A 113,553-nucleotide genomic window follows, 5' to 3' on the forward strand; every position below is an offset into this window, starting at 1 on the left:
CCAACAGAAACCGAAGCGCTCATCGAATCGCCCTTTGCCGACCCGGCCTGGGGCGACGCCCGCCTGACGCCCGGACAAAAGGCCGCGATCCTCGGCCATGAAGCCCATGAGGTTGCCTTGGCGGACATGACCCCGGATCTGGCCACCGGCCTGTATCGGGATACCGCGACCGGCAAGACCTTCGCGGCGGTCGGCGGAAAAGTCTTTCAGGTCCAGGAAGACAATCGGCGCTGGCGCATCGTCAAGGAACAGGCTCGGGGCCCCTGGTTGCAACAGAACCCGTACAAACAGTGGTCATTCAACCTGCAAGAACACTGTCTGGAAGGGCTGTCGCAATGAAACTATTCGACTCTTGCCTGAACCGAAGAGCGATCCGCGAGGAAATGCGCGTGCAGGCGATCGGGATTGACAGCATTCGCCGGCTCTATCCCAACCGGGCACGTATGATCCGCCATGCCCATGAACAAGCAGTGGCCTATCTGGCAGATACCCAAAAAAACATGGACAGGCTTTTTTCCGAGGCGCCCCTGGATCGGAAACGCCGTCAGTTCGTGGAAAAATTCTTCGATATCGCTTCAGTGAGTGAAAGCACGATCCAGAAAATCAAATTCCGCGCGGACATGCTGCTCGGGGAACTGCTCAAGCCATCGCTCAACCCCGAGACCTCGTCACGCTATATCGTGGGCTCGGCCCTGCACCCGGAGCACGGTATCCAGGCATTCACCTTGCCCAAGGACGCGACCAGGAGAATCTATTTCACCGAGCGTTTCTTCGATCCCGGCTTCGAACCCTACCTGCCCCTGCGCTCCAGGGCCTTCGACATGCTGGGTCACAACATGGCCACGGTCCTGTTGCATGAAACCAGCCATCTGGTGCTCGACACGATCGACCTCGCCTATCTGGAGTCGAGCCGGCCCTTCGTCGATCTGCTGGATACCCGATCGCTGCTGGGAAGGCTTCGTCATGACGACCTGGAACACATCCAGCAGCATGCGTTCTCCAACCGCACTCCCTCCAACGAATTATTCAGGGAGCGCGACGATTACGACCTGCACTGGTACGACGTGGTGGGCAAACCTTTCCGGCGGGTGTTGCAACTCACCGGGACGCAAAACCTGGATGAGGCCCGCAGAGTGTTCTTCTCGGACGAGAACAAAAGAATGGATGTCATGCTGAACAACGCCGACTCACTGGCATTGTTGCTCGCTCACCTGGGCAGACCGCCCGAGTACCATCCTCAGTACTAGACGGGGGTCCACCCCGTACCTGGAGTGTTCCCATCCCAGGCGCAACGCTTACTGCTCGGCCAGCTCACGCAACTGTTGCAGATCGCCCTCGGCCAGGACGATCCCGTCGCGTAGCGACTCGGCCCGCTGCTGGTGCCGTCGGTCACCCGGCAGGCGTTGCAGGCCGACACCCTGCATCTGGCTGACCAGCGTCCGGGCGCGCTCGGCGAAGTCCTGCCCCGCCGATTTGGCCGGGTCGATGACAATGATCAACTGCCCGGTCCAGGGGGTCTTGGCGCCGGGATGTTTCGACCAGTCGAACTCGAAGGAAAAATTCCCGCCGGTCAAGGCCGCCGCCAGCAACTCGACCATCATCGACAACGCCGACCCCTTGTGGCCGCCGAACGGCAGCAGCGCGCCGCCGTCGAGGATCGCCTTGGGGTCGCAGGTCGGCTGACCGTCGCGGTCCACGCCCATGCCGGGCGGCAGGCTGCGGCCCTCGCGGGCGGCAATCTGCACATCGCCATGGGCCATGGCGCTGGTGGCGAGGTCAAAGACGATCGGATCGCCACCGGCCCGCGGTGCGGCGAAGGCGATCGGGTTGGTCCCGAACAGCGGGCGCTCGGCGCCATGGGGCACCACGCAGGTCATGCTGTTGACCACGCTCAGGGCCACCAGCCCCTCATAGGCAAAGGGCTCGACATCCGGCCAGAGCGCGGCGAAGTGATGGGAATTGCGGATCGCCAGTACGGCGATCCCGGCACTGCGGGCCTTCTCCAGCAACAACGCCCGGGCGGCGGCCAGGGCCGGCTGGGCGAAACCGTTGGCGGCATCGACCCGGACAAAGCCGGAGGCGACATCTTCGACCCGGGGAATGGCCTTGCCATCCACCCAGCCGCTGGCGAGGGTGGAGACATACCCGGGAATCCGGAAGATACCGTGACTGTGGGCGCCATCGCGCTCGGCGCTGGCGCAGTTCTCGGCCAGGACCCGGGCGACTTCCGCCGAGGTGCCATGGCGCTGAAAGACCTGGGCGAGCAATGCCACCAGATCGCTGTAGGAAATCGTTTGAGTAGCCGTCTCGCTGGGTACAGACATCCGAAGCTCCGATTCCGATTTATTTATTATTGGATCGATGAGAGAAAAGCAGTGCTTGGGCAGGCGTCCAGACTATCCGGCGACAGGGGACTCCTTGTCAAACAGGGCATCGAAGCGGCTGGCCAACTGCTGCTCGGCGAACTGCTCGCGGATGAAGTCGACAAAGGCCCGGGTCTTGCCCGGAAGCAATTTGTGTTCGGCGTAGTAGATCGAGATATGGCCGTCGTCGACGTACCAGTCGGGCAGCACCCGCTGCAAGGTCCCGGCCTGCAACCAGGGCACCGCGAACGGCATGCTCACCAGCGCCACGCCCAGGCCCTGGGCCGCCACGGCACAGGCGGCTTCCGAATCGCTCATGGTCATGCGCGGGCTCAGGTTCAGCGGTTGATGCTCGCCGTTGCGCGCGGTCAATTGCCAGGAACGCACCCGCCCGGTCTGCGGCGAACGGATCAGGATACCGTCGCAGCGGCGCAGATCCTCGGGGGTGCTCACCACGGCCTGGCGTGCCAGGTAATCCGCCGACGCCACCAGCACCCGATGGGCCACCGTCAGCTTTCGCGCCACCACCCCCTGGGGCAGTTCGAAACCGCCACCGATGGCCGCGTCGAAACCCTGGCCGATCAGATCCACCTGGCGGTTATCAAAATGCCAGTCCGGGCGGATATCCGGAAAACGCCGCAGGAACTCGCCGAGCAGCGGCACCACATAAAGACGCCCGAACACCGTGCCGACGCTGACCTTGAGGGTACCGGCCGGACGGCCTTCGGCACTGGCCAGGTTGGCGACGGCATTCTGGATCGTCTGCAGGCTGGCACTGACTTCGCCGAGGAACACCTGGCCGGCTTCGGTCAGGCTCAGGCTGCGGGTGCTGCGCTGGAACAGCCGTACCCCCAGCCGCGCCTCCAGCTTGGCGACACTTTTACCGACCGCCGCCGGAGTCAGGCTCAGGCGCCGCGCCGCCTCGGCAAAGCTGCCGACTTCGGCGCTGCGGACAAAACATTCGAGGCTGCTGAAGGTTTCCATGCTCACCACTATAAACTTTTAGTTTACACAGACTGTAGCAATTACCGTCTACACAGTCAGCAATCCGAGGTCGATACTCGGCTCCAACAACAAGGCCACCTCCCCACCCTTCCACGGCCTTGAACTTTGGAGAACGACATGACCGAACACAATCTGACTGGCAAAGTAGCTTTGATCCAAGGCGGCTCGCGCGGCATCGGTGCCGCCATCGTCAAGCGCCTGGCGGCCCAGGGCGCAACAGTAGCCTTCACCTACGTCAGTTCCGACGCCAAGGCCAGGGAATTGCAGGACAGCGTGATCGCCGACGGCGGCAAGGCCCTGGCGATCAAGGCCGACAGCGCCGATGCCGTCGCCATTCGCCATGCGGTCAGCAGCACCGTCGAAGCCTTTGGCCGAATCGACATCCTGGTCAACAACGCCGGCGTGCTGGCCATGGGACCACTTGACGAGTTCAAGCTGGAAGACTTCGACCGGACCCTGGCAGTCAACGTGCGCAGCGTCTTTATCGCCACCCAGGAAGCCGCCCGGCATATGGGCGAAGGCGGTCGGGTGATCAATATCGGCAGCACCAACGCCGAACGCATGCCATTCGCCGGCGGCGCCGCGTACGCCATGAGCAAGTCCGCGCTGGTGGGCCTGACCAAGGGCCTGGCGCGGGATCTCGGGCCACGGGGCATCACCGTCAACAATGTGCAGCCCGGCCCGGTGGACACCGATATGAACCCGGCTGACAGCGATTTCGCCGGCAGCCTGATCAGCCTCATGGCCGGTGGTCGTTATGGCCGGGTCGAGGAGATCGCCAGCTTCGTCGCCTATCTGGCAGGGCCGGAAGCCGGCTACATCACCGGGGCCAGCCTGACCATCGATGGCGGGTTCAGCGCGTAACACGCGGTTGCAGTGCCAACGCCTGCTCCAGCAACAGCAGAAATGCTGCAGCCGCAGGCGTCGGCGTATGCGACCACACCGCGTACAGGTACCGCGACGGCGCGTCGGACACCGGCAGCGTCACCACCCCTTCGAAGCCCTCGGCGATTTTCTTCGGCACCAGGCCCAGCGCCAGCCCCCGACGTACGAACTCCCCCACCAGCATCACATTGCCCGCCTCGAACTGCACCCGATGGCGCAAGCCCGCCGCGGCAAAGGCCTCGTCGGTCTGCCGGCGCCCCGCCGTGCCGGCCTGGAAATCCACCAGCGGCTGGTTCTCCAACTCCGCCAGCGGCAGACGCTCGAAGCGGGTCAGCGGATGCCCCAGCGGCAGCACCGCCACCAACTCCTCCTCCGCCAGCAACCGCTGCGCCAGGCCCTCGATCTTTTCCCCCGGCCATAAACCGACAAACGCCAGGTCCAGCCGCCGTTCGCGCACATCGAGCATCAGCGACTCGCTCTTGCTCATATTCAGGTGAATATCCACCTGTGGATAAAGTCCGTGGAAACGCGCGAGCAAGCCCACCAGATCGACTTCGGTCAGGGACGAGATCTTGCCGATGGACAGGCTGCCGCGCACTTCCCCGGAAGCCGCCGCCACTTCGGCGACAATCCGTCGGGTCGCCTCCAGCGCCGGCCGGGCGCTGCGGACAAAGGCCTCGCCGGCCGCGGTCAGGCGCACCTTGCGCGAACTGCGCTCGAACAGCGCCGCGCCCAGATCCTCTTCCAGACGGGCGATCTGATGACTGAGGGCCGACTGCACCACATGGCAGCGCTCGGCCGCACGGGTGAAACTGCCCTCATCCGCCACCGCCAGGGCGTACTCGATCTGCTTGAGGTTCATCGGCTGTATCTCGTTTCAAGATGGATAGAATGAAAACAATGCATTGGTGTCATGCTAGGACATTCCAGATAATTCGTGCATCGAATTCCCATAACGAGACAGCCAATGTCCGACACCAACGCTGTACACAAACCTTTGAGTTCTGCCCTGATCCTGCTGATGTCGATTGCCACCGGCCTCGCGGTTGCCAGTAACTACTACGCCCAGCCGCTGCTGCACACCATCGCCCAGCACCTGGGCCTGAGCACCGCTACCGCCGGCACCATCGTCATCACCGCCCAACTGAGTTACGGCGCCGGGCTGTTGCTGCTGGTGCCGCTGGGGGACCTGTTCGAACAACGCCGGCTGATTTTCATCATGACCCTGCTCAGTGCCCTCGGCCTGTTGATCAGCGCGTTCTCGCCAAGCCTGCCCTGGCTGCTGTTCGGCACCGCGCTGGCCGGCCTGTTCTCGGTGGTGGCCCAGGTGCTGGTGCCGATGGCCGCCAGCCTGACCGCGCCGGAACAGCGCGGGCGGGTGGTCGGCACGCTGATGAGCGGCTTGTTGCTGGGCATTCTCCTGGCGCGCACGGCGGCGGGCCTGCTGTCCGACATTGGCGACTGGCGCAGCATCTACCTGCTGGCGGCCGGCCTGATGTTTATCTGTGCCTTCGCCCTGCTGCGTGCCCTGCCGGAAAACCACCAGCATGCGGGACTGAGTTACCCGGCCTTGCTCGGCTCTGTGTTTCGCCTGTTCGTCGAGGAGCCGGTGCTGCGGCTGCGCGCCGTCATGGGCCTGCTGACCTTCTGCCTGTTCGCGTTGTTCTGGACGCCCCTGGCCTTCCTGCTGGCGAGCCCGCCCTATGGCTATTCGGATGGGGTGATCGGCCTGTTCGGCCTGGCCGGTGCCGTCGGTGCCATGGCGGCGAACCTCGGCGGGCGCATGGCCGATCGGGGCAAGGGCGAGTTCGCCACCACCCTGGGCCTGCTGGCGTTGCTGTTGTCATGGCTGCCGCTGGGCTTTGCCGGACATTCACTGGCGGCGCTGCTGATCGGCGTGCTGGTGCTGGACTTTGCCGTGCAGCTGATTCACGTCAGCAACCAGAACGCCGTGTTCAAGATCCGCCCCCAAGCGCGCAACCGTCTGAATGCCGGTTATATCACCTGCTATTTCATCGGCGGCGCGCTGGGCTCGCTGCTCGGGGCGCAGTTGTACGGGCCCTATGGCTGGAACGGCATCGTCACCGCCGGCGGCTTGATTTCCGCCCTGGCGCTGGGCATCTGGGTGGTGATGCAGCGCCGCAGCGGACTGTCGGTGTCCGCTGCCTGAAAGACCACGCCGTCAGACAAGGTCCCAGTCAATCGTCGGTAGCCCGACCGGCGCCAGCGGGAAATGCTTGAGCGACTGCACGATCCGATCCGCATGCTGGTATTTCTCCGCCGCCATCGCCGGATCGGGCACCGCCACCGCATACATGCCCGCCGCCTTGGCCGCCGTCACGCCAAACGGCGAGTCCTCGAACACCAGGCAGTCCTCGGCCGCCACTCCCAGGCGCTTGGCCGCCAGCAGGAAAATATCCGGCGCCGGCTTGGCTTCGCCGACTTCGGGGTCGTCGGCGGTGACAATGGTATCGAACAGCGCAAACCATTCCCGGTGCAGGGTGGTCTTCAACTCGAACGAGCCCCGCGAAGAACTGGTGCCCACCGCAATCGGAATCCCGTGGGCCGACAGATGCCGCACCAGCGCCTCGGCGCCGGACATGGAACCGGCCTTGGGGAAACGCTCGCGCATCAGCGGCTCGCGCACCTCCAGGAACTCCTGGGGGCTGATCGGCAACTCCATCGCCTCGACCACGTAACGGGCCAGGTCGCCGGCACCACGACCGATGATGTGCTGTTTGTGATCCCAGCCGAAGGTCCGGCCGTAGCGACCGACGATAAGCTGCGTCACTTCGGAATAGATGCCCTCGGTGTCGAGCAGCAAACCGTCCATATCGAAAATCACGGCCTTTACCGGGCCCGGGGTAGAGAGTGCTGCGGTCATCGCATCCGCCGTATACAGGGTTGAAAGCCTGCTAGCGTCGCAGAGCCGGGCGATTCTTTCCATCCGAGAGTGAAGCCGCTAGCATGGTCGCAGTATTTTCCAGGCCCACGGGCCCGCCGACGGCTTGCCGCCCGGCCATCCGACAGAGACGCCAGCATGATTGCCAAAGAATCCCGAACCGAGGTCGCCCTTGCCAGGTTCCTCGACGCCCACCCGCACCTGCGCGAAGAAACCCGCGACCTGAGCCCGAAGGAACAGCAGCAACAGTTCCAGTGGGCCTTCGAGGACGAAGCCGAAAACCAGGGGCTCGAACCCTGGGAACTGACCTTGCAACTGGTGGCTGAAACCCCTGAGGAGCTCAAGGCCATGCGCCTGGAAGTCCACCGCGAAGTGGCCGAGGCCCTGGGCATGGATTGGGACGAGTATTGCTCGTTCAACGAGATCAGCGAAGACTGAGTGGTTGCAAACGGGGACCGTTCGTCGCAGCAACGGCACTTGAGCCCATGGCTGGGGACCAATATCAGGTAAGGACTCTTTATCGACAAGGAAACTCGCCATGAATCCGTCCCCCCTTGCCAAGCTGGCCTTGGCCGCACTGCTGTCCTCCCTTTCCATGACCAGCTTCGCGGCCCAGCCCGGCACCGGCCCGACCGATCCGCTCGAGAGCCCGCAGCCGCCCCTGGCACCGGGCGGCATCAACCCTGGCAACAATCCGGTGATCAACAACGGTGCCACACCACCTGGTACCGAAAGCGGTATCGACCCTCGAACCCAGGGTAATGATCCCGGGCGTCAAGGCGGCATGAACACCGACGGCAACGGCCCCGTGGGTGATGAAGCCCGCAGCAACCCCGGTGGCTCCCGCAGTTCCGGCGGCACCGAAAACAAGCTTCCAGGTCTCGGCAGCGGTTCCCCACAGAAATGACCTGAAGTGAGAAGGGCCGGTTCAAGTCCTTGAGCCGGCCCTTCTGACAGGCGCCTAGAGCTTGGCGGGTATTTGCCTCGCCAGTTGTCCCCCTCCAATGAAGAACGCCTGTTGATTGGCCACCAGTTCGGAACGCAATTCGCCCACGAGGTTGGAAATGGCCCTGGCACTGGTCAAGCGGACCGTGGAAATCCCCGTCACCAGCAAATCCACCCTACCCGAATCCGGGTCGAAGACCTTCACCGTCAGCGAGCTGTCATGGCTCACCGTGCATTGGCAACGAAGGGGTAAAAAGCCGAGTTCAATGATGTTGCGCAGTTCAAGAATGGAAATCACATCAATACGTCCCTATAGAGTGATGGAAAAGCAACCGCGCAAGGCAATCCGTGGGTTCTTGTCGGCACCAGGAGCCTCGCGCTTCTGGCGCCGGCCTTCGATAGAGGCCCTGGCAGACATCGTAGCTATGTGACGCCACTTAGTCGTCAGCACCGTTCACTTTTCCTTACGTACGCCATCTCTTACACCGACTCCATCATTCCGAGAGCGCCCAGGGCACTCGCTCAATTGCCCTTGTGATGGCTCATTTCCAACTTCCTCGCCATGTCCAGATGCATCTGCAACTTGGGCAGGGTCTGTATGGCGAAGGCCTTCAACTCCGGGGACGCGGAATGTTCAGCTTCATCCTTGAACAGCTGGATCGCGTCCTCATGGGCCTTGATCTGGTTGGCCACATAGGCGATATCGAAGGATTCACCTTCCTGCACCTGCAACATCAGCTTGCGCGCCCGGTCGAGGATTTCCGCCTCCGGAGCCATGGGCAGGTCGTGATGGGCGGCGATGGCCTTCAGGTCGCGGTTGGCGTCGGTGTGGTCCTTGATCATTTCCACGGCAAAGCTGTTGATGTCCGTGGACGTGGTTTTCTGGATCGCCAGGCGGCTGGTCTCGATCTCGGCGATCCCGGACGCCGAGGCCGTATCGATGAACTGCGCGGGGGTACCGGCATTGACCGGCCCGGCGAGGCCCGCGCCCAGCAGCAGGACAAGAGAGGTGAGACGTAACAGGGGGGTCTTCCGGCTCATGGGCGTTCTCCAGCACTTTAAAAAAACAGGTGGGCTGAAGGATTGGAAATAATCGGGCGGGCAAGGTTTAGAAAAAAACCGCGGGACTGACGAACGGTGATCGGCACAGCAGGTATCCTGCAGGCTTGCGCCCCCATGACCCGCTCAATTCCCAGGCAAAAAAAAGCCCGCGGGAGGGCGGGCAAGGGAAGCTTTTGAACGAGCGCGATTACTATAGACGCTGCTTGGCAAGCGAATTATGAAACATTTTTCATCTGCGCTCGGCGGCTGACAGAAAGGAACAGGCATGCTTTGGGTGGTCATGCTCGGCGGAAAACATCCCCGGGCGAAAATAGAAGTGCACGATGTGGCCTTTGTACTGGCCGACAACCTGGAGGCCACCTATCCGCAACTGCGCCAGGAGTGGTTCGGCAGCCCCGCCGGCCTGCATATCGATGCCTGGATGCGGGTCGACGGCGTCGACGGTTGGAAGGTCGAACTGAGCAACCTGGCGCCCGCCCCCGGCTCGCCGCGCCTGTACTTTATCAACCTGGGCGGCTACGAAGCCCGGGCCTTCGGCGAAGCGCATCATTACCTGCTGGTGGTGGCCCGCGACAAGGCCGAGGCCAAGCGCCTGGGCATGCGGCAGATGCTGGCAGGCTGGGAGCAGGCGCACACCGATGCCCTGCTGGATATCGACGACTGCCTGCCCATCGACCTGGTCGGCGGGCGTTATATCGAGCTGGTGCAGGCGCCGAATCGCGGCATTGTGCAGGGTAATGACTATATCGTCCTGCCCTGAGCATCACCTGGTCCCGATCAACGAAACTCGATGCCCGGCAGATCCATTTCGGGCACGTCGCCCAACAGGAAATCGCGAAAGGCCAGAATGCGTTCCTTGCGCAGGCTGCTTTTCAGCCAGACCAGGTAGTAAGCCTCGCCCGAGCCGACGGCAGTCCTGAACGGCAGCCCGAGCAAACCGCCACGGACATCTTCGAGGATCAGGTAAAGGTCACCGATCGAAACGCCGTGCCCGCGCATGGCGGCCGAGATCCCCTGGTCCAGGGTACTGAACAGCTTGCCACGCTCCACCCTCGCCCGCCCTTCCCATCCCATACCCGCCAACCAGCGCCGCCAGTCGCGCCGGTCCGTGGACGAGTGAATCAGTTCGTGCTGCTCCAGGGTGTCGGGACTCCAGGGTTCGACCTCCAGAAGCTGACTCGAACAGATCGGAATCAGCCACTCGTCGAAGAGCTTGCAGCACTCGACCTGGGCACCAAAACGCCCGTCACCGAGCAGAATTGCACAGTCATAGGGTTCGGTGTGGAGGTCGACGGTGTCGATATCCATCCACACGCTGGACAGTTGCACCGGCAAGTCAGGGTTCACCTGCTTGAGGTTTTCCAGCGACTGCAACAGCCAGCGCATGGTCAGGCTCGACGGCGCCTTCAGCCGTAGCTGCTCGGCATTGGCGCGAAAAGGCAGACAGGCCTCCTCGATCACCTTGAACCCGGTTTTCAAGCCATGGGCCAGGCGTTGCCCGGCTTCGGTCAATTGCAGCTTCGGGCCATTGCGCTCGAACAGATGACAGCCGAACAGCGCCTCTAGATTGCGAATATGTCGACTGATGGCGCTCTGGGTCAGCGACAGTTCCTCGGCGGCGCGGGTAAACGAAGAGGACCGGGCCGCCACCTCGAAAGCACGCAGGGCATAGAGCGGTGGGATACGTTCGGCCATGGGCTCGCCTCACTATGATTAATAATCATAGTGAGGCACAGATTTATCCATTTTTCAAACCCGCGGCACTCCCTCAGGCTTGCCGGACTCGATTCTCCCGCGCAGGCGCTCCTCCATGAACCTCTCGTTGCTACTGCTTTACCTGCTGAGCATTTCCCTGCTGATCGTGACACCCGGCCCGGTGGTCGCGCTGCTGGTCAACACCAGCCTGGGGGCCGGCAGTGGCCGGGCGCTGCTGACGATGCTCGGCACCAATGGGGCGTCGCTGGTACTGGCGCTGCTGGCGGCGCTGATTTTAAGCGGCGGCCTTTCGCTCAACCTGCAATTGATCAATGTCGTCAGCCTGAGCGGCTGTCTGTTTATCGGTTACCTGGGAGTAAAGAGCCTTCAGGAAGCCCTCTCGACAGCTGTCGACGACGGTGTGCAAGCCAACAGGAGCGAGCGGCGCACCGGTTTCGTCAATGGCTTCCTGGTGGGTATTTCCAATCCCAAGGAGATCATCTTTTTCGTCTCCTTCTTCCCCCAATTCATCCAGGTCACGCCGTCCTTCGGCCATAGCGTGGCGTTGCTCGCGGTGCTCTGGGCGGTGATCGACCTGGCGGCCATGACCTTCTATATCCTGCTCGCCCGCCAGGCCTTTGCGGTCAGGCACAAGGCCAAGATCACCTTCGCTTCCGGCATCCTGCTGCTGATGATGGCGATATTCGGAGTGCTGTACGCCGCCAGGGCGCTGCTCGCCAGCCTGAATTGAATGGCGTGTTTTAGTCATGATTCGGTCAATGAATGATGATTAGCAGCGCGCCGCCGTTCTGCTAGGGTCTTTTACCTGGGTCAGGGAGAGCGGCGGATGAACGAATTCGAACAACAGATCTTGTCGGTCAATGGGATCGAACTGAGCGTGCATGTGGCGGGGCCGCTTGACGGCCGGCCGGTGTGGCTTCTCCACGGCTTCCCGGAATGCTGGCATTCCTGGCGCAACCAGGTGCCGGCGCTGGTGCAGGCGGGTTATCGGGTGTTTGTCCCGGAGATGCGTGGCTATGGGCGCAGCAGTGCCCCCGCCGATGTGAACGCGTACGACCTGCTGACACTCTGCGCCGATATCCAGGCCGCCATGGATGCCTTCGGGCACACGCAAGCCTGCATCGTCGGCCACGACTGGGGCGCGCCGGTGGCCTGGCACCTGGCGTTACTGGAGCCGCAGCGGGTCAAGGCGCTGGTCACCTTGTCGGTGCCTTTTGGCGGACGCCCCAAGCGCCCGGCGACCGAACTGATGCGCGAGCACTATGCCGATCGCTTCAACTACATCCTCTATTTCCAGGAACCCGGGATCGCCGAACAAGAACTCGATGCGGATATCGACCGGAGCTTGCGGGCGTTTATGGGCGACACCGAGGTCTTCCTGCAAACCAAGGCCGTCGATGCACGTTTGTTTGACGGCGTGGTAGTGGCCACGGAGTTACCCGATTGGTGTGCGCCCGCGGATTACGAAATCTACCGGCAGACCTTTGCCGGCCTGGGCTTTCGTGGCGCGCTGAACTGGTATCGCAACTTCGAACGCAACTGGCAGCGCACGGAGTTTCTGGCAGGTTTGCAGGTCCGGCAGCCGACATTGTTCCTGATCGGCGATCGCGACCCGGTGGGTGTGCTGGAAGCCCACACCATCAAACGCATGCCGGGGCTGGTGCCGCAACTCGAACAGCAGCTGATCGAGGATTGCGGGCACTGGATACAGAGTGAGAAAGCCGAGGCCGTGAATGCGGCAATGCTCGGGTTTCTTGGGCGGGTTTATGCCGAAGGGGCCGGAACAGCGAGCTGAGACAATGGGCGACTGGCAATCAGGATAAACAGCACCGACAGCAGCGCACAAAGCGCTCCCAGCAGAATCGAAGCCACGTAGCTCTGATAAAGGTCAAACAGCAGCCCCGCGGCACTCCCGCCGATCAGGGCAGCGACCCCGACGGACATGTACAGGGCACCCAGAATGGCGCCCAGGTTCGCCGTGCCGAACCAGTTGGCCGCCACCGCCGGGTAGAGGGAAATGCAGCCCCCATTGGCCACGCCGAAACACGCGGCGAACAGCGCCAGCGTGGTGAAGGAATGGGCACCGAGCCACAGCAGATTGAGCAGCACCAGCGCGAAGGTCAGCAGCATCAGCAAACGCCGTGCGCCCATCCGGTCACCGAGGCTGCCCAGGAACAAGCGGCCGGCGACGTTGCCGACGCCGATAAGGCCGATCAGCAAATTGGCTTGGGTAGCGGAAATACCAAACTGGCGCGCGTAGGGATTGATGTGTACCAGCGCGAGAAACAGACCAACCGAGCCAAAGAAAATCGCCCCGAAATACCACCAGAATCGCGCCGTTCTCGCGGCTTCGGCCAAGCCCATGCCGTTGGCGGCCACATGATGCTGGGGGCTCGAAAAAGAAGGTACGAGACCATCCGGAAAAAGTCCCAGCTCCTGTGGATGACTCCTGAACAGCGAAGCCACCGGCAGACCGACCACCAGAATGGCCCCGGCAAAGATCTGCAGGGTCGACTCCCAGGAGAAATACTGCATCAGCAATCCGGCGACCGAGGGGCCGACAAAGGTCCCGACCCCGGTGCCCGCCAGCGCAATACCCGAAGCCTGGCTGCGGTTCTTCACGAACCAGCGCTGCACCGCCGTCACCGTCGGCACATACACCAGACCGACACCCAATCCGACCAGCACACAGAAGCACACCAGGAACCACTGCAAAGAGTCAGAAGCCAGGCTGCTGAGGAAAAAACCCAGCGCCAGCAGGATGATGCCAAGGCCGATCACCACCCGGGCCGAGATCCGATCAGCCAGGGAACCGGAGAAGACCCCGACCGAGTAATAGATCAGGGCCGTCAGTGAAAACACCGAGGCCACGGAAAAACGTCCCACCTCGAAGTTGGACTGGATCTGTGAGAGGAACGCCCCGAAGGAGTAGGCACCGCCAAAGATAAGGGCCAGCAACACATGCGCCGCGAACACGACGTACCATCCCGGGAATACCTTGGTTTTCATCACAGTCCGCTCTCGGATCCTGCTTATGGTTAAGCGCAACATCCATTTCAGATCCGATCATGGCTGCCGCACGCTCTTGTATATACATGAACATGCAACTTTACAGCCAACCTGTATCCGCGCGTATCAAAAACCCATAAAAAACGTAATACATTGAATTTTATATAAAAAATATAAAACCACAGACCCGGTCGGCTTTTTTCGGCCGTCGCGTTCGGAATTCTTTTGCCGCACGACGATACATTCAGTAACAGCATGTCTAGGCTTGGGACAAGGTCGCTCGGATGGGCATCATTTCTTCCCAAGGACAAGTTGCCGCACCATCAGGTTTAATCCAGACTGCCGTATCAATAGTTGTTCCACTACTTCTCGGGAAGGCAAACGTGGCATACCGGTTTTCGCTCACATCCCGAATGACGCTGCTCATTGTCATCATGGGCACAGTGCTCGTTGGCTCCGATATCTGGCGCAGTTTTACCGCTCGCTCGGTGCAACTGGGCGAAGTGACAACCGCCACCGCGAACCTTTCCCGCGCGATGGCTCAACATGCCGACGACACGTTCAAGGAAGCCGACCTGGTACTGAGCGGAGTTGTCGAGCGTGTCCAACGCGACGGCACCACCGCACCAGCACTGGAGCGCTTGCACCAGCTCTTTGTCTCGCGGCTCAGCGAACTCTCGCAACTCGATGGCCTCTATCTGTTCGACCGCAATGGCGAGTTGCTGGTCAGTTCGTTACCCGGGCCTTTGCGCAGCTACAACAACTCTGATCGTGAGTATTTCATCTTTCATCAAAATCACCCTGATCGAGGCGTACGGATATGGCCTCCGCTGCGCAGCCGCTCTACGGGAAAGTGGACGATTCCGGTGTCGCGACGCATTGACGATCCAGACGGCAGCTTTGCCGGTATCGCCGCCGCCACGATCGATATTGATTTTTTCTCGCAGTTTTATAATCGCCTCGAGATCGGGCAGGAAGGGGCCGTTGCCCTGGAATTTGACTCAGGCGTCATGGCCGTCCGGCGTCCATTCGAAGAACGCCTGATCGGCGCAGACGTGACCACTACCCGGCTTTTCCAGGAGCACAAACTACAACCGCAAGGCGGTACCTTTTCCATTGCCTCGGCTCAGGACGGCGTGGTCCGCCTGAATAGCTATCGCAGCCTGAATGACTATCCGCTGTTCGTCGCCGCAGCCCTCTCGAAGGATGAAAACCTCGCCTCCTGGTGGTCGGATACGCTGTGGCATGCCGCGGGAGTGGGGTTGCTGGTCTGCGTGCTGATCATTTTCGGCCTGCGCCTGATTCGCCAGGTGAACCTGCAAAGCAAAACCGAAAAAGAGCTGGCCGCGAGCCTGGAAACCACCCGGGCGATCCTGGAGACAGCCGCCAACCCGATTATCACGGTCGATGGCGCAGGCAAGGTACGATCACTCAACCCAGCCGGCCAACGGGCGTTCGGCTACGACACAGAGGAAATACTCGGGCGCAATATCAGGACGCTTGTCCCGGAATCTCACCTCGCGGCGTACAACGCTTATACCGCGGAATTCTCACAGCAGAGCTTCACTGAAACCGGTAGCAGCGTGGAATTGTCCGGCTTGCGCAAGGACGGGTCGACCTTTCCACTCTACGCCTCCACCAGTGCAATGAAAGGCACCGACGAACGCTGCTTCGTCTGTGTCATGACCGATATCACCGAACAGAAGAAACACCGCAGCGATCTTGCCGCCACCCGTGACCACCTCCTGTTGGCCGCCGATATCGCCGAGCTCGGCATTTGGTCATGGAACCTGTGCGACGGTACGCTGCATTGGAATGATCGTATGTTCGAGATCTATGGCTACTCACAGGCGCTGGTCGAGAATGGCCTGAACTTCGAACATTGGCGCTCGCGTTTTCACCCGGATGACCTGGAGATCGTCATCGCCGCACTCAACGCGGTGATCGATGATCGCGAACAGCGCCTGCCATCGTTCCGGATCGTCCTGCCCGACGGGCGAGTGCGCTACCTGGAAACCCGCGTCCGGGTCGAACGTGATGCCAGCGGTACACCGACCCTCATGACCGGGATCAATCATGACGTGACGGCCCAACATGAAATGGAAGTGAGCCTGCGCCATGCCAAGGAGCAGGCCGATGCGGCGAGCGCAGCCAAATCATCCTTCCTGGCGAACATGAGCCATGAAATCCGCACGCCCATGAACGCTGTGCTGGGGATGCTGCATCTGGTGCAGTTCACGCCGCTGAACCTGCGTCAGCGCGACTATGTGAGCAAGGCCCAGACAGCCGCCCAGTCGCTGCTTGGGCTGCTCAATGACATTCTCGATTATTCGAAGATCGAGGCGGGCAAGCTCCAGCTGGATCCGCATCCATTCGACTTCGAACCCTTGATGCAGGACCTGGGTGTCGTATTGGCCGGCAACCAGGGCCAGAAGGATATCGAAGTGTTGTTCGATATCGATCCGGCCCTCCCCAGTGGCCTGATCGGCGACAGCCTGCGCTTGCAGCAGGTCTTGATCAATCTCGCCGGCAACGCCCTCAAATTCACCTTGAAAGGACAGGTCATCGTCAGTCTTGAGCTCCTGGAGCGCACGGCCTCCAAGGTCCAGGTCCGAATTGCCGTAACGGACAGCGGCATCGGCATGAGCCCCGAACAGATAGAACATATCTTTGAAGGTTTCAATCAGGCCGAAGCCTCGACCTCACGCCGCTTCGGCGGCTCGGGTCTCGGCCTGGTCATCTGCAAGCGCCTGGTCAAACTGATGGGGGGCGATCTGCTGGTGGAAAGCCGCCCTGATGTGGGCAGCCGGTTCTGGTTCGATGTCTGGCTGAAGGTGGACGCAGGCGCAACGACAAGGACCCTCCCCGCCAACCATTCAATGCGGGTGCTGGTGGTCGACGACAACCCGATTGCCGCCGAGTTGCTGATGCGCACGGTGGCCGCCCTGGAATGGCAGGCCGACCTCGTCTCCTCGGGTGTCGAGGCCGTGAACAAGATAAGCAAGGCCCTCCATGAGGGAGAGCGTTATGACGTGGTCCTGATGGATTGGCGGATGCCGGATTTGAATGGCATGAGCGCGGCCAAGTTGATTCGCGAACTGAAAGGACGGTTACCGCCGCCCGTGGTCGTCATGATCACCGCCTATGGGCGCGAAGTCCTCGCCGAGAGCCATGATCGCGGCGATGCCCCTTTTGCCGGGTTCATTACCAAGCCCGTGACGCCCCGACAGCTGACCGAGGTCATTTTGCGGGCGTTGCAAGGCATCGACACACCGACTGAGACTCCAGCGCTTGAGCACAAACCTTCAAGGCGTCTTGCGGGTCTCAACTTCCTGGTGGTGGAAGACAACGCCTTGAACCGTCAGGTCATCGAGGAGCTGCTGAAATCGGAGGGCGCCTCCGTGCAATTGGCCGAAGGCGGTTTTGAGGGGGTCAACTGCGTGATAACGGGGAACACGTCCTTCGATGCCGTGCTGATGGATGTGCAGATGCCTGACATCGATGGCTACGAAGCGACCCGGAGAATTCGCGCCAACCCCCGCTTTACCACGCTGCCCATCATTGCGATTACCGCCAATGCGTCCTCTTCCGATCGGCAGGCCTGTTTGCAGGCGGGGATGAACGGGCATGTCGGCAAACCGATCGATATCGAGCATCTGGTTTCGGTGCTGCGGGCACAACTGGAGGGAAAAGAGCCCCCGGCGCCAGTCGCGCGCCCTGTCGCAAATGATCCGGTCATGGAACAAGACGAACTTATTGAAGACCATGCTTCGATCGTCAAGCGGCTGGATGGAAACCTGAACCTGATACGCAGTGTCCTGAAGATCTTTGGTGCCGAGACGGAAAAGCAACTCCAGAACCTGGACGAGCAGATAGCGCAAAAAAACCGGGTGGGCGCCGCCAGTGTATTGCATGCCATCAAGGGCAGCGCCGGCACCATGGGTGCCCTCGCGCTTTCAAGAAGAGCCGGCCAGCTTGAGCAGGCGCTGAACGCTGGCGCGGCATCGGCAGCCGACGATCCTCTGATCAATGGCTGCAGTGCTGAACTGCGGCAATTGATGCAGGCCAGCCTTGAGCAATTGACCATAGCGTTCGCCGAGCCCGCGGGTCCGGTTGAGCCGGCTGGAGAGGCGTTGCCTTTGACTGAATGGCGGCTGCATTTAAACGAAATACTCACGCTGCTGAATGCTTCGAACCTGCAAGCCATTGCGGCAGCGGAAGCACTTCTTGCCCAAACGCCGGCGGAACGACTGGCCCGATTCAATCCGTTTATCAAACAGGTCAGGGCATTGGACTTTACGGCCGCAGCACTGAGTGCCTATGAAATGCTGGAGCAAGCCTGACCATGGAGCGAATTCTCGAAGATTGGCTGCTTCATACAAACCGACGTCCCAAGATTCTGATTGCTGACGATCAGCCCACTAATATCCGGGTGTTGTACGAACTGTTTTCCGCGCAGTGCGACATCTTCATGGCGGCCAACGGCGAGCAGGCGCTGAAGATATGCCGGGCCGAGTTGCCCGACCTGATTCTGCTCGACGTGGTGATGGAGGATATCGATGGCCACGAGGTGTGCCGCCGACTCAAGGCCGATCCGTTGACAAGCACGATACCGGTCATCTTCATTACCGCGCAGAACCAGGCCGCGGATGAAGTCATTGCACTGGGGCTCGGGGCGGTCGACTTTATTGTAAAACCCATCAACTCGGTGATCGTCCGCGCCCGGGTCCAAACTCACCTGACCTTGAAATTGCAGGGTGACTTGTTGCGTGCGCACGCCTTTCTGGACGGCTTGACCGGTGTGGGCAATCGACGCAAGTTCGATGACGATTTGCTCACCAATTGGCGCCAGTGCTTGCGCGACAAGGTGCCCATGTCCCTTATCTTGCTGGATATCGACTATTTCAAGCGTTACAACGACCGCTATGGCCATCAGAGTGGGGACAGCTGCCTGAAGCTGGTCGCCAAGACGCTTTGCGAGTCGCTCCGGCGTCCCCATGACAAAGTGGCAAGGTATGGCGGCGAGGAGTTCGCCTGCATTCTGCCAAAAACGAAACGTGAAGACGCGGTCAGGATCGCCGAGGCCATGCAGGAGCGTATCCGGGCGCTGGATATCGAGCATCTCGGCTCGGAGGTTGATCGGGTGGTCACCACCTCCTCGGGGGTGGCGACGCTGGTGCCTGCACTCGGTGGCGGTCCGGAGGCACTGTTGGCGGCGGCGGATGTGCAGCTTTATGAGGCGAAGCGTGGCGGGCGGGCACGGGTTTGTGCGGCTGGAGATGAGTGACGGGCGGCCTTTCGGTCACCCGCGCCACCTTGCTCCGTCAGACCTTGAAATGGCTGACCATCATCTGCAACTGATTGCCCAAGCGTGCCAGCTCGACGCTGGAGGCGGCGGTTTCGTCGCTGGCGGCGGCGGTCTGCTCGGAAATGTCGCGTACGTTGATGATGCTGCGACTGATCTCGTCGGCCACGGTGCTTTGTTGCTCGGCGGCGGCGGCGATCTGCTGGTTCATCGACTGGATGTCAGACACTGTGCGGGTGATATTTCCCAGTGAGACACCGGCCTTGCGCGTCAGCGCAACGCTGTTATCGGTCAGGCTACGGCTGTTGCTCATGACGTTGGCCACCTGCTGGGTACCGCTCTGCAAGCCGGCGACCAGGCCTTCGATTTCCTCGGTAGACTTCTGGGTGCGCTGGGCCAGGCTGCGAACTTCGTCGGCGACCACGGCAAAACCACGACCGGCCTCACCGGCACGGGCGGCTTCGATGGCGGCATTGAGCGCCAACAGGTTGGTCTGCTCGGCCACGGCCTTGATCACATCCATGACGCTACCGATCTTGTTGCTTTCCTGCTGCAGGAGGGTCATGGCCTCGGTGGAGCGCAGCACTTCCGCCGCCAGGCGCTCGATCTGCGCGATGGCCTCGGCAACCACCTTGTCACCTTCACGGGCCTGGCCGTCGGCATCCGCGGCGGCTTGCGAGGCTTGTGCGGCGTTGCGCGCGACAGCCTGCACGGTGGTGCTCATTTCGTGCATGGCGGTGGCGACCTGATCGGTCTCGACCTTCTGACTGTTAACCCCGACGCTGGTCTGTTCGGTCACGGCCGACAGTTCCTCGGCGGCACTGGCGATCTGCGTGACACCATCGCGAATACCGCTGATCAGGTTGCGCAGGGTCTCGCCCATGAGCTGGATGCCTTGTTGCAGCGTGCCCAGTTCATCACGGCGAGTGACCACCTGGTTGTGAGTGAGGTCGCCACCGGCAATACGCTCGACGACGCCGAGGGTTTCGCGGATCGGTCGGGTAATCTGGCGGGTGATGATGACGGCGGCCAGGATGCCGAACAACAAGCTCAACAGGGTGCTGCCCAATTGCATCATGCGCGTCTGGCTGACCTCGCTATCGCGGCTGTCCACCTGCCCCTGGTAAAGGGCCTCGCTGCGAGCCGATATCTCCACCACTTGGTCGGCCAGTTCCTTGCCCGTCTGGGTAACGACATCATTGGCCGTTTTGTAGCCCAGAAAGGCGGTTCGGTAATTGCCCAGGGCGGTTTCCAGCTGGCGCAATGCATCCGGCAGGGGCGAGCCGAAATGTTCGCCAAGCTGTTTCAGGCTGCCAATGGCTCCATTTAATTGGTTGATGGCCTTCTGCTCGGTATCCGCGTTAGCCCCGGCAATGTAACCGCGTACTTCGAAACGGCTGAGCAGGAACTGCTCCCTGGTCTGGGCGACGGCCTGGAAGCGTTCGATACGCTCTGCGTCGCCTGGAGGCATTTGCAGCACGCCACTACTGACCGCATCGATCAGTTTCAAGGCCGCCGCGCCGTTATCACTGAAGGTTTGTCGGGCACTGTTGCGGGCGCGATAGGCGTCATGCATTTTATTCAGAGACTGCTGGAATTTGCCGATAATGACTGCCTGTTCTCCAAGCAGTTTCACAAAATCCGGGTTCTTGAACGTCTGGGTCAGTTTTTGATCCTGGGCACTGAATGCGTCCAGGGCGGACTGCACGTTCTGTGCCGCTGCTTCATCGCCATTGCTCAGCATGTACTGCAGGCGAGCCACGCGCACCTTGTTCAGCAAGGTATTTAACAAGGTGATATCGCCCATCCGATCACTGCGCCAGATCAACTTGTCCAGGCTGGTCCAGCTGGTCAGGGCAAGGACAGTGGTCAGTGCCAGTACCAGGCCGAAGCCCAGGGCCAGCTTGAGGTTGACGCTGATATTGCCGAACCATTTGTTCATTCAATCCTCCACAATGCATGCTGTTCTTGGTTTTCGGGGCAACAGGGAGCTGTCCCCGGGGACCACCGGTGATCTTTCCATGGCAGGTACAGGCGCGATATGGCTTCGAAGGAACGTTTTTATTGGTTTTTTCTCGATGTTATCCACAGCTGTTTGATGGCAATAAGAGCAGCCGTTACTTTCCTCGACATATCCATACGGATGGAATGGCTGAGGCGAGTTATTCGAGGTTCTCGGAAACCGCTCTTGGATAGATCGAGAGCAAGGCAAGCCCCGCTGGGATAAGGACTTTTGCTCAGGATACTCAGAACCGGAGCCGGATGATAGCGCTAGGCCACTATCACCGAAAAGGTTTCACGCGAATCAGGGATCCCGGAGTCAGTCAGCGAGTCCGCCGGTTGGCTACAGACCATTGCGCTCCTGCAACTCCCCTCGTCCAGCATATGGCACAGCACACCCTGGCATCGCTGCTGACCAGCGGAGAGTGCGTGGTGAGAGCTTTAAAGGCTCGTCCATGACTGGACCTGAACCTGTTGATCTGTCCCCCAATCAAAACAACGCCTTTTCTTACAGAATCCAGCTCCATTTCCCCTCTTGCCCAGTTATGCATCAGGCGTTAAGGTTCATTCATCGCTGCACATTCAGCGATACAGGATTGGCGTCCTGTGAATACGAGGCGGCCCTAGATAACCGCTTACAGCGGTTTTTTTGTGTCCGCAGCATAGCTCCCCCGTTATGGGTGGAGCTGTGCGTGGGCATCTTCGGATGCACCGGTTCTCGTATCCGGCACGCCAACCCGCACGGCTCCGCCCACCCGAATTGGCGTTCGGGTGGCGGTATCAACACCGCTTATACGAGAGTTACATCATGACCGAGCACTTCGAACCCACTCGTTTCACCCGCCATAACCGTTTTATCCATGCACTGATACTGGAATCACAAGCCTGGTTCAGCCTGACTGACCTTGGTCGCCTGATGGGCCGCCCACTGGACGAGCGCCTGGCTCGCAAGCTCGACAGCGATCAACGCCGCGTGCTCTGGCTGAACTACCATGGAAAAATCCAGGAAACCCTGATGGTCAGTGAGTCGGGCGTCTACGCCTTGATGGTTCACCATCACATCCCGGAAAACCAGAGTCTGCGGCAATGGCTGACGCATGAAGTCATTCCTGCATTGAGAAATATCCAGACAAGCATCCCCGATCAAGGTCCTAGCCTTAGTTCGCTACACTGGGCAGGTCATGCGGTCAGTCTGCTGCATTGGCAGAACGAGGCGTGGGTCAGGTGGCGAGATATGCCAGGGCTAATACAGCCGACGGAAAGAATGCCGGTCTAACCGACCCGGAAACTAAGCCGCATCACCACAGAAAAATGATGGTGCGGCTCACTCAAAAAAGCAGCCTTTTGAGATAGCGCACTAGCATAGGGTGCTAGGGGTCGAGTTGTCCCTTGATGACCCGCGTCGGGGTGACGGGTTTAGCTAGCGAGAGGGATGGGTGACGGTGCAACAGGATTGGATCAGAGATCCCAGGGCCGCCTCGCACCTGAATACCGTTCAGACCTTAATTCAACAGTCAGTTGACATCATCATTACGATGCCAAAAGATGACAAAGCAGCGATGACTGCTGCAAGGAAATGCCAATGGCAATCAAAAGTGACACCTTCAGCCGCGTTGAGCTGAGTGATAACGACGCTGTGCGTTTTGTTCAACACATGCGTGAAGACAAGCCCAACGCACAAGCCAAAGCCTCGTATGCACGCGGCCGTACTCTCCTGAACCAGGTTTTCAGTAGCCAAGCTGCACGCGCTCGCTGACCTGAGTAAACGCCGATGCAGCCAGGTCTTGATTACTTCATAGAAAAGCTTGATCCGCTTCACCAACCGAACAAATTCTCTATAGGCCCAGACGAAGATCTGCGCCCCCTGAAGTCGTTCATCCAAGATAACGCCATGGAATATCAGGCGGCGAACGTAGCCGTCACCTATGTGGCCGCGCTACCTCCTGCCGATCCTAAAGCGCGGCCCCGGGTGATTGGATATGTAACTCTGACCTGCAGCGAAATTGAGCTGCATGACACCTATGCCCTGGATGACTGCGAGCACGCCAATCGCTATTCGTCCATGCCAGCACTGAAGATCGCTCGGCTTGCAAGCCATGCTGAATATGCGGGTAAAAAAATAGGCACGGTACTGATGGAGTTTGCCATTGCCATGGCGGCAGACTTCGTCGCCCAGCATGTCGGGTGCAGGTTCCTGGTCACTGACTCCAAGGCAAAATCAGTCTCGTTCTACGAAAAGGTGGGCCTAACGCTTCTGGACACCGAGGAAAATCGAGCTCGCAAAGAGCCGGTTATGTTCCTGGACCTGAATAAGCTTGTACTGGATCAAGGTCCTGGGCCAGATGAGCCCCTGTCAGCAAAAAAACAAACAGAAGCAGTCCAGCACAAGGCCATCGTATAACGCCGTTGCCTATCCATCGTAAAACAGGTGGGTTGCGAGAGGTACAGCAGACATGCACGATGCTATCGCGCAGTACGTTGAGCACGAGGAAAACGTGAAGCGTTCCGACAGGACACGCTGAAGGCATGGGCAGTGTTTCAAGCCAACGACCTGCACACGACGACTGGTGAAGTCGAGAAGTGGCTTTCAAGTTGGGGCACTGAAAATGAATTGCCTGCGCCTGTATGCCACAAGTGATATTCGCTGCTGCCCTTGGTTGCTGGAGTTCTTGCGTCCGTAGAACACCGACGCCACCAGTCGGGCAAGTGCCACAATCAGCTAGCAGCTACAAACCCGAGTCTTATGTTCATATTTCCAGCCTCGGCACGCCAGCCCCAAATGCTTGGGAATCAGCGCGGAACCACCGCTGTAGGCTGTGATGGTCTGGAGTGTAAACCCCAGCGCCACCGCCGCCGCAGATAGCGAAGGTTGTTGTTGGCGAGCCAACGCTTGAAATCCTTCGCTAACGTTACTCACCCGCTTGTTCAAGCGCCAGTCGATGCAAGGTCATAGCTGGCAGTTCAAGATCGTCCCCCCAGTTCACATCAAAGCCCCATTCTCCCACCTCGGCTTTTTCAAACAACGCAAGATCTTCCAGAGGTTTGAGTACAGGGAATGCACGAATATGCGCCACCAAGTCGATGGTATGGCGCTTGCCGTTGCTCCAGTCGACGGCCAAAGCCAGTTTGCCAGCGACAGGATGCACAGCTGTGATACGAAACTTGCTGATCATTTTTAAGTCCTCCGGTTCTGCTCGCTCCACGCACGCTATAGCTCAGCGGTGTTAGCTCTTGCCCACAACAGGGCAGCTGAAAAACCCAGTGAATACGGAGCTTTCAGCGATCCCCTCACCCACAAAGTACTAAATTATCTCTTTCCGGTGGCGTTCCTGAAAATTGGAACGCACGTGATCAAGCGAGGGGATACCACTCCAGCCACACCACCACCTTTTCGTTTTACTGACCTTTGCAGGGACTACGTGACCGGAAAGCCGGCGCCGCCGGGGCTTTCAGGGATATCGATATCGTTCCTGGAGCACGCTAAAAGCTCACCTGGTGCGACCGATTCAGAAAATGAAAACGCAGCAAAACGCCTGTATTCAAAGGCTCGCCCCTTGTAAACCGTGGCCTCCAACAAACCATCCCCGATCCCGCTCGCCTTGGGCTCTGTGCAAAGCCGCTGCACCTCTTTGCAAAACCTTGCACACCATGCAATTGCCAAACACGCCACAGACCCCGCAGCGGGCCTGGACGGGAGCACCGTTTGCACCACCGCCCGGGTTTGCACAAAAAAGGGACGCAAAGCCCGTCGGCGGGAGGGGGATAAGTGCTTTTTCAGCTCATTTTTTCGTGATGCCGTGTGATTCCCAGCTAGACATCCAAGCACCGAGGCGATCTTGAAACGAGGTTCCGACAAGCCCCTATTTGAAACACATCCAATAGCGTTGCCGTTCTAATTCGTAGTACCTTTAGCTTATCAAGGACATCCAATAGCCAAAGGACCGAAACAATGAGTATTACCCCACGCGGGATGAGTGTTACCGAAGCTTATAGGCTTTACCGAGATGACAAATTTATTGTCAACCGAAAGTATCAAAGAAAATTAGTTTGGACTTTAGCCGAAAAACAAAAGCTAATAGACAGCCTTATTTCAGACTACCCCATCCCGTTGATTATGCTCGCAGACGCCTCAAGAGGAAGTGATACCTATTATGAAATAATGGATGGAATGCAGAGATTAAATGCTATTTTCTCGTTCATAGAAAACGGATTTTCAATAGACAACAAGTATTTCGACACCACCGAGTTCTCTAGAGCAAAGCTAGCGGCTGAAGCTGGAATTTTTGAGCCCGTAGATCGTGATACAAATAGCTTTCTACAAGCTAATATATGTGCCAATCTATTAGACTACCAGCTTGCAGTCACAATCTTCCCAATTGAGAGTGAAGCACAAGTTACAGAGGTTTTTGGCAGAATAAACTCTGGTGGCAGACAGCTTAGTGCCCAAGAGAAAAGACAGGCAGGGCAGGTAGATGATTTCTCTCTACTCGTAAGAGAGCTTGCTTCTGAAATTCGCGGAGACTCATCCAGAGAGGTTTTGCCACTATCAGGAATGCCCGAAATAAGTATTGACTCCAACCGCGCCAGCATGGGTTACACGCTAAAGTCAGAAGAAATATTTTGGTGTAGGCAAGGGATATTAAGAGGCCAGCAACTCCGAGATAGCGAAGACGAGGAAATGATAGTTGACATATGCGCATCTATCATACTAGGCGAGCCCATAGCTCGAAGCAAAGAACTGTTTGACAAAATTTACAATGACGCGGAGCCTGAGTATTCAAAAGTACGTAGAGCATTGAATACTTTCGGACGAGATAGACTTAAAGAAGAAGTAAAAGTCACCATGTCAGTCATGAATCAAATAATTCTTGGCTACAATGAAGGCGCCAATGCGTTGCGGGCCGTTGTAAACCCGTCCTCGATGAACCCTATAAAAAACTCATTTTACTCAATATTCATGGCCCTTCATCATCTTGTCATTGAAGAGGAACGATCTCCGGATGACTATGGGGACATCATGAAGGCTCTCACCGGTCTGCAAAAACAAATGATTCGAAATGCGAATTACGCCACGACTGCTGACCGCCGCAAAAACGTCGACAAAACCATAGGTCTGGTTCAGAGATACTTTATTAAAAAGGATCCTCCTATGCTTCGGCATGGCGCTGGTTTGGCGCTTGACATGGAGAACTCGTTAAGACGCTCTCGCATTGAAACTTCCAGATACGAATGTAAACAGGGGCTGATGATATTAGCCGAGCCTCGAAAAACAGATACCGACCTGCCTGCAAAAATAATATCAACAATCTGTGGTATCGCTAACGTTGGCCCAGATGCGGATGGCTATATCTTCATCGGTGTGGCGGATAAAAAATCTGATGCCGAACGCGTTGAAGTATTAGATGGCGTAAAAGCCGTAACCGTAGGAAGTAGATACGTTGTTGGACTCGAAAGAGAAATGAATCTAATGGAAATAAACGACGAACAATATCTCGAAAAATTCCTTGAAAACATTCGCTCATCACAACTTTCAGAGCCTTTAAAATCACAAACATTGTCCCAGGCAGATTTTGTTGAGTATAAAGGCCTATCAGTACTAAGGATCCGCATCCCTAAACAAAAAGCAGTTTCCTTTGTGGGCGACGAAGCTTATATCAGAGAAAATTCATCCACAATTCTTGCTGCCGGAAAAAAATTACTGGCCGTGAGCGACTTATTCTCCAAGTAACTTACTGAGTTATAAGCCGAAGTTCAACCTTCATTTTGTTCGCCACCATCGCTGCTGATGAGAAATCTGACGCGTTCGATGGGGGCGGACTTGAGGAATGAACATGGCTTGCGATATTAATATTCATTTCCTCTATCAGTTTTATCAACTCGCACAGAACTTGCAGCACATTCACTGATTCAGATCCCAACCAGGTCTTGGGTGCTTGCAGGCTGTGACTGACCACCGCTACGCTCTCGCGCAAGCCCTGAATCCGCTTCTGCATATCTCCACCCACTGTGGCGTTGTGCTTCTGCCCCACCAGCAGATTCAGATCCCGGCCAGTGGCCTGGTGCAGATCGTCAACGGCCGCAAGGCTCGCCGATCCACCCGACAACAGCTTGAGCGCCCCCTGGGCCTCGATCGTCTTGATGCCACCCAACTGACTCGGTGGAATGGTCGTCGACGTTCCTGGTGTGATTCTGGAAGCGCTCAGTGTTGCCCATGGCTTCCACTTCCCGCTCGATCGCCTTGTCCAGGATCTTGCCGTCCGTCTGGCGCAACCAGTTGCCGTCCGCGTCGACGCGCTGCTGGCATGCCTCGCTGTGCTGCCAAACCTGATCCCCTTTCGGTACCCGGGGCACGCTCAGGCCGTGAGGCAGGATGGTTTGGACATACGGTTTGTGCGGCAGGCCGTAGGCGAAGCACACCACCACGGTGGTGCCCTCTCCAGGAAAGCCATAGATTCCCATTTCCTCACCTCCCGTAGACAGCGGCAGAGGCACGCCAGACAGTTGGGGCAGACTCGGATCGGGCTTACCGTCCGGCCCCAGGACCTCAATGTCCACCGCATAGCGTGGCCGAAAGTCGTCGCAGATCCCGGCGCCGGCGGGCGCATCAGCCACGGCCACCACCCGGGCAAAGCGTGGCAGGTGGTAGCCACCGGTTAGTTCAGGGAATTGTCGTTCTAAGCTACGGCGGATTGCGTCGTCCATCTACTCACCCAGATCAGATTTATTTTTCTCCCCATAGAGAGAAATTACATAATTAACAAAAGCAGAGCAGCATACGAGCATAAACTTCGCATCGGCCTTACTCAACGAGCTTTCTCCCAACAACGCATGGCGAATACCATCAGCATCATTTGTATAGCCATAAATCGATGCAAACGCAGATTTTAAGGCAGGATGCAACCCTTTGACTTTTTCAACCTCTTTTAAAAGCTGCCCAAGAGTCCCACCCTTCCCCGTTACTTCGACAACTAATGACTCTACAGCACTAATACTTTCCTTTATTGAGTTCCGATAGTCCGGTTGGTTACGATCTGCAAGCAGGTCAACTGCCCGCGCCAAATGCGTTCGCACTCCCGAGTAGGCTTCCGAAGCTACTACAGCAGCTTCGACCTCATCTATTTCAACTTGCGATGTAATTTCGACCACTTTACCACTCACAAATCTATATGCAGAACTCTCCTCCTCAAGGAGTTTGTTCAAAATAGAGACAATCTGATCTGAATCCTCTCGACTTAAATTGCAGGAAAGAAATTCAACAAAATCAAAAACCTCATACCATGAAGCCTTTGAGAAGAAGTAATTCCGCAACTCTAGCAAATATGTAGACCAGAGCGGCGGCATATCATCTAGAACTTTTTTAAAATAAAAAATCCAAATATTACCAGCAAGCCCTTCAAAATTAGACCCCCGAACATAGTCAGCTCGATTGCGACCATATGCCGGAGCAGGCCTATATTTGTTAAATACTATAACCGTCAATACATTCCACATTCCATTTTTTAATTCTTCATCAACCGATTCGCGCTGGGCGATTTTCATCCCTGGCTTATAGTTATATCTCTGTGAAAACTTCATGTTCCCTCCATCAGTTAAGGCGACTCCTTGGTAGGAAGCACGCTAAACTAATTTCCACTTTATGAACATCTGATTATCAACAAGGGCCACGCTTGTGATCCGCTCGCCGTGATTGATTGCTGCACCTGGCCGCAACCCGGGAAGGGCCGCGACCATGGCGCTCTGATTACCCTGGAAGCCGTCGAACAGCTCCACCGGCAGTTGCAGCGGTGCCCGGAAGCCAAAGAAGCTATCGGCCCAGCTACCCACGAACACTTCCCCGTCACCCTGCTGCTGCCAGAGGAAGTCAGGGATGTTGAACACCCGCGCCAAGCTGTCCATTGCCTGATAGCCGGCCGCTAGGCTGTAGAAGTAAGGCACTTTGACGCCAGCGTAAGGATGATCCGGCATTGCCGGCGCGGGAGCCAGTGGCGCAGCAGTCATCATCAGCGGGGGCTGTACGCTCATCAGCTGTTGGGTGCTGACCAGTGGCGGCACCTGTGGGGTGTCCACCTTTGGCGCGGCGATGTTAGGCAGCTCCGGCGTCTGGGGCAGGTCGCTGAAAATCGCATCGATCTGGACGCCCGGGATCTTGTTCATCAGCTCGACCAGGCCATTGATAGCCCGCTTGAAGATGTTGACGATGCCGTCCCAGGCAGCCTGGGCCATGCCTGACCAGCCACCCATTGAACTGAACCAGTCGCTCAGCTTCTGGAATTGCTCGCTGACCCACTTGAACGCCTCGCTGTTCATCAGCGCCGTGGTCCATTCGTCCCAGTACACGACAGCGGCGATTACGGCCGCGACTAGCGCGACAATCGCGATCACGATCCACACGATCGGGTTGGCCAGCAACGCGGTGTTGACCAGCCAGATCACGCCCTGCCAGATCAACATCGCGGTCCTGACCAGGCCCATCCAGGTGTACATCAGCACCAGGCCGGCGACGAAAGCGACGGTCATGACGGTGTGATAGAGGAACATGGCGATACTGCGGTATCCGAGACCATCGCCCTGGCCTGGGAGGATGTAGACCTGGAGCAAGGCACAGTGACCTTTCGCAGGTCCAAGGTGCGCGGGGCGTACAGGGTGACGAAAACCCGGCGGTCGACGCGCAGGGTCCGCCTACTCGCACCCGCCTGGGAAGCACTGCAGAAGATCGATGCGTTGAATCGGAAAAGGAAAGCGGAAACCGTTGATATCGTCGAGCGGGACAACAAGACAGTGCGCCAACACAAACTGCACTTTGTCTTCTTGAACACTAAAAGCGGCTTGCCGCACGTCAATGACTTCGTCATACGGGACAGATTCTTTAAGGCTCACTTGCTCGCGGCTGGCGTTCGCTATCGCGGGCCTGGCCAGTGCCGGCACACGTACGCCAGTCAGTTGCTGACCACCGGTGTAGCGTCGATCGACTGGATAGCCGAACAGATGGGACATACCAACGGGCACATGATTCGCCAGCACTATGGGACGTGGATCAATGAGGACGGGCCGGATGTCATCGGGATGCTGCAGTTAGCATTAAAGATTTAGTAAACCAGACTTCCCTGGTCCGGTGTACCAGTCCATGGGAGTCTGGTATCCGGGGGCTAATAAAAAGCCCCACACCTGGCTCAGTTGCGGGGGCCTCTTTCACATAAGTGGCGTTCTGTCTACCGATCGCCTAAGGCCTCAATCAGCCATAAGCTGGCGCTCACCCTCAATCCTTTGGAGATCGGATTTAAAGCTCAATCAGCGAGGCCAAGCTTTCTGCTAAACCAGAGGTAATCTGTATAGTCAAATGCACCTCCAAACAATTCATCTATTCTCGTTTTGATGATTGTATAATCATGACGAGCGCGACCTCTATCGTGGCATTGAGGGTTGTTTTCAATTTTTTCAGCTAGATACTTAATGGACTTTTCATTAAATAATTTTATGTACTGAGGGATTGCCACTTGAAAGCGCGAATCCGCCTGATCATAATTTGTGCTGACTCCGTAGTACGTTGAGGCAATCATACAAAACTTCTCTTGCCACTCCTCAGAGTCAGAAAGCTTAAGTATAAAATCAAATTGATATGAAGTAAAAACTGGTTTGTCTTTTACAATCCACTCTTGCAGGTCATCTCCGTGCTTGAAAATATTCTCCTTTATAAACCATCCTGCAGTTTTGCCTATAGGATCGTTCTCTATGTAATGTTCAACTTTCAAACGAGCAGCGTCGCTTAAAGCGGGGAATAACTCGTGATTTCCAGAAAGAAAGAAAATAAGATATTGCAAAGGGCTACCAGTGCTAGCCAGATTACTATAGAAATCGACATCTCCTCGTATTACTCCAAGCAGCAAAGCTTTGTTTCGGGCAGCTATTACCTCAAGAACATGAAGATTGATTACCCTGTTAGTTTCGCACTGCTCGTTTTCAATTCTAAATACAATCTTCCATAGCGAGCGGAATATATTTAGCTCAACTGGCGCGGTGGTCCTATCAAAATACCGACTCACAACATATTTTTTTACTTTTGATCTGCTATTAAGTATTTCACGAGACTCTGAAATATCATCAAGCAATTCTTGAAGAATATGCTGAGTATAGAAAGGAGGCTTGGTTAAAACATCGGCCAAAGTGTTTCGAATTAATGCTCTAACGGTTTCTTTGTTCGGTGAATGCAGTTCACGCTCCCTGTTCAAAACAGGATGCGCTGAAAGGTGTCTTTGCTTTTGCAGATATCTCAAATTTTCGTATTCGGAACTATCCAGCAAATTTGTTTTATCATTTACCTCATCAATCAACTTCAGCTCCCAAGCGGCAGACTTCTGATCCACATCTTGAATCTTACTCACCTCATCTAATATTGCCTTAGCCGATCCATCATCATATAAATCGATTAGATTTTGTAACTTATAGACAATGTCGCATATCGCTACCGACCAAAGCATCACCACTGCGGATCTATAATTTCCGTTTTGATATGAAGACAAAACCTCCCTAAAATACTCTTTTGTCTTGCCATAGTGAATGCTGTCTGACATTTTTTCTAACGAGAACTCGTCCATAAAATTTCCGATTAGTAGTTTGGTATCGTGGTGCGTTAAATGATAACTCTAGAACGCGTCAATAGAATTGAAGCAGGCTCCTTATACTTCGCAGTTCGTGAATCCGCAAAGTCCTTCAGGAGCGGCTGCTATCGGCCAATTGCTGCTAGTCAATACGGGCAGAAAGCGGCCGATTTCTGCCTGCAAGGGCGACTCCCTAGAATCGCCGCAGTCACATAATCGCATCTTTAATCGCTTTCGCGTTTGTATCCAGGGTTTCCATGGCCACGACCGCGTTTTCTGCAACTGTCTCTACACCATTCTCTGAAAGCCATTTCGTGACCTCCTCTATCGCCGCCGCCAGGGCATGCTGGTTGTGCAGAAGCAATGTCAGGGCATCAGCCGTGGCAATGTTGGAGTCTGAGTTATCTGGCATGGAAGTCGTCCTTGGAGGGTGATCGGGAAAGGCTAGTTCATCTGGTCGCTGGCGCCGTCTGCTCAGTCATTCAGGCGGATCTATTTCCGCGCCAGAATGGAGCATCTGTCCCATATGGCTATTTTTGAGACACCAAAAACCACAAACCCCCGACTTTCTCTAGGAAAATCAGGGGTTTGTGTTTGCAGAATGTGGCGGTGAAGGAGAGATTCGAACTCTCGATACAGTTTCCTGTATACACACTTTCCAGGCGTGCTCCTTAAGCCACTCGGACACTTCACCGTATCTCGTCAAACTTATTCAGTCTGTCGAGGCGCGCTAATGTAGTCGAAAGCTTTTCCGATGGCAAAGGTTTTTTTCAGAATTTTCATGCGGTTAAGTCAATCAGCCGCTCTCCCCCAGCCCCTCGGCCCGCGGAGCAGGGCAAAACCGCCAATCTCCGGCCCGGCGCGCAGCGTTCTATCCTCTCCCCGACAGGCCCGCCGCAAGCTGTCAGCCCGGCCCGAACGCGAAAAAGCCTGACTCACCAGTCAGTCACGGCGCTTTACCTGACCCCGGCGGCTGGGTAACGTCTGCCCCACTTCTATATAAGGAATTGCGTCATGAGTGAATTGATCTCTTACCACCTCGACGACGGTATCGCGACCCTGACCTTGAGCAATGGCAAGGTCAATGCCATTTCCCCGGACGTGATTGCCGCGTTCAACGCCGCCCTGGACCAGGCCACCGCCGACCGCGCCATCGTGATCATCACCGGCCAGCCCGGTATCCTGTCCGGCGGCTACGACCTGAAAGTGATGACCGCCGGTCCCAGGGAAGCCGTGAGCCTGGTGACCGCCGGTTCCACCCTCGCCCGCCGCCTGCTGTCCCACCCTTTCCCGGTGATCGTCGCCTGCCCGGGGCACGCGGTGGCCAAGGGGGCTTTCCTGTTGCTCTCGGCCGACTATCGCATCGGCGTCGAAGGGCCGTTCAGCATCGGCCTGAATGAAGTGCAGATCGGCATGACCATGCACCACGCCGGGATCGAACTGGCCCGCGATCGCCTGCGTCGTTCGGCATTCCACCGCTCGGTGATCAATGGCGAGATGTTCAACCCGCAGGATGCCGTGGACGCCGGGTTCCTCGACAAGGTGGTGGCCGCCGATGCGCTGAAGGACACCGCACTCGCCGCCGCCCAGGCGCTGAAGAAGATCAATATGACCGCCCACAAGAACACCAAGCTGAAAGTGCGCAAAGCGCTGCTGGAAACCCTGGATAACGCGATCATTCTCGATCAGGAACATATGGGCTAAGCCTCGGGTGTAGGCCTTCAGCGCACAGGCACGCTCAAGGCCGTCAAAAGCTTCGCGGGCAAGCTCTGCTCCTACAGATTTTTGGTGTAAGCAGAGTTTGTGTATGACGACCAACTGTAGGAGCCTGGCTTGCCAGCGAAGAGGCCTTCAAGGCCGCCAAAAGCTTCGCGGGCAAGCCCTGCTCCTACAGGATTGTGGTCGTATCCAGCATGTGTGTTCGGGCGAGGTATCTCTGGAGCGACTCCCCGTTTTGCAAGGCACAACCTCGCAACCGCTCTAGCCCGCACCTGTCGCCAGCAAGCGGAAACATGCGCTAAAACATCGCCATCTCCCGGCTACAGACGGCAATTGCCGAAAACAGTGCACATCCGTACACTGAGCCACCTTTTGTCCGGGCGGAACCTGTAGATGTTGTTTTTGCTGCGTATGTTGTTGATGGGACTGCATTTTGTGCTGGCCGGGGTGCTCGGTGTGTTGCTCGGGCTGTGTCGCCCCTTCAATCCGGACAACAGCCGGCTGTGTGCCCGCCTCTATGCGTTGCCTGCGATGTGCATCCTGCGCCTGCGGGTCAAGGCCGAGGTCAGCGCCTTGACGGACAAACCCCACAGCTGTGTGATCGTCGCCAATCATCAATCCAACTATGACCTGTTCGTCTTCGGCAATGTGGTCCCCCGCCGCACCGTGTGCATCGGCAAGAAAAGCCTGAAGTGGGTCCCCCTGTTCGGCCAGCTGTTCTGGCTGGCCGGCAATGTACTGATCGACCGCGGCAACGCCCACAAGGCCCGGCGTTCCATGCTGGCCACCACCGAGACCTTGCAGCACAAGGACACCTCGATCTGGGTCTTCCCGGAAGGCACGCGCAATCTGGGCGAAGAACTGCTGCCGTTCAAGAAAGGCGCGTTCCAGATGGCCATTGCCGCCGGCGTGCCGATCGTGCCGGTGTGTGTCAGCAGCTATATCAAGCACATGCGCCTGAACCGCTGGCGCAGCGGCAAGATCCTGATCCGCTCGCTGCCGGCGATTCCCACCGCCGGGCTGACGCTGGACGATATGCCCATGCTGATCGCCGAATGCCGGGAGCAGATGCGCAGCTGCATCGAAGCCATGGATCGACAACTTTTCCCCGAACTCCCACGCGTTTGCTGACTCTGATCAGGCACGGCGGGATAAGCTGCACCCCGCCCCTCCCTCAAAAAAGAAGAAGTGATCAGCACTATGGGTAGAGTCGTTGCCTCGGCGGTTTACAGTGCCGGCAGGAAAGTCCGGGATATCACACTCGATGAAGGCAGCGCCTGGGCGGCCAAGCCCGACCACTTTGTCTGGATCGGCCTCGAAGAGCCCAACGCCCAGGAACTGGCCAACCTGCAAAAGCAGTTCAATCTCCACGAACTGGCCATTGAAGACGCCCTGGAAAAACACAGCCGACCCAAGCTTGAAAGCTTCGGCGATGCACTGTTTATCGTCACCTATTCGCCGGTGCGCCATGAAGGCAAGCTGGAGTTCATCGAAACCCATATCTTTGCCGGCAACGGCTACATCATCACTTGCCGCAACGGCCACTCCAAATCCTACGCCCACGTCCGGCAACGCTGCGAAGCACGGCCGCTGCTGCTGGAGCACGGCGAGGACTTTGTGCTGTATGCCCTGCTCGACTTCGTCACCGAGAGCTATCAGCCCGTCAGCGAAGCCATCCACGCCGAGATCGACGAGCTGGAAAAGAATGTGCTCGGCAGCGCCCTGAACGAAGGCGATATCCAGCGCATCCATCATCTGCGCCGGGACGTGCTGCGCCTGCGCCGCTACGTCGCGCCGATGGTGGAGATCAGCGAGGAGGTGTCGCGCCTGGACTTCCCGTTCATCGACAAGAACATGCGCCCGTATTTCCGCGACGTGCAGATCCATGTCACCCGCCAGATGGAAGACCTGGCGACGCTGCGCGATATCGCCAGTCAGACCATCGAGATCGGCGTGCTGCTGGAGGCGGCGCGCCAGAGCGTGGTGCAGCGCAAGTTCGCCGCCTGGGCGGCGATCCTGGCGTTTCCGACAGCAGTGGCCGGGATCTACGGGATGAACTTCCAGAATATGCCGGAGTTGAGCTGGCACTACGGCTACTTTGCCGTTCTGGGGTTCATCTCGGTAGGCTGCGTGACGTTATGGGCCAGCTTCAAGAGATCCGGCTGGCTATAATTCAACGCCGCTGATGGGGCCGCCCAGGCCCCTGAAGGCACCTGTCGACGCCCTCACCGATTCAGGCCGATGCCGCCTCTGGCTTATGCGCCACAAAACGCATCATCCATTCTGCAACAGTGGTGCCGTGGTGCTCGTGCACCAGGCTCGCCACGCCGTTGGAGTAGATCTGCTCGCCAAGAAACTCCTGGCGGATCTCCAGCAGCGCCCGGGAGTAGTCGTGGATAAATTCCGGATGCCCCTGGAAGCACAGCACCTGGTCGTTGATGTGGTACGCGGCAAACGGGCAGAAATCGCTGGAGGCAATCACCGTCGCATTTTCCGGCAGTGCGGTGACTTGGTCCTGGTGGCTGATCAACAAGGTCAGTTCTTCGCGCACCGGGCTCATCCACGGCGCCTTGGCGGCCATCTTGTATTGATGGATGCCCACGCCCCAGCCCTGGGTCGCCCGCTCGGTCTTGCCGCCCAGCAGCAGCGCCAGCAATTGATGACCGAAGCAGATGCCCAGCAGCTTGTCACCACGCTCGTAGCGGTTGAGCAGGTAAACCTTGAGGGTCTGGATCCACGGATCGCTGCCGAAGGAGTCGGCCTTGCTGCCGGTCACCAGGTACGCGTCGAAACTCAGCTCGTCACTCGGGTAGTTGCCCTGCATCACATTGTAAATGCTGAACTCGGCCGCGATCGGTTGCCGGGAGAACAGGCGCTCGAACATCTGCCCGTAGCCCTGATATTGATCGACCAGTTCCGGGCGCAGGACATCGGTTTCCAGAATGCAGATGCGTAACGACATAAAAATACCTGACACAAAAAGATAAAGAATGAAACCCGAGCCTGCCTTGAAACCTGCTTTCAAGGCAAGCACAGAACGCGCGCTCGCAAGCTCCGGTTCAGCTTGCCGGCAAACCGACGAAAGGGAGGCCGAACGGCCGTGCCCCTCACACTCGGACGAACGGTAGTCTGCTAAGGGACAGTCGCTTTTCACCCTTGCACGTGTCTAGCAAAAGGCCCGCTAGCCGGCTGGCGATATGCCTCATGCCTTTTTAAAAAGATTTCTTGATCTAATGATACGAAATGGTTCTAAGCCAAGTGTGACGCGGGCTCTAAGGTTAAGCCTGTAGCGATGGCCGTCGGGTTTTGCCGGGGCATCGCCTACGTCAGCTTTAGCATTGTTGTCAGTAGTCGTCGTCAGGAATAACAACAAAAGGCAGTCCGCCATGTTCAAACATTCGAAAATCCGTCAAGCCGGTCTCATCGTCATCGCCACCACATTACTATTGATCCTGCCGAACCTCACCAAAGTGATCGGCTAGACGCTCTGTGGCGTGTTTCCCGGCAACCCCGCACCGACCTTTATGGGTTCACTACCGAAGTGCGGTTTTGTGTGCCAATCTTGAGCCATGACTCGATGGAGGGTGGCTCATGCGCTACTGGATCATCATTACCGCGCTGCTCATCAGCTTTTCCGCCCAGGCCGGCATTATCGATGTGAATCGCGCGGTGGACGAAATCCGCGACGGTGCGCTGATTCTCGATCTGCGTAATAACGCCGATTTCGCCGCCGGCAATGTGCACAACTCGCTGCAAGTCGACCTGGCCCTGGAGGACGGCACCGGCAACAACGCCGAGGGCCTGGCCTACCAATTGCGCCAGGTGGTGTTCGATCCCAGCGCCACGGTGGTCATCTATAGCGACACCAACCAGCACGCCCTCGATGCCGAAGACACGCTGATCAAGCATGGCTACCTCGGCATCGTCAACGGCGGTAATTACGAAGAATTGCGCGACGCGATCTTCGACCATGTCGAAGACACCCCGAGCTGGGTCTTCGAAAACGACGACAACACGGCCGACGAGGCCGCACCATCAGGTCCTCCTGCCGAATGAAACCGCTGATACTGCTCACCTCCCTGCTGTTCTGCCCTGCCCTTTACGCCGCGCAACTGGAACTGCCCCAGGGCAGCGGCAGCCGGACCTGGCAAACCGAGGAACTGCTGGGCCAGGCCCAGACCATCACCGTCAAGGATGATGTCTCCTACAAGCGCGATATGACCTATCGCGCCGTGCCGATGGCGGCATTACTACAAGGCATCAAGGCCGACGATCATCTGCAGGCGGTGGCGCTGGACGGTTTCGCCGCCGAGATGGCCGCCGCCCCGTTGTTGAATCGCCAAGGCGCGCAGGCCTGGCTGGCGGTGGAGGATCCGGCTCAGCCCTGGCCGCCACTGGCTGACGGCAAACCGAGTGCCGGGCCGTTTTACCTGGTCTGGACAGACCCGCAGGCCGGCCATATCAGTCCTGAGCAATGGCCTTACCAGATGGCCAGCATTCGCCGCCTGGCCCCGGTGGCCGAACGTTTCCCGGCCCTGCGTCCGGACCCGAAGCTGGCGGCCAATGATCCGGTGAACAAGGGCTTCGCCCTGTTCCAGAAAAACTGCATGGCCTGCCATCGACTCAACGGTGCCGGAGACGCACAAGTCGGGCCAGACCTGAACGTGCCCTACAACCCCACCGAATATTTCGCCGCGGGCTACCTCAAGCGCTATATCCGCGACCCGCAGAGCCTGCGGCACTGGCCACAGGCGAAAATGCCCGCGTTCGCCCCGGCGGTGCTGCCGGACGGCGAACTGGACCAACTGGTGGCGTACTTGAAACATATGGCCAAGCGCAAACAGCCGCTCTAAGACGTTATTGCTGCTGCACCGACAGGACCGGCAACACCGGCGTCGGTGATACCAGCACCTTGGCGTGCATCTGCTCACAGCCGCCGCCCCGGCGCATGCCACGGACCGGACAGGCATCAAGGTAGTCCAGGCCCACCGCCAGTTTCAGATGGCGCTCGGGCCGGGACAACTGATTGGTCACATCGAAGCTGTACCAGGCGTCGTCCAGCCAGGCTTCGGCCCAGGCGTGACTGGCCAGGTGCTCGCTGTTCTCGCTGTACAGATACCCCGACACATACCGCGCCGGAATCCCCAGGCTGCGTGCGCACGCCAGGAACGCGTGGGTATGGTCCTGGCACACCCCGGCGCGCCGGGCAAAGGCCTGGGCGGCGCTGGTGTCGACTTCGGTGGCACCCGGCGTGTAGGTCATGTGCTGGTTCAGCGCCTGCATCAGGTCGATCAGCGCGCTGCGATCACGCCGCTTGCGGCATTGCTTGTCGGCGAAGCCGCGCAGGGCATCGTCCGGCTCCGTCAAACGGGTCATGCGCAAGAACGGCAAGGCCGACTGGCTCTCGTGTTCGGCCTCGCGCTGCTCGTCGATATCCACCTGGCCCCGGGCGCCGATGATAATGGCTTCATGGGGCTCGTCGAGGGTCAGCACGTGGAGGATATTGCCGAACGGATCGAGCTGCGCCCGCACCGGACGCGGCAGGGTCAGTTGCCAGCTGAGCACGTGCTGGCGCTCGCTGTCGTGGGGGGTCAGACGCAAATACTGGATGCTCGCCCGAACCTGATCCTCGTAGTGATAGGTGGTCTCGTGGCTAATGGAAAGTCTCATGCAGCCTCCAGGTAGGAACTGTGGATGGCGTTGCCCAGTTCGGCAACCAGGGGAATGAACTCGATCAGCCAGGTGTGCAGGCCTTCATCGAGGATTTCATCGATACCGGTGTAGCGCAGTCGCGCGTCCATCTCGGCGGCCAGGCGCTGGGCCGGCCGGCCGTTGATGCCCGGCAGGCTGGCGAGGATCTGGTCGATTTCTTCGGTGCAGGCGCGCAATGAGCGCGGCACATCGGCACGCAACAACAGCAGTTCGGCGACCTGCCGCGCGCCCGGGGCGTCACGGTAGATCTCAGTGTAGGCCTCGAACGACGACAAGGCCCGCAGCAACGCACTCCACTGGTAATAGGCGTGGGCCGTGCCGTCGCTGACCGCGTCAGCCTGGTCGCCGGCCATGTCATAGCGGGCATCCAGCAGGCGCAGGGTGTTGTCGGCCCGTTCGATAAAGGTACCCAGGCGAATGAAACGGAAGGCATCGTTACGCATGATGGTGCCGTAGGACGCCCCACGGAACAGGTGGGAACGTTCCTTGATCCACTCGCAGAAACGACTCATGCCATAACGCCCCAGGCCCTGGTCGGCAATGCCACGAATCTCCAGCCAGGTGGCGTTGATGTTTTCCCACATGTCCGCGGTAATCCGCCCACGTACCGCATGGGCACTGGCCCGTGCCGCCCGCAGGCAGCTGAAGATGCTCGCCGGGTTGGCCGCGTCCAGGGCGAAGAAGTGCAGCAGCCGGTCGGCATGCAGCTCGCCATGGCGCTCCAGGTAATCGTCCAGGGTGCCGGTGATCAACAATGGCATGGCCATTTCATGCAGGCCGTCACCACGACCGTCCTGCGGCATCAACGACAACGAATAACTCACGTCGAGCATCCGCGCGAGGTTTTCCACGCGCTCCAGATAACGCGACATCCAATACAAATCCGAGGCAGTTCTACTTAGCATGTCAGGCTTCCTTAATCCTCGACCACCCAAGTGTCCTTGGTGCCGCCGCCCTGGGACGAGTTCACCACCAGGGAGCCTTCGCGCAGTGCGACGCGGGTCAGCCCGCCCGGCACCACGCGGGTCTCGCGACCGGAGAGGACAAATGGACGCAGATCGATATGGCGCGGGGCAATGCCGCTCTCGACAAAGGTCGGGCAGGTCGACAAGGACAACGTCGGCTGGGCGATATAGGCATGGGGCTTGGCCTTGAGCCGGGCACGGAAATTCTCGATTTCCGCGGCGCTCGCCGCCGGCCCCACCAGCATGCCGTAGCCGCCCGAGCCCTGGGTTTCCTTGACCACCAATTCAGGTAGATGCGCCAGCACGTGGGAGAGTTCCTCGGGCTTGCGACATTGCCAGGTCGGCACGTTCTTCAGAATCGGCTCTTCGTCCAGGTAGAAACGGATCATGTCGGTGACGAATGGGTACACCGACTTGTCGTCCGCCACCCCGGTGCCGATGGCATTGGCCAGCACCACATTGCCGGACCGGTAGGACGACAGCAGGCCCGGCACACCGAGCATCGAATCGGGGTTGAAGGCCAACGGATCGAGGAAAGCGTCGTCGAGGCGGCGATAAATCACATCCACCTGTTTCGGGCCGTCGGTGGTGCGCATGAAGACCTTGTCGTCACGCACGAACAGGTCGGCCCCTTCCACCAGTTCCACGCCCATTTCCCGGGCCAGGAACGCGTGCTCGAAGAACGCACTGTTGAAGCGCCCGGGCGTCAGTACCACCACGCTCGGGTTGTCCAGGGGACTGGAGCTTTTCAGTGTGTCGAGCAACAGGTTGGGGTAATGGTCGATGGGCGCGATGCGTTGGGCGGCGAACAGCTCGGGGAACAGGCGCATCATCATCTTGCGGTCTTCGAGCATGTAGCTCACGCCGCTGGGAGTGCGCAGGTTGTCTTCGAGAACGTAGTAGCTGCCGTCGCCATCACGGACCAGGTCGACCCCGGAAATATGCGAGTAGATATCGCGGTGCAGGTTCAGGCCCTGCATGGCCAGTTGGTACTGCTCGTTGGCCAGGACCTGTTCGGCGGGGATGATCCCGGCCTTGATGATCCGTTGTTCGTGGTAGAGGTCGGCGAGAAACATGTTCAGCGCCTTGACCCGCTGGATGCAGCCGCGTTCCACGACACGCCATTCACTGGCGGGAATACTGCGGGGAATGGTGTCGAACGGAATCAGCCGTTCAGTGCCTTGCTCGTCTCCATAGAGGGTGAAAGTAATCCCGGCGCGATGAAACAGCAGATCGGCCTCACGTCGCCGTTGTGCCAACAACTCCTCGGGAGTGTCGGCCAGCCAACGAGCAAATTCCCGGTAATGCGGGCGGACCTGTCCGCCGGCATCGTACATCTCGTCAAAATAGGTGCGGATCATGCCGTGCTCCTTGTCACCCGGTCACAAGAGCCTTCGCAAGGCCCGTGCCATCGGCATAAACGCTTTAATATCAACAGGTTGGATAATCATCCAACTTGCGCCGCACCATCACTGTGCAGTAAACGCCCCAATGTAATCAGCAGCGCCTCATTGCGAAGCAGGCTTTGCCTATCCACCAGCATAGTCAGAGTTTGTCCGCCTGCGCGGGCGGTCCTTTTTTGTGCGTGATAAACAAAAACGGCCAACCCTTGGGTCAGCCGTTGCTGGTTGAAAGAAGAAGTGCACTCAATTGAGTGCCCGCACCGGGTGCTTGACGCCCCACCCTTCGATCGTACCGCCCAGGGGCTCGACCACCGCCCCGAAGTTCTGCTCGAAGTCACCGATACCGCCATAGGTGGCGTACATCACCTTGCTCAGTTCCAGGTACCAGGCGCCGTCGTCGCGGACACTGACCTGGGCATTCAAGGATTCACCGCGAAACTTGCCTGCCGCCCTGCGCGCCCGCTCCTCGTCCGGGAAAACGGCATAGAACTCGATGGGATGGATGCGTGCGAAATCAAAACCGCCTTCTTTCATGCGGCGCAGCACGTTGCTGCTGATGTCTTCTTGATAGGCTGTGCTCATGAAACGTCCTCCTCAGCAAGCGTTGGATAGACTTTCCGTACTCCCGAACCAGGCACCGAACGGCGCTGGCGATACGACAAACGGGAAACAAGCATGTAGCTGACAAGACCAGACCTATAGCGAATCATTCGCTGATCTCCCTTGCAGAGTAGCGCGATGACATCGCCTCTGCCAGAGGGAATGCAGAGGAAAAAACGCGGTCAGGGTAAAGGCGTGATACTGAGGATCTCGATGCTGTTCTGATCCTTCAGGCTTTTGACTGTCGGGTCCGGGGCACGGCCTTCCAGGTCATTGAGGTCCAGTGTGGCAGGAACCGGCAACAGCTTGGCGCGAATCAATCGCGCGGCCTGTTCCAGGTCCGGTTGGCTGGCGCATTCGAACTGTTCGGTGTCCTGCACGCCATGATCGTCGACGAAGGTAACTGCCCACTTGCTCATCGGTGCCTCCTCGGTAAAGCCCATGGATGGGCTTATAACATCTGGACTGTGGGGCACGGGAGATCGTTCAACCGGATGTGAAGGCCACGGGCAAGAACACCACATTACCTTGCAGGAGCAGGGCTTGCCCGCGAAGAGGCCCTCAAGACCGCTAAAAGCTTCGCCGGCAAGCCAGGCTCGAACGTTCCGACAATGTCAGTGAACGTTTCGACAAGGTTTCAGCCCCTCACTTCTCCGCGCGTTCCTTCAGGGCCTTGAGGGTATTGAACGGCGCATCGACCACAAACTTGTTGGCCAGCCACGATGGCACGCTGCCGCCCGGCTCGGTATGCACCTGGTAAGTCACTTCGGTCATGCCGCCGTCCTTGGGCACCAGCTTCCAGAAGCCTTCGACCTGGGCGACACGGACATAACCTTTCTCTTCCGGCAGGTAGGTCGGCACTTCCTTGAGCGTGCGGGTCAGGCTGCCGTCAGCGCCCTTGGTGGTGGTGATCTGCAAGATCGAGTCACGATCGGTGACCGGGAACGGTGCCTTGAACTGGGTGTAGGTCCAGCTCAGGTCACCGTCCTTCTTCAGCAGCTTCTGCGACTTGCACTCGTGAATCCAGGCACAGGCGCCGACCACGTCTTCCTGCAGCGCCTGGATCTTCGCCACGGGCGCCTTGATCAGGGTCACGCCACGGTAGGCCTTGTACTGGGAGTTGGCCACTTCACTCAGGGAAACCTTGATGCCGTCCTGATCCTTGGCCGTTTCCCAGTTTTCCGCGTAGGCAGTACCGCTCAACAAGACAGTCAAACCACAAACCACAGCCATTCGATGCAGCGAACTCATTGTTTTATTCCTTATTGTTGAAGTTCCGGTCATTGAACACACCTTAAGCCGCTGTCATTTGCTCCCACCAGCCGATCAAGCGGATAGCCTCTTCACTGCTGCTACCGCACACCTCGGGATCGGCCTGGAAAGCCTCGCACACAGAGGGCCGTTCAGGCTTGCCAAACAGGCCGCACAGACCTTCGACCGAGAGTTGCACGCAACGTTCTCCCGCCGGCTTGCCGTTGGGCATACCCGGAATCGGTGTACTGATGGAAGGGGCGATGCAACAAGCGCCACAGCCCTCACGGCACTTCATGACGACAAGCTCCTGACAAGGGAAACGGTGTGTGGAAGACAGAGTAACCGCTAAAACGGCTGTTTAAAATTGGTCGCATAATTGTTTTTCACCGATAAGCCCCATGACCGGGCAGTCACCGACGAAGCGTTGTGCAGGGAGAGGCCGTTTTACTGTTTGAATTCAAAATCCAGGGCCGCACCGTCGACTTCCTTGCGGTTTTCGTTACGCAGCTGCAGGTCCATCTCATTCTTGAGCAAGCGCCCGTTGAGCTGGAAAGGTGTCTGTTCAGGCGTTTTTTCGAATAGCTGCGGTAACAACGGCCGACTTTTCGACAACGGCACTGCGCCCACCGGTTCAAGACGCTTGACCATCTCCTGGGGCAGACTCAGATCCAGCTGGGCCGGTGGCAGCTTGGTGTTCAGCGCGTCACTGGCCGGCACGGCCTTGGCGGCAATCGGTGCACGTCGCTTGGCCTTGCCCGGCGGCGCCTTCCGGGTTGTTGCCCGTTTACTCGGCAGCGGCTTTTTCTTCATCAGCTTGACGCTGCTGGCCGGGGTCCCGAGCGGCTTCTCCGTCGTCGCGGGCACGCTGCTGGCCTGGGCCTGCGCCGTCACAGCCACCCCCGCGCCCATGCCTGTCAGCAGGATCATCAACAGCAAACGAATGGAAAAAGTCGCTTTCATAGGCTCTACGACGTGGACGACAGAGGGCGCATATGCTCGCCTGTTGAACGCCTCCTGACAAGCAGGCGATCATCCGGGGCCGTCCATTCCTGTAGCCATCCCGTTACAAAAGCCCCGCCGCGGTCTCCTGGCACAGCTGGCTGGCCAGCATGCCGAGGGTCATCAATGCCCGTTCGGCCTCGCGGTTCCAGGGGATCCCGCAGTTGAGCCGGATACAGTGGTTGAATTGCTCGGTGTTACTGAAGATCAACCCCGGGGCGATACTGATGCCCTGCTGCAGCGCCCGCACATGCAACTCCTGGGTGTTGACCCGTCCGGGCAGGCTGACCCACAGAATGAAGCCGCCGGTGGGCCGGGTCATCTGCGTCCCTTCCGGGAAGAACTGCTGAACCGCCAATTGAAAGGCACTCAGGTTCTTCCGGTACTCCTGGCGGATATAACGCAGGTGTCGGTCATAGCCGCCGTTCTCCAGGTAGGCCGCCACCGCCATCTGCGTCACGCTGCACGCCGAGTGGGTACTGAAGGTCTGCAAGCGCTGGATTTCCTGCTGGAACTTGCCGGCGATCATCCAGCCGATGCGCACGCCGGGGGACAGGGTCTTGGAAAAGCTCGAGCAGTAGATCACCCGGTCCAGCCGGTCATAGGCCTTGAGAGCCTTGGTCCGGCCGACTTCGAACATCAGCTCGCCATAGATATCGTCTTCGACGATCTGGATATCGAAGTCCGAGGCCAGGCGCAGCAGTTGCTTCTGCCGCTCTTCCGGCATGGTTCCACCCAGCGGATTGCTCAGACGAGTGGTCAAGACCAGGGCCTTGATCGACCATTGGTTGGCCGCCAGTTGCAGAGCCTCCAGGCTCATGCCGGTGGACGGGTCGCTGGGAATCTCGATGACTTTCAGGCCCAGCAGATCGGCCAGTTGCAGCAGACCGTAATAGGTCGGCGATTCGGCGGCGATCAGGTCGCCCGGCCGGGTCAGCACCCGCAACGACATTTGCAGGGCGTCCACACAACCGTGGGTGATCACCACTTCCGATGGGTCGATCACCACCCCGGCATCGCGCATGCGAATCGCCACCTGGCGGCGCAAGGGTTCGAAACCGGGGCTGAACATGTAGCTGAAGGCCCGCGGACTGTGGAAGCGCGTGACCTTGGCCAATTGCTGGTGCAGGGCGCGCACCGGCAGGTAATCCACCGACGGCACCGCCGCGCCGAAGGGAAACACCCCTTCACGACGGGACTCGACCAGCACCTGCTGGATGATGCTGCTGCGGGTGACCAGCCCTGGTCGCTCGACCCGGGCGATGTCCGGCGTGGGCGCGGTCAGGGCCGGGGTCTGGTGAACGTAATAGCCCGATTGCGGACGCGCGCGGATCAGCCCCTGGTCTTCCAGGTTGGCATAGGCCTGCAGCACCGTGGCGTGGCTGACATTGAGCTGCGAGCTCATCTTGCGCACCGACGGCACCCGCTCACCCGGCTGATAGACGCCCCGCCGGATATCCTCGGCGAGCTGCTGCGCAATACGTTGGTAGAGCAATAGGTTGGTCATGAAGCGGCACTCGGTTTCAACGGCATTTTTATTCTTGGAAGCAACGATACCGGAACAGTTCAAAAGTGTACTGGCACAGTTTCTACAATAGTCGACAATACAGTGGCAAGAGAAGTAAAACTGTACGGGCAGCTACCATCGCGCAAACACCCCATTCCCCTGTAGGAGCCGGCTTGCCAGCGATGAGGTCCTCGAGCCTTGCGCTGCCCGCCCGGACGCCATCGCCGGCAAGCCGGACTCCTACAGGACTGCACGGTGTTTTCAAGGGGGTAACGGGCACAAAAAACCCGGCGCCTTGAGGGGGCCGGGTCTTCGTTGCAAACCGACAGCCGTCAGCGCGCCGCGCCGAGCTGGCCCTTCTCGTCGGAAAAGACAATCTCAACCCGACGGTTCTGTGCCCGTCCACGTTCGGTGGCGTTCACGTCCACCGGGTACTGGTCGCCGTAGCCCTCGACTTGGATACGCTTCTCGTCGATCCCCAGGTCCACCAGCATATCGGCCACCGACTGCGCGCGCTCGCGAGACAGTTTCAGGTTGCCGTCGGCATCGCCGGTGCTGTCGGTGTAGCCCTCGATACGCACGATACGACGCGGGTTGAGCTGGAGAAACTGCACCAGCTTGAGCACCGTGCGGTTGGCCGAGTTCTTCAGTTCCGCCTCACCGGTGTCGAACAGCACATCGCCGAGGGTCATCACCAGGCCGCGATCCTTCTGGTTACTGGTCAGGCTGGCGATCTGCTCTTCTACCCACTTGCCCTGCTGCTGCACGCTGAGCAATTTGCTTTCGCGCAACGCCAGTTGCAGGCGCTGACGCTCCAGTTCCAGCTTGGCCGCCCGCTCCTGGTTCAACGCGGTTTCGGTGTGTTCTCGGGCAATGTCGGCATAACGCTCGCTCAGGTAGGCGTAGTGCTCGACATCACCGGCGCTGCCCAGATAGCCGGACAGGCGCTCGGCCCGGGACAGGGATTCACCGGCGCGGATCACGTCCTTGGGCGCATAACGCAGCACATTGGCGTCTTCCTTGACCTTCTGGAAACTCGCCGACGCCGCCTGCAAGGCCGCCTCGCTGTCGTTCTGGCCGGCGCAACCGTACAAGCCGACACAGGCCAGCAACAACAGGCCCCCCGCCCTTGCGCTCGAATAGATCATTGAGCCGTCTCCAGTTGCTTGCGCAGGCGCGTGATGCGGGTGTTGAGCAGCGTGACCTGCTCCTGGCTCTTCTCGGTCAGGACCTTGGCTTCGGCCAGGCGTGCATCCAGCTCGGCCTGTTCAGACTTGCGCCGGGCACCACGGAAAGCATCCTCGAGCATATTGGCCTTGGCCCGGCGGAACTTGTCCTCGGCCATTTTCAGCTCAGGGACATCGTTGGCGTTGGCCCCGACGGCATGGGCCTGCGCGATGGCGCGCTCGGTCAGGCGCATCTGCTCGTTCGGCGCCGGGTCGGTGGCACAGCCCGCCAGCGCCAGCACGGCCAGGGCCGCAAATAGAGGTCGAATACTCACAAAAAAATCCCTACGGTTTTGGGGCGCTGACCGGTTGCAACTGCGCCTTCCAACGCTCCAGATTGCGCTGCAGCGCGGCTTCGGTCAGGCCGGAGGCGGGCAATTCTGTCATCTTTTTCGCCAACTGTCCGCGCAACCAGGGATCATTGCAGGCCGAGTTGTGGGAAACGGCGAGAAACAGACCGGGCTGGTCGACCGGTTGCGGATAGGCCTTGAGGTCGTTGGCCATGCCCAGGGCCTGGGTCGTGACCATGCCGGCATAACGCCCGGCCAGCACGTAGTCGACCTCGCCCAGCAGCAGCTTATGGAAAGCCGGGGTCAAGGCCGGCGTACGTTGGAGGGTCAGGCGCTCCTTGCTGAAAGTGCTGAACGGCTGGGTCAGCCGGGCCTTTTCCGAGATCGCCCCGGTGTGCCCACGCAAGTCCTCGGCGCTGTTGTAGAGCAGCGGCGAATCCTTGCGGGTCCAGACCAGGAAGTCGTTGCGCACCAGCGCCGGGTGGATGTAGTCCAGCGAATCCAGCTCATCGAGGGCGATGGGCGCATCCACCAGCAGATCCATACGCCCACTGCGCACCTCTTCCTGGGCCTGGGCACGTTTGCCGCCGTAAAGCACCTCGACCTTGAGCCCCAACTCCCCCGCCACCTGGCGCAGCAGATCGGCACTGGCGCCGATCAGGTGCACCGGGTCCTGCGGATCGCGCCACAGGTACGGCGGCGAATCCGGGCTGCCGGTGACGATCAGGCGCTCGCATTTGCCCAGTGCCTGGGCCTGCGGGGCCAATACGGGCAAGCCCAGCAGCAGTGACAGCGCAACGGCGCGAAGCCTGTCCATGACGTGAATCTCCCTTGCAAAAAAACCCGGCCAAAAGGCCGGGTTCTTTTATAAGCCAAGCCGCTGGATCAGACCAGCTTCTCGAACTCGGGTACGGCTTCGAACAGGTCCGCCACCAGGCCGTAATCGGCGACCTGGAAGATCGGTGCGTCTTCGTCCTTGTTGATCGCGACGATCACCTTGGAGTCCTTCATACCGGCCAAATGCTGGATCGCGCCGGAGATACCGACGGCGATGTACAGCTGCGGCGCGACGATCTTGCCGGTCTGGCCGACCTGCATGTCGTTCGGCACGAAACCGGCGTCGACGGCAGCACGGGAAGCCCCCACCGCAGCACCGAGCTTGTCGGCCAGGGCGTACAGGTGCTTGAAGTTGTCACCGTTCTGCATGCCACGACCGCCGGAAACGACGATCTTGGCAGCGGTCAGTTCAGGACGATCGGACTTGGCCAGCTCTTCGCCGACGAACGACGATTTGCCTGCATCATGAGCCGCGGCGACGGCTTCAACCGCGGCCGAACCACCTTCAGCGGCAACCGGGTCGAAACCGGTGGCACGCACGGTGATGACCTTGACGGCGGCGTTCGATTGCACGGTGGCAATGGCGTTACCGGCATAGATCGGACGCTTGAAGGTGTCAGCGCTTTCCACCGAGATGATCTCGGAGATCTGGTCGACGTCCAGCTGCGCGGCAACCCGTGGCAGGATGTTTTTGCCGTTGGAAGTGGCAGCAGCCAGGATGTGGCTGTAGCCCTTGCCCAACTCGACAACCAGCGGAGCGACGTTTTCCGGCAGTTGATGGGCGTAGGCGGCGTTGTCGGCCACCAGCACTTTCGACACGCCAGCGATTTTCGCGGCAGCTTCAGCCACGGCAGCCACGCCCTGGCCTGCAACCAGCACGTGAATATCGCCACCGATTTTCGCGGCAGCCGCCACGGTGTTCAGGGTGGCCGGGGCCACGACCTTGTTGTCGTGTTCGGCGATTACCAAGATAGTCATAGTCAGATTACCTTCGCTTCGTTTTTCAGTTTCTCGACCAGTTCAGCCACCGACTTGACCTTGATACCGGCGCTGCGAGCAGCCGGCGCTTCGACTTTCAGGGTCTTGTTGGTGGAGGCGGTGGAAACGCCCAAAGCATCCGGAGTCAGCACTTCAAGCGGCTTCTTCTTGGCTTTCATGATGTTCGGCAGGGACGCATAACGCGGCTCGTTCAAACGCAGGTCGGTGGTGACGATGGCCGGCAGGCTCAACGACACGGTCTGCAGGCCGCCGTCGATTTCGCGGGTCACGGCAACCTTGTCGCCCGACACTTCGACTTTCGAAGCGAAGGTGCCTTGGGCGTAACCGCTCAGGGCTGCCAGCATCTGGCCGGTCTGGTTGTTGTCGCTGTCGATGGCCTGTTTGCCGAGGATCACCAGTTGTGGCTGTTCCTTGTCGACAACGGCTTTCAACAGCTTGGCCACGGCCAGGGAGGTCAGCTCTTCAGCCGATTCAACCAGGATGGCACGGTCGGCACCCAGGGCCAGCGCGGTACGCAGTTGCTCCTGAGCGGTGGACGGACCAACGGAGACGACGACGATTTCAGTCGCGACGCCTTTTTCCTTCAGGCGTACCGCTTCTTCCACTGCGATTTCGCAGAACGGGTTCATCGACATCTTGACGTTGGCGAGGTCGACGCCGGAATTGTCCGCCTTGACGCGGACCTTGACGTTGTAATCGACAACGCGTTTGACAGCTACAAGAACCTTCATGGATTCCTCGTTACTCTCCGGTGAAAAGGAAATCGCCAGGACTCATCCTGGCGGTTGATGCTCAACGGCGCACGACTCCATAAGAAGCACAAGGGCACCTCCAAAAACGCCGGCACTTGATAAGGAAAATACCAACGCCGACCACCCTATACCGTCCGTCGGACGTGACCGGGCAGTCATGAACCGTCAAGGCGTGTAAACTCCGCGCCAGAACGGCATGCCGCTGTACTTCCCACTGCCTTCGCCCTGTCTTTAGAGGGGCTCCTGAATCCTTGATTCAGCCTACGGCGAGCGCGAAACCGCCCGTATCTTGACCGGAACGCCCATTCCGGTCAATACGGCAAAATGGCCAGTCATAAGCCGCGCTTCTTTGATTTATCTAGCCTGCAGCGAATTCAAACAAACGTTTGTATTGGACGCTGGTAGTGGTGTAGATATAATGCGCCGCCTAGAGAGAAAGATGTCTCATCCGTGATCCTCCTCCCGACGTGGTGCAGGAATACTGGAGCGCGACACCAAACCTCCAATTAGAAAAATGTGAGCCTTGAGTAGGAGAGAGTCTGTGGAACGCGAATACATGGAATTCGACGTGGTCATCGTCGGTGCCGGCCCCGCAGGCCTGTCCGCCGCTTGCCGGCTGAAACAGAAAGCGGCCGAAGCGGGTCAGGAAATCAGCGTCTGCGTCGTGGAGAAAGGTTCCGAGGTCGGTGCCCATATCCTTTCCGGCGCGGTGTTCGAGCCACGGGCCCTGAACGAACTGTTCCCGGACTGGAAAGAGCTCGGCGCGCCGCTGAACACTCCCGTCAAGCGCGACGACATCTATGTCCTGCGCAGTCACGAGACCTCGACCAAGGTTCCCGACTTCTTTGTGCCCAAGACCATGCACAACGAAGGCAACTACATTATCTCCCTGGGCAACCTGTGCCGCTGGCTGGCCCAGCAGGCCGAGAACCTGGGCGTGGAAATCTACCCGGGCTTCGCCGCCCAGGAAGCGCTGTTCGACGAGAACGGCGTGGTTCGCGGAATCATCACCGGCGACCTCGGTGTCGACCGTGAAGGCCATCCGAAAGACGGCCTCTACACCCCCGGCATGGAACTGCGCGGCAAGTACACGCTGTTCGCCGAAGGCTGCCGTGGGCATATCGGCAAGCAGCTGATTTCGCGTTTCAAGCTCGACAGCGATGCCGATGCCCAGCACTACGGCATCGGCCTGAAGGAAATCTGGGAAATCGATCCGGCCAAGCATGAGCCAGGCCTGGTGGTGCACACCGCCGGTTGGCCGCTGGACATCATGAGCGCCGAGAACACCGGCGGCTCGTTCCTCTATCACCTGGAAAACAACCAGGTGGTGGTGGGTCTGATCGTCGACCTGTCCTACAGCAACACCTTCCTGTCGCCGTTCGACGAGTTCCAGCGCCTCAAGCATCACCCGGTGCTCAAGCAGTACCTGGAAGGCGGCAAGCGCATCAGCTACGGCGCCCGCGCCATCTGCAAGGGCGGCCTGAACTCGCTGCCGAAGATGGTCTTCAACGGCGGCGCGCTGATCGGTTGCGACCTCGGCACCCTGAACTTCGCCAAGATCAAGGGCAGCCATACCGCGATGAAGTCCGGCATGCTCGCCGCCGAAGCCGTGGCCGAGAAGCTGCTGGCCGGTGCCGAGGGTGGCGATGAGCTGCACGGCTACGTCGAGTCGTTCAAATCGAGCTGGCTGTACGAAGAATTGTTCGCCAGCCGCAACTTCGGCCCGGCGATGCACAAGTTCGGCCCGATCGTCGGCGCCGGTTTCAACTGGCTCGACCAGAATATCTTCGGCGGCAAACTGCCGTTCACCCTGCACGACACCAAGCCGGACTATGCCTGCCTGAAGCTGGCGAAGGACTCGACGAAAATCGATTATCCGAAACCGGACGGCAAGCTCAGCTTCGACAAGCTCAGCTCGGTGTTCATCTCGGGTACCAACCATGAAGAAGAGCAGCCCTGCCACCTGAAGCTGAAGGACCCGAGCATTCCGATCGGCAAGAACCTGCCGCTCTATGATGAGCCGGCACAGCGTTACTGCCCGGCCGGTGTGTATGAGGTGATCACCCAGGAAGACGGTGCCAAGCGCTTCCAGATCAACGCCCAGAACTGCGTGCACTGCAAGACCTGTGATATCAAGGACCCTTCGCAGAACATCACCTGGGTCACCCCGGAAGGCGCCGGCGGCCCGACTTATCCGAATATGTAAGTCCGCGGCACAACAGAAAGGCCCCTTCGGGGGCCTTTCTGCTTACTCAAGAACGATCTCAAGTCTGGCTGAAGTTTGTGCTATCCGCAGAGCTTGTAGCGTCCTCAAGGCCCTCTTCGCGGGCAAGCCCTGCTCCTACAATGTCGTGTCGTACACAACATCAGTGATCGACGTTTAACTGTAGGAGCAGGGCTTGCCCGCGAAGCTTTTAGCGCCCTCACGCTCTAGCGCTGTGCCTCAGTTCACCCCCACCTCCACCCGATCGCCATTCAAGCGCACCGGCCAGACCCGCAAGCGCTGCTCGGGGTACTCGACACACACGCCATCCGCCAAACGAAAGTGCTGTTTGTACAAGGGCGAGGCAATCACCAGCTCGCCCTTCAGCGTACCGACGATGCCACGGCCGATCACATTGGCCCCCGATTTCGGATCACGGTTATCGATGGCAAAGACCTGCTCGCCAGCGCCGATAGCCGGCAGATGGAACAGTGCCACCTGGGCGCCGTCAAGCCAGGCGACCACTCCGGAATCAGCCACCAAATCGGCGCGATTACACAGGGTTTTCCATTCCACAGCATTCTGCGGACGTTCCAGGGTCGTGGCATTCATCAGTTCAACTCCTCGGCGACAGGGATCAGTTGCAGTTCATCGGCTCGGGCCGGACGACGCTGGCCGCGCTCCTCGACGAAACGGATGGCGGGATCGCCGCCGGTGTCATTGACGAAGGTGCGGAAGCGCTTGAGCTTCTCCGGGTCCCGCAGGGCGTTGGCCCATTCACACTGGTAACGATCGATCAGCAGATTCATCTGCGCCTCCAACTCGTCGGCCAGGCCCAGGCTGTCATCGATGATCACCGCCTTGAGATAGTCGAGGCCACCTTCCAGGCTTTCACGCCACACCGAGGTGCGCTGCAGGCGGTCGGCGGTGCGGATGTAGAACATCAGGAAGCGGTCGATGTAGCGGATCAAGGTCGCGTCATCGAGATCGGTGGCGAACAGCTCGGCATGCCGCGGACGCATGCCGCCATTGCCGGCGACATAAAGGTTCCACCCCTTGTCGGTGGCGATCACGCCGATGTCCTTGCTCTGGGCCTCGGCGCATTCGCGGGTGCAGCCGGAAACCGCGAGCTTGAACTTGTGCGGCGCACGCACGCCCTTGTAGCGGTTCTCCAGCAGCAGGGCCATGGCGACGCTGTCCTGCACGCCATAACGACACCAGGTGCTGCCGACGCAGGACTTCACCGTGCGCAGCGATTTGCCGTAGCCGTGACCGGTCTCGAATCCGGCATCCACAAGCTCGCCCCAGATCTGCGGCAATTCGTGCAACTGGGCGCCGAACAGGTCGATCCGCTGGCCGCCGGTGATCTTGGTGTACAGGTCGTATTTCTTCGCCACCGCGCCGAGGGCGATCAGTTTGTCCGGGGTGATCTCGCCGCCGGCGATACGCGGGATGATCGAATAGGTACCGTTCTTCTGCATGTTGGCCATGAAGGTGTCATTGGTATCCTGCAACGGCACCAACGCCGGGTCCATGATCGGCTGGTTCCAGCACGAGGCAAGGATCGAACCCACCGCCGGCTTGCAGATATCGCAACCGACATGGCCTTTGCCGTGACGGGCCAGCAACGCGTCGAAGGACTCGATGCGCTCGACCCGGACAATCGCGTACAGCTCCTGGCGGGTATGGGCGAAATGCTCGCACAGGCTCTTGTCCACCGTGACACCACGGGCGCTCAACTCGTGCTCGAAGACTTGCTTGAGCAGCGCGGCACAACCGCCGCAACCGGTGGCGGCGCGGGTGCAGGCCTTGAGTTCGGAGAGCTCGCTGCAACCGCCGTCGATGGCCGAACAGATCGCCCCTTTACTGACGTTATGGCAGGAACACACGGTGGCGGTCGCGGGCAAGGCATCCACGCCCAGGGCCGGTGCCGCCTCGCCCAGCGGCAGGATCAGCCCGGCCGGGTCGGCGGGCAGGTCGATACCGTTGCTGACGTACTGCAGCAGGGTGTCGTAATAGCTGTTGTCACCGACCAGCACCGCACCCAAGGCGCGTTTGCCATCGGCGGACACCACCAGGCGCCGGTAGCTGGCACTGGCTTCATCGATAAAGCGGTAGCTGCGTGAACCTGGCGTGGCGCCATGGGCATCGCCAATGGAGCCGACATCGACGCCGAGCAACTTGAGCTTGGTCGACATATCCGCGCCCATAAACGGCTCGCTGTCTTCACCGCAGAGTTGCGTGGCGACCGCGCGGGCCATCTGGTAGCCCGGAGCGACCAGACCGAAGATGCCGCCGTTCCAGGCCGCGCATTCACCGATGGCGTAGATGTCCGGATCGCTGCTGACGCACTGGCTGTCGATGGCCACGCCACCACGTGGACCAAGTTCCAGACCAGACTGTTTGGCCAGGGCGTCCTGCGGACGGATACCGGCGGAAAACACAATCAGATCGGCCTCGAGGAAATCCTCGCCGGCGAAGTTCATCCGGTAGCGGTATTCACTGCCGGTGCTGATCGACTGGGTACCACGGGACAGGTGCACACTGACCCCCAGCGCCTCGATCCGGTCCTTGAGCGCCTGACCGCCCTGCTCATCCAGCTGGACCGGCATCAGCCGTGGCGCGAACTCCACCACATGGGCTTCGAGACCCAGGGACTTCAGGGCATTGGCCGCTTCCAGGCCCAACAGGCCACCACCGACCACCACGCCACGCCGGGCATTTTTAGACGCGTCGCGGATGCGGTCGAGATCACCCAGGGTCCGGTAGACCAGCCGCGAGTCGCCCTCGGCGCCTTCAATCGGCGGAACGAAGGGAAAGGAACCGGTCGCCAGCACCAGCTTGTCATAGGCCACACGGCCGCCGGCGGTGATCACCTCGCGACGTTCGCGATCAATCTCCAGCACCGCGCGGCCCAGGTGCAAGGTGACACCCGGGGTCTGGTACAGCGCGATATCGCCGAGAGCCAGGGCTTGAGCATCGCGACCGCTGAAGTATTCGGACAAATGCACGCGATCATAGGCGCGCTGCGGTTCTTCACTGAATACATGAATCCGATACTGCGCCAGGGCACCGCGCTCGACCAGTTGCTCGACGCAGTGATGACCCACCATGCCGTTGCCGATCACCAACAGAGAGGGCCGGTTGTTCGAGGTCGCTGAATAGCTGTTCATAGGAAGCATCCGTCAAAGCCAATCCGGTTTTTCGAAGGCAAAAAAAAGCGCCCGGAACCAAAAGGTTCCAGGCGCCTTTGCCTGTTCGTGCTGCCGGCCCGTGGGCCCGACGCAGTCATGTTTACCCGGGCCGGTTGCGGCCAAACGATCGCCGTTGATCGACGGGGCATCCCACTCGCGCCATCGCGGTGAGGTGCAAGGGGCTATGCATCGCTTGTGCCAAGGCCCCAAAACAAAGGCCTGACACGCCCCTTGCAGGAGCAGGGCTTGCCCGCGGAGGGGCCCGCCAGACCGCAGAAGCTTCGCGGGCAAGCCCTGCTCCTACAGTTGCGCGGTGTTTTCAATAGCCCATTTCCTTAGCTGACTGACGTTGGGAAAAGTTCAAGCCCAACCAGGCAACAAAGCGCCAAAACAGTGCAACAAGACTCGACTCGCCCCATCAGGACGCCGATTTTCATCTCCCGGAGTTGCGCCAGCGCACAGGCCTCACCCCATGTCAGCCTTATCCAACGCACCCTGTCGACCACCACCGAAGCAGTTGGCGCGCGCATTGCTACAGCCTGACCAGGCCATCAACGTCGATGGCTGTGTATTTCACTCTTCAGGCAACATTCACGACAAAGGCGCCGTGCCGCTCCCGTTGAAAAACGTGGAGCAGCAGGCGCTTTTTTCGTTTCTGCCGGACCCGGTTTCCAACCCCGAGGACGCACCATGACCGATACCCACCTGGCCAGCAACACCGTGCGCAGCGTCTGTCCGTATTGCGGAGTGGGTTGCGGCATCGTCATGCAGGTCGAGAACAACCTGATCGTCAAGGTCTCGGGTGACAAACAACACCCGAGCAACTTCGGTCGCCTGTGCACCAAGGGCAGCACCTGCGGCCAGGCGGTGGCCAATTCCGGACGCATGGAGCACGCTTTCCTGCGTTCGCAACGCAGCCGCGACCCGGCGCGCGTCGGTATCGACCAGGCCATCAGCGCCACCGCCCAACGCCTGCGGGACATTATCGACAGCCATGGCCCGGACGCCGTGGCGCTCTATGTGTCCGGGCAGATGTCCCTGGAAGCCCAGTACCTGGCCAATAAACTGACCAAGGGCTTTATCCGCAGCCGCCATATCGAATCCAACTCGCGCCTGTGCATGGCCAGTGCTGGCAGTGGCTACAAACTGTCCCTGGGGGCCGACGGCCCGCCGGGCTCCTATGAGGATTTCGAGCACAGCGAGCTGTTCCTGGTGATCGGCGCGAATATGGCCGACTGTCACCCGATCCTGTTTCTGCGCCTGCTCGACCGGGTCAAGGCCGGGGCCAGGCTGATCGTCGTCGATCCGCGGCGCACCGGCACCGCCGACAAGGCCGACCTGTTCCTGCAGATCAAACCGGGCACCGACCTCGCCCTGCTCAACGGCCTGCTGCACCTGCTGGTGAAAAACGGCCACGACGACCGCGACTTTATCGCCGCCTTCACCGAAGGCTGGGAAGTCATGCCCGACTTCCTCGAAGACTACCCACCGGCCCGGGTGGCCGAGTTGACCGGCCTGGCCGAGGCCGACCTGCACCAGGCCGCGCAGTGGATCGGCCAGGCGGCCAACTGGATGAGCTGCTGGACCATGGGCCTCAACCAGAGCGTGCAAGGCACCTGGCACACCAACGCGCTGTGCAACCTGCACCTGGCCACCGGCACCCTCTGCCGCCCTGGCAGCGGGCCGTTTTCCCTGACCGGGCAACCCAACGCCATGGGCGGTCGCGAGATGGGCTATATGGGCCCCGGCCTGCCGGGTCAGCGCTCGGCGCTGGTGGCTGATGACCGTGCCTTTATCGAGCAGCTTTGGCAACTGGCTCCCGGCAGCCTGCGGGCCGAAGCCGGCGAAGGCACGGTGGCCATGTTCGAGGCCTTGCGCGCCGGCAGCATCAAGGCCTGCTGGATTATCTGCTCCAACCCGGTGGCGAGCGTGCCCAACCGGCAGAACGTTATCGAGGCACTGCAAACCGCCGAACTGGTGATCAGCCAGGACGCCTACCTGGATACCGAAACCAACCGCTACGCCGATATCCTCCTGCCCGGCGCCCTGTGGGCCGAAGCGCAAGGCGTGATGATCAACTCCGAACGCAATCTGACCCTGATGCAACAAGCCGTGCAGCCACCCGGTGAAACCCTCCCCGACTGGCAGATCATCGCCCGCGTGGCCTGTGAAATGGGTTATGCCGAGGCCTTTACCTATGACAGCGCCGAGGCGGTGTTCGAGGAAATCAAACAGGCCTGGAACCCCAAGACCGGCTATGACCTGCGCGGCGCCAGTTATGCCCGCCTGCGCGAGCAACCGCTGCAATGGCCGTGTGCCGAGGCCCGGGGGCCCACGCGCAATCCGATCCGCTATCTCAACAACGGCCTCAGCCAGGCGCTGAAATACGACCAGGACGGCCAGCAACCGGCAATCGCCTTCCCGACCGAAAGCGGCAAGGCGCAGTTCTTTGCCCGGCCGCACCTGATGCCAGCGGAAATGCCCGATGAGGAATTCCCCCTGGTGCTCAATACCGGGCGGGTGCAGCACCAATGGCACACCCTGACCAAGACCGGCAAGGTGGCGACCCTGAACAAACTCAACCCCGGCCCCTTCGTGGAAATTCATCCCGAGGATGCCGCACGCCAGGGCATCAAGGAACGCGACCCGGTGCAAATCCGTTCGCGGCGGGGCCGTGCGGTACTCCCGGCAGTGATCACCGAGCGGGTTCGGCCGGGCAACTGTTTTGCACCCTTTCACTGGAACGATGTGTTCGGCGACAACCTGGCGATCAATACCGTGACCAGCGATGCCATCGACCCAGTGTCGTTGCAGCCGGCCTTCAAGTTCTGTGCGGTCAACCTGCTGGCCCTGGTTCCAGAACCCACCCGCCTTGTCCCCGAACTCGCGCTGACCGACGCCTCGGCTGCCGCCCCGGAGAATGTTTCCCCCATGCAGATCAACGCTTTCGCCCGCCTGCTCAACCTCGATATTCCGGCAGAGCTGAGCCTGGCCGCCGACGAACACTTGTATATGCAGGGTTACCTGCTGGGCCTGCGCAGTGCCGAGGCCAAGGCGCCGGGCGTGCCCACCCTGCCCGCCAGCGCGCCTTTTGGCGCCGACAAACGCCTGCTGCTCAATGGCCTGCTTGCCGGGCTGTTTTCCCGTACGGCGAGCACCGCGCTGGAACCACGGGCCGCCGCCGACCTCCAGGCCCCCACCGCTGAATGGCTAGTGCTCTGGGCCTCACAAACCGGCAACAGCGAAGAACTGGCCCAGGCCTGCGCCAAGCGCCTGGACAGCGCCGGCCAACGGACCCGCCTGCGGGCCATGGACGAGGCCGGCCTTGACGACCTGCGCGCCGCCAGCAGCGTATTGCTGGTCACCAGCACCTTTGGCGACGGCGACCCGCCGGACAATGCCGCAGGTTTCTGGCAGGCCCTGCAAGGTGCCGAGGGCCAAGCCCTGGCGCAAAGCCGCTACAGCGTGCTGGCCCTGGGCGACACCAACTACGACCAGTTTTGCGGCTTCGGCCGCAAGCTCGACGAGCGCCTGAGCGAACTCGGCGCCGAACGCCTGCTGCCGCGCCTGGAGTGCGAGCAGGATGCCCAGCAAGCCGTCGAACCCTGGCTCACAACCCTGTGCACGGCGCTCAGCGGCCCGTCCGCGCCCCCGACCATAGTCGCCAACGCTGTCACACAACCCGCCCTGACCGACATCGCCAGCCCCTACAGCCGCCATCACCCCTTGCACGCCCGCCTCCTGCACAACCAGGTGCTCAATGCCCCCGGCGCGGAAAAGGAAACCCGCCATCTGGTGTTCGACCTCGGCGACCAGGACTTTCCCTACCAGGCCGGCGATGCCCTCGGCGTCTGGCCGAGCAATTGTCCGGAGTCGGTCGACAAGCTGCTGGATATCCTGCAACTGGACGGCGACAGCGGGGTCACGCTCAAGGACAAGGCGCCGATGACATTGCGCAAAGCCCTGCTCGATCACCTGGATATCACCCGGATCACCCCGGAGATTTTGCGCCGGGTCTGCGGGCTCTGCCCCAGTCCCTGGCTGGACGAATTGCAGGAGGAAGCCAACCAGGCCCGGCTCAAGGATTGGCTCTGGGGCCGGCAACTACTGGACCTGCTGCACGAATTCCCCATCAGCCTCGGCGCCAGCCAGTTGCTCAGCCTGCTCAAGCCCTTGCAGCCACGGCTGTATTCGATCTCCTCCAGTGCGAAAGTCACCCCGGCGCAAGTGCACCTGACGGTTTCCACCGTGCGCTACCGGCATCGCGAACAGATCCGTGGCGGGGTCTGTTCGAGCTTTCTCGCCGATCGCGCCACCAGCACCGGCGTGCGCTTGTTTATCCAGCGCACCACGCACTTCCGGGTCCCGCAAGATCCGCGCACGCCGATGATCATGATCGGCCCCGGCACCGGCATCGCGCCGTTTCGCGCCTTCCTGCAGGAACGCCAGGCCCAGGGCGCCGAGGGCAGGAACTGGCTGTTTTTCGGCGAACAACGCGCCGCCAGCGACTTCTACTACCGCGAGGAACTGGAGGCCTGGCTGCGCAGCGGTCACCTGAGCCGCCTGGACACCGCCTTCTCCCGTGACCAGACTGAAAAGATCTACGTGCAGCAGCGCATGCTCGAAGCCGGCGCGCAGCTCTGGAGCTGGCTGGAGCAAGGGGCCAGCGTCTATGTCTGTGGCGATGCCAGCCGCATGGCCAAGGATGTCGATGCCGCGCTGAAGAAAATCGTCCAGGTCCACGGCCGGATGAGCGCTGGTGCGGCGGGACTGTATGTCAGTGCCATGAGCAAGGATCGACGCTATCTGCGTGATGTCTATTGAGTGAGCGGAATATTCAATACACCGCAAAACTGTAAGAGCAGGGCTTGCCTGCGAAGCTTCTGGCGGTCTCGCGGGCCCTTTCGCTGGCAAGCCATGCTCCTACAAGGGAGCGTGTTCGGCCTTGACCGACGGCTATCGGCATAACTATTGCTCCGCCTTGTGACAGGCGTCAGCCCCACAGCTTCAGGAATCACCGCATGCACAACGATTTAGCAAGGTCACCATTGGCCTGGGTAGCGGGCAGCGATGCCCCGGAAAAGAACGTGCTCAACCTCGGCTATATGCCCTTGAGCGACAGCGCCTCCCTGGTGGTCGCGGCCACCCAGGGCTTCGCCCAGCCCTATGGCCTGACGCTGAATCTGCAGCGCCAGAACTCCTGGGCCGGCCTGAGCAACAAGCTGGTCAGCGGCGAACTGGATGCCGCCCATGGCCTGTACGGCATGATCTACGCCATCCAACTGGGCATCAGCGGCACACCGGCCACCGACATGGCGGTGCTGATGGGCCTGAACCAGAACGGCCAGAGCATCAACCTCTCGCAACCGCTCAAGAACGCCGGCGTCACCAGCGCCCAGGCCCTGCAACAGCGTGCCCGCAACGGCCAGGCCAAACTGACCTTCGCCCAGACCTACCCCACCGGCACCCACGCCATGTGGTTGTATTACTGGCTGGCCAGCCAGGGCATCCACCCGCTGGAAGACGTCAACAGTGTGGTGGTACCGCCACCGCAAATGCTCGAACACCTGCAAGCCGGACGCATCGACGGCTTCTGTGTCGGCGAACCCTGGGCCGCCCATGCCATCGAGCAGGGCCAGGGCTTTACCCTGACCACCAGCCAGGCGATCTGGCCGGACCATCCGGAAAAGGTCCTGGCCTGCACCCGCGCCTTCGTCGAGGAATACCCCAACACCGCGCAAGCCCTGGTGATGGCGATCCTGGAAGCCAGCCGTTTTATCGAAGAGAGCCAGGAAAACCTGCGCAGCACCGCGCAATTGCTCAGCGGCAGCGACTACCTCGACGCGCCCCTGGCGAGCATCGAGCCACGTCTGCTCGGTCGCTACGACGACGGCCTCGGCCGGCACTGGCAAGATCCCCATGCCCTGACCTTCCATGACCGTGGCGCGGCCAACTACCCGTACCTCTCCGACGGCATGTGGTTCATGACCCAGTTCCGCCGCTGGGGCCTGCTGCGCGAGGCGCCGGATTACCTGGGCGTGGCCAGCCAGGTCCAGCAACTCGACCTTTACAGCCGCGCCGCGAACGCCCTGGACATTCCCATGCCCGGCACCCCGATGCGCAGCAGCCGACTGCTCGACGGCCAGGTCTGGGACGGTTCCGACCCCGAGGCCTACGCCCGTGGTTTTGCCCTGCATGCCCTCAATGATCACTGACAGGAGCTGGCCGTCATGCTGAAAATCCTGCTGATCAACGACACCTCGAAAAAGCTCGGGCGCCTGCGCACGGCCTTGAGCGAAGCCGGTTTCGAGGTGGTCGACGAATCCGGCCTGACCATAGACCTGCCCGCGCGGGTCGAGGCGGTGCGCCCGGATGTGCTGCTGATCGACACCGACTCCCCCAGCCGTGACGTGCTCGAACAGGTGGTGCTGCTGAGCCGCGATCAACCGCGACCGATCGTCATGTTTACCGACGAACACGACCCCGCCGTGATGCGCCAGGCGATCAAGGCCGGGGTCAGCGCCTATATCGTCGAAGGCATCCAGTCCCAGCGCCTGCAGCCGATCATGGACGTGGCCATGGCCCGCTTCGAAAGCGACCAGCACATGCGCGCGCAGTTGCAGGCCCGCGACCAGCAGATCGCTGAGCGCAAGCGCATCGAGATGGCCAAGGGGCTGCTGATGAAGATGAAGGGCTGCGACGAGGCCGCCGCCCATACCCTGATGCGCCGCCAGGCCATGAGCAAACAGCAGAAGCTGATCCAGGTCGCCGAGCAGGTGATCGCCATGAGCGAACTGCTCGAGTGATATGCACCGCAACGCAGCACAGCCGCATCAACGGGCTGCGTTGTGGGGCACGGACTTTTTCCCCTCGACTCGCCCCCACGCCACGGGCAACGCCCTGCAAAGGCCGCGCTTGAGCGCTGAATGAACTCAAACTGAAAGCTGGCACATATAGTGCTCAGGCAATACCCGGTAGCCAACGGCGGCTGCCCCACTCCGACAAAGACGTCGCAATCCCCTTCGTGCAAACGAACCGGGATGCGGCGTTTTTGCGTTTTTAGCGTCGGTAAACGGGGGCAGGCGGCCGGTGAACATCACCCGTGCGCAGGTTCCGAGCCTTCGTTGAACCCTTTGGCAGATGAGGTGTTAGATGCACAACAGTTTCTGGAAAGCCGGCCATACACCGACCCTGTTCGCGGCGTTTCTGTATTTCGACCTGAGCTTCATGGTCTGGTACCTGCTGGGGCCACTGGCGGTGCAGATCGCCACCGACCTGCAATTGACCACCCAACAGCGTGGCTTCATGGTGGCCACGCCGATCCTGGCCGGTGCCATCCTGCGCTTTATCATGGGCATGCTCGCCGACCAGCTGTCACCGAAAACCGCCGGCATCATCGGCCAGGTGATTGTCATCGTGGCCCTGCTGGCGGCCTGGCAACTGGGCGTGCACAGCTATGAACAAACCCTGCTGCTGGGTGTGTGCCTGGGCATGGCCGGGGCCTCCTTCGCCGTCGCCCTGCCCCTGGCGTCGCAGTGGTATCCGCCGCAGCACCAGGGCAAGGCCATGGGCATCGCCGGCGCCGGCAACTCGGGCACCGTGATCGCCGCCCTGGCGGCACCGCTGCTGGCCGCCGCCTTCGGTTGGGTCAACGTGTTCGGCCTGGCCCTGATTCCCCTGGTGTTGACCCTGGTACTGTTCAGCCTGATGGCGCGCAACGCGCCCAACCGCGCCAAGGCCAAATCCATGGCCGACTACCTGAACGCCCTCGGCGACCGTGACAGCTGGTGGTTCATGTTTTTCTACAGCGTCACCTTCGGCGGTTTTATCGGCCTGGCCAGCGCCCTGCCCGGTTACTTCCATGACCAGTACGGCCTCAACCCGCAAACCGCCGGTTATTACACCGCCGCCTGCGTGTTCGCCGGCAGCCTGATGCGTCCGTTGGGCGGCGCCCTGGCGGATCGTTTCGGCGGGATTCGGGCCCTGCTCGGCACCTACGCCATCGCCACCCTGTGCATCGGCGTGGTGGGCTTCCACCTGTCCAGCTCGGTGGCGGCCCTGGCGCTGTTCGTCATTGCCATGCTCGGCCTCGGCGCGGGCAACGGTGCAGTGTTCCAACTGGTGCCGCAGCGCTTTACCAGGGAAATCGGCGTGATGACCGGCCTGGTCGGCATGGCCGGCGGTATCGGCGGTTTTCTGCTCACGGCAGGGCTGGGAGCGATCAAGCAGAGTACCGGTGACTACCAGCTCGCCCTGTGGTTGTTCGCCAGCCTGGGGCTGATCGCCTGGTTCGGCCTGTACGGGGTCAAGCGCCGCTGGAGAACCACCTGGGGTTCGGCGGCCTTTTCCGCCGCCCGGGTCTGAGCCAGGACCATGGGTCTGCAACTCAGCTACGCCGAGGCCAGCGCCAGCGGCCCCCGGGAGCAGAACCAGGATGCGACGCGCCTGGTGATCCCGGTAGCCGCCCTGGCCGCCAGCAAGGGTTATCTGTTCGCCCTGGCCGACGGTGTCAGCCAGTGCGCCGACGGCGGCCTGGCCGCGCGCTCGACCTTGCAGGCCCTGGCGCTGGATTATTACGCCACGCCGCCGACCTGGGGCGTGTCGCAAGCCCTGGACCGGCTGCTGCTGGCGCAGAATCGCTGGCTGCATGCCCATGGCGGGCAGTCACCGCTGTTGACCACCCTCAGTGCGCTGGTGCTGCGCGGCCGTTCATTCACCCTCGCGCATATCGGTGATTGCCGGGTCTATCGCTGGTTTGCCGGACAGTTGCAGCGCATCAGCGAAGATCACGTCTGGGACCAGGCCGGCATGCAGCATGTGCTGAAACGGGCGCTGGGCCTGGAACAGCATCTGGTGGTCGACTACCTGGAAGGCGAGCTGCGCCAGGACGAACAGTTCCTGATCCTCAGTGACGGGGTCTGGGCCACCCTCAGCGACGCCTCGATCATCGATATCCTGCAACGTGACCTGCCGCTGGACCAGGCAACTCTGGCCCTGGTCGAGGCCGCGCATCGGTCCGGCAGCCAGGACAATGCCAGTGCCGTACTGGTGCGCATCGATGAACTGGCCGACACCGATCTCGACGATCTGCTCGGGCAAGCCGAGCAATGGCCGCTGCCTCCGACACTGAAACCGGGGCAGTGGTTCGAGGGCTGGCAGGTCGAGGGCCTGTTGAAACAGAGCCGCCAGTCGCTGCTGTACCGGGTCCACGATGCACAGCAGCAACCCTGGCTGCTGAAGACCCTGCCAGTGCAACGCCAGGACGACACGGCCGCGCTCCAGAGCCTGCTGCTGGAGGAATGGTTCCTGCGGCGCATGACGGGCCGCCACTTCCCCGAAGTGCATCCCGCCGAGCAGCGTCAACACCTGTATTACCTGATGCGCGAATACCCGGGGATAACTCTCGCCGAACACTTCGACGCCCACGGCCAACTGGGTCTCAACCAGGGGCTGGAGTTGGCGTTACGACTGCTGCGGGCAGTGGGCCTGCTACACCGGCGCAATCTCCTGCACCGTGATATCAAGCCGGAAAACCTGTTGCTGGGGACCGACGGCGAGCTGCGGGTGCTGGACTTCGGACTGGCCTACTGCCCCGGCCTGAACCGCCAGCGCGATGCCGAGTTGCCCGGCACGCCCAGCTATATCGCCCCGGAAGCCTACGGCGGTGCGCCACCGAGTGCGGCGCAGGATCTGTATAGCGTCGGCGTCAGCCTGTATTACCTGCTGACCGGGCACTATCCCTATGGCGAAATCGAAGCTTTCCAACGCCCAAGGTTCGGCTCGCCGGTGCCGGCCAGTCGTTATCGTCCGGACCTGCCCGACTGGCTCGAACACAGCCTCGGCAAAGCCCTGGCCAGCGACCCGGCCCAGCGCTACGAAACCGCCGAAGAATGGCTGCTGGCATTGCAACAGGCCGAACACTTGCCGGCACCGCGCCCCCGTCCATTGCTGGAGCGCGAGCCAATCAAGGTCTGGCGCGCCCTGGCCCTTGGCTCCCTGCTGTTGAATCTGATCCTGCTGGCCTGGCGACTGCACGGCTGAAGCGAACCTCTCCTGGAGAACTGAATATGCATGGCAAAGTCTGGTTGGTGGGCGCCGGCCCCGGTGACCCGGAGCTCTTGACCCTCAAGGCGGCGCGCGTCCTGCGGGGCGCCCAGGTGGTGATGGTCGATGACCTGGTCAATCGCGCCGTGCTCGAACATTGCCCCGACGCCCGGGTGATTGCCGTGGGCAAGCGCGGCGGCTGCCGCTCGACGCCGCAGGCCTTTATCCATCGGCTAATGCTGCGTTACGCCCGCCAGGGCAAATCGGTGGTCCGCCTCAAGGGCGGCGACCCGTGCATCTTCGGCCGCGCCAGTGAAGAAGCCGACTGGCTGCAAGCCCGCGGGATCGAGGTCGAAGTGGTCAATGGCATCACCGCCGGCCTGGCCGGCGCCACCCACTTCGGCATCCCGCTGACCTTGCGCGGCGTGGCCCGCGGCGTGAGTTTCGTCACCGCCCACACCCAGGACGACAGCCCACTGGACTGGACCGCCCTGGCGCAAAGCGGCACAACATTGGTGGTGTATATGGGCGTGGCCAAGCTGGCGGAAATACGCGGCAGCCTGATCGCCGCCGGACTCGCCAGCCGCACCCCGGTGGCACTGATCGAAAACGCCTCGCTGCCCCTGCAACGGGAGTGCCGCAGCGACCTGGCGCATATGCACGAGGATGCCCTGGCGTTCGAACTCAAGAGCCCGGCGATCCTGGTGATCGGCGAGGTGGCGGCCTGCGCGTCAAGCCAGGTTCAAGCCGCCCGCTCGTCCCCGGGGCTGCGTTCGAAGTAGCGTTTGTACTCGCGACTGAACTGCGAGGAGCTCTGATACCCGACCCGATGGGCGACCTGCGCCACACCGAGGCCGTCGGCCAGCAACAATTGTTGTGCCTTGAGCAGGCGCAGGCGCTTGAGGTATTGCACCGGCGACAGCAGGGTGACGCGCTTGAAATGCTCGTGAAAGGTCGACAGGCTCATGTTCGCGCAACTGGCCAGGGTCTCGACATTCAAGGGCTCGGTGTAATGGGCATGCAAAAGCCCCAGGGACGCCGCGATCCGGGAAAAATGCCCCTGCTGCTCCACCAGCGCACGCAACACTTCCGACTGCGGCCCGCGCAAGGCGGCGAACAACAACTCGCGCACCCGCGCCTCACCCATGACACGACACTCCAGCGGGTCCCGCAGGCAACGCAGCAAGCGTTCGACGCAACCGCGCATGCTGTCATCCAGCACCACCGAGGCCATGGATTCCGGGGTCTGGGCCGCCGCCGGGCTGTCATGGTTGAAACCCATGGCCAAGACCAGCTCCCCCAGCACCGCCCGGTCGATAGCAACGGAAATCCCCAGCAGGGGTGCGCCATCACTGCCGGCAAAGGTCTCGCACTCGAAGGGCACCGAAAGGGCCTGGATCAGATAGTGTCCGGCGCCATACTCCAGGGTCCGCACCCCCAGGTAGGCCAGCTTGCTGCCCTGGACAATGATCATCAGGCTCGGCTCGTAGATCTGCGGACCACGGGCCACATCACAGCCGACGCGCAACACCTGCACGCCCGGCAACAGGGTCGGGACGAAGCCGTCACGGGTGGCCAGGGGCTCGATCAGCGCAACCAGGGGGGCATTGGCGTCCAGATGACGGGTCAGCTGCATGGCAAAAACTTCACGGAAAAAGGGATGGGAACATCTTCGCAGGTCCGGGGACACAGGCGAATGGCGAAATCGCGATACCGGAGGAATAGGCAAGACACGCGGAGGAATCGCCATGGCCGTGTCCAGCTTCGACGCCGACAATGCATCGCCTCAACCGTCACAGCTTTGCGAGGCTCCTCATGTACACCGCCATCGGTTATGCCGCCCAGTCGCCAACCACGCCCCTCGCCCCCATGTCCTTCCAGCGTCGCTCGCCGCGACCTGACGATGTCGCCATCGAGATCCTCTACTGCGGCGTCTGTCACTCCGATATCCACCAGGCCCGCAACGAGTGGGGCATTGCCGTCTACCCGTTGATGCCCGGCCATGAAATCGTCGGCAAGGTCACCGCCGTCGGCGCCAACGTTACCCGGCACAAGGTCGGCGACCTGGTGGGCGTCGGCTGCATGGTCGACTCCTGCCGTCATTGCGAAGCCTGCTCCGCCGATCTGGAGCAATACTGCCTGGAAGGCCCGACCATGACCTACGCCACCCCGGATCGGGTCGATGGCAGCAACACCATGGGCGGTTACTCCGACAGCATCGTGGTCAGCGAACACTTCGTCGTGCGCATTCCGGAAAAACTCGACCTGGCCAGCGCCGCACCGATTCTCTGCGCCGGCATCACCACCTACTCGCCGCTCAAGCACTATGGCGTCAAGCCGGGGGACAAGGTCGGGATTCTCGGCATGGGCGGCCTGGGCCATATGGGCATCAAGTTCGCCAAGGCCATGGGCGCTGAAGTCACCCTGTTCACCCGTTCGGCGAGCAAGGCCGAGGAAGGTCGTCGCCAGGGCGCCGACCATGTGATCGTGTCCACCGATGCCGGGCAGATGGCCGCCGCCGCGGGCCGCTTCAACTTCCTGCTCGATACCATCCCGGTGCAGCACGACCTCAACCCCTACCTCGACACCCTGGCCTTCGACGGCGTGCATATCCTGGTGGGCCTGATCGAGCCGGTGGACCCGGCACTGCATGCCGCCAAGCTGGTGCTCAAGCGCCGGGTACTGGCCGGCTCGTTGATCGGCGGCATTGCCGAAACCCAGGAAGTCCTGGATTTCTGCGCCGAGCACGGCATCACCTGCGACATCGAGATGCTCGATATCCGCCAGATCAACGAGGCCTACAGCCGCATGATCGCCGGTGACGTGAAATACCGCTTCGTGATCGACATGGCGACCCTCAAGGCCTGATCAAGGCTGCGTGCGCCACGGCAGGAGCCGGTAACCCGGCTCCTGGCCCTCCCACCGGGCCTGCATCCACACAACGGCCCCATGCTATATTCGCGTCCCTTTCCGACCCACAGAAGGAATGCCGACGTGAACAAGAAGACCGGCATCAGAGCCCAGCAAGCCGACCAGACCCGCGCGCGTATTCTCAAGGCGGCGGTGAAGGTGTTCACCCGCGACGGTTATTCCGGCGGCCGGGTCGAAAGCATTTCCCGCGAGGCCGAATCCAACGACCGCATGCTCTACTACTACTTCGGCAGCAAGGAGCGCCTGTTCATTTGCGTGCTGGAACATATCTACGAGCAGTTCAACAAAGCCGAAAGCAAGCTCAAGCTGAACCTCGAGGAACCGCTGCAAGCCTTGCAGGACCTGGTGGCCTTCGTCTGGACCTACTACGTCAAGCACCCCGAATTCGTCGCCATCCTGAGCATCGAGAACCTGCACAAGGGGCGGCATGCGCAGCAGTCGGGTGAATTGCGCCGACTTTCCGGTGAAGCGGTGGGTGTGCTGCGACCGATCATAGAGGCCGGTCAGGCCAAAGGCATCTTTCGCCAGGACCTGGATATCAAGCATGTGTACCTGATGATCGCCTCGCTCTGTTATTTCTATAACTCCAACCAGCACACCCTGAGCTCGTTCCTGGGGGAACCGCTGGCGGAGAAACGCCAGCAGCAGGACTGGCTGGCGTTTATCAGTGACCTGGTGGTGCGTGGGGTGCTGCGCCTGCCTTAAATTCTGCAAACCCCGCGGACCTGTAGGAGCCTGGCTTGCCAGCGAAGCTTTTAGCGGTCTTGAGGGCCTCTTCGCCGGCAAGCCAGGCTCCTACAGGGTTGTGGTGCTACAACGAATAGCGTTCATCAGTGAGTACCAGGATTCGCTCGAACATGGGCCACGGTCTTTTCCAAGCCCTGCCACGGCGGCGCCTCGCCGGCAAACCGGCTGCGCAGATACGCCGCCAACTCCGCCACCTGGGTATCCGACAGGTTGTCCTTGAATCCCGGCATATAACCCAGATCCCGGGTCGCCGGATTCTGGATACCCTGCAAGATCACCTTGAGCAGATTGTCCGGCACATCGCTGTGCACATTGCTGTTGGTCGCCAGTGATGGGCTGACTCCAAACAACTTCGGCCCCAGCCCATCGGCGTGGCAACCCTGGCAGGAACCTTCGAACAGGCGCTGACCGTTACTCAGTGACAACTTCACCTCAGGCACCACCTTCTGCGCAGCGGCCACCGGCCGGGTCGCCTTCTCCACCACCTGCGCTTCGGCCTGCGCCCCATTGAGCGACGCCAGGTACACCGCCATCGCCCGCACATCCTCTTTCGGCAATTTCGCCAACTCGGTGACCACCGGCCCCATCGGCCCCGTCGCCACGCCATGGGCATCGGAGTAACCGGTGCTCAGGTAGCTGAACAACTGATCCTCGGTCCACGGCGTCGGCGCCTTCGACAAACCGTTCAACGCCGGAGCCTCCCAACCATCGACCATCGCCCCGGACAGAAACGCTGCCCCGCCCTTCTCCGCACCCAGAAGATTGCGCGGTGAATGACAAGCCGCGCAGTGCCCCAATCCGTTGACCAGATAAGCCCCACGATTCCATTGCTCGCTACGCTGCGGCTGCACCTGGATTTCCCCCTTGCGCAGGAACAGGGCATTCCAGCCGGCCATCAACGGCCGCTGGTTGAACGGAAAACCCATTGCATTGGCCTTGGCCGGCTGGCTGACCGGCGCCTGGGACATCAGGTAGGCATACAGCGCCTGCATATCGGCATCGTTGATATTGCGAAACGCCGTATAGGGAAACGCCGGATACAGATTGCGCCCGTCACGACCGATGCCGTCACGCATCGCCCGCTCGAAGGCCGGATACGACCAACTGCCGATGCCGGTCTTCACATCCGGGGTGATATTGCTGCTGTACAGCGTGCCGAACGGCGTCTCCATCGCCAGCCCGCCGGCGTTGGTCGCGCCGCCCGGCGCCGTGTGGCACACCGCGCAATCGCCGACCGCCGCCAGCAAGCGCCCGCGCTCCAGGGTCGCTGTCGACCAGGTTCCGGCACTGGGCGGGGCGATAGGCGCGATTTCCCCATGCCAGGGCCAGGCCGTGGCGGCCATGCCGAGCAGCGCGCCGAAGGCCGCGAACAACGAGCCGAACAACCATTTCGAACGTTTCTCCGGCGACTTCGGCGGATCCCCGGCGGTGCCGGCATTGAGCGCCTGCAACACCCGCTCGGGGGTAATCGGCAGTTCGCGAAAACGAATCCCGGTGGCATCGAAGATCGCATTGGCAATCGCCGCCGCGCTCGGCACCGAGGCCGATTCGCCGGCGCCCATGGGCGGCTCGCTCTGGCGCGGCATCATCAGCACATCGATCTGCGGTACCTCGGGAAAGGTCAGGATCGGATAACCGCCCCACTCCTTGCTCGTCACCGTCGACTCTTCAAAGGTCACCCGCTCCTTGAGCACCCGGCTGGTGGACTGGATCACATTGCCGTGAATCTGGTGCCGCACGCCGTCGGGGTTGATCATCATCCCCGAATCATGGCCGATCACCACCCGGGTGACCGAAACATCGCCGGTCTGCCGGTCCACCGCCACATCCGCGACCCAGGCCGCCCAGGCCGCGCCGAAACCGGGAAACTTGCTGTGGATATAACGCGCATAGGCAAAGCCGCGACCACGCAGCAGATGGTCTTCGTTCGGCGTTTGCATCGGCGCGGTACGCGGGGTCCAGGCGGCTCGCTCGGCGGTGGATTTCACCAGGTCCACGGCCCGCTGGTCCGGCAGGTAACGCAGGCGATATTCCACCGGATCGACCCCGGCGGCGAAGGCCAGTTCGTCGATATAGGATTCATGGGCAAAGGTGTTGGGCAAGGCTGACACCCCACGCATCCACGAGGCCCGGACAATCGGCGACATGTCGTTGATGCTGACCCGCATATGTTCATAGGCATAAGGCGGGATCGAAGTGCGGTCGCCCATTTCGAACATCGCCGCCACCGGCTCGACCCGTCCGGTCAGCAGCAAGGCCAGGGTCGGCGCGCCGTTGGACGGGTAGCTGGTCTGGAAATCGTAGGCCGCCACGCTGCCATCGGCATTCAGGCCGCCATCGATGTCCATCAATTGCGCCGTGCCCTTGGGTTCCCAGGCGTGTTCCTGGTCACGGGTCAGTTGCACCCGTACCGGCTTGCCCACCGCCCGGGACAGCAACAGGGCATCGGCACAGACATCATCGGCGCAGTTGCGGCCGTAACAGCCGGACGCCTCCATGCGGATGATCTCGATGCGCTCTTCCGGATACTCCAGCAGCCAGGCGAGGTCGGCCCGCAGCAGGTGCGGATTCTGGCTGCCGGACCAGACCCGGATGCCCTCCTCGTGATAATCCGCCAAGCCACAGGACGGGCCGATGGAAGCATGCATCTGATAGGGCCAGAGGTAGGTGCGCGGCATGCGCTGGCTGGCGCCGGCGAGGGCCGCATCGACATTGCCCTGGTCCAGCACCGTACGCTTGATCCTTGGGTTGTCGCGGATCGCCTGCTCGACATCGCTCAGGTCCGGCAGCTTCTGCGTCCAGTCCTTCCAGCGTACCCGCAGTTCCCGCGCCGCCTTCGCCGCCTGTTCTTCACGCAACGCAACCACCCCGATAAAGTCGCGGATCACCACCACCGCGACGATCCCGGGGATATGGGCGATGGATGACTCATCGACCTCCAGCAGGCTGTTGCCGACAAAGTCGCCGCAATCGAAACCGGCATAAGGCGGGCGCACGACCCGACCATGGAGCATGTCCGGCACGCGCATGTCATGGACATAGATCAGCTCGCCGGTGGCCTTGGCCGGGATATCCACCCGCGCCGTACCCTTGCCCACCAGCCGATAGTCTTCGGCCGGTTTGAGCGGCGCACTGCCACTGATACGCAACTGGTCGTGCTCGCCCGCCACCAGTTCGCTGTAGCCCAGGGCCCGGCCATCCGGCGCCTTGACGATACCGCGTTCGACCCGCAGCGCCGCCACGTTCAGCGACCAGCGCCCGGCGGCCCGCTCCAGCAGGAAGCGCCGGGCCTCGGCCGCGGCGTTGCGCAGGGGAATCGCGGAAATCTGCAGGGTCGCGCTGGCAATGGTCGCGCCCTGGTTCGGCGCGCGCTCGGTGTCGCCGAGCACCATGCACACCTGCTCCACCTCCAGGTCCAGCTCCTCGGCGACGATCTGCGCCAGGGAGGTGCGAATACCGGTGCCCAGGTCCACATGGCCGTTGAAGGCATAGACGAGGCCATCGTCGTTGACCGCGATAAACAGCCCCAGCTCCTTGGGCAAGACCCGCGGCGTGCCGCCTTTGGCCACCGGCCCCGAGGGCGGCAGGATATCGTCGACGATCAGCAGCACGCCGGTCTTGGCCAGCCATTGGTCGCGGGTGGGGATGGCGTCGCTCATGGTCGTCGATCCTGGTTCAAGGCAATGGACGGGCGGCACGCAGCACCGCGCGAAGAATTTCGATATGGGTGCCGCAACGACAGAGATTGGCCGACAGTTCCTGGCGGATCTGCGCTTCGCTGGGGTGCGGGATACGGTCGAGCAAGGCCTTGGCGGTCATGATCATGCCGTTCAGGCAATAACCGCACTGGGCCGCCTGCTCGTCGATAAAGGCCTGTTGCACCGGGTGTGGCGCCTCGCGGCTGCCGAGGCCTTCGAGGGTGACGATCTGCCGGTCCACGGCGCCGGCCAGGGGAAAGACACAGGAGCGCGCGGCCACGCCGTCGACGATCACCGTGCAGGCCCCGCACTCCCCCAGGCCGCAGCCGTACTTGGGGCCGTTGAGCCGCAGGTCATTGCGCAGCACCAGCAACAGCGGGGTGTCGGCCATGGCCGTGACGGAGTGTCGCTGGCCATTGACCTCAAGGGCTACCGTGATTTCCTGCATCGTCATGGAGTGCACTCGCTTCATTTGATGAAGTGACCACTACATTAAAAGGGCGCAGGCCGAGAACGATGTCTCCTGACGACACACTTTTTTCGATGAAGTGGTTACTACATGAAGAGAGAGCAAGAAGAGTGCCAGCCGGACTTTCAGGCTTCCGACCATGGCATTGGCGAAACACAAAACCTGTAGGAGCTTGCTGGCGATAACGATTTTCCAGGCAACAAGGATGTCGACTATAAGATCGTATCGCCAGCAAGCTGGCTCCTACAGAGGTCCGCGTACCAAGGGATTGCGTGGGAAACAGCGATTACTCGTCGCGGTCGTCGATCATCTTGCGCAGCAGGAACAGCACCGCGACCTGTTCGGCGGGATTGAGGTTGCTCATGGTCAGTTCGCTGATCTTCGCCGCGCAGGGCACGGTCTGCTGCACCAGCCGGCTGCCGGCCTCGGACAAACCGACGATGACCTTGCGCCGGTCTTCCGGGTCCGGCTCCAGGGTGATCAACTCACGGGCCCTGAGCCGCTCGACGATGCCGCGAATGGTCGCCTGGTCCACGGCGGTGGCCTTGACCAGTTCGGTCAGGGAGCTGGGGCCGTGATCGCGCACCGCGCACAGGGTGACGAACTGCACGGCGGTGAGCTGCGAGTCGCCGACATTCTGCTGGAAGATCGCCATATGCCGCTGGTAGGCCTTGCGCAGCAGGTGGCCGACTTGTTCGGAAAACACATAAGGGTTGGAATCAGGAGTATCCGGCACGGCAGGCTCGAAAAGGCGAGGGAGAATGGGCAGGCATGATGGACAGATTGGGGGGCAGACTCAAGTGTGAGGTTGCCCGGCCCGGCCTCTTCGCGGCGGTGCGGCGATCCGACAAGCTCCGCTCCCACAGTACCGCGTCATACCTATCAGTATCGGTAGACACCCGAACTGTGGGAGCGGAGCTTGCCCGCGAAGGGGCCCGCAAGACCACCAAAAACCTCACTGACAGCCCCTTCACCCCAGACTCAGCGCGCCCGCGACGCCTCCGGCGCCACCACATCACCGCCGATCACCACCGCCTGGTCATCCAGGTATACATCGCAATGGCGCAGCGGAATGTCCATATGGCACGGCGTCTTGCGCGTCCCGCCGACCTCGGTATTCGGCCCGGTGGAGAACAGGAAGTTGCCATAGAACGCCCGGGCATCCATACACATGCCGTCGTTCTTGTCGTGCAACCCCATCGCCGTCCACTGCGCCCGTGGCTGCAGCCCCCAGCCGATATGGGAGATGCCGTACACCTCGGGATCATTGAAATACTTCATGTAGTCGCGCAGGTACTCGGCCTCGAAACCACCGTGGATCGAGGTGATAAAACCCTTCTCGACCTCCAGGGTGATCTTCTCCCGGGTATAGGTCTTGAACGGCAGCAGGATATCGCCGACATCCAGTACCAGCACGCCCTCGGCGGTTTCTTCGTTCGGCCAGGAGAACAGAAAGCCGCTCGGCCAGTGATCCCAACGCCCCGGCTCATCGGCGAAACCATACTCGGTCACCGACGGATACTGCCCCAGCGCCGCGCGGAAATCGCTGCCGGCGCGGGAGGTCACATGGATCGAACGGGCCTTCTTCAACAGCTCTTCCGCCGCCAGCACCCGCACCTTGTCGGCCTCGGTCGGCAGCATCCGCGCCAGCACTTCCGGCGGCTCCACCGCCAGCAGGATGCGCGTGCCGGTCTTGAGGATCTGCTCCTGTTCCGGCGAGTGCAGCAGCATCATGGTGTCGACGATCAGATCCGCCGCTTCCAGCGCCCGCTGCGCGGCGATATTGCCGGTCAGCGCGGTGTCGCCACAGTAGGCGGTCATATCGTTGCCCATGGCCGTCGGGTGGTTGAACGACGGCAATTCCACCGCGTACACCTTGGCCCCCAGGCGCTGCGCCGCCTCCATCGCCGAACGCACGGTGCGCGGATCGGAGTAATGACTCTTGAGCACCGCGACACTCTGGGTCGAGTCGACTTTCGACAGCTTCAACACGTGTTCAAACATCTGCGTCAGTTCGCAATCACTTACCGGCATTTTCCTCTCTCCTCTTCGCTCGCGCTGCACCAAGTCGAGGCGCGACGCTTCAGTCTAGTGCGCTTTTATAGCGTATACGCCATTTAGCATCGATAAGACCTGAATTCGCAGCGCTCTGCAAGCAGTAGACCAAAACGTTACAAACTCACACACACCCAACAAAACAAGGTTACTTAGCGTTACCAGAGGCTAAAACCGGTAAAAATTTAATTTTTACAGAGGCGCTAGTCTTTTTAAAAAAAGAGCGTATACACTTTAAAAACCCGGTGGCCGAATCCGCCACCCCACACTCGGAACGAGGAGCAAGCCCCATGGCAAGCACGCAAAAAATCGCCATCGTCGGCGCGGGCCTGGGTGGCGCCGCCGCCGCCACGCTGTTGCAACAAGCTGGATTCGACGTGTCGATCTACGAGCAGGCCCCGGAGTTTTCCCGCCTGGGCGCCGGGATCCACATGGGTCCGAATATCATGAAGATCTTCCGCCGCATGGGCATCGAGCAGCAGCTCGACCAGATGGGCTCGCACCCGGATCACTGGTTCAGTCGCGATGGCATGAGCGGTGACTATCTGTCGCGCATTCCCCTGGGCGAGTTCGCTCGCAAGGAATACGGCGCCTCCTATGTCACCGTGCACCGTGGCGACCTGCATGCCTTGCAGATGTCGACGATCAAGCCCGGCACCCTGCACTTCAACAAGCGCCTGGAGAAGATCGAAGACACCGGCGACCAGGTGCGCCTGAGCTTCACCGACGGCACCACGGCCAGCGCCGATATCGTTATCGGCGCCGACGGCATCAATTCGAAGATCCGCGAGGAACTGCTGGGCCACGAAGCACCGCTGTACAGCGGCTGGGTCGCCCACCGCGCGCTGATCACCCGCGACAAGCTGGCCCGCTACGACCTCAATTTCGAAGACTGCATCAAGTGGTGGAGCGAGGACCGGCACATGATGGTCTACTACACCACCGGCAAACGCGATGAGTACTACTACGTCACCGGCGTGCCACACCCGGAGCTGGACTTCGAAGGCCCGTTTGTCGACAGCAGCCGCGAAGAGATGTTCGAAGCCTTCCAGGGTTACCACCCCACCGTGCAGGCGCTGATCGAATCCACCGACACCGTGACCAAATGGCCGTTGCGCAATCGCAATCCGCTGCCGCTGTGGAGCCGTGGGCGCCTGGTGCTGCTGGGCGATGCCTGCCACCCGATGAAACCGCATATGGCCCAGGGCGCCGGCATGGCCATCGAAGACGCCGCCATGCTCACCCGCTGCCTGCAGGAAACCGGCCTCGGCGACCACCGTACCGCTTTCGAACTCTATGAAGCCAACCGCAAGGAGCGCGCCTCGCGGGTCCAGGCGGTCTCCAACGCCAACACCTGGCTGCGCACCCAGGAAGATCCGGCCTGGGTCTACGGTTACGACCTCTACGCCCAGGTGCTGAAATCGGGGGTGGCGGCGTGAGCACTTTCGTCCACGGCGGCAATGTCCAGGCCAACGGTATCCGCCAGCACTACCTGCGGTATGGCGGCACGGGCCCGGCTCTGATCTTGATCCCCGGCATCACCAGCCCGGCGATCACCTGGGGCTTCGTTGCCGAACGCTTCGGCCGGCACTTCGATACCTATGTACTGGATGTTCGCGGACGCGGCCTTTCATCCAGCGGCGCGGAACTGGACTACAGCGCCGAGACCTGCGCGAGCGATATTGCCGCCTTTGCCGCCGCCCTGGGCCTGGACACCTACCATCTGGTCGGCCACTCCATGGGCGCGCGCTTTGCCGTGCGCAGTGCCGTGCTCAGCCCCGCCGGGGTGAAGAGCCTGGTGCTGATCGACCCGCCGGTGTCCGGTCCGGGTCGTCGCGAGTACCCGAGCAAGTTGCCCTGGTACGTCGACTCGATCCGCCAGTCGCTGATCGGGATGGACGCCGAGGCGATGCGTGCCTTCTGCGCCACCTGGACCCAGGAGCAACTGCAACTGCGCGCCGAATGGCTGCACACCTGCTACGAACCGGCCATCGTCAGGGCGTTCAACGACTTCCATACGGTGGACTTCCACCAGGACCTGCCTCGGCTCACGGCCCCCGCCCTGCTGTTGGTGGCCGGTCGCGGCGGCGTGATCCTGCCGGAGGACGAAGCCGAAATCCGCGCGCTGCAACAGGGCATCCAGGTCGCCCACGTGGCCAATGCCGGCCACATGATTCCCTGGGACGACCTGGACGGTTTCTTCGCCGCCTTCGGTGACTTCCTCGGCGTGAGCCTGACTTGAACCTGAACCTGTGGGAGCCTTGAGATGAGCGAACAAAGCGCCAATGACAATTACCAGGGCGTCTGGGGCCAGCGGATCGGCTTCGGCCAGAAACCGGCCCTGCTGATGATCGATTTCATGCAGGGCTACACCACCGAGGGCGCGCCACTGTTCGCCCCTGGCGTGGTCAGCGCCGTGGCCGAAAGCGTCGAGCTGCTGGACTGCGCGCGGCAGCATGGAGTTACGGTGGTGCACACCAATATTCGCTACCATCCGGGGCATTTCGCCGATGGCGGCATCTGGGTGCGCAAGGCGCCAGTGATGAAGGACATGGTCGAAGGCAATCCGTTGGCGGCCTTCTGCGAAGCGGTGTTGCCGCTGCCGTCGGAAGTGGTCATCAGCAAGCAATACGCCAGTGCGTTTTTCGGCACCAGCCTGGCCTCGCAGTTGCACGCCCAGGGCATCGACACCGTGGTGCTGGCCGGTTGTTCCACCAGCGGCTGCATCCGCGCGACGGCGGTGGATGCCGTGCAGCACGGGTTCAGGACCATCGTGGTACGTGAATGCGTGGGTGACCGCCATCCAGCGCCCCATGAAGCGAATCTGTTCGACATCGACAGCAAGTACGGCGATGTCGTCAGCAAACAGGAAGCGATCTCGAAGTTCCAGGGAGCTTGACCGCAGAACCGTGCCACAGAGCATGGTCGCGTAAAAAACTGAGCGTCGCCTCCGTGCGGAGCGTGACGCCCAGTCTTCTGACACTGCCTTTGGAAGCCGCCTTTACCGCGCTCCAGAGTGCTGGAAAAAGCGGCTGTAATAAAAACCATAAGTCACCGCCAGGAGACAACCAATGCCCATTGCGAATGCAACATCAGCGACCTCGGTCGCCGACCCGACCCAAGCGCTTTACCACAAGATCACCTGGAAACTGATCCCGTTCCTGTGTTTCTGCTACCTGGCCGCGTACCTCGACCGGATCAATATCGGCTTCGCCAAACTGCAGATGCTCGACCAGCTGCACTTCAGCGAAACCGCCTTCGGCCTCGGTGCCGGGCTGTTCTTCGTCGGTTATATCCTCTTCGAAGTACCGAGCAACCTGGTACTGGAAAAGGTCGGGGCGAAAATCTGGATAGCACGGATCATGATCACCTGGGGCCTGCTCTCGGCCTGCACCATGCTCGTAACCTCCACCACCCAGTTCTACATCCTGCGTTTCCTCCTCGGCGCCGCCGAAGCCGGCTTCCTGCCGGGCGTGCTGTTCTACCTGACCACCTGGTTCCCGACCCATCGACGCGGGCGGATCATCGCCCTGTTCATGATCGGCCTGCCGCTCTCCAGCGTTATCGGCGGACCGCTGTCGGGCTGGGTCATGGGCCACTTCGACCAGGTCAACGGGCTGCGCGGCTGGCAATGGCTGTTCCTGATCGAAGCCGTGCCCAGCGTGTTGCTCGGCATCCTGACCTTCTGGGCATTGCCGAATCATTTCCGCCAGGCCAAATGGCTCAATGAAGAAGAAAAAGCCGTCCTCGAAAGCGAACTGAAAAACGACGAGGCCAGCAGCCCCGACAGCAAGCAGCACTTTCGCGACGGTTTCTTCAACCTCAAGGTCTGGATGCTCGGCGGTATCGACTTCTCGATCCTGCTCAGCGCCTACGCCATGGGCTTCTGGATGCCGACTTTCATCCGCAACGCGGGGATCACCGACACCTTCCATATCGGTGTACTGACCGCCCTGCCAAGTGTCGCCGCCCTGCTCGGCATGCTGCTGATCGGCGCCAGTTCCGACAAGCATCGCGAACGCCGCTGGCACATCATCGTGCCGTTTTTCGTCGGTGCCGTCGCCATGGCCACCAGCACCTTCTTCACCCATAACGTGGTGGCGACGGTGGCCCTGTTCGCCATTGCCTCGGCGGCGATCATCGGCGCGGTGCCGGTGTTCTTCAGCCTGCCGGCGACCTTCCTCAAGGGCACCGCGGCGGCCACCGGTTTTGCCCTGGCCTGCTCGCTGGCGAATATCGCCGGGCTGGTCAGCAACTCGCTGATGGGCGTGGCCATCGACCTGACCGGCAGCAGCGCCGGAGCCCTCTGGTTCTTCGCCGGCTGCCTGATCCTGAGCAGCTTCCTGGTGATCGCCCTGCCGGCAAAACTGGTCAATCGTTAAGTAACCACTTACCTGCCGGTGGCCTTTCCAGGCGTCGGCAGGCATGCTGGATTACCGCAATACAACAACAACTCATTGGGGCACATCACCATGCAACGCTTTCTCAAGGGCTGCGCGCTGGCGCTGGCTGTCGGCCTGTCCGCCGGCTCGCTGCAAGCGGCTGAAAAAGTCATCATCGACACCGATTTCAATGTTCTCAACGACGACGGCCAGGCCTTTATCATGCTGGCGCAACTGCATGCGCAGAAGAAGATCGACCTGCTGGGCATGACCCTGGTCAGCGGCAATGCCTGGGTCGACCAGGAACAGGTCGACGCGCTCAAGGCGGTGGAACGCATGGGGGTGGAAAAGGAGATTGGCGTCTACTCCGGCGCGGCCTATCCGCTGCTGCATGACTTCGCCACTTATCCACAGGAGCAGGCGATGTTCGGCGCCGGCTGGCCGGGGGCGTTCAAGAACCCGCGGCCGACCTCGGCTTCGCAATTGGTCGCGCCACCCGATGGCCTCGCGACCCACACCAAACTGCGTAGCGAAACCGCCCCGCAGTTCATTATCGACAGCGTGCGCAAATACCCCCATGAAGTGACCTTGCTGGCCATCGGTCCGCTGACCAACCTGGCCCTGGCGATCCGCCAGGCGCCGGATATCGTGCCGCTGATCAAGCGCATCGTGTACATGGGCGGCGCCATCGAGATTCCCGGCAATACCACGCCGGCGGCGGAGTTCAACTGGTGGTTCGACCCGGAGGCGGCGAAGATCGTCCTGCGCTCGCCGATCGAACACGTGATCTTCCCCAACGATGTCTGCGAGAAAGTCACCTTCGATGCCTCGGTCTACAACCGGGTGATCGCGGCCAAGGGCGCGGTGCCGGAGTTGTACAAGAGCGTGTTCGGCCCAGAGTTCGCCAAGAACCCGGGCTATCACAGCTTTACCTGGGACAGCCTGCCGGCGTTGTTCCTGGCCGAACCTGAGATCGTCACCGAGTCCCGTGATATGTGGATCGATGTCGACACCCATTTCGGTCCGGACTACGGCCGCGCGCTGGGCTACAAGAAGAGCCCGCCAGTGGGGACGCAGAAAGCCAAAATCGTGTTCGCGGTGGACCAGAAGAAATTCTGGAACGACTACGTCTCGCTGGTGACCTTGCCGACGCCGGTGAAAAAACCCTGAGGTCAGCGGCGCCAGATAGACCGCTATCGCCAGCAAGCCGGCTCCCATAGAAGAGCAACGGTGAACGCTCCATCGGAGTAGACACAGACCTCTGTGGGAGCTGGCTTGCCAGCGATGACCGCGCAGCGGTCGCCATTCAGAACCGCACGTCAACCGTGTTCAGCACCCGCACAAACGCCCCGTTCAAGGTCGCGTTGTGATGCTCGACAATCGCCCGGGCCGACAACCCGGGTGTTTCCATGCAGGTATGGGCATCCCCCACCAGCACCGCCTCGAAACCCAGATCCCGCACCAGGCGGCTGGTGCTGTCGACGCAATACTGAGTCTTCATCCCGACGATCACCAGGCGCTGCACACCGGCATCATCCAACTGCTCGGCCAGCCCGGTATTGAAGAAACAACTGGGGCGCGTCTTGTCGACCAGACGATCCACCGCGGGATCCACCCGCAACTCCGGCACCAGCTGCCAGGGCGCACTCCCCGCCGCAATCGGCGAGCCTTCAGGGCCGGTATGCCGGACCGCAAAAATCGGCGCACCGGCCTGCCGTGCCGCGCCAATCAGCTGATTGATATTCTCCAGCACCCGCTGCCCTTCCCAGGGCTGGTCGGGACCGTGGAACAGACCGACCTGCATATCGATGATCAACAGGGCCGAACGCTGTGCATTGTCTGCTTGCATGGGGTGTTTCTCCTTCCGTGTGATGCCAGCAAAGGCCCGGAAACCAAAAGGCCCCGTCCATTGCTGGCGGGGCCTGGGTTCGCTGCGTTTACCGACTCACGCACCGACCTCACGCCCGCCATAGGCGGTCGTGGTGGTCTGGGTGAGGTTCAACGGATTCCGGCTCATGGGCTCGATCATGCTACGGTCGGTTCGAACCTGGCAACCCCGTCATCGAAAAAGACAACAGCGCGCAGCCTCAGAAGCGCAACCGCCAGTGCCCGTTACGGCGCAGGTCGACCACGGATAGGGGCTCGATATCGATCGAATTGAAGGAGGTGGGCCCGGCCCCCAGCGCATGCAGCAGTGCCGCGCGGATCACGAAGGGATGGGTCACCACGATAAAATGTCCTTCCTCGCGAAAACCCTCGAGCCAGGTCCCGACCCGGGCACACAGCGCCGCCACCGACTCACCCGCCGGCGGGAGCTGCGTCGGGTCCGAGGTCCAGGCCGCGAGCAATTCGGGCTCGCTCTCGAGCAAGTCCGCCAGTGTGACACCCTGCCATTCGCCGACATCCAGGTCTCCCAGTTCCGGGACGATCTCGACCTCCGCCCCCAGGGCCTCGGCGGTCTGCCAGGCGCGGGTTTCCGGGGCACTGAGGATGCGCACCGGTTTCTTCAAACGCGCCGCCAGCTCGGCCGCCTTGAGCAAGCCCTTGGGCTCCACCGGTTCGTCCAGCGGAAAACGCCCCAGGCGTTGGGCCTCGGTGCGGGCGTGGCAAACAAAGCTCAAACGAATCGACATAAGGGTGTGTTCCGAAAGGCAGTCCGTGTCGTGGCTCAACATACCGGGAAGTCACTCAGCCGGTATTGCAAGTATCGCTCAAGCGAACAAAGGCTCAAATGCGACGTTCGGCTGCAGAGCGAGCTAGTATAGTCAGCTCACTTGATCCCACGAGGAACTGATCGATGCCTGCTGTCGTCCCGCTCAAGAAAACCCTCGGCACCTTGCTCTTGCTGGCCGGCCTGGCCGGTGCAAACACCGCCTTCGCCCATGCCCACCTGAAAAGCGAAACCCCGGCCAAGGACGCCACCGTCAGCGCCCCGGCCGAATTGCGCCTGGTGTTCAGCGAAGGGGTTGAAGCCAAGTTCACCAAAGTCGAACTCAGCAGCGCCGATAAAGCGGTCACGCTGAAAAGCATCGCCACCGATCCCGCCGACAAGAAAACCCTGATCGTTACCCCGGCGGCCCCCCTCCCGCCTGGCGAGTACAAGGTCGTGTGGCACGCCGTGTCGGTCGACACCCACAAGAGCGAAGGCAACTATAGCTTCACGGTGGGCAACTGAGTCTATGCAAAACGCCATGGTCCTGTGCCGCTTCCTGCATTTCGCCGTGGTGTTGTCATTGTTCGGGGCCTGCCTGTTCAGGCCCTGGCTGATCGGCAGCGCGGCCAGCCCGGCACTCGACCCGGGCTTGCTCAGGATCAAGCGCTGGCTGGCGCTGCTGGCGTTACTCAGCGCCGGCGGCTGGTTGCTGCTGACCACTGCCACTATGACCGGCGACTGGGCCGACGCCCTGAATCCCGCCACCCTCCAACTGGTCCTGGGCAAGACCTTTTTCGGTCAGGTCTGGAGCTGGCACCTGGGCTTGTGCCTGTTGCTGGTGCTCAGCCTGCTGGCCAACGCCCGCCCGGCCATCAACCTGCTGCTCGGTTTCCTGCTGCTGGCGACCCTCGCCCCGGTCGGCCACGGCGCCATGCTCGACGGCCTCGACGGTCGCTTGCTGATGCTCAACCAGTTCATCCACCTGAGCGGGGTCGGTGCCTGGGTCGGCGGTTTGATGTTGCTCGCCCTGATGCTGAGCAAGCCGGCGGAACATGACATCAAGCAGGTCCTGCGACGGTTCGGCGACCTCGGTTACCTGCTGGTCGCCGTGATTATCGTCACCGGCCTGATCAATGTGCGGGTACTCACCGGAGCCCTCTGGCCGACACCACTGTTCAGCGGCTTCGCCCTGATCCTGCTGATCAAGGTGCTGATGGTCGCGCTGATGCTCGGGCTGGCCCTGTTCAACCGGGTGATGGGCCCTGGCGGGCGTTTCAGCGTCTTGCGCACCAGTGTGACGGTCGAATGGCTGCTCGGCCTCGGGGCGATTCTCGCGGTATCGCTGCTGGGCACTTTGCCGCCGATGCTGATGGACTGAGCCCCCCCGGGCTGGCTGGCGAACAGCGTAAACCCGTCCGGACTTTCATACTCCCGTTCGCAAAAAAACCTGGCTCATCTAATCATCTATATGAATCCATCAGGTATATTCCTTCCAACCGCGTAACAAAATAATACAAGAAGGGGTTCCCGTTGGATCTTTCACATGCCGCGTGGCTTGCCCACGACACCCGCCTGATCGTCTGCTGCCTGCTGGCCATCGCCACCATCATCGTGCTGATCAGCCTGACCAAACTGCCACCCTTCCTGTCCATCCTGATCGGCACCTTCGTCGCCGGGATCGGCGCCTCGCTGCCCCCTGAAGAAGTGGCCAAGGCGTTCAGCAAGGGCGCCGGTAGCCTGCTCGGCGAAGCCGGGATCATCATTTCCCTGGGCGCCATGCTCGGCGCGCTGATGGCCGAGTCCGGGGCCGCCGACCGCATTGCCTCGACCCTCCTGCGCCATGCGCGGGGCAAGGCCCTGCCCTGGGTCATGGCAATGGTCGCGATGATCATCGGCCTGCCGCTGTTCTTCGAAGTCGGCCTGGTGCTGATGGTGCCGATCATCTTCGTGATCGCCCGCCAGTCCGGCCAGCCGCTGCTCAAGGTGGCGATCCCGGCCCTGGCCGGCATGACCACCCTGCATGCGCTGATGCCGCCCCATCCGGGCCCGTTGATCGCGGTCAGCGCCTTGCACGCCGACCTCGGCATGACCATGTTGCTGGGCTTTTGCATCGCGGTGCCGGCGGTGATCCTCGCCGGCCCGCTCTATGGTATCTGGTTGTCCAAGCGCCTGGATGTGAAGGAGCCGGCGGAAATCGGCGCCTTGTTCACCGCCAAGGTCGAGACCCGGCGCAAGCCGAGCTTCGCCATTTCACTGTTGATCATCCTGCTGCCGGTACTGCTGATGCTCGGCAGCACCCTGGCCAAGGTCGCCATGGCGCCGCAAAGCAACCTCGCCATCACCCTGAAGTTCCTCGGCGAACCCTTGATCGCCCTGGGCATCGCGGTGATCGCGGCGGTGATCTGCCTGGGCTGGTCCATCGGCATGGCCCGCGACCAGGTCGGCAGCGTGCTGCGCAAAAGCCTCGGGCCGATTGCCATGCTGCTGCTGACCATCGGCGCCGGCGGCGGCCTGAAACAGACCCTGCTGGAAGCCGGCATCAGCGACACCATCAGCAAGGTCGCCACCGGCGCCAACCTGTCCTACGTCCTGCTGGCCTGGCTGATTGCCGTGGCCTTGCGCCAGGCCACCGGTTCGGCGACCGTGGCGACCACCACCACGGCGGGTATTCTCGCGCCGCTGATGGTCGGCCTGGCAACCACCCAGGCCTCGCTGGTGGCCCTGGCCATCGGTGCCGGTTCGGTGTTCTTCTGCCACGTCAACGACGCCGGCTTCTGGATGGTGCGCGAGTACTTCGGCTTGCAGCTCAAGCAGACAATCTGGGTCTGGTCGGTGTTGCAGACCATCGTTTCAGTGGTCGGGCTGATTGGCACGCTGCTGTTGTGGCAGTGGTTTAAATAAACTGCCGTAATCCATTTGGTAAGCCTGAACAGGATCCCTTGTAGGAGCAGGGCTTGTCGGATCGCCGCACCGCCGCGAAAGGGCCCTCAAGGCCGCCAAAAGCTTCGCGGGCAAGCCCTGCTCCTACAGGTTTCGCGGCGCATTCAAATTCGCGGTGTTTCAGGATCCCCGCTCAGTCCTGCGAATAGGCAAAGTTCTTCAACACGTCACCATCCATCCGGTAGCGCACCCATTCATTCTGGGGTTGCGCACCAATGGATTCATAGAAGCGAATCGCCGACTCGTTCCAGTCCAGCACACTCCACTCCAGGCGCCCGCAATCATTGGCGCAGGCGATCTGCGCCAAGTGCCGCAAGAGCTTCTTACCGGCGCCGGCACCGCGTTGTTGCGGTGAAACGTAGAGGTCTTCCAGGTACAGGCCATTACGCCCGAGCCAGGTGGAGTAGCTGAAGAAAAACACCGCAAAACCGACCGGCTCGCCATCACGCAGGCAGATCAGGCCATGGGCCGTGGCACCTTCGCCAAACAGGCTGCGCTCGATGTCGACGACGCTGGCGATCACTTCATGGCGGGCCCGTTCGTACTCGGCCAGTTCAGTGATAAAGGCCAGGATCTGCGGCGCATCGCTGGGCCGGGCTTCGCGTATTTCAAGGGACATGGGCGCTTCCAGAGTCGGTGAAGTCGCCCATGCTATGCGGATTGTGCGACGGTTTGAATCACTATTGCTCGAGGCCCGGTTGTGCCAGGTACAGCACTTCATACGCCTTACCCGCGCGATGGCGGTCAGGCTCGGACGACGACAGGATGATCCGGATCAACTGCCAGGCCGCCGTATCCAGCGCGAGGAACACCGCCACCGTGTCGTCCTGACGAACGATGGCCTGGTTACGCTCCACCTCCTCGGCCAGCAACCGCACTCGATCCGCTTGCCCATCGAACGGCAAGGTTTCGCGATACAGCGCCCGGGCCTGCGGCGCACTGCCCAGCTGCAGATCCAGCGGCAACCAGGCCTCGATATCCGGACGACCGAATGAGTCGATCACCCGCTGGAAACGCTCGTCCATCAGAAAGCCCGCAGCGGCGCTCGGATCGGCCCAGAGGTACACCGACGAATACAGATTGGCCTGGGCCCCGAAGACCCCGCGCTCCTCGGCGATAAAAGCCTTGAAGACCAGCCCCTGGGTATCGTCCCAGAGCGGCCCCAACTCGCTGGCCCGGCGGCGGATCAAGCCCATGTCATAGTTGGCGGGCAAGCGGTGTGAATACTGTTTGGCAAACATGACGACACTCCTGTGGGAAAAGGTTATCGAGAACCTGGAGCCAGCTTGCGCAAGATCGATAATTACAACAAGATATCTATAAATATATGTATGATAAGAGATAGATATGACTGAAGCCGTCAAGCCTCTCGATATCGACACTGTCCAGGCCTTTGTGCTGATTGCCGATTTCGCCAGTTTCACCCGCGCGGCCCAGGCGCTGGACACCTCCCAGGCGGCCATCAGCCTGAAGCTCAAGCGCCTGGAAGAACGTCTCGGCTACCGCTTGCTGGAGCGCACACCCCGCCATGTGCGGCTGTCGCCTTCGGGTGAACAATTTATCCACGCCGCCCGCGCGTTGCTCCAGGCCCACGAACGGGCGCTGGGGGATATGAGCGCCACACCCAATCGTCGCCTGATCATCGGCATCAGCGACCATGTCGCGGGACCGGACCTGCCGACCCTGCTGAGTCGCCTGGCGCACTACGATCCCCTGCTGATCATCGAGGTGCGGATCGCCTCGTCCCGGGACCTCGGCGCGGCCTTCGATCGTGGCGAGCTGGACGCCGCCATCGTGCGCAGCGAAGGCGACCGTCACGACGGCGAGGTGCTGGTGGTGGAGCGCTTCGGCTGGTTCGCCGCACCCACCTGGCAACACACCCCCGGCAGCGTCCTGCGCCTGGCGACCATGGCCGCGCCCTGTGGCGTGCGGCATCTGGCGGTGCGGGTGCTGGATGATGCGGGCATCCCCTGGACCGAAGTGTTTATCGGCGGCGGCGTGATGGCGGTGGGCGCGGCGGTCAGTGCCGGGCTCGGCGTGGCGGCGCTGGCCAAGCGGGTGGCACCGGCCGGCGCGATCGAAGTCGGTGAGCAACTCGGACTGCCGGCGCTGCCGATCACCGAAATCATCCTGCATGCGCGTCCCACGGACTCTCGTTCTCAGGAAACCTTGCGAGCGCTGAGTGCTGCATTTCGTGGGGTACTGGAGCGCTAGTCGATCATGACTTCCAGGCGGCGTAACGACCTGGACAATTATGGAAACAAATCGGCCGGGCTCCCTTTGGGGGCCCGGCCGAATTCGTTAAGCGACAACCTGAACTAGATCAGCAGGAACAACGCCAGCAAGCCACCGAAGATCGCCCACTTCTCCAGGTAGTAGCGGGTGCGGTTGGTTTTCTTCAAGGCCTTGCCCCGCAGGCGAATGCCGTAGATCTTGGTGAAGAACTTGTTGATCCCACCGGTCTTGTCGTTCGCATCATTCGGCGAAGCGGCGGCGGACATCACATTACGACTGAACCAGCGGTTGAACGCCGTCGCCCAGCGATATTTCAACGGGCGCTCGACATCGCAGAACAGGATCACACGGTTCTGGTCGGTCTTGTTTTCGGCGTAGTGGATAAAGGTCTCGTCGAACATCACCGGCTCGCCATCGCGCCAATGGTAGTCCTGGCCATCGACGTTGATGTAGCAGCCCGGATCGTTCGGCGTTTCCAGGCCCAGGTGGTAGCGCAAGGAACCGGCGTAGGGGTCGCGGTGGCGAACCAGGCGCGAACCCGGCGGCAACTCGGCGAACATCGCCGCCTTGATGCTGCCGATGCTGTTGAGCAGCTCCGTGGTGCGCGGGCACAGCTCGACGGCGGAAGGATGGTTGTCGCCATACCACTTGAGGTAGAAACGCTTCCAGCCAGTCTTGAAGAAGGAGTTGAAGCCCACGTCGTTGGGCGTCTCGGATTTCTTGATCTCACCGGCGCGCAACAGGGCCAGGGCCTCGGTGCGGATTTCCTGCCAGTTGTCCTGCAACGGCTTGAGCTCGGGGAAGCCGGCCGGGTCCAGGTACGGGCGGCTCGGCACCTTGGAGAACAGGTAGAGGAAGCAGTTGACCGGGGCGAGGAAAGTCGAGTGGTCACTCAATTGCCGGCCCAGCTTGTGCCGGACCTTGCCGCGCAGGTGTACGTACGCGATGGACAAGACGTAAACAGCGATAATGATGAGTTTCACGGGCGTCGTCACAGAAGTCGAAAGGACACGCTACCTTTCATGCATCTGGTGGCCCGGTGCACACGGCCGGGGTCCAGAGGTCGCAAAGGTAGCCAACGCACTAGGGTAGAACAGCTGGCGTATGGGTTTCCAGTGTTTCGTCTTCCGGGCGAAAGCAAAACCACTATCTGTTACAGGATTTTCTTACAGCTTCACTGGTGCACTCCATCCCTGTAGGAGCCGGCTTGCCGGCGATGGCGATCCACGGAGCGCCACCAAAATCCCGCCTGCCGGCGGATCGCGAGCAAGCTTGCTCCTACAGGAGCCGGATTCAGCCGTTCGCCAGCATGGCATCCACTTCTTGCTTCCCGGGCGAGGTGGCCGGCCCCCAGCGTGTAACCGCCAGGGCCGCCGCCGCATTGGCGCGGCGAGCCGCCTCGACGGCATCCAACCCCGCCGCCAGCCCGGCGAGGAACACACCGGTATGTGCATCGCCCGCGCCGTTGCTGTCCACCGCCTGTACCTTGAAACCAGGCACATGCCGGTGCTCCCCGACCCGACTGACCCAACAACCGTTCGGGCCATCGCGAACCACCAGCAGCGCACCCTCGGCCAAACGCCCGGTCAGATTGTCGAGGGAACCGGCAATATCCGCCGCGCCGGTAAAACGCAGGGATTCGACACTGTTACTGGTCCAGATATCGATACGCGGCAACAAGGCCGCCATGGGGGCTGCATCCGGCGAGTTGACCAACGGACCCGGATCGAACACCACCGTCACCGCCTTCGGCAAGGACAACACCCATTCCAGCAGCGCCGGTGCCTTGTCCGGATATTGCAGGCTGTAGCCACTGACATAGACGTAATCGTCGGTTTGCACCGAGACCCGCGCCAGCTCTTCAGCCGAGACACCGCCTTCGGCTCCGATATAGGAAATAAAGGTGCGCTCGGCGCTGGCCTCGGTCAGCGACACGCAAAGCCCGGTGTCCTTCGCACCATCGCGCTCGAGGGCGATCTCGACCCCCTCCGCCGCCATCGCCTGGCGGGCGATGTCGCCGAAGCGCCCGTTACCGTGGCGCCCGAGGTAGATCACCGGCAGGCCATTGCGCCGGGCCGCGGCCATGACGTTAAAACCCGCACCGGCTTCAAAGCTGGCGGCATTCGCCAGCACGTCGCCGCCGGTCGCCGGCAGCTGGTCGAGGGACATGACCAGGTCAACCATGACCTGGCCGGTATGCATCAGTCTAGCCATTGGCATTCTCTACAAAGGCCGCACGACGATCCGCCGCGCCGCCGAGCACGGCGTAAATACCGCCGGCAACCAGGAAGGTGACGATCCAGCCCAGGCCGTTGTGGCCCAGCCAGGAATCGGAGAGGAAACCACGGAACCAAGTGGTCTCGGCGGTGGTGCCGATGGTGGTGAAGCTGAAGCCCAGGACAATCGCCACGGCCCAGGCACCGAAGGCGCGCCATTCGATGCCGCCGCTATACCAGTAGGCGCTGGTCGGACTGACGTCCAGCAGGTCCTTGGGGCTGTAGTACTGGCGATGCACCAGGTCGACCACGAAGATCCCGACCCAGGCGGTGATCGGCACCGCCAGCAGCGAGATGAAGGTGATGAACGGGCCGTAGAAGCTGTCGGCGATCAACATGAAGTAGATGGAGCCGACAAAGATCGCGACGATATCGACGATCACCGCATGCACGCGCTTGACCTTCAGGCCCAGGGTCAAGGTGGTCAGGCCCGCCGAGTACACCGACAGGTTATTCGACAACAATAGCCCGCCGAACGCGGTGATCAGGTACGGCACGGCCATCCAGGTCGGCAGCATGTCGCGGATCGCGATGATCGGGTCAGTCGCCTGGGCCAGATCGTGGTTGCCCACCGACAGCAGGCCGCCGAGGGTGATCAGCAGCACCAGCGGGATACCCGCGCCGAAGGCCGCCGAGGCCACCAGACGGACCGCCTTGACGCTCTTGTGCTGGTAGCGCGACATGTCGGCGCCGGCGTTGGCCCAACCGATCCCGGTACCGGCCGCCATGGTGCCGATGCCGATGATCATCGCGCTCATCGGCGCCGGGGTGGCGTTGAACACCGCGCTCCAGTCGATGGTCGCGCAGAGGAAACCGCCCACCAGGATATTCAGGCCGCCGAAGACATAGGTCGCCCACTTCTGGATCACCAGCAAGGTGGCATGCCCCAGGCCCGAGACCGACAGGGTCAACAACACGAAGATGGCGATAAACAGCAGCGTCAGCACTGGCGCGCTCTTGGCCTCTACGGGTGAGTGGAACAGGATCGAACACAAGGACAGCAGCACGAACGCCGCGGTGGTGGTGTTGACCGTTTCCCAGCCCAGGCGCGACATCAGCGAAACGATGGTCGGGCCGATATTGCCGCGCACGCCGAAAATCGCTCGCGACAGGGTCAGGCTCGGCGCATGGCCACGCCGACCGGCGATGGAGATGATCCCCACCACGGCGAAGGAACCCGCCGCGCCGAGGATCGCGACGATGATCGCCTGCCAGATCGCCAGCCCGCGAAAGGCCACCAGGGTTGCCCCCAGTGGCAGGCCGAGAATACTGATGTTGGCTGCGAACCAGACCCAGAACAGTTGCAACGGATGGCCGTTGCACTCGGCTTCCGGGACCGGTTCTATACCGCGGGTTTCCAACTGGCCGGCACTTTGTCCGGCTTTTGATGAGGTCATGGTGTTCAGCTCCTGATGCCAATTGTTGTGGTTGTTGGGCAGTGCGGAAGGTGTAGAAACCCCTGGGCCATTTCCGGGCCCCCTTCGTCTGCAGTCCATTGCGTGTTGTTGTGTGTCAGGCGTTGCGCAGGGCGATCAGCCCCTGGACCAGCGGTACCAGTTCCAGCGCATTGACTTCGATGATTTGCGCGACCATCTCGGCGGGCCAGCAGTCCAGGCCGTCACAGGCCCCGAGCATGGCGCCGAGGATGCCGGCGATGGTGTCGGTGTCGCCGCCGATGCTGGCGGCCAGGCACAGGGCGTCGAAGGCGTTGAGCTTGCCGAGCGCGACCCGCTGGGCCAGCGCGAAGGCCACCACCACCGACTCTTGGGAAGCGACCGAGGTACCGACCACGTCATACAGCAGGTCGGCCAGTTCGGCGTCCGGGCAATCGCGGACGAGCTCACGGGCCCAGCGAATCCGCGGCCCCAGGCGCCCGCCGGCAACCCAGTGGCCATGTTGTTCGGCACTAAAGGCCATTTCGGTGCCGATATCCAGCGCGTGCGCCAGGCTCTGGCGGTTGATCCCGCAGGAAATCACCGCGGCGACGGCGGCGGCGCTGGAGATTCCCAGGCTGGTGTTATGGGTGACCTGGCAGGCCTGGATCACCGCCTCGAGAAAGCGCTGGGGCTGGTCGACATCGGCGGCGATGCCCACCGGCGTAATGCGCATGGCCGCGCCGTTGGTGGTGCCGTAGCGCCCGGCTTCCTCGGGGCTGTGGCCGGCCAGGATCATTTCAATGGCGCGCTTGGTCGATGGACCGAGCAGATCCTGCGAGCCCTTGGCCTGCATCACCGCTTCCCAGGCGATCAACCGTTCGGCCAGCAGCGCCGGCTCGATATGGCCGTTACCGTCGATCAGCAACTGCCCGACCAGGATCGCCTGTTCGGTGTCGTCGGTGATGGAGCCGGCGGGCATGTTCGGCGCGATCGGCTGGTCGGGACCGGCGTCGACCAGCGTGGTGATGCTGCCGAAGCGAGCCCGGATCTGGGCGCGACTCAGGGATTGGGTCGGCATGCCCAGGGCGTCGCCCAGGGCGAGGCCGTAGAAGGCACCGAGGGCTCGATGAATCGGGGTCATGTCGGGTTTCCAAACGCCAGGTGCAGGCGGAAATGCAAAGGATCGAGCAGACTTTCGACCTGCTCCATAAAACGTCCCCGCTTGTCGTAGGTGGTTCGCAAGGCCTTGAGAAACACCGTGCCCAGCGGACGCCCGAGCAGTTCGGCATCTTCCGCGCAGAGGGGTTCGGCACCGATCCACTGATCGCCGCGATCACCGACATAGCCGTAGGCCGCCAGGGTAATGGTCAGGGAGTTGTCGATCAGGCCGACGTTGGGCAGGCCTTCCAGGCCGCCGCTGGCCGGTATCAGCGAGTGTTCGAGGGAAACCGCGGTGCCTTCGGTATTGCGCCGGCGCCGGTCGAGGGCGATGAACTGCTCGGTGCCATAGCGACTGAACAGGTCCGGCCGCGTCACCGCTTCCAGGCGCAACACCTCGGTGTTGATCAGCGCCCCGCTGTCCGCCAGGGCCTGGGCCCAGCCGGCGCGCTGGTCGAGGGGAATGCCATCGTAGGTGACGATGGAGCCCACGCCGCTCTGGGTCGCAATGTAGTTGCGCCGCTTGAGCTCGGCCAGGGCCTCGCGCAGCGTGCCACGGCTCACCGAGAATTCTTCGGCCAACTGATGTTCACCCGGCAACAGCAAGCCGTCTCCAAGAAGACCGCTTTCGATGCGCCGGATAAGCTCATCGACCACCCTTTTTTTCTTATCAAATCGGACATGTCTAATCATGTACAAATTGATAACCGAAAGAGGCTCAGGGGTGCAAGGGATTTATTTTACAAAGAGATGAATGGTGGTGTTTTTCAGGGCGCTATCGCCGGCAAGCCGGCTTGCTGGCGATCCGCCGACAGGCGGAGACAATTCAGGGCTCCAGGCCAATGGGGAAAAACACGCCCCCGCTCCAGACCCCCAGCCAGGATTGGCCGTCGATCTCACGGCTGACCGCCAGTTCCACCAGTTGGTAGAACACATTGCGATGAATCAGCGCTTCAAGATTACTGCGCACATGCACGTAGGGCGCCGGTTCCTGGCTGATCGGATCGATCACCACCCGGATCGGATGCTCGGTACCGGCCGTCACCTGTTCATCGACGTAAGTGGTAAACCGCAGTTGCTGTGCCTCGCCCTGCCCTTCGACCTCCAGGGTCACCGCGACAAAGGGCGCATCGTCGACTTTGATCCCGACCTTTTCCACCGGCGTGATCAGGAAATAATCATCGCCGTCGCGGCGCATGATGGTGGAGAACAACTTGACCATCGGCTTGCGGCCAATCGGCGTGCCCTGGTAATACCAGGTGCCGTCACGGGCGATACGCATGTCGATATCGCCGCAGAACGCTGGATTCCACAAGTGGACCGGCGGCAGGCCTTTTTCCGTCTTGGGGATTTGCGCCAACAGGTCGTTGGCCTTGCCCGACTCACTCATACTCAATCCGACATCCACTGTTCACCGACGCCTAACAGACTACGCGCATATTCGGCCAAGGGGGCGGCGATCAGGTCTTCGGGCTTGTTGTTGTGGAACGTCAGCAAGCCGCCACGGCTTTTGATCCGTGCCGTATCGATCAGGTACTGGGTGCCGGTCTCGATCAGCATGATCTGGATCACCCCGCTGTCCACGCCCAGGCGGTCGACGGATTCCTGGTCGGCCCATTCGTCGTAGTTGCCGATGCGGTCGTCAGCCTTGGCGAAGCGCGTGTACAACAGGTAGTGCGCGCCGGCGGAGCGGGCCTCGGCCATGGCCTGGTCGAGCCCCAGGGGCGCACGGGCGCGGCGCACCATGGGGAAATATTCGACGAAGCCGTTGAAGGCTTCCTCGGCCACCACGTTGGGACGCGGGTAAGCACTGCCGGGTGGCGTGAAAGCGCCCTGGGCAATGTAGATAAAGGAGTCCGGCTGGATGCGGAACGAGCGGATCCGGCGCGTATCACTATGGTCGAGCAGTCCCACATCGCTCGCCTGATAACGGACACCTTCCCCCAGATCACTGACTTTCATGCAGCCGCCCAGCGCTAAAAACGCCAGCAGCACAACCAGGCTACGCATCCTATCCTCCAGAGGCCGGTGACGGAAAACCGGCGAATAGTCGCGTGGATGCAGCTTCCGCGCCAGATCAGCCGCCGATGATTTTCATCACCGTCGCGCCGCCCGAAAAAGCCACTTCCTGTTTGTCACCCAAGGCCTTGACCAGCAGCCGCTGCAACGCCGGCAACGCCTCGTGGCGCGGCTTGTCGAGCAGGTCGCCGACATAATGCCGGTTGCTCGACGACAGGCAGCCATGCAGCCAGCCGGTGGACGACAACCGCAAGCGCGAACAAGTCCGACAGAACGGCACGCTTTCGTTGGCGATCACCCCAAAGTGACCACGCCCCGGAATCGCATAACGCACGGCGGTGGCATCCACCGGGGCATCGGCCTGCAGGTATTCATAGCGCTCGCCAATCAGCCCGAGCAACTGCTTGAGACTGACGAACTGCTGGAGAAAGGCATTTCCATCGCTGGCCAGGTGGCCCATGCGCATCAGTTCGATAAAGCGCAGCTCATAGCCGCGCTCAAGACAGTAATCCAGCAGCGGCATCACCTGGTCCAGGTTCTGCCCGCGCAACGGCACCATATTGACCTTGATCTTCAGTCCCGCCGCCCGCGCCTGCTCCATACCGTCGAGTACGCTGGCCAGGTCGCCACCACGGGCGATAGTACGAAAAGCACTGGCATCCAGGGTATCGAGGGAAACGTTGATCCGTTTGATCCCGGCCTCCACCAGCAGCGGCAATTTGCGCGCAAGCAACTGGCCATTGGTGGTCAGGCTGATATCGTCCAGGCCCATCTGGCCGACCGCGCCCATAAAGGCTTCCAGCTTCGGGCTGACCAGCGGCTCGCCGCCGGTAATGCGCAAGCGCTCGATCCCCGCCGCCTCGATCAGGTAGGCCACGCCCCGTGCCATGGCCTGCGCCGACAGTTCGTCCTGGGCAGCCACCAGCCGCTTGCCATTGGGCACGCAGTAGGTACAGGCATAATTGCAGGCGGATGTCAGGCTGATGCGCAGATTGCGAAAACGCCTGCCTTGACGGTCAACGATCATGGGACACTCCGGCGATGGACTGTGGAACGCGCAAAACTTGACTTAAAAATCAAGTTTTGACAAGCCCTATCCCTGAGTATAAGCCCGGGGCATTGCGCCATATAGGGGAACGTGGCGCAATCACCAAGCCGAATATCTTAGCTGACGGGCGTTTCAGGGTCGCGCTTGCGCTTGTTGCCCATGCGCACGCCGATATCCATCAGGAACTGGAAGAAACCTTCCTGGTCTTCCAGCACATTGCTCCAGAACGGCGAGTGGTACAGCGCGACAGCGCCATGTACCAGGGCCCAGGCGGCGCAGTAGTGGAAGTACGGCGGCACGTCCTCGAGCTTGCCTTCGCTGATACGGCCCTTGATCAGCAAGGTCAGGCGTTCGAAGTTGGACGCGCGGATCTTGTGCAGCTCCTCGACCATCTCCGGCACCTGGTGGCCCTTGACCACTTTTTCTTCCAGGCGGTCGAACAGGCGATAGCGCTGGGGATCACGCATGCGGAATTCGAAGTAGGCCCGGGACAGGGCTTCCTTGTCCTTGTCGACATCCGCCGAGTGCAGCAGCTCGTTCAAATCACGCTCGTAGTCGAGCATCAGGCGCAGGTAGATCTCCGCCTTGGATTTGAAATGCTTGTAGATGGTGCCTTTGCCGATACCGACGGCATCCGCGATCATCTCGACGGTGACACTGTCTTCACCTTGTTCGAGGAACAGCTTTAGCGCGGTATCGAGAATTTCCTGCTCGCGGCGACGAAACTCACGGACCTTACGGGGTTCTTTATGCATAAGAAAAGGTCTGTAGGGGCAAAATCGAAGCCAAGTATTATGCCTGACTCGCGCCAAATTGCACGAATCATCCGAGGCTTTTAGTTTTCACTGTCGACGAATCAGGCCGCCCTGGTCAGAAAATCTTCGCGGTGGTCACGGATCGTCGCCGCCGCCGGCCGCCGAAAAGCGTCCTGGCACGATGAGAACTCAACAGAAGCGCCTGTATTCCAAATCTGTTTAAAAAATGAGCAATGCTGACTGGACGTCGGGCGATCCTGACCAATACTTGAACTGTCGGCGCGACATCTCCCCCAAGTGACGCGCTGATAAAGGTGCCGAAGGACCGCGTACCTTTGTTTTACTCCTAATGGTCTTAACCCGGATTCACCCCCCAGAACCCGGGTTTTTTTTGCCCGCGATTTAGCCTCTCGGCTCAGGCGCGCACATGGGCCAGGGGAAACAGGCGCTTGAAGTTCTGGGTGGTCTGCTCGGCGAACTGCTCGTAGGGCACCCCGCGCAGCATCGCCAGGTAATCGGCGACATCGCGCACATACTGCGGCAGGTTCGGCTTGCCGCGATGGGGAATCGGCGCCAGGTACGGTGAGTCGGTTTCCACCAGCAGGCGGTCGGCCGGCACTTGTCGCGCGACGTCGCGCAAGGCGTCGGCATTGCGGAAGGTGACGATGCCCGAGAGGGAAATATAGAAGCCCAGGTCCAGAGCGGCCTTGGCCATCTCCCAGTCCTCGGTGAAGCAATGCAGCACGCCGGCCTGGGGCAGTTGCGCCTCGCGCAGCAACGCCAGGGTATCGGCGCGCGCGCCACGGGTGTGGACGATCACCGGCTTGCCGGTCTGCGCGGCTGCTTGCAGGTGCAAGCGGAAGGACGCCTGCTGCAGTTCGGCCGCTTCAGGCTCGTAATGGTAGTCCAGGCCGGTTTCGCCAATGGCCACGACCTTGGGATGCTCAAGCTCGCGCAGCAACCAGTCGAGCGCCGGCGCGGCGTCGGCCTTGACGTCCAGCGGGTGCACGCCGACCGAACAATCGACATCGGCGTAACGCTCGGCCAGGGCCTTCACATCAGCCGCATTGTCGACACTCACGCCGATACACAGGAAGTGCCCGACTCCGCGCTGACGCGCTGCGTCGAGCGCCGCATCGAGGGAGCCGGCATGTTCGGCGAGATCAAGACGGTCGAGGTGGCAATGGGAATCTACAAGCATAAAAAGGCGACAACTACATCGTATGGGTGGGACGGTCGGACTTCAGGGCGCCGGCCAGGTGGGTTTCGATCTTGCTGCGAGCGGTGTTGTCGCCGTCGTTGAATTGCACGCCGACGCCCGCCGCGCGGTTGCCCTGGGCACCCTTGGGGGTGATCCAGGCGACCTTGCCGGCGACCGGGATCTTTTCCGGCTCGTCCATCAGGTTGAGCAACATGAACACCTCGTCGCCCAGCTTGTAGCTCTTGCTGGTGGGGATGAACAGCCCACCGTTCTTGATAAAAGGCATATAGGCCGCGTACAGCACGGACTTGTCCTTGATGGTCAGGGACAGGATGCCGTTGCGCGGGCCGGGACCAATGGGTTCGTTCATACTCGCTCCGGTCATGCAGATAGCCGATTCTAGGCCCATCGCCTCAGTGTTGGGTAGGTAAAGCTGCCCATTGCACCAATAGCGCTTCGAGCAGCAGCACCCGATTGAGGTTGGCCTTGCTCAGGACTTTCTGGCGCTGGGCGAGAATCCAGTCCTGGATCGACAGGACCTTGTCCCGGGCGGTTTTCTGCGCCAGGTATTGCACCACCTTGCGCATGTCGGCCAGGCCCAGGCCGGCTTCGTCCTCGGTCAGTTGATAACGCAAGATCAAACTCGACCAGTCGCAGAACCAGTCGAACAGCAACAACAGGGGAATCGCATTCCACCCTTCGGCCAACTGGGTGGCCGATTGCTGTTGCTTGAGCAATTTCTTCACCCCATCGACCACCAGCGCCCGCTGTTCGCGAACGCCCTGGGCCTGGAGACTGACCGCGGCCAGGGGTGAACCCGCCGCCAGGGTCAACAATTCGACCCGTTCTTCCGCACTGCTGTCCGGCAACGCCGTCGCCAGCCATTGCAGGCTCATGGCCTCGCTCGGCAGCGGGCAGGCCTGTTGCACGCAACGGCTGCGGATGGTCGGCAGCAAGCGGCTGGACTGATGGCTGACCAGCAACAGCACGGTATCGCCGGAGGGCTCTTCAAGGCTCTTGAGCAAGGCGTTGGCGGCGTTGATATTCATCGACTCCACCGGCTCGATCAGCACCACCTTGCGCCCACCCAGTTGCGCGGTCTGGACCACGAAACTGACCAGGTCGCGGACCTGGTCGACCTTGATCGCCTTGTCGGCTTCTTCAGGTTCCAGGATGTAGTTGTCCGGATGGCTGCCGGCGTTCAGCAACAGGCAGGACTTGCAGTGCCCACAGGCATTGAGATTCGTCGGGCTCTTGCACAGCAGCAGCGCCATCAGCCGTTCGGCCAGGGCGCGCTTGCCGATGCCCGCCGGGCCATGCAGCAGATAGGCATGGGCATGCTGGAGCCGCCCGGCCATTTGCTGCCAGAGGCTGTCCTGCCAGGGATAGGCTTCAGCCACGGTGCCGCTCCAGGATTTCCGGCAGCAGGCGGTCGAGGGATTGTTGCACCTGGGCCAGCGTCTGGGCCGCATCCACCAGCCGGTAGCGCGACGGATCGGCTTCGGCGCGTTTCAGGTAGGTGCTGCGCACGGCGTCGAAAAACACCCGGCCTTCCTGCTCGAAACGATCCAACCGACCCCGGGCACTGGCCCGGGCCAGGCCGACTTCCACCGGCAGGTCGAAGACCAGGGTCAGGTCCGGACGCAGTTCGCCCTGGACAAAATGTTCCAGGGTGGCGATACGCTCATGGGACAGGCCGCGACCACCGCCCTGGTAGGCATAGGTGGCATCGGTAAAACGATCGCACAGCACCACCGCGCCACGGGCCAGGGCCGGACGGATCACCGTGGCCAGGTGCTGGGCCCGCGCGGCGAACACCAGCAGCAGTTCGGTATCGGCACACATGGCTTCATCGCTGGTCGCCAGCAGCAGTTCGCGGATCCGTTCGGCCAGCGGCGTACCACCAGGCTCGCGGGTCAGCAGGACATCGACGCCCTGGGCCCGCAGGCACTCGGCCAGGTAATCGCGGTTGGTACTTTTGCCGGCGCCTTCCGGGCCTTCCAGGGTGATAAACAAGCCAGTCACGGGCAGTCCTTAATCAGGGTCATTGCGAGTCTTTCGCCTCGGCTTCGGTTGACGCGGGTGCCGCGGGTACAGGTTCGACAAGCGGGGCCGACGCGGGTTTCGACTCTGACTCGGGCTCCTCGGGAGCCGGGCTCTGAACCGGGGCCGGCGCGGCCGCTGGAGCCGTCGGCGCAGGTGCAGGTGCAGGTGCAGGTGCATGTGCCGGAGTAGCAGTCGAAACCGTCGGTGCAGGAGCAGCCGCCGGCGCAGGGCTGGAGCGGTAATCGGCCCGGCGCTTGAGCTGGAACTCACGCACCGCGTTGTTATGGGAGTCCAGGTCGTCGGAAAAGACATGGGTGCCATCGCCGCGCGCCACAAAGTACAGGCTGTTGCCCGCTACCGGGTTCAACGCGGCGTGAATCGCCTCGCGTCCGACCATGGCAATCGGCGTCGGCGGCAGGCCGACATTCATGTAGGTATTGTAGGGATTGGCCTCACGCAGGTGGGCACGGGTGAGCTTGCCGGTATAACGTTCGCCCAGGCCGTAGATCACCGTCGGGTCGGTCTGCAACAACATGCCCTGTTGCATTCGCCGCACGAACACCCCGGCGATCTGGCCGCGCTCCTGGGGCACGCCGGTTTCCTTTTCCACCAGCGATGCCATGATCAGGGCCTGATAAGGCTCGGTATAGGGCGCATCGGCGGAGCGTTTCTGCCACTCCTGGGCCAGGACGCTATCAAGACGATCATAGGCCTTCTCCAGCAGTTCGGCGTCGCTCATGCCACGCACGAAGCGGTAGGTGTCCGGAAAGAAACGCCCTTCGGCGAACACATCCTTGTGCCCCAGCCTGGTCATGACTTCGCTGTCACTGAGACCGCTCAGGGTCTGCTGGAGCTTTTCGTTCTTGGCCAGAGCCGCACGCACCTGGCGGAAATTCCAGCCTTCGACCAGAGTCAGGCTGTACTGCACCACTTCGCCGCGCTGCCACAGGGACAACAGCGCACGCACGTCCATGCCCGGCGTGATCCGGTACTCGCCACTGTGCAACGGCACCCCGGCCAGATTGAAACGCCAGTAGAGGCGCAGCCAGAAGGCGTCCTTGAGCAAGCCTTCGGACTCGAGTCGATTGAAAGTGCCCGTCGGTGTCGCACCGGCCGGGACATCCAGCAGCTGTTCCTGCGTCAGGTTGAGGGGCTGCTCCAATGCCGAATGCAGCTTCCAGGCGGAACCGCCCAGCAGCAAACCGGCCAGCACCAGAACGGCTTGCAGCAGCACCAAGAATTTACGTCTCAATTCAAACTTCCAATAGCACGCGGGCAATGCCTTGCAGTTTACGGGTGAGCGGGCCAACCGACCAGCTCAGGTCGGCAAAAGCCCGAACGGGCCAGACACCGTAGACACTGTTACAGAGAAAGACTTCATCAGCTTGCCGGAATTGCTCCAGGCTGATATCGGAAATATCAACAGGGATTGCCAGTGCCTGCGCCTCTTCCAGCAACTGCGCGCGCATCACCCCCGCCACGCCGCAACGACTGAGGTCGGCGGTGCGAAGCACACCCGCCCGCACCAGGAACAGATTACTGAACACGCCTTCGATCACCCGACCGGAGGTGTCGAGCATCAAGCCTTCGGCCTGTTCGCCCCCCTGCCATTCGGCACGGGCCAGGACCTGTTCCAGGCGATTGAGATGCTTGAGCCCGGCCAGCAGGGGCTGCTCGGACAAACGTGTCGTACAGGGGAAAAGGCCAATACCGTGCTGCTGGTAGGCCTCTGGATAAGTCGGCGGCGGGCTGCCTTGCAGGATCCGTCGCGGTTGCGCATCCGCCGACACCGCATAGCCGCGCTGGCTGTCGCCCCGAGTGAGAATCAGCTTGAGCACGCCCTCCCCCAGTGCCGCACCGTAGGCGAGCAACTCGCGGCGAACCAACCCGTGATCCGCCGCGATACCCAGGCGTCGACAACCTTCGGCCAGGCGTTGCAGGTGCCGCTCGAGCAGCAGCGGCTTGCCGGCTTTCACGGCGATGGTCTCGAACAGACCATCGCCGTAGGCCAGGCCGCGGTCCTTGAGGGACAACGCATCGGCCGGCCGGCCGTCGACCCAGCTGTCCATCACTCGGCGAACCGGCGGAACACCAGGGAGCCGTTGGTACCGCCAAAGCCGAAGGAGTTGGACAGCACCACATCGATGGGCATGCGCCGGGCTTCGTGGGGCACGAAATCCAGGTCGCAGCCTTCATCAGGCTCATCGAGGTTGATGGTCGGCGGTGCAACCTGGTCGGCGATGGCCAGCACGCTGAAAATCGCCTCGATGGCACCGGCGGCGCCCAACAGGTGGCCCGTCATCGACTTGGTCGAACTGATCGCCAGCTTGTAGGCCTGCTCACCGAACACCCGCTTGATCGCCTCGGCTTCGGCCAGGTCGCCGGCCGGGGTCGAAGTACCATGGGCGTTGATGTACTGCACCTGATCCAGGTTCAGCTTGGCATCGCGCATGGCATTGGCGATGCAGCGGGCCGCACCGGCACCGTCGTCGGGTGGCGAGGTCATGTGGTAGGCGTCGCCGCTCATGCCGAAGCCGATCAGCTCGGCATAGATAGTGGCGCCACGGGCCTTGGCGTGCTCCAGCTCTTCGAGCACCAGGGCGCCGGCACCGTCGGACAGCACGAAGCCGTCACGCCCCTTGTCCCACGGACGGCTGGCACGGGCCGGCTCGTCATTGCGCGTGGACAGCGCCCGGGAAGCACCGAAACCGCCCATGCCGAGGCCGCAAGCCGCCATTTCGGCGCCACCGGCAATCATCACATCGGCTTCATCGTAGGCAATATTGCGCGCCGCCATGCCGATGCAGTGGGTGCCGGTGGTGCACGCCGTCGCGATGGCATAGTTCGGCCCCTGGGCGCCCAGGTGGATGGACAGGAAACCGGAAATCATATTGATGATCGACCCGGGCACGAAGAACGGCGAAATACGCCGTGGCCCCTGGTCGTGCAACGTGCGGCAGGTCTGCTCGATATTGGTCAGACCACCAATACCCGAACCCATGGCCACGCCGATGCGCTCACGGTTGGCATCGGTCACTTCAAGGCCGGCGTTACGCACTGCCTGGAAACCGGCTGCCAGGCCGTATTGAATGAACAGGTCGAGTTTGCGGGCTTCTTTGGCCGACAAGTACTCTTCGACATTGAAACCTTTTACCGAGCCGCCAAAACGGGTGGTATAGGCAGAAAGGTCTGTGTGTTCGATCAGACCAATGCCACTACGGCCAGCCAGAATGCCTTGCCAGGTACTCGGAACATCCGTACCCAATGGCGACAACATCCCCATGCCGGTGACTACGACGCGTCTACGCGACACAGCACTCTCCTTTATCCTGTTGACGACACTTTGCCTCACACCTAAAGAAAAAACCGCACGCCGTGATGGCAGTGCGGTTTTTCCATGACAGCGGGCAACGACTACAAACTATTACGCCTGATGGGCAGTAACGTAATCGATAGCTGCTTGAACGGTAGTGATTTTTTCAGCTTCTTCGTCAGGGATTTCGGTCTCGAATTCCTCTTCCAGAGCCATCACAAGCTCAACGGTGTCAAGGGAGTCGGCACCCAGGTCTTCAACGAAGGAAGCAGCCAAGGTGACTTCTTCTTCTTTGACGCCCAGTTGCTCGGCAACGATTTTCTTGACGCGTTCTTCGATGGTGCTCATACCTTGTTTTCACTCCTAATGGAAAAATTCAGGCAGCTGGCCGGTGGGTAAGTGTATAGAAAGGCTTTTCAGCTTTTCAACCGAAAGCTTCAGCCTTTGTCCCCCTTTGCCCTCTGCCCCTCAATAAGTTGCAGCTTTATAACGGATTTTAGACAGCTGGTATGACATTTTTTTGAAGCAATCCGTCACATTTGAATTACATGTACATCCCGCCGTTCACCGGTATTGTAGCCCCAGTCACGTATGCCGCACCGTCCGAAGCCAGAAAAGCGACCACTTGCGCGATCTCTTGAGCCTGGCCCAGGCGGCCCAGCGGAATCTGCGTCAGCAAGGCTTCACGCTGCGCTTCAGGCAATTCACGGGTCATATCGGTGTCGATGAACCCTGGAGCCACCGAGTTTACCGTAATCGAGCGCGAACCGACTTCACGCGCCAATGCACGGCTGAAACCTTCGAGGCCGGCCTTGGCTGCCGCGTAGTTTACTTGGCCTGCGTTGCCCATGGCACCCACAACCGAACCAATATTGATGATTCGGCCCCAACGGGCCTTGGTCATGCCGCGCAGAACGCCCTTGGACAGGCGGAACAGGCTGTTGAGATTGGTATCGACCACGTCGTACCACTCGTCATCTTTCATCCGCATCATCAGGTTATCGCGGGTGATACCGGCATTATTGACCAGGATCGCCGGCGCACCGAACTGCTCGCCGATGCTCGCAAGAACGGTGGCAACCGACTCATCGCTGGTTACATTAAGTTCCAGACCCGTGCCTTGAATGCCATGCTCCTTGAGGGTCGCGGCAATTCGCTCGGCACCGGAGGCCGAGGTCGCGGTGCCGATGACCACGGCGCCAAGACGCCCCAGCTCGAGGGCGATGGCTTGGCCGATGCCACGGCTGGCGCCGGTGACCAGTGCAACTTTACCTTGCAGACTCATGCAGGCTTCTCCTGATTCAGGCCCGCGCCGCGCGCGTGGCGGCGAAGGCATCCGGGGTATTGAGGTTGGACGTATTGACGCCATCGGCGCAACGCTTGTTCAGGCCGGCCAGCACCTTGCCAGGGCCGCATTCGACCAGTTCGGTGGCGCCGTTGGCCGCCAGGCACTGGACCGACTCGACCCAACGCACTGGCTTGTAGAGCTGTTCCAGCAGGTCGCGCTTGAGGGTTGCGAGGTCCGTGGCCACCTGGGCACTGACGTTCTGCACCAGCGGGATCTGCGGTGCCTGCCAGTCGATGGCGGCAACGGATTCGGCAAAACGCTCGGCGGCCGGACGCATCAGTTCGCAATGCGACGGTACGCTGACCGGCAGCGGCAGGGCGCGCTTGGCACCCTTGGCCTTGCAGGCTTCCATGGCGCGCTCGACGGCGGCCTTGGCCCCGGCGATCACCACCTGGCCCGGCGAGTTGAAGTTCACCGCACTGACCACTTCACCTTGCGCCGCGTCGGCGCAGGCCGCAATCACATCGGCATCGTCCAGCCCGAGGATCGCCGCCATGGCCCCCTGCCCGGCCGGAACCGCTTCCTGCATCAATTGGCCACGGCGCTCCACCAATTTCACCGCATCACCCAGGCTCAGGCTGCCGGCGGCGACCAGCGCGCTGTATTCGCCCAGGCTGTGACCAGCGACATAGGCCGGACGCGCCCCACCTTCAGCCAGCCACAGGCGCCACAAGGCGACGGAGGCGGTGAGGATCGCGGGCTGGGTCTTGTCGGTCTGGTTCAGTTGCTCTTCCGGCCCCTGCTGGGTCAGTGCCCAGAGGTCATAGCCCAGGGCATCGGAGGCTTCTTTGAAGGTCTCAAGGATCAGCGGGTATTGCGCGCCCAGCTCGGCAAGCATGCCGAGGGACTGCGAACCCTGTCCTGGAAAGACGAATGCGAGGGATGTAGACATGTAACAAGCCCCTAATGATCTTGTCGTCGAAGAATTGACGTCCCGCCTTGGCGGACGCAAGAAACTGTCAGTTTGGATGGCTGATTGAACTGAGCGGTCACATTTAAGCATTCCCGCGGGAAAACGCCTAAAGCAATAGCTCCTCCAGGCGACCATGCAGGCGCTCGGGGAGGTTTTCCTGGATCTCGATCAGGGCTCGGGCAATCGCGCTCTGGAAACCCTCGACCCCGGCGGAGCCGTGACTCTTGATGACGATGCCCTGCAAGCCGAGAAAACTCGCACCATTGTGCCGCGCCGGGGCGAGATCGGCCTGCAGGCGCTTGAGCAACGGCAAGGCCAGGGCACCCACCAGGCGCGAGGCCAGGTTCTGCCTGAACAGCGCCTCGATCCGCGCGGCGATCATGGTCGCCAGGCCTTCGCTGGACTTGAGCAGGATATTGCCGACAAAACCGTCGCACACCACCACATCGGCCTCGCCGCGATACAGCCCGTCGCCTTCGACGAAGCCGATGTAGTTCAGCCCCCGCGCCTGCTGCAACAGCGTCGCCGCCAGCTTGACCTGCTGGTTGCCCTTGATGTCCTCGGTGCCGACATTGAGCAGCGCAACACGCGGCCGCAGCACGCCAAGGGCCTCGGCGGCCACCGCGCCCATCACGGCGAACTGGAACAGGTGCTCGGCGCTGCAATCGACGTTCGCCCCCAGGTCCAGCAACTGACAATAGCCGCGCTGGGTCGGGATGGCCGCGACCATGGCCGGACGATCAATCCCCGGCAAGGTCTTCAGCACATGCCGCGACAAGGCCATCAAGGCCCCGGTATTGCCGGCACTGACACAGGCCTTGACCTTGTCATCGCGCAGCAACTGCAAGGCCACGCGCATCGACGAATCCGGCTTGCCACGCAGGGCCTGGGACGGACGCTCATCCATGGTGATGATTTCGCTGGCAGGCGTAATGGTCAGGCGCGCGCGATCCACAGTCGGATAACTGGCGATCAGGGGTTCAAGCTGGGAAGGTTGACCGACGAGGGTCAGGTGCAGCGAGGGTGTAGCGGACAGACAGGCAATACTGGCCTGGACAATGCTGCGGGGACCGAAGTCCCCGCCCATTGCGTCGATCGCGATGATCTGAGCGGACAAGATTTACTCGTCAGCGCCCTTGTCGATCACTTTGCGGCCACGGTATACGCCTTCTGGCGATACGTGGTGACGCAGGTGAACTTCACCGGTGGTCTTTTCCACGGACAGGGTGCTTGCCTCGAGGGCGTCGTGCGAACGACGCATGTCACGGGCGGAGCGGGATTTTTTGTTCTGCTGAACAGCCATAATTGATTAACTCCTAAACGTTTGGGTCACGCTTTAACTGCGCCAATACACTGAACGGGTTGGACCGCGTTACCTCGTCCTCGCTCGGTTCGGGCTCATCGAGCCCCGCCGGCTGCTGGCATTCTTCCGGATGATGAGCAGGCACAATGGGCAAGGCGAGCAGAAGCTCTTCCTCGATCAATGCCTGCAGATCCAAAGGATCTTCGCCCAGTTCCAGCACGTCATAACCTTTCGGCAACGACTGGGTATTCGCACCCTCCTTCACCACAGCATAACTGCATTCGCTGTGGATCGGCAGGGTGACCAGCTCAAGACAACGCTGGCAAACCATTTTGACCTCGGTGTCGATAAAGCTGTGAATCATCACGGCCTTACGTTCATCTCGTTCAAAAACGAATTTAGCCTGCACCGTACCGACAGTGTCGGAAAGCGAGTCGCAGAGTCTCTCCAAATCGGCCAGCAGCAGTTCACCTTGAAGGGTGGTGCCACGATCAGCCAATTTGCGCGGGTCAACGTGAGGTGGAATCGGGTCATTCAACATAGGCGCAGCATTCTAGGGATGCACCCTGCCACTGTCAAAGGAAATTAGGCCCTGTCCGTCAGCCGGCCGGCCGACTAGAATCGGCGACCTGCCTCAGGAGAACCGCATGCTGCCCTTGTTACTTGCCTCAAGCTCGGCCTATCGCCGGGAATTGCTGACCCGCCTGCGCCTGCCTTTCACTTGCGCCTCGCCGGATATCGACGAAAGCCAGCGTCCCGGCGAAGCCGCCATCGAGCTGGTCAAACGCCTGGCCGAGGAAAAGGCCCGGGCCCTGGCCGCCCATCATCCGGCGCACCTGATCATCGGTTCGGACCAGGTCGCGGTACTCGACGGACGGATACTCGGCAAGCCCCACGGCTTCGAGAAAGCCCGCGAACAGCTGCTGGCCGCCAGCGGCACTCGCGTGAGCTTTCTCACCGGACTGGCGCTGCTCAACAGCCAGACCGGGGCATGCCAGGTGGACTGCGTCCCCTTCAGCGTGCAGATGCGCAGCTTGACGGTCGAACGCATTGAACGCTACCTGCACGCCGAACAACCCTATGACTGTGCCGGCAGCTTCAAGGCCGAGGGACTGGGCGTAAGCCTGTTCCAGAGCACGGAAGGACCGGATTCCACCAGCCTGATCGGACTGCCACTGATTCGTCTTGTGGACATGTTGCTGGTCGAAGGCGTACAGATTCCGTAATGCGCGCCATCGGCACGCCCTCAGCCTGCCGGCTGATCGCGAGCAAGCTTGCTCCTACATACCGGAACCCTGCATTCCACCCATAAAAAAACCGGTCATTCACGACCGGTTTTTTTATTGCTGCATGAATATCAGCGCAAGGTCGGACCCTGGAAGCCCATCCACATCGCCAACTGCTCGGCGACGCTGGCACCCAGCTTTTTCGAGAAGCGATCGAAAGGCGATTCCTGAACGGTAAAGTCCACCAGCTCCTTCTCGCCGATCACATCCCGCGCCACGGAACTGGCACTGCCCAGGCCGTCGATCAAGCCCAATGGCAACGCCTGCTCGCCGGACCAGATCAGCCCGGAGAACAGCTCGGGATGATCCTTGTCTTTCAGGCGATCACCGCGCCCCTTCTTCACGCTGGCGATGAACTGGTTGTGGGTGGTGTCCAGGACACCCTGCCAGAACCTGGTCTCATCGGCCTTCTGCGGCTGGAACGGATCGAGAAACGCCTTGTGCTCACCCGAAGAGTACGGGCGACGCTCCACACCCAGCTTCTCCATGGTGCCGACAAAACCGTAGCCGGCCGCCGTCACCCCAATGGAACCGACCAGGCTGGACTTGTCGGCATAGATCTCGTCCGCCGCGCTGGCGATGTAGTAGGCGCCGGAAGCCCCGATATCGGAAATTACCGCGTACACCTTGGTATCCGGGTGCAGGCCACGCAGGCGACGAATCTCGTCAAACACATAACCCGACTGCACAGGACTGCCGCCCGGACTGTTGATACGCATGATGATCGCCTTGACCTTCGGATCCTCGAAGGCCGTACGCAGGCTGCCGACAATATTGTCGGCACTGGCCGACTCCTTGTCCGCAATCACTCCGCGCACCTCGATCAGGGCGGTGTAGTGAGCCCCACGACCGGCGCTCTTCTCCATATTGATCAGTGGCGAGAACATCACCAGCGCGCCGAACAGATACACAAAGGTCAGCAGCTTGAAGAAGATCCCCCAGCGCCGCGAGCGACGTTGCTCCTGCACACCGGCCAGCAAGGTCTTTTCCAGCAGCTTCCAGCTCCTGTCATCACCCGAACCCGATTCGGCATTCGCCTTTGGCGGCGCGCCCCATTCATCAGACATGCGTACTCACCCCAACGAATTCAATTGACCCGGCCATCGAGCCAGGCATGCAACTGTGGAAAACTGTCAATCTCCAAGCGCGGCTCGAACACCCGCAACTCATCCATCGACAAGGCACCATAACCTACAGCCACTGAATCCATGCCAGCATTGCGAGCCATTTGCAAATCGAACACCGAGTCCCCGACCATCAGGGCCTGGGAAGCCGGGACACGACAATGGGCAAGAATCTGCTCGAGCATCAGCGGATGCGGCTTGCTGGCGGTTTCATCGGCGGCGCGGGTGATATCGAAATAATCCGACCAGCCATGGGCCTTCAATACCCGATCCAGGCCGCGACGGTTCTTGCCGGTCGCGACCGCCAACTGGTAGCCGCCGGCGCGAAACGCCTCCATGGACTCCAGGACGCCTGGAAACAGCGGCGAAGGAACCGTTTCAAGGGCAATATAGCTGTCGGCATAGTGCTGGCGAAAAACCACCAGCTCTTCATCGCTGATCGCCGGGTACAGGGTGCAGATCGCTTCCGGCAAGCCGAGACCGATAATGCCCTTGACCGCCGTCTCATCGCGCGGGACAAAACCCGAACGCGCGGCCGCCACCCCCATCGCCTCGACAATCCGACCAATGGAATCGGCCAAGGTGCCGTCCCAATCGAAAATCAGCAGCTTGTATTCAGACCGCACTCAGTCGCTCCACCGTCTTGGCCCACATTTCATCCACCGGTGCCTGCAACTTCAATTCGCCGCCATCGGGCAGCGGCACGGTCAGCATATAGGCGTGAAGGAACAGGCGCTTGCCGCCCAGATCGCGGATTTCCTTGGTGAAACCATCGTCACCGTACTTGCTGTCGCCGGCAATACAGTGCCCGGCGTGCAAGGTGTGCACACGAATCTGGTGGGTCCGACCGGTCACCGGCTTGGCCTCGACCATGGTGGCGAAATCACCGAAACGGCGCAGTACCTTGAACACCGTGAGCGCCTCCTTGCCCTCCTCGTTGACCTCGACCATGCGCTCGCCGGAGCGCAGGTTGCTCTTGAGCAAGGGCGCGCGCACCTGCTTGATCGAAGCCGCCCAGTTACCACGCACCAGGGCCATATAACGTTTATCGATGCCGTCGCCGCGCAGCGCTTCGTGCAGATGGCGCAACATGCTGCGCTTCTTGGCGATCATCAGCAGTCCGGAGGTGTCGCGGTCCAGGCGATGGACCAGTTCCAGCTCCTTGGCATCCGGGCGCAACTGACGGAAGGCTTCGATCACGCCATAGTTCAGGCCGCTGCCGCCGTGCACGGCAATACCGGCCGGCTTGTTGATCACGATCAGGGCCTTGTCTTCAAACACGATCGAAGCCTCCAGGCGCTGCAACAGCCCCTGGGCCAAAGGCACCGGTTCGTCGCGCTCGGGGACGCGCACGGGCGGAACCCGCACGATATCGCCGGCCTGGAGTTTGTACTCGGGCTTGATGCGCCCCTTGTTCACTCGCACTTCGCCTTTGCGCAAAATGCGGTAAATCAAGGTCTTGGGCACACCCTTGAGCCGAGCGAGAAGGAAATTGTCAATGCGCTGGCCGGCATATTCCGGCGAGACCTCAAGCAGTTGTACGCCTGGAGTCGGGGGGGTAGTCGTCGTCATGCCGGCGATGATAACAATTTTTTATGGAATTGAAGCACTTAATCATTGCTGCTATAGTCGCGAACGCCGCCAAAAGCGGCTGGACAGAGGACCAACGGCCAACAGCCGGCCCTGCCCAACGCAATTCATCAGGATGCGAGGCCGTCCTACGGGGCTTTCGCCGTTCGAGGAAAGGTTCGCGATCGTAACGAGCGCAGGTGACATGAGGCCTGAAGCGCGCCGGAAAACTGAGTCAACACTCGTTTCCCGAGCCGGTATTAACGGCCAGTTCACAAAGTGCAGTCGGTCACGAGTCACACCTGGGCGAAGGCATCGGAAACAACGCCTAATTAGCCATGAGCGTGCTTTCCCCTTTCGGAGAACACGGTAAATGCCAACCCGCTGCGGATTCTGCGCGCGGCCGCACCCGAATTATCAGGGATACGTGTAGGGTGGAGATGCACAACCGTCGGACTGTGTAGCATTAGGCTTTATCAAGACGCTTCATATCGTCCACACCCGCGGTTGATTCCTCCTCCTGACAGAGCTTTTGCTTGTGAGGTGCCTTTTGTCACCCCAAGAAGCAGGACGCGTGAGTCGCGACTTCGTCCCCTCTGGACGAACCTCGCCAGACACAGGAATGGCCAACCACTCCTGACGCACCTGACACCGACCGTGAGAAGTCGTGTGTGCCGAACGCCGTTTCCGGCAGCCCGGAAACCGACGGTACTACATGAAAAGAATGCTGATTAACGCAACTCAACCCGAAGAGTTGCGTGTTGCCCTGGTAGACGGCCAGCGCCTCTACGACCTGGACATCGAGTCCGGTGCACGCGAGCAGAAGAAGGCCAATATCTATAAAGGCCGGATTACTCGCATCGAGCCAAGCCTTGAGGCTGCCTTTGTCGATTTCGGCTCTGAGCGCCACGGCTTCCTGCCGCTGAAAGAAATCTCCCGCGAATACTTCAAGAAAGCCCCCGAAGGCCGCGTCAATATCAAGGACGTCCTGAGCGAAGGCCAGGAAGTCATCGTCCAGGTCGAGAAAGAAGAACGTGGCAACAAGGGCGCCGCCCTGACCACCTTCATCAGCCTGGCCGGTCGTTACCTGGTACTGATGCCGAACAACCCACGTGCCGGCGGTATCTCCCGTCGCATCGAAGGCGAAGAGCGCAATGAACTGCGTGAAGCGCTGAACGGCCTGGTTGCCCCGGCCGACATGGGCCTGATCGTGCGCACTGCCGGCCTTGGCCGCAGCAGCGAAGAAATGCAGTGGGACCTCGACTACCTGCTGCAACTCTGGACCGCCATCAAAGAAGCCTCGCTGGATCGCTCCGCGCCTTTCCTGATCTACCAGGAAAGCAACGTGATCATCCGCGCCATCCGCGATTACCTGCGCCAGGACATCGGCGAAGTGCTGATCGACAGCGTTGAAGCCCAGGACGAAGCCCTGACCTTCATCCGCCAGGTGATGCCGCAGTACGCCAGCAAGATCAAGCTGTATGAAGACAGCGTGCCACTGTTCAACCGTTTCCAGATCGAAAGCCAGATCGAGACCGCCTTCCAGCGCGTCGTCGAACTGCCTTCCGGCGGCTCCATCGTCATCGATCCGACCGAAGCCCTGGTGTCCATCGACATCAACTCGGCGCGCGCCACCAAAGGCAGCGACATCGAAGAAACCGCGCTGCAGACCAACCTGGAAGCCGCTGAAGAAATCGCCCGTCAGTTGCGCCTGCGCGACATCGGCGGCCTGATCGTCATCGACTTCATCGACATGACCCCGGCCAAGAACCAGCGCGCCGTGGAAGAAAAAGTCCGCGAGTGCCTGGAAGCCGACCGTGCCCGCGTACAAGTCGGCCGTATCTCGCGCTTCGGCCTGCTGGAAATGTCCCGTCAGCGCCTGCGTCCGTCCCTGGGCGAAAGCAGCGGCATCGTCTGCCCGCGTTGCAACGGCACCGGCATCATCCGTGACGTCGAATCGCTGTCCCTGGCGATCCTGCGCCTGATCGAAGAAGAAGCCCTGAAGGACCGCACCGCCGAAGTCCGCGCCCAGGTGCCGATCCCGGTTGCAGCCTTCCTGCTCAACGAAAAACGCAACTCGATCACCAAGATCGAACTGCGTACCCGTGCACGCATCGTGATCCTGCCGAACGATCACCTCGAGACGCCGCACTTCGAAGTGCAACGTCTGCGTGATGACAGCCCGGAAGCCCACACCAACCAGTCCAGCTACGAAATCGCCGCTGCCGCTGCCGAAGTGGAAGAAGTCCAGCCGGCCGCGGCCACCCGTACCCTGGTTCGCCAGGAAGCAGCGGTCAAGACCGCTCCGGTCCGCGCCAACGCTCCGGTTCCGGCCGAAGAAGTCGCCGCTCCGGTTGCCGCACCCGCACCGGTTATCGCCGAGCCAAGCCTGTTCAAGGGCCTGGTGAAGTCGCTGGTCAGCCTGTTCGCCAGCAAGGAAGAGCCTGTTGCACCGGCCGTGGTTGAAAAACCGGCAGCCGAGCGTCCGGCCCGTAACGAAGAGCGTCGCAACGGTCGCCAGCAGAGCCGCAACCGTAACGGTCGCCGCGATGAAGAGCGCAAGCCGCGCGAAGAACGTGCGCCACGTGAAGAACGTGCACCGCGCGAGCCGCGTGAAGAACGCGCTCCACGGGAAGAACGTGCGCCGCGTGAAGAGCGTGCGCCACGTGAAGTCCGCGAAGTGCGTGACGAAGCCCCGGCCGTAGCCCGCGAGGAACGTGCTCCACGTGCTCCGCGTGAAGAACGTGCACCGCGCGCCCCGCGTGAAGATCGCAAGCCACGTGGCGAGCGTGAAGAACGCGTGCGTGAACTGCGCGAGCCACTGGATGCCGCACCGGCCGTCGCCGCTGCTGCAACGGCTGCTGTAGTCGCTGAAGAGCGTCCAGCCCGTGCGCCACGTGAAGAACGCCAGCCGCGTGCACCGCGAGAAGAACGCCAACCGCGTGCCGAGCAACCTGCTGTTGCCGGTGAAGAAGAAGTGTTGCAGGGCGAAGAGCAACTGCAGGACGACGGCCAGGACAACGCCGAGGGTGGCGATCGTCCACGTCGCCGCTCCCGTGGTCAGCGTCGCCGCAGCAACCGTCGTGAGCGTCAACGTGATGCCAACGGCAACGTGATCGAAGGTTCGGAAGAAGGCAGCGAAGAGCACCACGAGCACGCTACCGGTGCCGAACTGGCTGCCGGCCTGGCCGTGACCGCCGCTGTCGCCAGCAGCGT

At 61.0% G+C, this 113,553-nt stretch carries 105 protein-coding genes, 1 tRNA gene and 3 pseudogenes (2 of these 109 running past the window's edge); 42 read left to right on the top strand and 67 right to left on the bottom strand.

The window, feature by feature from the left end; translation table 11 throughout:
* Both M5B42_RS09590 and M5B42_RS09595 read left to right on the top strand, forming a co-directional pair.
* Window positions 1-339: the 3' portion of a DUF6543 domain-containing protein gene (locus tag M5B42_RS09590; RefSeq protein WP_248745655.1), read on the top strand. The gene continues 3,921 nt to the left of window position 1, outside the view; the window shows 339 of its 4,260 coding nt (coding positions 3,922-4,260); its start codon lies beyond the left edge, outside the window; it ends in the stop codon at window positions 337-339.
* Entirely contained in the window at window positions 336-1,247 is a 912-nt protein-coding gene (locus M5B42_RS09595; protein ID WP_248745656.1) for a hypothetical protein, read from the top strand. The genes M5B42_RS09590 and M5B42_RS09595 overlap by 4 nt, the downstream gene beginning before the upstream one ends.
* A 48-nt stretch (window positions 1,248-1,295) precedes the next feature.
* On the opposite strand, the gene M5B42_RS09600 is transcribed toward M5B42_RS09595, so the two are convergent.
* Window positions 1,296-2,324: an Ldh family oxidoreductase gene (locus tag M5B42_RS09600; RefSeq protein ID WP_248745657.1), complete on the bottom strand. Its 1,029-nt coding sequence runs from the start codon at window positions 2,322-2,324 to the stop codon at window positions 1,296-1,298.
* A 72-nt stretch (window positions 2,325-2,396) separates the two neighbouring features.
* Window positions 2,397-3,347, bottom strand: coding sequence for a LysR family transcriptional regulator (locus tag M5B42_RS09605; RefSeq protein WP_248745658.1), 951 nt, complete (start codon window positions 3,345-3,347; stop codon window positions 2,397-2,399).
* Window positions 3,348-3,485: 138 nt separating this feature from the next.
* Between M5B42_RS09605 and M5B42_RS09610 the strand changes: the two genes are divergently transcribed.
* Window positions 3,486-4,232, top strand: a complete 747-nt coding sequence (locus tag M5B42_RS09610) for a 3-oxoacyl-ACP reductase family protein (protein ID WP_103497321.1) — start codon at window positions 3,486-3,488, stop codon at window positions 4,230-4,232.
* On the opposite strand, the gene M5B42_RS09615 is transcribed toward M5B42_RS09610, so the two are convergent.
* On the bottom strand, window positions 4,222-5,115 hold the full coding sequence (locus M5B42_RS09615) for a LysR family transcriptional regulator (protein WP_152737054.1): 894 nt from the start codon (window positions 5,113-5,115) through the stop codon (window positions 4,222-4,224). The genes M5B42_RS09610 and M5B42_RS09615 overlap by 11 nt on opposite strands.
* 105 nt (window positions 5,116-5,220) lie before the next feature.
* Here M5B42_RS09615 and M5B42_RS09620 point away from each other — a divergent pair, with 105 nt between their 5' ends.
* Window positions 5,221-6,423 (top strand): MFS transporter, encoded by a 1,203-nt coding sequence (locus M5B42_RS09620; protein ID WP_248745659.1) that lies wholly within the window; start codon window positions 5,221-5,223, stop codon window positions 6,421-6,423.
* A 12-nt stretch (window positions 6,424-6,435) separates the two neighbouring features.
* On the opposite strand, the gene M5B42_RS09625 is transcribed toward M5B42_RS09620, so the two are convergent.
* Entirely contained in the window at window positions 6,436-7,137 is a 702-nt protein-coding gene (locus tag M5B42_RS09625; protein ID WP_248745660.1) for an HAD-IA family hydrolase, read from the bottom strand.
* Window positions 7,138-7,293: 156 nt separating this feature from the next.
* Here M5B42_RS09625 and M5B42_RS09630 point away from each other — a divergent pair, with 156 nt between their 5' ends.
* Together M5B42_RS09630 and M5B42_RS09635 are read left to right on the top strand one after the other, a co-directional pair.
* A complete protein-coding gene (locus M5B42_RS09630; protein WP_103497325.1) occupies window positions 7,294-7,593 on the top strand; it encodes a DUF6388 family protein in 300 nt (99 codons plus the stop codon).
* Window positions 7,594-7,693: 100 nt separating this feature from the next.
* Entirely contained in the window at window positions 7,694-8,062 is a 369-nt protein-coding gene (locus tag M5B42_RS09635; protein WP_248745661.1) for a hypothetical protein, read from the top strand.
* Window positions 8,063-8,116: 54 nt separating this feature from the next.
* Here the strand turns inward: M5B42_RS09635 and M5B42_RS09640 are convergent, their stop codons facing one another.
* Together M5B42_RS09640 and M5B42_RS09645 are read right to left on the bottom strand one after the other, a co-directional pair.
* Window positions 8,117-8,398 (bottom strand): DUF1652 domain-containing protein, encoded by a 282-nt coding sequence (locus M5B42_RS09640; protein WP_177101601.1) that lies wholly within the window; start codon window positions 8,396-8,398, stop codon window positions 8,117-8,119.
* Between the two features lie 224 nt (window positions 8,399-8,622).
* A complete protein-coding gene (locus tag M5B42_RS09645) occupies window positions 8,623-9,141 on the bottom strand; it encodes a DUF4142 domain-containing protein (RefSeq protein ID WP_248745662.1) in 519 nt (172 codons plus the stop codon).
* 286 nt (window positions 9,142-9,427) lie between these two features.
* On the opposite strand from M5B42_RS09645, the gene M5B42_RS09650 reads away from it, so the two are divergent.
* Window positions 9,428-9,922, top strand: a complete 495-nt coding sequence (locus M5B42_RS09650) for a DUF1543 domain-containing protein (RefSeq protein ID WP_248745663.1) — start codon at window positions 9,428-9,430, stop codon at window positions 9,920-9,922.
* Between the two features lie 17 nt (window positions 9,923-9,939).
* Here M5B42_RS09650 and M5B42_RS09655 read toward each other — a convergent pair whose 3' ends face one another.
* Window positions 9,940-10,857 carry a LysR substrate-binding domain-containing protein gene (locus tag M5B42_RS09655; RefSeq protein ID WP_248745664.1) on the bottom strand — a complete coding sequence of 306 codons (918 nt, stop codon included), beginning with the start codon at window positions 10,855-10,857 and terminating at the stop codon, window positions 9,940-9,942.
* 115 nt (window positions 10,858-10,972) lie between these two features.
* Here M5B42_RS09655 and M5B42_RS09660 point away from each other — a divergent pair, with 115 nt between their 5' ends.
* Together M5B42_RS09660 and M5B42_RS09665 are read left to right on the top strand one after the other, a co-directional pair.
* A complete protein-coding gene (locus tag M5B42_RS09660) occupies window positions 10,973-11,608 on the top strand; it encodes a LysE family translocator (RefSeq protein WP_248745665.1) in 636 nt (211 codons plus the stop codon).
* Window positions 11,609-11,704: 96 nt separating this feature from the next.
* Window positions 11,705-12,673, top strand: a complete 969-nt coding sequence (locus tag M5B42_RS09665) for an alpha/beta hydrolase (RefSeq protein ID WP_248745666.1) — start codon at window positions 11,705-11,707, stop codon at window positions 12,671-12,673.
* On the opposite strand, the gene M5B42_RS09670 is transcribed toward M5B42_RS09665, so the two are convergent.
* Entirely contained in the window at window positions 12,643-13,887 is a 1,245-nt protein-coding gene (locus M5B42_RS09670; RefSeq protein WP_248745667.1) for an MFS transporter, read from the bottom strand. The two genes, M5B42_RS09665 and M5B42_RS09670, sit on opposite strands and share 31 nt — an antisense overlap.
* Before the next feature lie 284 nt (window positions 13,888-14,171).
* Here M5B42_RS09670 and M5B42_RS09675 point away from each other — a divergent pair, with 284 nt between their 5' ends.
* A complete protein-coding gene (locus tag M5B42_RS09675) occupies window positions 14,172-18,230 on the top strand; it encodes a response regulator (RefSeq protein WP_248745668.1) in 4,059 nt (1,352 codons plus the stop codon).
* Window positions 18,231-18,232: 2 nt separating this feature from the next.
* Window positions 18,233-19,174 carry a diguanylate cyclase gene (locus tag M5B42_RS09680; RefSeq protein WP_248745669.1) on the top strand — a complete coding sequence of 314 codons (942 nt, stop codon included), beginning with the start codon at window positions 18,233-18,235 and terminating at the stop codon, window positions 19,172-19,174.
* 37 nt (window positions 19,175-19,211) lie between these two features.
* Here M5B42_RS09680 and M5B42_RS09685 read toward each other — a convergent pair whose 3' ends face one another.
* The gene (locus tag M5B42_RS09685) at window positions 19,212-21,134 is read right to left on the bottom strand and encodes a methyl-accepting chemotaxis protein (protein WP_248745670.1); all 1,923 of its coding nucleotides are present in this window, start codon (window positions 21,132-21,134) and stop codon (window positions 19,212-19,214) included.
* Between the two features lie 867 nt (window positions 21,135-22,001).
* Here M5B42_RS09685 and M5B42_RS09690 point away from each other — a divergent pair.
* The 3 genes from M5B42_RS09690 to M5B42_RS09700 all read left to right on the top strand — a co-directional run bounded on the left by M5B42_RS09690 (window position 22,002) and on the right by M5B42_RS09700 (window position 23,594).
* The gene (locus M5B42_RS09690; protein ID WP_248745671.1) at window positions 22,002-22,469 is read left to right on the top strand and encodes a Bro-N domain-containing protein; all 468 of its coding nucleotides are present in this window, start codon (window positions 22,002-22,004) and stop codon (window positions 22,467-22,469) included.
* Window positions 22,470-22,775: 306 nt separating this feature from the next.
* Window positions 22,776-22,949: a hypothetical protein gene (locus M5B42_RS09695; RefSeq protein ID WP_248745672.1), complete on the top strand. Its 174-nt coding sequence runs from the start codon at window positions 22,776-22,778 to the stop codon at window positions 22,947-22,949.
* Window positions 22,950-22,964: 15 nt separating this feature from the next.
* Window positions 22,965-23,594, top strand: coding sequence for a GNAT family N-acetyltransferase (locus M5B42_RS09700; RefSeq protein WP_248745673.1), 630 nt, complete (start codon window positions 22,965-22,967; stop codon window positions 23,592-23,594).
* A 508-nt stretch (window positions 23,595-24,102) separates the two neighbouring features.
* Here M5B42_RS09700 and M5B42_RS09705 read toward each other — a convergent pair.
* Window positions 24,103-24,366, bottom strand: a complete 264-nt coding sequence (locus tag M5B42_RS09705) for a DUF2442 domain-containing protein (RefSeq protein WP_248745674.1) — start codon at window positions 24,364-24,366, stop codon at window positions 24,103-24,105.
* A gap of 776 nt (window positions 24,367-25,142) precedes the next feature.
* On the opposite strand from M5B42_RS09705, the gene M5B42_RS09710 reads away from it, so the two are divergent.
* Complete coding sequence (locus M5B42_RS09710) at window positions 25,143-26,921, top strand: DUF262 domain-containing protein (protein ID WP_248745675.1); 1,779 nt, start codon at window positions 25,143-25,145, stop codon at window positions 26,919-26,921.
* A 1-nt stretch (window position 26,922) separates the two neighbouring features.
* On the opposite strand, the pseudogene M5B42_RS09715 reads toward M5B42_RS09710, so the two are convergent.
* From M5B42_RS09715 to M5B42_RS09725, 3 genes and pseudogenes are all read right to left on the bottom strand, one after another.
* Window positions 26,923-27,895: pseudogene (locus tag M5B42_RS09715) on the bottom strand (hypothetical protein).
* The gene (locus M5B42_RS09720) at window positions 27,896-28,768 is read right to left on the bottom strand and encodes an AbiJ-NTD4 domain-containing protein (protein WP_248745676.1); all 873 of its coding nucleotides are present in this window, start codon (window positions 28,766-28,768) and stop codon (window positions 27,896-27,898) included.
* Between the two features lie 42 nt (window positions 28,769-28,810).
* A pseudogene (locus M5B42_RS09725) lies at window positions 28,811-29,134 on the bottom strand (hypothetical protein); the annotation flags it as partial.
* A gap of 609 nt (window positions 29,135-29,743) precedes the next feature.
* Between M5B42_RS09725 and M5B42_RS09735 the strand changes: the two are divergent.
* Window positions 29,744-30,283: pseudogene (locus M5B42_RS09735) on the top strand (tyrosine-type recombinase/integrase); the annotation flags it as partial.
* Window positions 30,284-30,477: 194 nt separating this feature from the next.
* Here M5B42_RS09735 and M5B42_RS09740 read toward each other — a convergent pair.
* The 3 genes from M5B42_RS09740 to M5B42_RS09750 all read right to left on the bottom strand — a co-directional run bounded on the left by M5B42_RS09740 (window position 30,478) and on the right by M5B42_RS09750 (window position 32,482).
* Window positions 30,478-31,785, bottom strand: a complete 1,308-nt coding sequence (locus tag M5B42_RS09740) for a hypothetical protein (protein WP_248745677.1) — start codon at window positions 31,783-31,785, stop codon at window positions 30,478-30,480.
* Between the two features lie 211 nt (window positions 31,786-31,996).
* The gene (locus M5B42_RS09745; RefSeq protein ID WP_248745678.1) at window positions 31,997-32,200 is read right to left on the bottom strand and encodes a hypothetical protein; all 204 of its coding nucleotides are present in this window, start codon (window positions 32,198-32,200) and stop codon (window positions 31,997-31,999) included.
* A gap of 192 nt (window positions 32,201-32,392) precedes the next feature.
* A tRNA-Ser gene (locus M5B42_RS09750) sits at window positions 32,393-32,482 on the bottom strand.
* A 320-nt stretch (window positions 32,483-32,802) separates the two neighbouring features.
* Here M5B42_RS09750 and M5B42_RS09755 point away from each other — a divergent pair.
* The 3 genes from M5B42_RS09755 to M5B42_RS09765 all read left to right on the top strand — a co-directional run bounded on the left by M5B42_RS09755 (window position 32,803) and on the right by M5B42_RS09765 (window position 35,679).
* Window positions 32,803-33,492 carry a crotonase/enoyl-CoA hydratase family protein gene (locus tag M5B42_RS09755; RefSeq protein ID WP_248745679.1) on the top strand — a complete coding sequence of 230 codons (690 nt, stop codon included), beginning with the start codon at window positions 32,803-32,805 and terminating at the stop codon, window positions 33,490-33,492.
* A 408-nt stretch (window positions 33,493-33,900) separates the two neighbouring features.
* Window positions 33,901-34,638 carry a 1-acylglycerol-3-phosphate O-acyltransferase gene (locus M5B42_RS09760; RefSeq protein WP_248745680.1) on the top strand — a complete coding sequence of 246 codons (738 nt, stop codon included), beginning with the start codon at window positions 33,901-33,903 and terminating at the stop codon, window positions 34,636-34,638.
* A gap of 69 nt (window positions 34,639-34,707) precedes the next feature.
* Window positions 34,708-35,679 (top strand): magnesium and cobalt transport protein CorA, encoded by a 972-nt coding sequence (locus M5B42_RS09765; RefSeq protein ID WP_103499483.1) that lies wholly within the window; start codon window positions 34,708-34,710, stop codon window positions 35,677-35,679.
* 61 nt (window positions 35,680-35,740) lie between these two features.
* On the opposite strand, the gene M5B42_RS09770 is transcribed toward M5B42_RS09765, so the two are convergent.
* Window positions 35,741-36,469 (bottom strand): amidotransferase, encoded by a 729-nt coding sequence (locus M5B42_RS09770; RefSeq protein WP_103499484.1) that lies wholly within the window; start codon window positions 36,467-36,469, stop codon window positions 35,741-35,743.
* A gap of 629 nt (window positions 36,470-37,098) precedes the next feature.
* Between M5B42_RS09770 and M5B42_RS09775 the strand changes: the two genes are divergently transcribed.
* Window positions 37,099-37,563: a rhodanese-like domain-containing protein gene (locus tag M5B42_RS09775; protein ID WP_103499485.1), complete on the top strand. Its 465-nt coding sequence runs from the start codon at window positions 37,099-37,101 to the stop codon at window positions 37,561-37,563.
* Window positions 37,560-38,360: a cytochrome c gene (locus M5B42_RS09780; RefSeq protein ID WP_248745681.1), complete on the top strand. Its 801-nt coding sequence runs from the start codon at window positions 37,560-37,562 to the stop codon at window positions 38,358-38,360. The genes M5B42_RS09775 and M5B42_RS09780 overlap by 4 nt, the downstream gene beginning before the upstream one ends.
* Window positions 38,361-38,364: 4 nt before the next feature.
* Here the strand turns inward: M5B42_RS09780 and M5B42_RS09785 are convergent, their stop codons facing one another.
* The 14 genes from M5B42_RS09785 to M5B42_RS09850 all read right to left on the bottom strand — a co-directional run bounded on the left by M5B42_RS09785 (window position 38,365) and on the right by M5B42_RS09850 (window position 50,030).
* Entirely contained in the window at window positions 38,365-39,177 is an 813-nt protein-coding gene (locus tag M5B42_RS09785; protein ID WP_103499487.1) for a transglutaminase family protein, read from the bottom strand.
* Window positions 39,174-40,124 (bottom strand): alpha-E domain-containing protein, encoded by a 951-nt coding sequence (locus tag M5B42_RS09790; RefSeq protein WP_100940699.1) that lies wholly within the window; start codon window positions 40,122-40,124, stop codon window positions 39,174-39,176. Before M5B42_RS09790 ends, M5B42_RS09785 begins: the two co-directional genes overlap by 4 nt.
* An 11-nt stretch (window positions 40,125-40,135) precedes the next feature.
* Window positions 40,136-41,545, bottom strand: coding sequence for a circularly permuted type 2 ATP-grasp protein (locus tag M5B42_RS09795; protein WP_103499488.1), 1,410 nt, complete (start codon window positions 41,543-41,545; stop codon window positions 40,136-40,138).
* Window positions 41,546-41,830: 285 nt separating this feature from the next.
* Complete coding sequence (locus M5B42_RS09800) at window positions 41,831-42,169, bottom strand: ribonuclease E inhibitor RraB (protein WP_100940701.1); 339 nt, start codon at window positions 42,167-42,169, stop codon at window positions 41,831-41,833.
* Window positions 42,170-42,369: 200 nt separating this feature from the next.
* Window positions 42,370-42,606 carry a hypothetical protein gene (locus tag M5B42_RS09805; protein WP_247263424.1) on the bottom strand — a complete coding sequence of 79 codons (237 nt, stop codon included), beginning with the start codon at window positions 42,604-42,606 and terminating at the stop codon, window positions 42,370-42,372.
* Between the two features lie 226 nt (window positions 42,607-42,832).
* On the bottom strand, window positions 42,833-43,438 hold the full coding sequence (locus tag M5B42_RS09810; protein WP_103499490.1) for an START domain-containing protein: 606 nt from the start codon (window positions 43,436-43,438) through the stop codon (window positions 42,833-42,835).
* 43 nt (window positions 43,439-43,481) lie between these two features.
* Window positions 43,482-43,736, bottom strand: coding sequence for a YkgJ family cysteine cluster protein (locus tag M5B42_RS09815; RefSeq protein WP_248745682.1), 255 nt, complete (start codon window positions 43,734-43,736; stop codon window positions 43,482-43,484).
* Window positions 43,737-43,885: 149 nt separating this feature from the next.
* Entirely contained in the window at window positions 43,886-44,401 is a 516-nt protein-coding gene (locus tag M5B42_RS09820) for a hypothetical protein (protein WP_248745683.1), read from the bottom strand.
* 103 nt (window positions 44,402-44,504) lie between these two features.
* Window positions 44,505-45,947, bottom strand: a complete 1,443-nt coding sequence (locus M5B42_RS09825; protein ID WP_100940706.1) for a PLP-dependent aminotransferase family protein — start codon at window positions 45,945-45,947, stop codon at window positions 44,505-44,507.
* Between the two features lie 332 nt (window positions 45,948-46,279).
* Complete coding sequence (locus M5B42_RS09830) at window positions 46,280-47,095, bottom strand: OmpA family protein (RefSeq protein ID WP_152737089.1); 816 nt, start codon at window positions 47,093-47,095, stop codon at window positions 46,280-46,282.
* Window positions 47,092-47,448, bottom strand: coding sequence for a DUF4398 domain-containing protein (locus M5B42_RS09835; protein ID WP_178129733.1), 357 nt, complete (start codon window positions 47,446-47,448; stop codon window positions 47,092-47,094). Before M5B42_RS09835 ends, M5B42_RS09830 begins: the two co-directional genes overlap by 4 nt.
* 10 nt (window positions 47,449-47,458) lie before the next feature.
* Complete coding sequence (locus M5B42_RS09840; protein ID WP_248745684.1) at window positions 47,459-48,280, bottom strand: transporter substrate-binding domain-containing protein; 822 nt, start codon at window positions 48,278-48,280, stop codon at window positions 47,459-47,461.
* Between the two features lie 68 nt (window positions 48,281-48,348).
* The gene (locus M5B42_RS09845) at window positions 48,349-49,278 is read right to left on the bottom strand and encodes an FAD-binding protein (protein ID WP_248745685.1); all 930 of its coding nucleotides are present in this window, start codon (window positions 49,276-49,278) and stop codon (window positions 48,349-48,351) included.
* Between the two features lie 2 nt (window positions 49,279-49,280).
* The gene (locus M5B42_RS09850) at window positions 49,281-50,030 is read right to left on the bottom strand and encodes an electron transfer flavoprotein subunit beta/FixA family protein (protein WP_152737091.1); all 750 of its coding nucleotides are present in this window, start codon (window positions 50,028-50,030) and stop codon (window positions 49,281-49,283) included.
* 562 nt (window positions 50,031-50,592) lie between these two features.
* On the opposite strand from M5B42_RS09850, the gene M5B42_RS09855 reads away from it, so the two are divergent.
* A complete protein-coding gene (locus tag M5B42_RS09855; RefSeq protein WP_248745686.1) occupies window positions 50,593-52,257 on the top strand; it encodes an electron transfer flavoprotein-ubiquinone oxidoreductase in 1,665 nt (554 codons plus the stop codon).
* A 237-nt stretch (window positions 52,258-52,494) separates the two neighbouring features.
* On the opposite strand, the gene nirD is transcribed toward M5B42_RS09855, so the two are convergent.
* Window positions 52,495-52,866 (bottom strand): nitrite reductase small subunit NirD, encoded by a 372-nt coding sequence (gene nirD, locus M5B42_RS09860; RefSeq protein WP_248745687.1) that lies wholly within the window; start codon window positions 52,864-52,866, stop codon window positions 52,495-52,497.
* Window positions 52,866-55,427, bottom strand: a complete 2,562-nt coding sequence (gene nirB / locus M5B42_RS09865; protein ID WP_248745688.1) for a nitrite reductase large subunit NirB — start codon at window positions 55,425-55,427, stop codon at window positions 52,866-52,868. The genes nirD and nirB overlap by 1 nt, the downstream gene beginning before the upstream one ends.
* Window positions 55,428-55,920: 493 nt before the next feature.
* On the opposite strand from nirB, the gene M5B42_RS09870 reads away from it, so the two are divergent.
* From M5B42_RS09870 to cobA, 7 genes are all read left to right on the top strand, one after another.
* Complete coding sequence (locus M5B42_RS09870; RefSeq protein ID WP_177100258.1) at window positions 55,921-56,142, top strand: hypothetical protein; 222 nt, start codon at window positions 55,921-55,923, stop codon at window positions 56,140-56,142.
* Window positions 56,143-56,153: 11 nt separating this feature from the next.
* The gene (locus tag M5B42_RS09875; protein WP_248745733.1) at window positions 56,154-60,272 is read left to right on the top strand and encodes a sulfite reductase subunit alpha; all 4,119 of its coding nucleotides are present in this window, start codon (window positions 56,154-56,156) and stop codon (window positions 60,270-60,272) included.
* A gap of 197 nt (window positions 60,273-60,469) precedes the next feature.
* Complete coding sequence (locus M5B42_RS09880) at window positions 60,470-61,663, top strand: CmpA/NrtA family ABC transporter substrate-binding protein (RefSeq protein ID WP_248745689.1); 1,194 nt, start codon at window positions 60,470-60,472, stop codon at window positions 61,661-61,663.
* A 15-nt stretch (window positions 61,664-61,678) separates the two neighbouring features.
* On the top strand, window positions 61,679-62,254 hold the full coding sequence (locus M5B42_RS09885) for an ANTAR domain-containing protein (RefSeq protein ID WP_248745690.1): 576 nt from the start codon (window positions 61,679-61,681) through the stop codon (window positions 62,252-62,254).
* A 346-nt stretch (window positions 62,255-62,600) separates the two neighbouring features.
* Entirely contained in the window at window positions 62,601-63,812 is a 1,212-nt protein-coding gene (locus M5B42_RS09890; RefSeq protein ID WP_152737098.1) for a nitrate/nitrite transporter, read from the top strand.
* A gap of 9 nt (window positions 63,813-63,821) precedes the next feature.
* A complete protein-coding gene (locus M5B42_RS09895) occupies window positions 63,822-65,489 on the top strand; it encodes a bifunctional protein-serine/threonine kinase/phosphatase (protein WP_248745691.1) in 1,668 nt (555 codons plus the stop codon).
* 26 nt (window positions 65,490-65,515) lie between these two features.
* Window positions 65,516-66,274 (top strand): uroporphyrinogen-III C-methyltransferase, encoded by a 759-nt coding sequence (gene cobA, locus M5B42_RS09900; RefSeq protein ID WP_248745692.1) that lies wholly within the window; start codon window positions 65,516-65,518, stop codon window positions 66,272-66,274.
* Here cobA and M5B42_RS09905 read toward each other — a convergent pair.
* Window positions 66,235-67,128 carry an AraC family transcriptional regulator gene (locus M5B42_RS09905; protein ID WP_103499672.1) on the bottom strand — a complete coding sequence of 298 codons (894 nt, stop codon included), beginning with the start codon at window positions 67,126-67,128 and terminating at the stop codon, window positions 66,235-66,237. The two genes, cobA and M5B42_RS09905, sit on opposite strands and share 40 nt — an antisense overlap.
* Window positions 67,129-67,307: 179 nt before the next feature.
* On the opposite strand from M5B42_RS09905, the gene M5B42_RS09910 reads away from it, so the two are divergent.
* On the top strand, window positions 67,308-68,360 hold the full coding sequence (locus M5B42_RS09910) for an NAD(P)-dependent alcohol dehydrogenase (protein ID WP_103499676.1): 1,053 nt from the start codon (window positions 67,308-67,310) through the stop codon (window positions 68,358-68,360).
* A 126-nt stretch (window positions 68,361-68,486) separates the two neighbouring features.
* A complete protein-coding gene (locus M5B42_RS09915) occupies window positions 68,487-69,128 on the top strand; it encodes a TetR/AcrR family transcriptional regulator (protein ID WP_248745693.1) in 642 nt (213 codons plus the stop codon).
* Window positions 69,129-69,253: 125 nt separating this feature from the next.
* Here M5B42_RS09915 and M5B42_RS09920 read toward each other — a convergent pair whose 3' ends face one another.
* From M5B42_RS09920 to M5B42_RS09935, 4 genes are all read right to left on the bottom strand, one after another.
* A complete protein-coding gene (locus M5B42_RS09920; RefSeq protein ID WP_248745694.1) occupies window positions 69,254-72,829 on the bottom strand; it encodes a molybdopterin cofactor-binding domain-containing protein in 3,576 nt (1,191 codons plus the stop codon).
* A 16-nt stretch (window positions 72,830-72,845) separates the two neighbouring features.
* The gene (locus M5B42_RS09925; RefSeq protein ID WP_152737103.1) at window positions 72,846-73,322 is read right to left on the bottom strand and encodes a (2Fe-2S)-binding protein; all 477 of its coding nucleotides are present in this window, start codon (window positions 73,320-73,322) and stop codon (window positions 72,846-72,848) included.
* Window positions 73,323-73,623: 301 nt separating this feature from the next.
* Window positions 73,624-74,073, bottom strand: coding sequence for a MarR family winged helix-turn-helix transcriptional regulator (locus M5B42_RS09930; protein WP_100940725.1), 450 nt, complete (start codon window positions 74,071-74,073; stop codon window positions 73,624-73,626).
* 245 nt (window positions 74,074-74,318) lie between these two features.
* Window positions 74,319-75,371 (bottom strand): 2,5-dihydroxypyridine 5,6-dioxygenase, encoded by a 1,053-nt coding sequence (locus tag M5B42_RS09935; RefSeq protein ID WP_177100266.1) that lies wholly within the window; start codon window positions 75,369-75,371, stop codon window positions 74,319-74,321.
* Window positions 75,372-75,682: 311 nt separating this feature from the next.
* Between M5B42_RS09935 and M5B42_RS09940 the strand changes: the two genes are divergently transcribed.
* The 5 genes from M5B42_RS09940 to M5B42_RS09960 all read left to right on the top strand — a co-directional run bounded on the left by M5B42_RS09940 (window position 75,683) and on the right by M5B42_RS09960 (window position 80,944).
* The gene (locus M5B42_RS09940) at window positions 75,683-76,831 is read left to right on the top strand and encodes an FAD-dependent monooxygenase (RefSeq protein WP_103498260.1); all 1,149 of its coding nucleotides are present in this window, start codon (window positions 75,683-75,685) and stop codon (window positions 76,829-76,831) included.
* Window positions 76,828-77,634 (top strand): alpha/beta hydrolase, encoded by an 807-nt coding sequence (locus M5B42_RS09945; protein ID WP_248745695.1) that lies wholly within the window; start codon window positions 76,828-76,830, stop codon window positions 77,632-77,634. Before M5B42_RS09940 ends, M5B42_RS09945 begins: the two co-directional genes overlap by 4 nt.
* 24 nt (window positions 77,635-77,658) lie before the next feature.
* Window positions 77,659-78,291: an N-carbamoylsarcosine amidohydrolase gene (locus M5B42_RS09950; RefSeq protein ID WP_177100270.1), complete on the top strand. Its 633-nt coding sequence runs from the start codon at window positions 77,659-77,661 to the stop codon at window positions 78,289-78,291.
* A gap of 172 nt (window positions 78,292-78,463) precedes the next feature.
* Window positions 78,464-79,774 (top strand): MFS transporter, encoded by a 1,311-nt coding sequence (locus M5B42_RS09955; protein ID WP_103498257.1) that lies wholly within the window; start codon window positions 78,464-78,466, stop codon window positions 79,772-79,774.
* Between the two features lie 90 nt (window positions 79,775-79,864).
* Entirely contained in the window at window positions 79,865-80,944 is a 1,080-nt protein-coding gene (locus M5B42_RS09960) for a nucleoside hydrolase (protein WP_248745696.1), read from the top strand.
* 136 nt (window positions 80,945-81,080) lie between these two features.
* On the opposite strand, the gene M5B42_RS09965 is transcribed toward M5B42_RS09960, so the two are convergent.
* Both M5B42_RS09965 and M5B42_RS09970 read right to left on the bottom strand, forming a co-directional pair.
* Window positions 81,081-81,623, bottom strand: a complete 543-nt coding sequence (locus M5B42_RS09965) for a cysteine hydrolase family protein (protein WP_177100272.1) — start codon at window positions 81,621-81,623, stop codon at window positions 81,081-81,083.
* 238 nt (window positions 81,624-81,861) lie between these two features.
* Window positions 81,862-82,407: a histidine phosphatase family protein gene (locus M5B42_RS09970; protein WP_248745697.1), complete on the bottom strand. Its 546-nt coding sequence runs from the start codon at window positions 82,405-82,407 to the stop codon at window positions 81,862-81,864.
* A gap of 164 nt (window positions 82,408-82,571) precedes the next feature.
* On the opposite strand from M5B42_RS09970, the gene copC reads away from it, so the two are divergent.
* The 3 genes from copC to M5B42_RS09985 all read left to right on the top strand — a co-directional run bounded on the left by copC (window position 82,572) and on the right by M5B42_RS09985 (window position 85,328).
* The gene (copC, locus tag M5B42_RS09975; RefSeq protein ID WP_248745698.1) at window positions 82,572-82,949 is read left to right on the top strand and encodes a copper homeostasis periplasmic binding protein CopC; all 378 of its coding nucleotides are present in this window, start codon (window positions 82,572-82,574) and stop codon (window positions 82,947-82,949) included.
* 4 nt (window positions 82,950-82,953) lie between these two features.
* Window positions 82,954-83,805, top strand: a complete 852-nt coding sequence (copD, locus tag M5B42_RS09980) for a copper homeostasis membrane protein CopD (protein WP_248745699.1) — start codon at window positions 82,954-82,956, stop codon at window positions 83,803-83,805.
* Window positions 83,806-83,957: 152 nt separating this feature from the next.
* Window positions 83,958-85,328, top strand: coding sequence for a gluconate:H+ symporter (locus tag M5B42_RS09985; RefSeq protein WP_248745700.1), 1,371 nt, complete (start codon window positions 83,958-83,960; stop codon window positions 85,326-85,328).
* Between the two features lie 172 nt (window positions 85,329-85,500).
* On the opposite strand, the gene M5B42_RS09990 is transcribed toward M5B42_RS09985, so the two are convergent.
* Both M5B42_RS09990 and M5B42_RS09995 read right to left on the bottom strand, forming a co-directional pair.
* Window positions 85,501-85,986 carry a GNAT family N-acetyltransferase gene (locus M5B42_RS09990; protein ID WP_248745701.1) on the bottom strand — a complete coding sequence of 162 codons (486 nt, stop codon included), beginning with the start codon at window positions 85,984-85,986 and terminating at the stop codon, window positions 85,501-85,503.
* A gap of 61 nt (window positions 85,987-86,047) precedes the next feature.
* Window positions 86,048-86,608 (bottom strand): DUF4865 family protein, encoded by a 561-nt coding sequence (locus M5B42_RS09995; RefSeq protein ID WP_248745702.1) that lies wholly within the window; start codon window positions 86,606-86,608, stop codon window positions 86,048-86,050.
* Window positions 86,609-86,714: 106 nt separating this feature from the next.
* Here M5B42_RS09995 and M5B42_RS10000 point away from each other — a divergent pair, with 106 nt between their 5' ends.
* Window positions 86,715-87,581 (top strand): LysR family transcriptional regulator, encoded by an 867-nt coding sequence (locus tag M5B42_RS10000; RefSeq protein WP_103496792.1) that lies wholly within the window; start codon window positions 86,715-86,717, stop codon window positions 87,579-87,581.
* A gap of 104 nt (window positions 87,582-87,685) precedes the next feature.
* Here the strand turns inward: M5B42_RS10000 and lpxO are convergent, their stop codons facing one another.
* From lpxO to M5B42_RS10110, 22 genes are all read right to left on the bottom strand, one after another.
* Window positions 87,686-88,585 (bottom strand): lipid A hydroxylase LpxO, encoded by a 900-nt coding sequence (gene lpxO / locus M5B42_RS10005; RefSeq protein WP_103496791.1) that lies wholly within the window; start codon window positions 88,583-88,585, stop codon window positions 87,686-87,688.
* Window positions 88,586-88,895: 310 nt separating this feature from the next.
* On the bottom strand, window positions 88,896-89,816 hold the full coding sequence (locus M5B42_RS10010; protein WP_248745703.1) for a PfkB family carbohydrate kinase: 921 nt from the start codon (window positions 89,814-89,816) through the stop codon (window positions 88,896-88,898).
* Complete coding sequence (locus M5B42_RS10015) at window positions 89,809-91,275, bottom strand: cytosine permease (protein ID WP_152737116.1); 1,467 nt, start codon at window positions 91,273-91,275, stop codon at window positions 89,809-89,811. The genes M5B42_RS10010 and M5B42_RS10015 overlap by 8 nt, the downstream gene beginning before the upstream one ends.
* Before the next feature lie 115 nt (window positions 91,276-91,390).
* On the bottom strand, window positions 91,391-92,395 hold the full coding sequence (locus M5B42_RS10020; RefSeq protein WP_248745704.1) for an ADP-ribosylglycohydrolase family protein: 1,005 nt from the start codon (window positions 92,393-92,395) through the stop codon (window positions 91,391-91,393).
* Window positions 92,392-93,105 (bottom strand): GntR family transcriptional regulator, encoded by a 714-nt coding sequence (locus M5B42_RS10025; protein ID WP_103496787.1) that lies wholly within the window; start codon window positions 93,103-93,105, stop codon window positions 92,392-92,394. The genes M5B42_RS10020 and M5B42_RS10025 overlap by 4 nt, the downstream gene beginning before the upstream one ends.
* 133 nt (window positions 93,106-93,238) lie before the next feature.
* A complete protein-coding gene (locus tag M5B42_RS10030) occupies window positions 93,239-93,802 on the bottom strand; it encodes a DUF1285 domain-containing protein (RefSeq protein WP_103496786.1) in 564 nt (187 codons plus the stop codon).
* A 2-nt stretch (window positions 93,803-93,804) separates the two neighbouring features.
* Window positions 93,805-94,422, bottom strand: a complete 618-nt coding sequence (locus M5B42_RS10035) for a DUF4823 domain-containing protein (protein WP_152737119.1) — start codon at window positions 94,420-94,422, stop codon at window positions 93,805-93,807.
* Between the two features lie 67 nt (window positions 94,423-94,489).
* Window positions 94,490-95,458 carry a radical SAM protein gene (locus M5B42_RS10040; protein ID WP_103496784.1) on the bottom strand — a complete coding sequence of 323 codons (969 nt, stop codon included), beginning with the start codon at window positions 95,456-95,458 and terminating at the stop codon, window positions 94,490-94,492.
* A gap of 137 nt (window positions 95,459-95,595) precedes the next feature.
* Entirely contained in the window at window positions 95,596-96,234 is a 639-nt protein-coding gene (locus tag M5B42_RS10045; protein ID WP_103496783.1) for a TetR/AcrR family transcriptional regulator, read from the bottom strand.
* Window positions 96,235-96,649: 415 nt separating this feature from the next.
* Window positions 96,650-97,435: a TatD family hydrolase gene (locus M5B42_RS10050; RefSeq protein ID WP_103496782.1), complete on the bottom strand. Its 786-nt coding sequence runs from the start codon at window positions 97,433-97,435 to the stop codon at window positions 96,650-96,652.
* 13 nt (window positions 97,436-97,448) lie between these two features.
* Window positions 97,449-97,805: a PilZ domain-containing protein gene (locus M5B42_RS10055; protein WP_103496781.1), complete on the bottom strand. Its 357-nt coding sequence runs from the start codon at window positions 97,803-97,805 to the stop codon at window positions 97,449-97,451.
* Window positions 97,806-97,848: 43 nt separating this feature from the next.
* Window positions 97,849-98,835, bottom strand: a complete 987-nt coding sequence (locus tag M5B42_RS10060) for a DNA polymerase III subunit delta' (protein ID WP_248745705.1) — start codon at window positions 98,833-98,835, stop codon at window positions 97,849-97,851.
* Window positions 98,828-99,460, bottom strand: coding sequence for a dTMP kinase (gene tmk, locus M5B42_RS10065; protein WP_103496779.1), 633 nt, complete (start codon window positions 99,458-99,460; stop codon window positions 98,828-98,830). Before tmk ends, M5B42_RS10060 begins: the two co-directional genes overlap by 8 nt.
* 19 nt (window positions 99,461-99,479) lie before the next feature.
* Window positions 99,480-100,733, bottom strand: coding sequence for an endolytic transglycosylase MltG (mltG, locus tag M5B42_RS10070; protein WP_248745706.1), 1,254 nt, complete (start codon window positions 100,731-100,733; stop codon window positions 99,480-99,482).
* Between the two features lies 1 nt (window position 100,734).
* On the bottom strand, window positions 100,735-101,550 hold the full coding sequence (pabC, locus tag M5B42_RS10075; protein WP_248745707.1) for an aminodeoxychorismate lyase: 816 nt from the start codon (window positions 101,548-101,550) through the stop codon (window positions 100,735-100,737).
* Window positions 101,550-102,794: a beta-ketoacyl-ACP synthase II gene (gene fabF / locus M5B42_RS10080; protein WP_177100297.1), complete on the bottom strand. Its 1,245-nt coding sequence runs from the start codon at window positions 102,792-102,794 to the stop codon at window positions 101,550-101,552. Before fabF ends, pabC begins: the two co-directional genes overlap by 1 nt.
* A 111-nt stretch (window positions 102,795-102,905) precedes the next feature.
* A complete protein-coding gene (gene acpP / locus M5B42_RS10085; RefSeq protein WP_152737125.1) occupies window positions 102,906-103,142 on the bottom strand; it encodes an acyl carrier protein in 237 nt (78 codons plus the stop codon).
* Window positions 103,143-103,338: 196 nt separating this feature from the next.
* Window positions 103,339-104,079 carry a 3-oxoacyl-ACP reductase FabG gene (gene fabG, locus M5B42_RS10090; RefSeq protein ID WP_103496774.1) on the bottom strand — a complete coding sequence of 247 codons (741 nt, stop codon included), beginning with the start codon at window positions 104,077-104,079 and terminating at the stop codon, window positions 103,339-103,341.
* Between the two features lie 16 nt (window positions 104,080-104,095).
* Complete coding sequence (fabD, locus tag M5B42_RS10095; RefSeq protein WP_152737126.1) at window positions 104,096-105,034, bottom strand: ACP S-malonyltransferase; 939 nt, start codon at window positions 105,032-105,034, stop codon at window positions 104,096-104,098.
* Window positions 105,035-105,161: 127 nt separating this feature from the next.
* Window positions 105,162-106,172, bottom strand: coding sequence for a phosphate acyltransferase PlsX (plsX, locus tag M5B42_RS10100; RefSeq protein WP_283099719.1), 1,011 nt, complete (start codon window positions 106,170-106,172; stop codon window positions 105,162-105,164).
* A gap of 3 nt (window positions 106,173-106,175) precedes the next feature.
* Entirely contained in the window at window positions 106,176-106,358 is a 183-nt protein-coding gene (rpmF, locus tag M5B42_RS10105) for a 50S ribosomal protein L32 (RefSeq protein ID WP_003179396.1), read from the bottom strand.
* A gap of 13 nt (window positions 106,359-106,371) precedes the next feature.
* Window positions 106,372-106,899 (bottom strand): YceD family protein, encoded by a 528-nt coding sequence (locus M5B42_RS10110; protein WP_100940760.1) that lies wholly within the window; start codon window positions 106,897-106,899, stop codon window positions 106,372-106,374.
* Between the two features lie 106 nt (window positions 106,900-107,005).
* On the opposite strand from M5B42_RS10110, the gene M5B42_RS10115 reads away from it, so the two are divergent.
* The gene (locus M5B42_RS10115; RefSeq protein WP_248745708.1) at window positions 107,006-107,584 is read left to right on the top strand and encodes a nucleoside triphosphate pyrophosphatase; all 579 of its coding nucleotides are present in this window, start codon (window positions 107,006-107,008) and stop codon (window positions 107,582-107,584) included.
* Between the two features lie 131 nt (window positions 107,585-107,715).
* Here M5B42_RS10115 and M5B42_RS10120 read toward each other — a convergent pair whose 3' ends face one another.
* Genes M5B42_RS10120 through rluC form a run of 3 tightly spaced genes read right to left on the bottom strand, consistent with a single transcriptional unit; the run spans window position 107,716 to window position 110,340 of the window.
* On the bottom strand, window positions 107,716-108,711 hold the full coding sequence (locus M5B42_RS10120) for a S49 family peptidase (RefSeq protein ID WP_103496770.1): 996 nt from the start codon (window positions 108,709-108,711) through the stop codon (window positions 107,716-107,718).
* Window positions 108,712-108,731: 20 nt separating this feature from the next.
* Complete coding sequence (locus tag M5B42_RS10125; RefSeq protein WP_177100299.1) at window positions 108,732-109,394, bottom strand: HAD-IA family hydrolase; 663 nt, start codon at window positions 109,392-109,394, stop codon at window positions 108,732-108,734.
* Complete coding sequence (gene rluC, locus M5B42_RS10130; protein WP_103496768.1) at window positions 109,384-110,340, bottom strand: 23S rRNA pseudouridine(955/2504/2580) synthase RluC; 957 nt, start codon at window positions 110,338-110,340, stop codon at window positions 109,384-109,386. The genes M5B42_RS10125 and rluC overlap by 11 nt, the downstream gene beginning before the upstream one ends.
* A 712-nt stretch (window positions 110,341-111,052) precedes the next feature.
* Between rluC and rne the strand changes: the two genes are divergently transcribed.
* Window positions 111,053-113,553, top strand: the 5' portion of a protein-coding gene (gene rne, locus M5B42_RS10135) for a ribonuclease E (RefSeq protein WP_248745709.1). Its footprint extends 826 nt past the window's final position; the window shows 2,501 of its 3,327 coding nt (coding positions 1-2,501); its start codon is at window positions 111,053-111,055; its stop codon lies beyond the right edge, outside the window.

It is taken from the genome of Pseudomonas sp. MWU12-2037, from assembly GCF_023242345.1.
Lineage (GTDB): Bacteria > Pseudomonadota > Gammaproteobacteria > Pseudomonadales > Pseudomonadaceae > Aquipseudomonas > Aquipseudomonas gingeri_D.

What these genes read in the sequence shown, in the direction of transcription:
- copC (WP_248745698.1), top strand. Translation starts at nt 82,572, where the DNA reads ATGCCTGCTGTCGTCCCGCTCAAGAAAACCCTCGGCACCTTGCTCTTG.
- M5B42_RS10015 (WP_152737116.1), bottom strand. Translation starts at nt 91,275, where the DNA reads ATGACCTCATCAAAAGCCGGACAAAGTGCCGGCCAGTTGGAAACCCGC.
- M5B42_RS09745 (WP_248745678.1), bottom strand. Translation starts at nt 32,200, where the DNA reads ATGCCAGATAACTCAGACTCCAACATTGCCACGGCTGATGCCCTGACA.
- M5B42_RS09850 (WP_152737091.1), bottom strand. Translation starts at nt 50,030, where the DNA reads ATGAAGGTTCTTGTAGCTGTCAAACGCGTTGTCGATTACAACGTCAAG.
- M5B42_RS10110 (WP_100940760.1), bottom strand. Translation starts at nt 106,899, where the DNA reads ATGTTGAATGACCCGATTCCACCTCACGTTGACCCGCGCAAATTGGCT.
- M5B42_RS09815 (WP_248745682.1), bottom strand. Translation starts at nt 43,736, where the DNA reads ATGAAGTGCCGTGAGGGCTGTGGCGCTTGTTGCATCGCCCCTTCCATC.
- M5B42_RS09940 (WP_103498260.1), top strand. Translation starts at nt 75,683, where the DNA reads ATGGCAAGCACGCAAAAAATCGCCATCGTCGGCGCGGGCCTGGGTGGC.
- M5B42_RS09785 (WP_103499487.1), bottom strand. Translation starts at nt 39,177, where the DNA reads ATGAGACTTTCCATTAGCCACGAGACCACCTATCACTACGAGGATCAG.
- M5B42_RS09820 (WP_248745683.1), bottom strand. Translation starts at nt 44,401, where the DNA reads ATGAAAGCGACTTTTTCCATTCGTTTGCTGTTGATGATCCTGCTGACA.
- M5B42_RS09670 (WP_248745667.1), bottom strand. Translation starts at nt 13,887, where the DNA reads ATGAAAACCAAGGTATTCCCGGGATGGTACGTCGTGTTCGCGGCGCAT.
- M5B42_RS09805 (WP_247263424.1), bottom strand. Translation starts at nt 42,606, where the DNA reads ATGAGCAAGTGGGCAGTTACCTTCGTCGACGATCATGGCGTGCAGGAC.
- M5B42_RS09920 (WP_248745694.1), bottom strand. Translation starts at nt 72,829, where the DNA reads ATGAGCGACGCCATCCCCACCCGCGACCAATGGCTGGCCAAGACCGGC.
- nirD (WP_248745687.1), bottom strand. Translation starts at nt 52,866, where the DNA reads ATGAATGCCACGACCCTGGAACGTCCGCAGAATGCTGTGGAATGGAAA.
- M5B42_RS09830 (WP_152737089.1), bottom strand. Translation starts at nt 47,095, where the DNA reads ATGATCTATTCGAGCGCAAGGGCGGGGGGCCTGTTGTTGCTGGCCTGT.
- M5B42_RS09740 (WP_248745677.1), bottom strand. Translation starts at nt 31,785, where the DNA reads ATGGACGAGTTCTCGTTAGAAAAAATGTCAGACAGCATTCACTATGGC.
- M5B42_RS09615 (WP_152737054.1), bottom strand. Translation starts at nt 5,115, where the DNA reads ATGAACCTCAAGCAGATCGAGTACGCCCTGGCGGTGGCGGATGAGGGC.
- M5B42_RS09800 (WP_100940701.1), bottom strand. Translation starts at nt 42,169, where the DNA reads ATGAGCACAGCCTATCAAGAAGACATCAGCAGCAACGTGCTGCGCCGC.
- M5B42_RS09595 (WP_248745656.1), top strand. Translation starts at nt 336, where the DNA reads ATGAAACTATTCGACTCTTGCCTGAACCGAAGAGCGATCCGCGAGGAA.
- M5B42_RS09635 (WP_248745661.1), top strand. Translation starts at nt 7,694, where the DNA reads ATGAATCCGTCCCCCCTTGCCAAGCTGGCCTTGGCCGCACTGCTGTCC.
- M5B42_RS10115 (WP_248745708.1), top strand. Translation starts at nt 107,006, where the DNA reads ATGCTGCCCTTGTTACTTGCCTCAAGCTCGGCCTATCGCCGGGAATTG.
- fabD (WP_152737126.1), bottom strand. Translation starts at nt 105,034, where the DNA reads ATGTCTACATCCCTCGCATTCGTCTTTCCAGGACAGGGTTCGCAGTCC.
- M5B42_RS09755 (WP_248745679.1), top strand. Translation starts at nt 32,803, where the DNA reads ATGAGTGAATTGATCTCTTACCACCTCGACGACGGTATCGCGACCCTG.
- M5B42_RS09690 (WP_248745671.1), top strand. Translation starts at nt 22,002, where the DNA reads ATGACCGAGCACTTCGAACCCACTCGTTTCACCCGCCATAACCGTTTT.
- M5B42_RS09700 (WP_248745673.1), top strand. Translation starts at nt 22,965, where the DNA reads ATGCAGCCAGGTCTTGATTACTTCATAGAAAAGCTTGATCCGCTTCAC.
- cobA (WP_248745692.1), top strand. Translation starts at nt 65,516, where the DNA reads ATGCATGGCAAAGTCTGGTTGGTGGGCGCCGGCCCCGGTGACCCGGAG.
- M5B42_RS09600 (WP_248745657.1), bottom strand. Translation starts at nt 2,324, where the DNA reads ATGTCTGTACCCAGCGAGACGGCTACTCAAACGATTTCCTACAGCGAT.
- M5B42_RS10045 (WP_103496783.1), bottom strand. Translation starts at nt 96,234, where the DNA reads ATGCATAAAGAACCCCGTAAGGTCCGTGAGTTTCGTCGCCGCGAGCAG.
- copD (WP_248745699.1), top strand. Translation starts at nt 82,954, where the DNA reads ATGCAAAACGCCATGGTCCTGTGCCGCTTCCTGCATTTCGCCGTGGTG.
- M5B42_RS10120 (WP_103496770.1), bottom strand. Translation starts at nt 108,711, where the DNA reads ATGTCTGATGAATGGGGCGCGCCGCCAAAGGCGAATGCCGAATCGGGT.
- M5B42_RS09765 (WP_103499483.1), top strand. Translation starts at nt 34,708, where the DNA reads ATGGGTAGAGTCGTTGCCTCGGCGGTTTACAGTGCCGGCAGGAAAGTC.
- M5B42_RS09990 (WP_248745701.1), bottom strand. Translation starts at nt 85,986, where the DNA reads ATGTCCCTTGAAATACGCGAAGCCCGGCCCAGCGATGCGCCGCAGATC.
- M5B42_RS09790 (WP_100940699.1), bottom strand. Translation starts at nt 40,124, where the DNA reads ATGCTAAGTAGAACTGCCTCGGATTTGTATTGGATGTCGCGTTATCTG.
- M5B42_RS10020 (WP_248745704.1), bottom strand. Translation starts at nt 92,395, where the DNA reads ATGACCCCGATTCATCGAGCCCTCGGTGCCTTCTACGGCCTCGCCCTG.
- M5B42_RS09655 (WP_248745664.1), bottom strand. Translation starts at nt 10,857, where the DNA reads ATGGCCGAACGTATCCCACCGCTCTATGCCCTGCGTGCTTTCGAGGTG.
- M5B42_RS09910 (WP_103499676.1), top strand. Translation starts at nt 67,308, where the DNA reads ATGTACACCGCCATCGGTTATGCCGCCCAGTCGCCAACCACGCCCCTC.
- M5B42_RS09675 (WP_248745668.1), top strand. Translation starts at nt 14,172, where the DNA reads ATGGGCATCATTTCTTCCCAAGGACAAGTTGCCGCACCATCAGGTTTA.
- acpP (WP_152737125.1), bottom strand. Translation starts at nt 103,142, where the DNA reads ATGAGCACCATCGAAGAACGCGTCAAGAAAATCGTTGCCGAGCAACTG.
- M5B42_RS09870 (WP_177100258.1), top strand. Translation starts at nt 55,921, where the DNA reads ATGTCAGCCTTATCCAACGCACCCTGTCGACCACCACCGAAGCAGTTG.
- M5B42_RS09610 (WP_103497321.1), top strand. Translation starts at nt 3,486, where the DNA reads ATGACCGAACACAATCTGACTGGCAAAGTAGCTTTGATCCAAGGCGGC.
- M5B42_RS09905 (WP_103499672.1), bottom strand. Translation starts at nt 67,128, where the DNA reads ATGCAGCTGACCCGTCATCTGGACGCCAATGCCCCCCTGGTTGCGCTG.
- M5B42_RS09720 (WP_248745676.1), bottom strand. Translation starts at nt 28,768, where the DNA reads ATGAAGTTTTCACAGAGATATAACTATAAGCCAGGGATGAAAATCGCC.
- M5B42_RS09895 (WP_248745691.1), top strand. Translation starts at nt 63,822, where the DNA reads ATGGGTCTGCAACTCAGCTACGCCGAGGCCAGCGCCAGCGGCCCCCGG.
- M5B42_RS09890 (WP_152737098.1), top strand. Translation starts at nt 62,601, where the DNA reads ATGCACAACAGTTTCTGGAAAGCCGGCCATACACCGACCCTGTTCGCG.
- M5B42_RS09935 (WP_177100266.1), bottom strand. Translation starts at nt 75,371, where the DNA reads ATGCCGGTAAGTGATTGCGAACTGACGCAGATGTTTGAACACGTGTTG.
- M5B42_RS09685 (WP_248745670.1), bottom strand. Translation starts at nt 21,134, where the DNA reads ATGAACAAATGGTTCGGCAATATCAGCGTCAACCTCAAGCTGGCCCTG.
- M5B42_RS09770 (WP_103499484.1), bottom strand. Translation starts at nt 36,469, where the DNA reads ATGTCGTTACGCATCTGCATTCTGGAAACCGATGTCCTGCGCCCGGAA.
- M5B42_RS10030 (WP_103496786.1), bottom strand. Translation starts at nt 93,802, where the DNA reads ATGAGTGAGTCGGGCAAGGCCAACGACCTGTTGGCGCAAATCCCCAAG.
- M5B42_RS09960 (WP_248745696.1), top strand. Translation starts at nt 79,865, where the DNA reads ATGCAACGCTTTCTCAAGGGCTGCGCGCTGGCGCTGGCTGTCGGCCTG.
- M5B42_RS09710 (WP_248745675.1), top strand. Translation starts at nt 25,143, where the DNA reads ATGAGTATTACCCCACGCGGGATGAGTGTTACCGAAGCTTATAGGCTT.
- M5B42_RS10050 (WP_103496782.1), bottom strand. Translation starts at nt 97,435, where the DNA reads ATGCTTGTAGATTCCCATTGCCACCTCGACCGTCTTGATCTCGCCGAA.
- M5B42_RS10010 (WP_248745703.1), bottom strand. Translation starts at nt 89,816, where the DNA reads ATGGCTAGACTGATGCATACCGGCCAGGTCATGGTTGACCTGGTCATG.
- M5B42_RS09970 (WP_248745697.1), bottom strand. Translation starts at nt 82,407, where the DNA reads ATGTCGATTCGTTTGAGCTTTGTTTGCCACGCCCGCACCGAGGCCCAA.
- M5B42_RS09605 (WP_248745658.1), bottom strand. Translation starts at nt 3,347, where the DNA reads ATGGAAACCTTCAGCAGCCTCGAATGTTTTGTCCGCAGCGCCGAAGTC.
- M5B42_RS09775 (WP_103499485.1), top strand. Translation starts at nt 37,099, where the DNA reads ATGCGCTACTGGATCATCATTACCGCGCTGCTCATCAGCTTTTCCGCC.
- M5B42_RS10025 (WP_103496787.1), bottom strand. Translation starts at nt 93,105, where the DNA reads ATGATTAGACATGTCCGATTTGATAAGAAAAAAAGGGTGGTCGATGAG.
- M5B42_RS09880 (WP_248745689.1), top strand. Translation starts at nt 60,470, where the DNA reads ATGCACAACGATTTAGCAAGGTCACCATTGGCCTGGGTAGCGGGCAGC.
- M5B42_RS10040 (WP_103496784.1), bottom strand. Translation starts at nt 95,458, where the DNA reads ATGATCGTTGACCGTCAAGGCAGGCGTTTTCGCAATCTGCGCATCAGC.
- M5B42_RS10035 (WP_152737119.1), bottom strand. Translation starts at nt 94,422, where the DNA reads ATGCGTAGCCTGGTTGTGCTGCTGGCGTTTTTAGCGCTGGGCGGCTGC.
- M5B42_RS09630 (WP_103497325.1), top strand. Translation starts at nt 7,294, where the DNA reads ATGATTGCCAAAGAATCCCGAACCGAGGTCGCCCTTGCCAGGTTCCTC.
- M5B42_RS09680 (WP_248745669.1), top strand. Translation starts at nt 18,233, where the DNA reads ATGGAGCGAATTCTCGAAGATTGGCTGCTTCATACAAACCGACGTCCC.
- rluC (WP_103496768.1), bottom strand. Translation starts at nt 110,340, where the DNA reads ATGACGACGACTACCCCCCCGACTCCAGGCGTACAACTGCTTGAGGTC.
- M5B42_RS09955 (WP_103498257.1), top strand. Translation starts at nt 78,464, where the DNA reads ATGCCCATTGCGAATGCAACATCAGCGACCTCGGTCGCCGACCCGACC.
- pabC (WP_248745707.1), bottom strand. Translation starts at nt 101,550, where the DNA reads ATGGACAGCTGGGTCGACGGCCGGCCGGCCGATGCGTTGTCCCTCAAG.
- nirB (WP_248745688.1), bottom strand. Translation starts at nt 55,427, where the DNA reads ATGAACAGCTATTCAGCGACCTCGAACAACCGGCCCTCTCTGTTGGTG.
- M5B42_RS09950 (WP_177100270.1), top strand. Translation starts at nt 77,659, where the DNA reads ATGAGCGAACAAAGCGCCAATGACAATTACCAGGGCGTCTGGGGCCAG.
- M5B42_RS09665 (WP_248745666.1), top strand. Translation starts at nt 11,705, where the DNA reads ATGAACGAATTCGAACAACAGATCTTGTCGGTCAATGGGATCGAACTG.
- fabG (WP_103496774.1), bottom strand. Translation starts at nt 104,079, where the DNA reads ATGAGTCTGCAAGGTAAAGTTGCACTGGTCACCGGCGCCAGCCGTGGC.
- M5B42_RS09760 (WP_248745680.1), top strand. Translation starts at nt 33,901, where the DNA reads ATGTTGTTTTTGCTGCGTATGTTGTTGATGGGACTGCATTTTGTGCTG.
- M5B42_RS09795 (WP_103499488.1), bottom strand. Translation starts at nt 41,545, where the DNA reads ATGATCCGCACCTATTTTGACGAGATGTACGATGCCGGCGGACAGGTC.
- M5B42_RS09885 (WP_248745690.1), top strand. Translation starts at nt 61,679, where the DNA reads ATGCTGAAAATCCTGCTGATCAACGACACCTCGAAAAAGCTCGGGCGC.
- M5B42_RS09780 (WP_248745681.1), top strand. Translation starts at nt 37,560, where the DNA reads ATGAAACCGCTGATACTGCTCACCTCCCTGCTGTTCTGCCCTGCCCTT.
- M5B42_RS09995 (WP_248745702.1), bottom strand. Translation starts at nt 86,608, where the DNA reads ATGTTTGCCAAACAGTATTCACACCGCTTGCCCGCCAACTATGACATG.
- M5B42_RS09825 (WP_100940706.1), bottom strand. Translation starts at nt 45,947, where the DNA reads ATGACCAACCTATTGCTCTACCAACGTATTGCGCAGCAGCTCGCCGAG.
- M5B42_RS09925 (WP_152737103.1), bottom strand. Translation starts at nt 73,322, where the DNA reads ATGACGATGCAGGAAATCACGGTAGCCCTTGAGGTCAATGGCCAGCGA.
- M5B42_RS09845 (WP_248745685.1), bottom strand. Translation starts at nt 49,278, where the DNA reads ATGACTATCTTGGTAATCGCCGAACACGACAACAAGGTCGTGGCCCCG.
- rpmF (WP_003179396.1), bottom strand. Translation starts at nt 106,358, where the DNA reads ATGGCTGTTCAGCAGAACAAAAAATCCCGCTCCGCCCGTGACATGCGT.
- M5B42_RS09645 (WP_248745662.1), bottom strand. Translation starts at nt 9,141, where the DNA reads ATGAGCCGGAAGACCCCCCTGTTACGTCTCACCTCTCTTGTCCTGCTG.
- M5B42_RS09810 (WP_103499490.1), bottom strand. Translation starts at nt 43,438, where the DNA reads ATGAGTTCGCTGCATCGAATGGCTGTGGTTTGTGGTTTGACTGTCTTG.
- M5B42_RS10055 (WP_103496781.1), bottom strand. Translation starts at nt 97,805, where the DNA reads ATGAACGAACCCATTGGTCCCGGCCCGCGCAACGGCATCCTGTCCCTG.
- M5B42_RS09650 (WP_248745663.1), top strand. Translation starts at nt 9,428, where the DNA reads ATGCTTTGGGTGGTCATGCTCGGCGGAAAACATCCCCGGGCGAAAATA.
- M5B42_RS09965 (WP_177100272.1), bottom strand. Translation starts at nt 81,623, where the DNA reads ATGCAAGCAGACAATGCACAGCGTTCGGCCCTGTTGATCATCGATATG.
- M5B42_RS09625 (WP_248745660.1), bottom strand. Translation starts at nt 7,137, where the DNA reads ATGACCGCAGCACTCTCTACCCCGGGCCCGGTAAAGGCCGTGATTTTC.
- M5B42_RS10000 (WP_103496792.1), top strand. Translation starts at nt 86,715, where the DNA reads ATGACTGAAGCCGTCAAGCCTCTCGATATCGACACTGTCCAGGCCTTT.
- M5B42_RS09620 (WP_248745659.1), top strand. Translation starts at nt 5,221, where the DNA reads ATGTCCGACACCAACGCTGTACACAAACCTTTGAGTTCTGCCCTGATC.
- M5B42_RS09695 (WP_248745672.1), top strand. Translation starts at nt 22,776, where the DNA reads ATGGCAATCAAAAGTGACACCTTCAGCCGCGTTGAGCTGAGTGATAAC.
- M5B42_RS09705 (WP_248745674.1), bottom strand. Translation starts at nt 24,366, where the DNA reads ATGATCAGCAAGTTTCGTATCACAGCTGTGCATCCTGTCGCTGGCAAA.
- M5B42_RS09660 (WP_248745665.1), top strand. Translation starts at nt 10,973, where the DNA reads ATGAACCTCTCGTTGCTACTGCTTTACCTGCTGAGCATTTCCCTGCTG.
- M5B42_RS09840 (WP_248745684.1), bottom strand. Translation starts at nt 48,280, where the DNA reads ATGGACAGGCTTCGCGCCGTTGCGCTGTCACTGCTGCTGGGCTTGCCC.